The sequence below is a fragment of the Enterococcus malodoratus genome, from assembly GCF_027659535.1.
Classification (GTDB): domain Bacteria; phylum Bacillota; class Bacilli; order Lactobacillales; family Enterococcaceae; genus Enterococcus_A; species Enterococcus_A malodoratus.
Map to the genome: position 1 here is coordinate 287111 of NZ_JAQDPG010000002.1, position 94299 is coordinate 381409.

The 94299-nt window shown below is 40.9% G+C and carries 87 protein-coding genes (1 of these 87 running past the window's edge); 38 read left to right on the plus strand and 49 right to left on the minus strand.

Going from position 1 to position 94299, the window contains the following annotated elements:
• The 8 genes from PGP85_RS04775 to PGP85_RS04810 form a co-directional block, all read left to right on the plus strand.
• Nucleotides 1-59: the final stretch of a dihydroorotase gene (locus PGP85_RS04775; RefSeq protein WP_010739183.1), read on the plus strand. It extends 1222 nt beyond the left edge of the window; 59 of the gene's 1281 nt are visible here — the last part of the coding sequence; its start codon lies beyond the left edge, outside the window; its stop codon occupies nt 57-59.
• A gap of 4 nt (nt 60-63) precedes the next feature.
• Nucleotides 64-1143: a carbamoyl phosphate synthase small subunit gene (locus tag PGP85_RS04780; protein WP_010739182.1), complete on the plus strand. Its 1080-nt coding sequence runs from the start codon at nt 64-66 to the stop codon at nt 1141-1143.
• The gene (gene carB / locus PGP85_RS04785; protein WP_010739181.1) at nt 1144-4326 is read left to right on the plus strand and encodes a carbamoyl-phosphate synthase large subunit; all 3183 of its coding nucleotides are present in this window, start codon (nt 1144-1146) and stop codon (nt 4324-4326) included.
• A gap of 33 nt (nt 4327-4359) precedes the next feature.
• The gene (locus PGP85_RS04790) at nt 4360-5148 is read left to right on the plus strand and encodes a dihydroorotate dehydrogenase electron transfer subunit (RefSeq protein ID WP_408639890.1); all 789 of its coding nucleotides are present in this window, start codon (nt 4360-4362) and stop codon (nt 5146-5148) included.
• Nucleotides 5148-6065, plus strand: a complete 918-nt coding sequence (locus PGP85_RS04795; protein ID WP_270326372.1) for a dihydroorotate dehydrogenase — start codon at nt 5148-5150, stop codon at nt 6063-6065. The genes PGP85_RS04790 and PGP85_RS04795 overlap by 1 nt, the downstream gene beginning before the upstream one ends.
• A complete protein-coding gene (pyrF, locus tag PGP85_RS04800; protein WP_270326374.1) occupies nt 6065-6781 on the plus strand; it encodes an orotidine-5'-phosphate decarboxylase in 717 nt (238 codons plus the stop codon). Before PGP85_RS04795 ends, pyrF begins: the two co-directional genes overlap by 1 nt.
• On the plus strand, nt 6782-7408 hold the full coding sequence (pyrE, locus tag PGP85_RS04805; RefSeq protein ID WP_270326376.1) for an orotate phosphoribosyltransferase: 627 nt from the start codon (nt 6782-6784) through the stop codon (nt 7406-7408).
• A gap of 371 nt (nt 7409-7779) precedes the next feature.
• Nucleotides 7780-8811: an AI-2E family transporter gene (locus tag PGP85_RS04810; protein WP_270326377.1), complete on the plus strand. Its 1032-nt coding sequence runs from the start codon at nt 7780-7782 to the stop codon at nt 8809-8811.
• 33 nt (nt 8812-8844) lie between these two features.
• Here PGP85_RS04810 and efbA read toward each other — a convergent pair whose 3' ends face one another.
• The gene (efbA, locus tag PGP85_RS04815) at nt 8845-10536 is read right to left on the minus strand and encodes a fibronectin-binding protein EfbA (RefSeq protein ID WP_270326379.1); all 1692 of its coding nucleotides are present in this window, start codon (nt 10534-10536) and stop codon (nt 8845-8847) included.
• An 89-nt stretch (nt 10537-10625) separates the two neighbouring features.
• Nucleotides 10626-12293 carry a phosphoenolpyruvate carboxykinase (ATP) gene (locus tag PGP85_RS04820; protein ID WP_010739174.1) on the minus strand — a complete coding sequence of 556 codons (1668 nt, stop codon included), beginning with the start codon at nt 12291-12293 and terminating at the stop codon, nt 10626-10628.
• A 174-nt stretch (nt 12294-12467) separates the two neighbouring features.
• On the opposite strand from PGP85_RS04820, the gene PGP85_RS04825 reads away from it, so the two are divergent.
• From PGP85_RS04825 to PGP85_RS04900, 16 genes are all read left to right on the plus strand, one after another.
• On the plus strand, nt 12468-13028 hold the full coding sequence (locus PGP85_RS04825) for a hypothetical protein (protein ID WP_010739173.1): 561 nt from the start codon (nt 12468-12470) through the stop codon (nt 13026-13028).
• Between the two features lie 434 nt (nt 13029-13462).
• On the plus strand, nt 13463-14473 hold the full coding sequence (gene trpX, locus PGP85_RS04830; RefSeq protein ID WP_010739172.1) for a tryptophan ABC transporter substrate-binding protein: 1011 nt from the start codon (nt 13463-13465) through the stop codon (nt 14471-14473).
• Between the two features lie 4 nt (nt 14474-14477).
• On the plus strand, nt 14478-15359 hold the full coding sequence (locus PGP85_RS04835) for an ABC transporter permease (protein WP_010739171.1): 882 nt from the start codon (nt 14478-14480) through the stop codon (nt 15357-15359).
• A 4-nt stretch (nt 15360-15363) separates the two neighbouring features.
• Entirely contained in the window at nt 15364-16146 is a 783-nt protein-coding gene (locus PGP85_RS04840; RefSeq protein WP_010739170.1) for an ABC transporter ATP-binding protein, read from the plus strand.
• 582 nt (nt 16147-16728) lie between these two features.
• Nucleotides 16729-17607: a shikimate dehydrogenase gene (gene aroE / locus PGP85_RS04845; RefSeq protein WP_270326382.1), complete on the plus strand. Its 879-nt coding sequence runs from the start codon at nt 16729-16731 to the stop codon at nt 17605-17607.
• A gap of 21 nt (nt 17608-17628) precedes the next feature.
• Nucleotides 17629-18669 (plus strand): 3-deoxy-7-phosphoheptulonate synthase, encoded by a 1041-nt coding sequence (gene aroF / locus PGP85_RS04850; RefSeq protein ID WP_010739168.1) that lies wholly within the window; start codon nt 17629-17631, stop codon nt 18667-18669.
• A 16-nt stretch (nt 18670-18685) separates the two neighbouring features.
• Nucleotides 18686-19732 carry a 3-dehydroquinate synthase gene (aroB, locus tag PGP85_RS04855; RefSeq protein ID WP_010739167.1) on the plus strand — a complete coding sequence of 349 codons (1047 nt, stop codon included), beginning with the start codon at nt 18686-18688 and terminating at the stop codon, nt 19730-19732.
• Nucleotides 19733-19750: 18 nt separating this feature from the next.
• Nucleotides 19751-20911, plus strand: a complete 1161-nt coding sequence (gene aroC, locus PGP85_RS04860; RefSeq protein ID WP_010739166.1) for a chorismate synthase — start codon at nt 19751-19753, stop codon at nt 20909-20911.
• Nucleotides 20912-20927: 16 nt separating this feature from the next.
• The gene (locus PGP85_RS04865) at nt 20928-22001 is read left to right on the plus strand and encodes a prephenate dehydrogenase (protein WP_010739165.1); all 1074 of its coding nucleotides are present in this window, start codon (nt 20928-20930) and stop codon (nt 21999-22001) included.
• A gap of 4 nt (nt 22002-22005) precedes the next feature.
• Nucleotides 22006-23277, plus strand: coding sequence for a 3-phosphoshikimate 1-carboxyvinyltransferase (gene aroA / locus PGP85_RS04870; RefSeq protein WP_010739164.1), 1272 nt, complete (start codon nt 22006-22008; stop codon nt 23275-23277).
• A 52-nt stretch (nt 23278-23329) separates the two neighbouring features.
• Nucleotides 23330-23833 carry a shikimate kinase gene (locus tag PGP85_RS04875; RefSeq protein WP_010739163.1) on the plus strand — a complete coding sequence of 168 codons (504 nt, stop codon included), beginning with the start codon at nt 23330-23332 and terminating at the stop codon, nt 23831-23833.
• Nucleotides 23833-24681: a prephenate dehydratase gene (gene pheA / locus PGP85_RS04880; RefSeq protein ID WP_010739162.1), complete on the plus strand. Its 849-nt coding sequence runs from the start codon at nt 23833-23835 to the stop codon at nt 24679-24681. Before PGP85_RS04875 ends, pheA begins: the two co-directional genes overlap by 1 nt.
• Nucleotides 24682-24777: 96 nt before the next feature.
• Nucleotides 24778-25962: an LCP family protein gene (locus tag PGP85_RS04885; protein ID WP_010739161.1), complete on the plus strand. Its 1185-nt coding sequence runs from the start codon at nt 24778-24780 to the stop codon at nt 25960-25962.
• A gap of 79 nt (nt 25963-26041) precedes the next feature.
• Nucleotides 26042-26887 (plus strand): DegV family protein, encoded by an 846-nt coding sequence (locus PGP85_RS04890; protein ID WP_270326386.1) that lies wholly within the window; start codon nt 26042-26044, stop codon nt 26885-26887.
• Between the two features lie 192 nt (nt 26888-27079).
• Nucleotides 27080-27559: a DUF6530 family protein gene (locus PGP85_RS04895; RefSeq protein WP_090407980.1), complete on the plus strand. Its 480-nt coding sequence runs from the start codon at nt 27080-27082 to the stop codon at nt 27557-27559.
• Between the two features lie 26 nt (nt 27560-27585).
• Nucleotides 27586-29817, plus strand: a complete 2232-nt coding sequence (locus tag PGP85_RS04900) for an AAA family ATPase (RefSeq protein ID WP_270326389.1) — start codon at nt 27586-27588, stop codon at nt 29815-29817.
• A 51-nt stretch (nt 29818-29868) separates the two neighbouring features.
• Here the strand turns inward: PGP85_RS04900 and PGP85_RS04905 are convergent, their stop codons facing one another.
• Genes PGP85_RS04905 through PGP85_RS04915 form a run of 3 tightly spaced genes read right to left on the minus strand, consistent with a single transcriptional unit; the run spans nt 29869 to nt 31720 of the window.
• Nucleotides 29869-30408 carry a TIGR01440 family protein gene (locus PGP85_RS04905; protein WP_010739157.1) on the minus strand — a complete coding sequence of 180 codons (540 nt, stop codon included), beginning with the start codon at nt 30406-30408 and terminating at the stop codon, nt 29869-29871.
• Between the two features lie 23 nt (nt 30409-30431).
• Nucleotides 30432-30926, minus strand: coding sequence for an ECF transporter S component (locus PGP85_RS04910; RefSeq protein WP_010739156.1), 495 nt, complete (start codon nt 30924-30926; stop codon nt 30432-30434).
• Nucleotides 30923-31720 (minus strand): bifunctional hydroxymethylpyrimidine kinase/phosphomethylpyrimidine kinase, encoded by a 798-nt coding sequence (locus tag PGP85_RS04915; RefSeq protein WP_270326391.1) that lies wholly within the window; start codon nt 31718-31720, stop codon nt 30923-30925. The genes PGP85_RS04910 and PGP85_RS04915 overlap by 4 nt, the downstream gene beginning before the upstream one ends.
• Nucleotides 31721-31962: 242 nt before the next feature.
• Here PGP85_RS04915 and PGP85_RS04920 point away from each other — a divergent pair, with 242 nt between their 5' ends.
• The 5 genes from PGP85_RS04920 to PGP85_RS04940 all read left to right on the plus strand — a co-directional run bounded on the left by PGP85_RS04920 (nt 31963) and on the right by PGP85_RS04940 (nt 35170).
• Nucleotides 31963-32586, plus strand: a complete 624-nt coding sequence (locus PGP85_RS04920; protein ID WP_010739154.1) for an NAD(P)H-binding protein — start codon at nt 31963-31965, stop codon at nt 32584-32586.
• A gap of 160 nt (nt 32587-32746) precedes the next feature.
• A complete protein-coding gene (locus tag PGP85_RS04925; protein WP_010739153.1) occupies nt 32747-33364 on the plus strand; it encodes a hypothetical protein in 618 nt (205 codons plus the stop codon).
• Nucleotides 33365-33482: 118 nt separating this feature from the next.
• Entirely contained in the window at nt 33483-34151 is a 669-nt protein-coding gene (locus PGP85_RS04930; protein WP_010739152.1) for an HAD family hydrolase, read from the plus strand.
• Between the two features lie 15 nt (nt 34152-34166).
• Nucleotides 34167-34598, plus strand: coding sequence for a GNAT family N-acetyltransferase (locus PGP85_RS04935; protein ID WP_270326393.1), 432 nt, complete (start codon nt 34167-34169; stop codon nt 34596-34598).
• Nucleotides 34599-34747: 149 nt separating this feature from the next.
• Entirely contained in the window at nt 34748-35170 is a 423-nt protein-coding gene (locus tag PGP85_RS04940; RefSeq protein ID WP_010739150.1) for a VOC family protein, read from the plus strand.
• 612 nt (nt 35171-35782) lie between these two features.
• On the opposite strand, the gene PGP85_RS04945 is transcribed toward PGP85_RS04940, so the two are convergent.
• Entirely contained in the window at nt 35783-36571 is a 789-nt protein-coding gene (locus PGP85_RS04945) for an ankyrin repeat domain-containing protein (RefSeq protein ID WP_010739149.1), read from the minus strand.
• A gap of 17 nt (nt 36572-36588) precedes the next feature.
• Nucleotides 36589-36978, minus strand: a complete 390-nt coding sequence (locus PGP85_RS04950; RefSeq protein WP_010739148.1) for a tautomerase family protein — start codon at nt 36976-36978, stop codon at nt 36589-36591.
• A gap of 248 nt (nt 36979-37226) precedes the next feature.
• Here PGP85_RS04950 and PGP85_RS04955 point away from each other — a divergent pair, with 248 nt between their 5' ends.
• Nucleotides 37227-39326 (plus strand): LTA synthase family protein, encoded by a 2100-nt coding sequence (locus PGP85_RS04955; protein ID WP_270326396.1) that lies wholly within the window; start codon nt 37227-37229, stop codon nt 39324-39326.
• Nucleotides 39327-39365: 39 nt separating this feature from the next.
• Here PGP85_RS04955 and PGP85_RS04960 read toward each other — a convergent pair whose 3' ends face one another.
• The 7 genes from PGP85_RS04960 to pbp4 form a co-directional block, all read right to left on the minus strand.
• The gene (locus PGP85_RS04960; RefSeq protein WP_010739146.1) at nt 39366-41252 is read right to left on the minus strand and encodes an endonuclease MutS2; all 1887 of its coding nucleotides are present in this window, start codon (nt 41250-41252) and stop codon (nt 39366-39368) included.
• Nucleotides 41253-41639: 387 nt separating this feature from the next.
• Nucleotides 41640-43520: an asparagine synthase (glutamine-hydrolyzing) gene (gene asnB / locus PGP85_RS04965; RefSeq protein WP_178982326.1), complete on the minus strand. Its 1881-nt coding sequence runs from the start codon at nt 43518-43520 to the stop codon at nt 41640-41642.
• Between the two features lie 295 nt (nt 43521-43815).
• Nucleotides 43816-44844 carry a hypothetical protein gene (locus tag PGP85_RS04970; protein WP_010739144.1) on the minus strand — a complete coding sequence of 343 codons (1029 nt, stop codon included), beginning with the start codon at nt 44842-44844 and terminating at the stop codon, nt 43816-43818.
• Nucleotides 44845-45693 (minus strand): hypothetical protein, encoded by an 849-nt coding sequence (locus tag PGP85_RS04975; RefSeq protein ID WP_010739143.1) that lies wholly within the window; start codon nt 45691-45693, stop codon nt 44845-44847.
• Nucleotides 45694-45909: 216 nt separating this feature from the next.
• Complete coding sequence (locus PGP85_RS04980) at nt 45910-46947, minus strand: DUF1002 domain-containing protein (RefSeq protein WP_010739142.1); 1038 nt, start codon at nt 46945-46947, stop codon at nt 45910-45912.
• Nucleotides 46948-47153: 206 nt separating this feature from the next.
• Nucleotides 47154-47336, minus strand: a complete 183-nt coding sequence (locus PGP85_RS04985; protein ID WP_010739141.1) for a hypothetical protein — start codon at nt 47334-47336, stop codon at nt 47154-47156.
• Between the two features lie 55 nt (nt 47337-47391).
• The gene (pbp4, locus tag PGP85_RS04990; RefSeq protein ID WP_010739140.1) at nt 47392-49416 is read right to left on the minus strand and encodes a penicillin-binding protein PBP4(5); all 2025 of its coding nucleotides are present in this window, start codon (nt 49414-49416) and stop codon (nt 47392-47394) included.
• Between the two features lie 66 nt (nt 49417-49482).
• On the opposite strand from pbp4, the gene PGP85_RS04995 reads away from it, so the two are divergent.
• Nucleotides 49483-50025 (plus strand): guanylate kinase, encoded by a 543-nt coding sequence (locus PGP85_RS04995; RefSeq protein WP_010739139.1) that lies wholly within the window; start codon nt 49483-49485, stop codon nt 50023-50025.
• On the opposite strand, the gene PGP85_RS05000 is transcribed toward PGP85_RS04995, so the two are convergent.
• The 6 genes from PGP85_RS05000 to PGP85_RS05025 form a co-directional block, all read right to left on the minus strand.
• The gene (locus PGP85_RS05000; RefSeq protein WP_010739138.1) at nt 50017-50664 is read right to left on the minus strand and encodes a GNAT family N-acetyltransferase; all 648 of its coding nucleotides are present in this window, start codon (nt 50662-50664) and stop codon (nt 50017-50019) included. The genes PGP85_RS04995 and PGP85_RS05000 overlap by 9 nt on opposite strands.
• Entirely contained in the window at nt 50654-51565 is a 912-nt protein-coding gene (locus PGP85_RS05005; RefSeq protein ID WP_270326494.1) for a sce7725 family protein, read from the minus strand. Before PGP85_RS05005 ends, PGP85_RS05000 begins: the two co-directional genes overlap by 11 nt.
• Before the next feature lie 4 nt (nt 51566-51569).
• On the minus strand, nt 51570-52256 hold the full coding sequence (locus PGP85_RS05010) for a hypothetical protein (protein WP_034708574.1): 687 nt from the start codon (nt 52254-52256) through the stop codon (nt 51570-51572).
• A 74-nt stretch (nt 52257-52330) separates the two neighbouring features.
• A complete protein-coding gene (locus PGP85_RS05015; RefSeq protein ID WP_270326399.1) occupies nt 52331-53656 on the minus strand; it encodes a dihydrolipoyl dehydrogenase family protein in 1326 nt (441 codons plus the stop codon).
• A gap of 2 nt (nt 53657-53658) precedes the next feature.
• Entirely contained in the window at nt 53659-54612 is a 954-nt protein-coding gene (locus PGP85_RS05020) for an ABC transporter ATP-binding protein (protein WP_010739133.1), read from the minus strand.
• Nucleotides 54613-56148 carry an ABC transporter permease/substrate-binding protein gene (locus tag PGP85_RS05025; protein WP_270326402.1) on the minus strand — a complete coding sequence of 512 codons (1536 nt, stop codon included), beginning with the start codon at nt 56146-56148 and terminating at the stop codon, nt 54613-54615. It abuts the gene before it with no gap.
• A 247-nt stretch (nt 56149-56395) separates the two neighbouring features.
• On the opposite strand from PGP85_RS05025, the gene PGP85_RS05030 reads away from it, so the two are divergent.
• Nucleotides 56396-56962, plus strand: coding sequence for a hypothetical protein (locus PGP85_RS05030; RefSeq protein WP_010739131.1), 567 nt, complete (start codon nt 56396-56398; stop codon nt 56960-56962).
• A 42-nt stretch (nt 56963-57004) separates the two neighbouring features.
• Here PGP85_RS05030 and PGP85_RS05035 read toward each other — a convergent pair whose 3' ends face one another.
• The 6 genes from PGP85_RS05035 to PGP85_RS05060 form a co-directional block, all read right to left on the minus strand.
• A complete protein-coding gene (locus PGP85_RS05035) occupies nt 57005-57307 on the minus strand; it encodes a YciI family protein (RefSeq protein ID WP_010739130.1) in 303 nt (100 codons plus the stop codon).
• Nucleotides 57308-57322: 15 nt separating this feature from the next.
• Nucleotides 57323-57622, minus strand: a complete 300-nt coding sequence (locus PGP85_RS05040) for a YciI family protein (RefSeq protein ID WP_010739129.1) — start codon at nt 57620-57622, stop codon at nt 57323-57325.
• A 13-nt stretch (nt 57623-57635) separates the two neighbouring features.
• Nucleotides 57636-58541: a helix-turn-helix transcriptional regulator gene (locus PGP85_RS05045; RefSeq protein ID WP_010739128.1), complete on the minus strand. Its 906-nt coding sequence runs from the start codon at nt 58539-58541 to the stop codon at nt 57636-57638.
• Between the two features lie 110 nt (nt 58542-58651).
• Nucleotides 58652-58870, minus strand: coding sequence for a hypothetical protein (locus PGP85_RS05050; protein WP_244265980.1), 219 nt, complete (start codon nt 58868-58870; stop codon nt 58652-58654).
• A gap of 65 nt (nt 58871-58935) precedes the next feature.
• Nucleotides 58936-59277, minus strand: a complete 342-nt coding sequence (locus PGP85_RS05055) for a metal-sulfur cluster assembly factor (protein ID WP_010739126.1) — start codon at nt 59275-59277, stop codon at nt 58936-58938.
• A 96-nt stretch (nt 59278-59373) separates the two neighbouring features.
• Nucleotides 59374-60273: a YitT family protein gene (locus PGP85_RS05060; protein ID WP_010739125.1), complete on the minus strand. Its 900-nt coding sequence runs from the start codon at nt 60271-60273 to the stop codon at nt 59374-59376.
• Between the two features lie 147 nt (nt 60274-60420).
• Between PGP85_RS05060 and PGP85_RS05065 the strand changes: the two genes are divergently transcribed.
• On the plus strand, nt 60421-60912 hold the full coding sequence (locus tag PGP85_RS05065) for a YajQ family cyclic di-GMP-binding protein (protein ID WP_010739123.1): 492 nt from the start codon (nt 60421-60423) through the stop codon (nt 60910-60912).
• Nucleotides 60913-61054: 142 nt separating this feature from the next.
• Here PGP85_RS05065 and PGP85_RS05070 read toward each other — a convergent pair whose 3' ends face one another.
• Nucleotides 61055-63397: a helicase C-terminal domain-containing protein gene (locus PGP85_RS05070; protein ID WP_010739122.1), complete on the minus strand. Its 2343-nt coding sequence runs from the start codon at nt 63395-63397 to the stop codon at nt 61055-61057.
• Between the two features lie 341 nt (nt 63398-63738).
• Here PGP85_RS05070 and PGP85_RS05075 point away from each other — a divergent pair, with 341 nt between their 5' ends.
• The 4 genes from PGP85_RS05075 to PGP85_RS05090 all read left to right on the plus strand — a co-directional run bounded on the left by PGP85_RS05075 (nt 63739) and on the right by PGP85_RS05090 (nt 68261).
• The gene (locus PGP85_RS05075; RefSeq protein WP_270326404.1) at nt 63739-64365 is read left to right on the plus strand and encodes an MBL fold metallo-hydrolase; all 627 of its coding nucleotides are present in this window, start codon (nt 63739-63741) and stop codon (nt 64363-64365) included.
• Nucleotides 64366-64388: 23 nt separating this feature from the next.
• Entirely contained in the window at nt 64389-65093 is a 705-nt protein-coding gene (locus PGP85_RS05080) for a histidine phosphatase family protein (protein WP_010739120.1), read from the plus strand.
• 126 nt (nt 65094-65219) lie between these two features.
• Nucleotides 65220-66053: an undecaprenyl-diphosphate phosphatase gene (locus PGP85_RS05085; protein ID WP_010739119.1), complete on the plus strand. Its 834-nt coding sequence runs from the start codon at nt 65220-65222 to the stop codon at nt 66051-66053.
• Between the two features lie 324 nt (nt 66054-66377).
• The gene (locus tag PGP85_RS05090; protein ID WP_270326407.1) at nt 66378-68261 is read left to right on the plus strand and encodes a heavy metal translocating P-type ATPase; all 1884 of its coding nucleotides are present in this window, start codon (nt 66378-66380) and stop codon (nt 68259-68261) included.
• A gap of 34 nt (nt 68262-68295) precedes the next feature.
• On the opposite strand, the gene PGP85_RS05095 is transcribed toward PGP85_RS05090, so the two are convergent.
• Together PGP85_RS05095 and PGP85_RS05100 are read right to left on the minus strand one after the other, a co-directional pair.
• Entirely contained in the window at nt 68296-68919 is a 624-nt protein-coding gene (locus PGP85_RS05095; protein WP_090403353.1) for a DUF47 domain-containing protein, read from the minus strand.
• Between the two features lie 15 nt (nt 68920-68934).
• On the minus strand, nt 68935-69948 hold the full coding sequence (locus PGP85_RS05100; RefSeq protein ID WP_034708572.1) for an inorganic phosphate transporter: 1014 nt from the start codon (nt 69946-69948) through the stop codon (nt 68935-68937).
• Between the two features lie 227 nt (nt 69949-70175).
• On the opposite strand from PGP85_RS05100, the gene rpsT reads away from it, so the two are divergent.
• The gene (gene rpsT / locus PGP85_RS05105) at nt 70176-70430 is read left to right on the plus strand and encodes a 30S ribosomal protein S20 (protein ID WP_090403355.1); all 255 of its coding nucleotides are present in this window, start codon (nt 70176-70178) and stop codon (nt 70428-70430) included.
• Nucleotides 70431-70524: 94 nt separating this feature from the next.
• On the opposite strand, the gene nifJ is transcribed toward rpsT, so the two are convergent.
• The 20 genes from nifJ to PGP85_RS05205 all read right to left on the minus strand — a co-directional run.
• Nucleotides 70525-74055: a pyruvate:ferredoxin (flavodoxin) oxidoreductase gene (nifJ, locus tag PGP85_RS05110; RefSeq protein WP_010739114.1), complete on the minus strand. Its 3531-nt coding sequence runs from the start codon at nt 74053-74055 to the stop codon at nt 70525-70527.
• An 11-nt stretch (nt 74056-74066) separates the two neighbouring features.
• Complete coding sequence (gltA, locus tag PGP85_RS05115; RefSeq protein ID WP_270326411.1) at nt 74067-75476, minus strand: NADPH-dependent glutamate synthase; 1410 nt, start codon at nt 75474-75476, stop codon at nt 74067-74069.
• Complete coding sequence (locus tag PGP85_RS05120) at nt 75469-76305, minus strand: sulfide/dihydroorotate dehydrogenase-like FAD/NAD-binding protein (protein ID WP_034708569.1); 837 nt, start codon at nt 76303-76305, stop codon at nt 75469-75471. The genes gltA and PGP85_RS05120 overlap by 8 nt, the downstream gene beginning before the upstream one ends.
• 29 nt (nt 76306-76334) lie before the next feature.
• Nucleotides 76335-76784 (minus strand): flavodoxin, encoded by a 450-nt coding sequence (locus PGP85_RS05125; protein ID WP_010739111.1) that lies wholly within the window; start codon nt 76782-76784, stop codon nt 76335-76337.
• A 452-nt stretch (nt 76785-77236) separates the two neighbouring features.
• On the minus strand, nt 77237-78265 hold the full coding sequence (gene holA / locus PGP85_RS05130) for a DNA polymerase III subunit delta (RefSeq protein WP_010739110.1): 1029 nt from the start codon (nt 78263-78265) through the stop codon (nt 77237-77239).
• A 125-nt stretch (nt 78266-78390) separates the two neighbouring features.
• Nucleotides 78391-80598, minus strand: a complete 2208-nt coding sequence (locus tag PGP85_RS05135; protein WP_010739109.1) for a DNA internalization-related competence protein ComEC/Rec2 — start codon at nt 80596-80598, stop codon at nt 78391-78393.
• Nucleotides 80599-80615: 17 nt separating this feature from the next.
• The gene (locus tag PGP85_RS05140; protein ID WP_010739108.1) at nt 80616-81107 is read right to left on the minus strand and encodes a ComE operon protein 2; all 492 of its coding nucleotides are present in this window, start codon (nt 81105-81107) and stop codon (nt 80616-80618) included.
• A gap of 315 nt (nt 81108-81422) precedes the next feature.
• Nucleotides 81423-82628 carry an MFS transporter gene (locus tag PGP85_RS05145; protein ID WP_270326414.1) on the minus strand — a complete coding sequence of 402 codons (1206 nt, stop codon included), beginning with the start codon at nt 82626-82628 and terminating at the stop codon, nt 81423-81425.
• 231 nt (nt 82629-82859) lie between these two features.
• Nucleotides 82860-83465 (minus strand): helix-hairpin-helix domain-containing protein, encoded by a 606-nt coding sequence (locus PGP85_RS05150; protein WP_010739106.1) that lies wholly within the window; start codon nt 83463-83465, stop codon nt 82860-82862.
• Nucleotides 83466-83566: 101 nt separating this feature from the next.
• Nucleotides 83567-84610: a SepM family pheromone-processing serine protease gene (locus PGP85_RS05155; RefSeq protein WP_034708243.1), complete on the minus strand. Its 1044-nt coding sequence runs from the start codon at nt 84608-84610 to the stop codon at nt 83567-83569.
• Entirely contained in the window at nt 84600-85094 is a 495-nt protein-coding gene (gene coaD / locus PGP85_RS05160) for a pantetheine-phosphate adenylyltransferase (protein WP_010739104.1), read from the minus strand. The genes PGP85_RS05155 and coaD overlap by 11 nt, the downstream gene beginning before the upstream one ends.
• 1 nt (nt 85095) lies before the next feature.
• Nucleotides 85096-85659, minus strand: coding sequence for a 16S rRNA (guanine(966)-N(2))-methyltransferase RsmD (rsmD, locus tag PGP85_RS05165; RefSeq protein ID WP_071879485.1), 564 nt, complete (start codon nt 85657-85659; stop codon nt 85096-85098).
• A gap of 179 nt (nt 85660-85838) precedes the next feature.
• A complete protein-coding gene (locus PGP85_RS05170) occupies nt 85839-86186 on the minus strand; it encodes a YlbG family protein (RefSeq protein ID WP_172463183.1) in 348 nt (115 codons plus the stop codon).
• Nucleotides 86173-86598: a YlbF family regulator gene (locus PGP85_RS05175; RefSeq protein WP_010739101.1), complete on the minus strand. Its 426-nt coding sequence runs from the start codon at nt 86596-86598 to the stop codon at nt 86173-86175. The genes PGP85_RS05170 and PGP85_RS05175 overlap by 14 nt, the downstream gene beginning before the upstream one ends.
• Before the next feature lies 1 nt (nt 86599).
• Nucleotides 86600-87706, minus strand: a complete 1107-nt coding sequence (locus tag PGP85_RS05180) for a CAP-associated domain-containing protein (protein ID WP_010739100.1) — start codon at nt 87704-87706, stop codon at nt 86600-86602.
• 190 nt (nt 87707-87896) lie between these two features.
• A complete protein-coding gene (locus PGP85_RS05185; protein WP_010739099.1) occupies nt 87897-91319 on the minus strand; it encodes a pyruvate carboxylase in 3423 nt (1140 codons plus the stop codon).
• A 5-nt stretch (nt 91320-91324) separates the two neighbouring features.
• Nucleotides 91325-92515 carry an FtsW/RodA/SpoVE family cell cycle protein gene (locus PGP85_RS05190; protein WP_010739098.1) on the minus strand — a complete coding sequence of 397 codons (1191 nt, stop codon included), beginning with the start codon at nt 92513-92515 and terminating at the stop codon, nt 91325-91327.
• Between the two features lie 3 nt (nt 92516-92518).
• Complete coding sequence (locus PGP85_RS05195; RefSeq protein WP_010739097.1) at nt 92519-92821, minus strand: DUF1507 family protein; 303 nt, start codon at nt 92819-92821, stop codon at nt 92519-92521.
• Between the two features lie 469 nt (nt 92822-93290).
• Nucleotides 93291-93923, minus strand: coding sequence for a DUF2922 family protein (locus PGP85_RS05200; RefSeq protein ID WP_010739096.1), 633 nt, complete (start codon nt 93921-93923; stop codon nt 93291-93293).
• Between the two features lie 54 nt (nt 93924-93977).
• Nucleotides 93978-94299: hypothetical protein (locus PGP85_RS05205; protein WP_270326417.1), on the minus strand; the 322-nt coding region annotated here is incomplete at its 5' end.

The following is a 94299-nucleotide window of genomic DNA, read 5'->3' on the forward strand; positions in this document are numbered from 1 at the left end:
AGGGTGCGACACTGATGACCTTCGTGGATGGTCAGTTGGTATACAACAAGGAGGACTAAGACGTTGAAAAGACTTTTAATTTTAGAAGATGGCACAGTATTTGAAGGTGAAGGATTCGGCGCAGAGGCAAATGTCGTCGGCGAAGTCGTCTTCACCACCAGCATGACCGGATATCAAGAAACAATTACCGACCAAAGTTTCAATGGCCAAATCATTACCTTCACTTATCCGATGGTAGGAAATTACGGCGTAAACCGCGATGACTATGAATCGATCGCACCCACTTGCAAAGGTGTGATTGTTAAAGAACACGCACGCTTGGCCAGCAATTGGCGCAACCAAATGACCCTAGACGAATTTCTGAAACGCAAGGGCATTCCGGGAATTTCTGGAATCGATACACGCGCATTAACCAAAAAATTACGCAGTGTTGGAACCATGAAAGGCAGCATCGTTGATCCAGCCGATCAATTGGAGCACTCGTTTGACCAACTAAAAGCAACAGTCTTGCCAACGAACCAAGTCGCACAAGTTTCGACGGTCACTCCTTATCCGAGTCCAGGTGTCGGCCGCAACGTTGTCGTGATCGACTTCGGCTTGAAGCACAGCATCTTACGCGAATTGTCGCGCCGTGAATGCAATTTGACCGTGATGCCTTACAACACGGATGCCCAAACGATCCTAGACCTTTGTCCCGACGGTGTGATGCTGACCAACGGCCCCGGCGATCCAAAAGATGTGCCGGAAGCAATTGAAATGATCAAGCAAATTCAAGGGAAAGTACCGATTTTCGGTATCTGCCTTGGACATCAGCTGTTCGCATTAGCGAATGGTGCCGATACGTACAAAATGAAATTTGGACACCGCGGATTGAATCATCCAGTGCGGGAAATCGCGACTGGACGGATTGACTTTACTTCACAAAATCACGGCTTCGCGGTCGATGAAAAAACAATCGATCCTGAAAAATTGATGATCACACACGTAGAAGTCAATGACGAAACAGTCGAAGGCGTCCGTCATCGGAACTATCCGGCATTCAGCGTACAGTATCACCCAGACGCTGCGCCTGGACCGCACGACGGGGTTCATTTATTCGACGAGTTTATGGAAATGATGGATGCATGGAAGGAGCAAGCATAAATGCCAAAACGTACAGATATTAAAAAGATCATGGTCATCGGTTCTGGACCGATCGTGATCGGTCAAGCCGCGGAATTTGATTACGCCGGCACGCAAGCTTGCTTAGCGTTAAAAGAAGAGGGTTATGAAGTCGTCTTGGTCAATTCAAACCCAGCGACGATCATGACGGACCGTGAAATCGCGGATACAGTCTACATTGAACCAATTACACTGGAATTTGTTTCCCGCATCTTACGCAAAGAGCTGCCTGATGCGATCTTACCAACACTTGGCGGTCAAACAGGCTTGAACATGGCGATGGAATTAGCGGACTCAGGGATTTTAGATGAGTTGAAAATCGAATTGCTTGGAACAAAATTATCAGCGATCGATCAAGCGGAAGACCGCGACTTGTTCAAACAATTGATGGAGGAGCTGGATCAGCCGATTCCCGAATCAGAAATCGTCAATACGGTTGAAGAAGCGGTAGCCTTTGCCAACACGATCGGTTATCCGATCATCGTACGCCCGGCCTTTACTTTAGGCGGAACCGGCGGCGGAATGTGTGACAATGAAGAAGACCTTCGTACAATCGCAGAAAATGGTTTGAAACTTTCACCAGCGACACAATGCTTGATTGAAAAATCAATTGCCGGCTTCAAGGAAATCGAATACGAAGTGATGCGCGATTCAGCAGACAACGCGATCGTCGTGTGTAACATGGAGAACTTTGATCCAGTCGGAATCCATACCGGCGACTCGATCGTTTTTGCCCCAAGCCAAACCTTATCGGATTATGAATATCAAATGCTGCGGGATGCATCTCTATCGATTATCCGTGCGTTAAAAATCGAAGGCGGCTGTAACGTTCAGTTGGCCCTTGATCCTCACAGCTTTGACTATTACGTGATCGAAGTGAACCCGCGGGTTTCTCGCTCATCCGCACTAGCAAGTAAAGCAACGGGGTATCCAATCGCTAAGCTTGCCGCAAAAATCGCGGTTGGTCTGACATTGGATGAAATGAAAAATCCAGTTACCGAAACAACGTATGCGGAGTTTGAACCAGCTTTAGACTATGTAGTTGCGAAAATCCCGCGCTGGCCATTCGATAAGTTCGAAAGCGGCGAACGCGTTCTCGGGACACAAATGAAAGCGACTGGCGAAGTCATGGCGATCGGTCGAAATATCGAAGAATCCTTGCTAAAAGCCGTTCGTTCATTAGAAATCGGGACGTACCACGCAGAATTACCTGAATTAAGTGAAGTCACGGACGAAGAATTAACCGAAAAAATGGTTAAGGCTCAAGACGATCGATTATTCTACTTAACAGAAGCGATCCGCCGCGGGTATTCAATCCAAGAAATCAACGAACTGACGAAAGTCGATCTCTTCTTCTTGGATAAACTGCTGCACATCGTTGAATTAGAAACAGAATTAGCGCAGAACAAAAAGGATACTACTTTACTAAAACAAGCCAAACAAAACGGCTTTGCCGATGTCAAAATCGCCCAGCTTTGGGGTATGTCGGCGAATGAAGTTCGGGAATTCCGGACGGCAGAAAAAATCGTACCAGTTTATAAAATGGTCGATACCTGCGCCGCAGAGTTTGAATCACAAACACCCTACTTCTACAGCACCTACGAGTTCGAAAACGAAAGCGTTCGGTCTGATAAAGAATCTGTCCTAGTCTTAGGTTCAGGTCCGATCCGGATCGGGCAAGGGGTCGAGTTCGATTACGCGACGGTTCACTCAGTTAAGGCGATCCAAGCGGCCGGCTATGAAGCAATCATTATGAACAGCAATCCAGAGACTGTTTCGACCGACTTCTCCGTTTCGGATAAATTGTACTTCGAACCATTGACACTGGAAGACGTAATGAACGTGGTTGAACTAGAACAACCAACCGGCGTTATCGTCCAATTCGGTGGGCAAACAGCCATCAACTTGGCTGAACCATTAGTGAAAAACGGCGTCAAGATTCTTGGAACAACGATTGAAGACTTAGATCGGGCAGAAGACCGCGACCAATTCGAGCAAGTTCTGCAAAGCTTGGATATTCCGCAGCCGCCGGGTGATACAGCAACCAGCGCGAAAGAAGCAGTGAAAATCGCTGACAGAATCGGTTACCCAGTCTTGGTTCGCCCAAGTTATGTGTTAGGTGGCCGGGCAATGGAAATCGTTGAGAATCAAGCAGATTTAGAAGACTACATGGCTAACGCTGTGAAAGCTTCTCCAGAACATCCCGTTCTAGTCGATCGCTACTTGATCGGTAAAGAATGTGAAGTAGACGCGATCTGTGACGGCGAAACGGTCTTGATTCCAGGAATCATGGAGCATATCGAACGCGCAGGGGTTCACTCTGGCGACTCGATGGCAGTTTATCCGCCGCAAACCTTCTCTGATGAATTGAAGGCTACGATTGAAGAGTATACGCGTCGTCTAGCCTTAGGCATGAACTGCATCGGTATGATGAACATCCAGTTTGTCATCCACAACGATGAAGTCTTCGTGATCGAAGTCAATCCGCGTGCAAGTCGGACAGTGCCATTCTTGAGTAAAATCACGAATATCCCGATGGCGCAAATTGCTACAAAAGCGATCTTAGGCCAAAGCTTGAAAGAACTAGGCTACCAAGACGGATTATATCCTGAAAGTGACATGGTTCATGTAAAAGCACCGGTCTTCAGCTTCACGAAGCTGCAAAAGGTCGATACCTACTTAGGGCCTGAAATGAAATCAACCGGTGAAGTGATGGGAACCGATCGTAATCTAGCGAAGGCTCTTTACAAAGCTTTTGCGGCATCCGGCCTTCATTTACCAGATTTCGGCGCAGTCTTGTTCACAGTCGCTGATGAAACGAAGGATGAAGCATTAGACCTTGCGAAACGCTTCAAAGATGTTGGCTACAGTCTGATCGCAACCGCGGGCACCGCCAAATTCCTTGAGGAAAATGGTCTGAATGCCAAGACCGTCGCGAAAATTTCCGAGTCAGATGATAATAATGTGATCGACCTGATTCGCAGCGGCGAAGCACAAGTTGTCATTAACACGATGGACAAAAATCGTCAAAACTCATCAGAAGACGGCTTTATCATTCGCCGAGAAGCAGTGGAACATGGAGTATCCTTGTTCACTTCGCTAGACACTGCCGATGCAATCTTACGAGTCATGGAATCACGCGCATTTTCAATCCAAGAAATATAATTTTTGCAGAGTGGAGCGTGCTTCACTCTGTCGATCTATAGGGAGGCCGTTATGAAGCAGGAAATGATGACGATCGTTCGTCAACAAGAGTTAGCACCGAGAATCTATGAGCTGGTTTTAACGGGAGAATTAGTCAATGAAATGACCATGCCGGGACAGTTCTTGCATATCCGTGTACCAAGAAGTGATTTATTATTGCGCCGCCCCATCAGTATCAATCAATATGATCGAGCAGAAGCAACATGTACGATTATCTATCGTGTCGAAGGCGACGGAACCAGCTATTTTGCTGAAATGTCTGCCGGCGAACAATTAGATGTTATGGGTCCGCTAGGCCACGGCTTTGAAATCGATCGGCTGAATGCTGGAGATACAGCCTTTATCGTCGGCGGTGGTATCGGCGTGCCGCCTTTGTATCAGCTATCTAAAGAGTTGAAGGCCAAAGGGGTTAAAGTGGTTCATTTTCTTGGGTTCGGAACGCAAGAGGTGGTCTATTACGCAGACGAGTTTCAGGCATTAGGCGAAACCCGTTTTTCAACGGATGACGGCACCTTCGGCATTCAAGGAAATGTCGGCAATTTATTGCTGGCAGAAGAAAGACAGCCAAACGCTGTTTTCGCTTGCGGCAATAATGGCCTCTTGAAAACAGTGGAGCAGCTTTATTCCACCGTTGACAACGTTCAGCTATCATTAGAATCTCGCATGGCTTGCGGAATGGGTGCTTGTTACGCCTGTGTCTGCCATGTACCTGAGGATGAAAACAAAAGTGTCAAAGTATGTGAAGACGGGCCCGTTTTCCAAGCAGGGGAGGTCATCTTTTAATGAGTATCGCAGTCAAATTACCTGGTTTAGACCTAAAAAATCCGATCATGCCGGCAAGCGGCTGTTTCGGATTCGGCAAAGAATACGCAGATTACTATGATTTGAATCAACTAGGTGCCATCATGATCAAAGCAACGACACCAAAGGAACGCTTCGGGAATGCGACACCGCGTGTGGCGGAAACGCCCAGCGGCATGCTGAACGCGATCGGTCTGCAAAATCCCGGCATGGAAGTCGTGCTGCAGGATATTCTACCGAGCCTAGAAAAATATCAAGAGCTTCCGATCATTGCCAACGTAGCAGGCGCATGCGAAGAGGATTATGTCGAGGTTTGCGCGAAAATCGGCGATGCACCCAATGTCAAAGCGATCGAATTGAACATTTCTTGTCCCAACGTAAAACACGGCGGAATCGCCTTCGGAACCGATCCAGAGGTCGCTTATCGTTTAACCAAGGCGGTTAAGAAAGTCGCAAATGTTCCAGTCTACGTTAAACTGAGTCCTAATGTCACAGATATCGTTCCGATTGCTAAAGCGATTGAAAAAGGCGGAGCGGACGGCTTCACGATGATCAACACTTTACTGGGAATGCGTATCGATTTAAAAACGCGGCAACCGATTTTGGCCAACCGCACAGGCGGCTTATCAGGACCAGCCATTAAACCAGTAGCGATCCGCTTGATCAATCAAGTAGCCGCAGTCAGCGAATTGCCGATCATCGGTATGGGCGGCGTCCAAACGGTGGATGATGTTCTAGAAATGTTTATGGCAGGCGCCAGTGCGGTCGCGGTCGGCACTGCGAACTTCACTGATCCTTACATCTGTCCAAAATTAATCGAAGAGCTTCCGATCCGGATGGCGGAATTGGGGATTGAATCATTGGAACAGCTGCGTCAAGAAGTTAGGGGGATGTTCTAATGGAAAAACGACCAATCGTCGCTTTTGATTTTGCTTCAAAGCAAGAAATCGAAACCTTTTTAACTCACTTTCCAATCACAGAGAAATTATTCGTGAAGATCGGCATGGAGCTTTTTTACCAAGAAGGACCAGCAATCGTTACTTTCTTACGCACCCAAGGTCACGACATTTTCCTTGACCTGAAACTGCATGACATTCCTAATACTGTCCAAAAAGCGATGCGCGGCATTGCGAAAATGGGCGTCAAGATCACCAATGTCCATGCCGCGGGAGGCGTGGAAATGATGCAGGCGGCTAAACAGGGTTTAAGCGAGGGGACAGCCGAAGATAAAACGATTCCTGAACTGATCGCTGTAACACAATTAACCTCCACAAGTGAAGAACAGATGCATGACGACCAGCTGATCAAAGTCAGCTTGCAGGAAAGTGTGCTGCACTATGCCAAATGTGCGGAAAAAGCCGGATTAGAAGGCGTAGTCTGTTCGGCTCATGAAGTCGAAAAAATTCACGAAGCAACAAATGAAGATTTTATCTGTTTAACGCCAGGGATTCGTCCGCAAGGTGCCAGTGTCGGTGACCAAAAACGAGTCATGACACCAGCCAAGGCGCGTGAGATCGGCTCGAATTACATTGTTGTCGGCCGACCAATCACACAAGCAGACAACCCGTATCAAAGCTATTTACAAATCAAAAAAGAATGGAACGGTGAAGCATAAATGATCGCAGAACAAATCGCCAAAGACTTATTATCAATCGAAGCAGTTTCTTTGAGTCCTGATGAGCCTTTCACTTGGGCCAGCGGATTAAAATCACCCATCTATTGCGACAATCGCGTGACCATGAGCTATCCTGAAGTTCGCCGCGCAATCGCGCAAGGCTTGGCGGAAAAAATCAAAGAAACCTTTCCAAATGTCGAAGTAATCGCCGGAACGGCAACAGCAGGAATTCCTCATGCGGCTTGGGTAGCAGAAATTTTAGACTTGCCGATGGTTTACATTCGCAGTAAAGCAAAAGATCACGGTCGCGGGAACCAAATTGAAGGCCGCATCAAAGAAGGCCAAAAGATGGTCGTAATTGAAGACTTGATCTCAACCGGTGGCAGTGTATTAGAAGCGGCCGAAGCGGCAAAAAGAGAGGGTGCAGATGTCTTAGGCGTCGCAGCGATCTTCACTTATGAATTGGCCAAAGGTAAAAATAATTTCGAAGCGGCTAACATGCCGTTAGTTACGTTGACAAATTATTCAACTTTGATCGAAAGTGCCTTAAAAGAGAACTATATCAATCAAGAACAGCTTGAGCTATTGAAAAAATGGCGTAAGGACCCTGAAAACTGGTTGAATTAAACAAAAAAAGCATCTGTGGATGCTTTTTTTGTTTACGATGATTTCATGAGCTAAACAACTTCAATCCTCAAAAAGGGTGCAATGTTTATTAGAAGCCGAAAAAGAGGTTTAATGGTATATTATTTTCAGTAGATTTTTTCGACGCTGGTTTCGCTAGTTGCTTTAGCAGGCAAAGTCGAGGATAAATAATCACATTTATTGCGTTAATTTGAAATTATCCGACTTTTTGAATGATCCTATACAAACCAAAAATTATGGATTAGAATCAAAACAATGTTAAAGAATGATAGTCAAAAAAGACGTGATTTGTGCATCAAATTTATTTTTCAGACAGAAAAATAGATATATTATTATGAATAAGAGGCTTTCAAATGTATGAGAAATTTTTAAACAACACTCGGTTACGAAGATTTACGGTTCTAGCAGTAGTTATCTTTGTCCTATTTTTAGTCAGAGAGTTTATGACCTCGATTTTACTGACCTTTATCTTTACCTTGATTTCAGTTAAAATCGTCAAATTTGTCCAACGCTATATTAAAGCTCCGACCTTTCTATTAGCGACACTCCTGTATTTAATTGAGTTATGGCTGCTCTATTTGCTAATCTCCAGGTATTCGACGATATTGATTGATCAGGTGACATCCACTTATAATTCGATCGTCCATTTTTACCAGCATAAGGATTTCGATTCTGATTTCATCACTAACACGATTTCCAATTATTTCAAAAATCATAATTGGCAGGATAAGGTGGAGAGCGGTGCCGGAATTATTTTGGAACAATTGCAAAATGTCGGTCGTTTAGCTGTCGCCTTCATTGTTTCCTTCATTTTGAGTTTCTTCTTTATGGTGGAAAAGGAAAAGACAGTCTTGTTCTCAAAGAACTTTTTGAGCAGCGAGTATTCTTGGTTTTTCCAAGATTTACATTACTTTGCTAAAGTTTTCGTGGATACCTTCGGCGTGGTGGTAGAGGTGCAATTATTGATTGCGATCGTCAATACCGTGATTACCACCGTTGGCTTAGGGCTGATCGGCTTTACGCAATTGCCGACGTTAGCGATCATGATTTTCATCTTGAGCTTGATTCCAGTGGCAGGGGTGATTTTCTCTTGTATCCCGCTGACATTGATCGCCTATTCAACGGGAGGCATTCAGACAGTCGTTTACGTATTGATCTTGATCGTGGTCGTTCATTGCATTGAAGCCTATATCTTGAATCCGAAGTTTATGTCGAGCCGTACAAAATTACCGATCTTTTATACCTTCGTCATTCTATTAGTCAGCGAAAAATTCCTAGGTGTTTGGGGCCTGATCGTCGGTATTCCGATTTTCAATTTCTTCCTGGAAATATTAGGCGTTAAAATTAGTACAAAGAAAACCAAAAAAAAGGAACTGCCAAGTTAGGCGGTTCCTTTTTTTGCATTTCGAAATATACTATTATCCGCGTAATTTTTCCACCAGAGATTCTTCGGGGGTCACGAACAAAGTTTTTTGATTTTCATAAATCACAAAACCCGGTTTTACTCCATTTGGTTTATGGACATGTTTGACCGCGACATAATCCACCGGGACTTGCGCAGATTGGCGGAATTTTGAAAAATAGGCGGCCAGTTCAGCGGCTTCTAGCAAAGTTTCCTCACTAGGGTCATTGCTTTTTACAATTACGTGAGAACCTGGGATATTTTTGGCATGAAGCCAGATATCGGTTTTTCGTGCTTGTTTCAAAGTTAATTGATCATTTTGCAGGTTGTTTTTCCCGACCAAGATTTCTGTGCCATCACTAGCTACGAAGCGTTCAGGTTTAGAAGGGGTCTGCTTCCGATTTTTCTTGCTGCGTTTCCGTTTCAAGTAGCCGCTGGCAACAAGCTCTTCTTTGATAACCTCGATGTCCATTGGACCGGCGATCTCTAACTGCGCCAAGACCGATTCAAGATAGGCAATCTCATCTTTGGCTTCAGCGATCTGATTGTAAATCAATTTGACTGCATTTTTTAACTTCTGATACTTTTGGAAATATTTCTGAGCATTTTGATTTGGCGTTAATGCCGGATTCAATTTAATCACGATTGGCGCATTTTCTTCATAATAATTTTGCAATTCAACACTTTCTGCCCCTCGCGGAACCTGTGTCATGAAAGTCGTCAGTAATTCACCGTCGCGGCGGAATTCCTCTGCATTTTCAGAATCATGCAAGGTTTTTTCACGTTTTGCCAGCTTGGTCTGATTGCGTTTAATCTCATTATCGACTTTGCGAATCAAGTCATTGCCGAGTTGTTTCACTCGATCCTTTTCCGCTTTTTCACCATAGTAAGCGTCAAGTAACGTACTTAAACTATCATAAGCTGTTGTATTCTCCAGCGTTTCAAAAGCAAGCGGGGCAAAGAATTCTTTGTCATTTTTCGTTCCCACGGTTGGAGTAAGGTCATCTTGGACACTTTGCCAAAATTCCGCCCAGACAGCCATTTTTTCATTTGGCCGTTGGGTAAGACGAAAGACTAGTTCCTCAGCGGTATCACGCCCCAACCCTTGGAAATTCTGCTGCAGGTAACGGCCATCGAGGATTTCCGCAGTTGAAAGAATCTTAAATACCTGTTCCTTAGGAGCGTGAAAAGGATTCAGCTGTTCTTGTTTTGGCGGTTCGATGTACTCGCTGCCGGGCAGGATAGAGCGGTACGTATTTTGGGAATGACCAATATGCTTGATTGCATCTAAAATTTTACCAGTTTCTTTGTTCAATAGGACAATTGTCGAGTGGCGCCCCATCAATTCCACGATTAAGACAATATTTTGCAGATCGCCCAATTCATCGCGTTTGCTGAAAGTAAAGTGAACGACCCGGTCATTTTCCACTTGATGAATATCCTCTAAAATCGCACCCTCTAAATGCTTACGCAGCATCATGACGAAGTTCGGCGGATTTTCCGGATTAGTATAAGCAATTTCTGTTAATTGGATTCGTGCGTAGCTAGGATGCGCCGAAAGGAGCAGGCGGCGATTTTTTCCTTGCGCGCGGATGACCAAAACGACTTCATTTTCATAGGGCTGGTGAATCTTGGATATTCTGCCGGTGACGAGCTGATCTTTCAATTCTCGGACCATCGCATGGGTAAAAACTCCATCAAAGGACATTTTTCTCCCTCATTTCTATTCATAATATATCTATTATAAACAAAAAAGCCCCAGTGACCAAGCAAGTCACTGGAGATCCTTAACTTTGTTTAGACGCTTAATGATTCGTGGTAGCTGTGAAGCTCGTCCAAAAGCTGTAAAAGCAGCTGTTCCGCTTCATTTGGCAAGCGATCGTAGCCGCCTTGATACGTTTTGCGCGATTGAACAAATGCAAGACGTGTTTCTAAACGAGTCATCAAATGGATCAAGTAATGATGACTATTAAAATCCGGCTCGTGCTTCTTAACTGGCAGATAACTGATTTTTTTCAGCGGACCAAAAGGCTTGAACTTTGCTGACCCGTCGATGATTTTCTCAATACTGCTTAGGGTTTCTTCGGGGGTAACCTTACGTCCCTTGAAATCACCTGTATTCAAAATAAAGCAAGCAGTCTTCTGTTTTTGGAACAGTTCTTTGAAATCTTGATAATCTTCCTGTAAAGGATAACAGCGGAACGGATTTGCGAAAGGTTCGATCACCAATTGATCGGCGACTTCGCCAACTACATTTTCAGCGGTTGAACGTTTCGTCGCGAGCGTCGCACCAAAAACTGCGGCAAGGGAAGGGTCTTCAATCTTGATCAATGGCGGTAGGCTGTCATCTTTCATGATCCAGAACAGACCGTCGACCTTTTCCGCAATATGATCCACACGATTCGGCGTAGCATAGCGGCTCTTGATGCTGCGTCCATTCCCATTACGAACATCTTCTGTGACTAAAACTTTTTTATTTTGTTCATCCAAAGTAACTCCGACGTTTTGAGCCGTGACAATGTATTTGATCTGTTCGCTAGTCATCGGGTAATCCTGTGTCTTATCAAAATAGGCCGGCTCTAAAGCAGTCGTCGACCCTTTTTCCTTCGAAATAACAAATGCGTCATCATGAAGAACATGAACTTCACCTTTATTTTTAGGTTTCGCCAGCGTAATCGTTGATTTGCCTGAGCCTGATAAGCCAAAGGCGGCCATTGTATATTTTTTATCTTCTAACAGGTATTGCTTCATCCCGCCATGGCAGGCAAGGAAGCCGTTACGATGAGCAGTTGCCCATGCCAACGTCAAAGTCGCTTTTTTCAATTCGCCGAAATAGCGCAATCCTAAAATACCGGCACAATTATGCAGCGGATCAATCACGACCACGCCATCCGGGAAGTCAGGATGCTCCCAATCTGGGTCAGCAAAAATGAAAATGTCGCCTGTATGAATTTCATCTGATTGCTGATAGAAAAGATGCTTGGCATCGCCAATCTGAAAGTTTAGTAAATAGGAGTAGAGGTTAGGACTGTAGTCGGCCGGCAACATCAAATGCGATTTAACCGTGAATTCTTCATCCAAACCCACGATAACTTCACCGGAGTAAAACTTTTTAGACCGGGCATTGAAAACTGCTTCTCTTAAAAGCTCACTATAAAAAGCACTGTCGATTCCTTGTTGACCGATAATGCGTCGAGCGGCAGCTGTTCGTCCAACGATTTTTCCATCATTCGTCACTAAGACTTTGGCATCTGTAGGAAGCTGCAATCTACTCGTATAGGCAACATCAAGATCCGTCGTGATCGTTCCTGGACTCGCCTTAGCCAACGCGTAAGCATCCGTAAGATGGCGAATCCGCGAGACATTATTTCCATAGAACGCCGTCTCGATCACACTGCGAATACTGGAAAGAAGCCGATTACTCTTTGTTATCTCATTACGTGAAAAATGTTCAATACTGCTCATCATAAAACCTCCTTAAAATGAATTATCATTATTATAATATCATTAAAATAAAACGCTAACAATCCAATATAAAACACGATGCGCTTCCTGAATATATAAAAAAAGTGAAATCCATCCTTGCTGGTAGCGCTTTTAAGAAAAAAATAATATAATGATAAGAAGGGAGGCGTTATTATGGAACGATATTTAGCAACTGCTAAAGAAAAAATACTTAATTTTTGGCGGAATTTTATTATAGTAGTATCGGAAAATGAACGCCGCACCTTAGCAATTTTGGCTGGGCTAGTCATTTTTGCGATTATTTTTTCTACCTCAGCTGCTTTTGCTCAAAAGACAATTCGGCAAGACCAACTAGATGAGTTAGTTTTTGATTCACTAAAATCGGACCACTTAATCCCTTTGGAGTATCAAACGGTCGATCAGAAAATAAAGGATACAAAGGCGATTTCGATTATGTTCAGCCAACCAGACGGGACTTCTTTTAGAAATGTAATGACCGTCTTAGATGATCCCAATCAACAAACGATGCTTAATCGCAAGTTTTATTATTATCCAATTGTCTATGATAGCGAGACGATTGCCCAAAAATATAAACTTGATCCCCGACAGGTGACCTTCATCTTCTTCCATAATGGAAAAGAGAAGAATCGTTTTGTAGTTGAGAGTTTAGCGGATTTGAATAATGAATTTATTCCTGAATTGAATCGTTTACCGATGTGGGACCTTAAAAAGTAAAAATGAGAGTACGAATAAAATAAATGAGTTTTTTTTAATAAAAAGAGTTGACAGTCGATTTTTTTTCGGCTAAACTAACCTCAACCTTAAAAAAGAAAAAGGAGTGACATTCATGAGACACGCAAACTTATCTAATCAATTGAATAGCTGGCAAAACTGGCGTAGATAAGTTGTATTTATGAATTCACTCATAGATACAACGTTTAGGCAACTTCTAAATTTTGTATCTATGCTGGATATTTTTTGATGCTTATTCCCGCATAGAGACTATATCTATGCGGTTTTTGTTTTTTCTAAGACAACTACCGTTAAATTTGGGGTAGTTGTCTTTTTTTGCCAGTTTTTCTAATCGTGCTACAGCTAGTAAACTACTAGTGAGTTAGCAGCCTTCAAGACCAGTACCATCAAAAAAACAAAAACCGGAGGAATTAATCATGAAAAATAAAGGAATTATTGGATCAATCATCGCGTTAGCAGTTGTACTAATCGGGGTATTCGCTTATCAAATGGGTTCGCGTCAAACAGACGCTACAGCAGATAAGGAAGAAATGAAGACTGTCGGTATCTTGCAATTCATCAGTCACCCATCGTTAGATCAAATCAAAGACGGTGTGATCAAAGGATTAAAAGATGAGGGCTATGAAGACGGCAAGAATATCAAAATTGAATTTTTAAACGGTCAAGGTGATCAAAGTAAATTGAACAGCATGAGCCAACAACTGTTAGAAAAAAACTCGGATGTCTTAATTGGTGTTGCAACTCCCGCAGCCAAAGCATTGGCCAACGCGACTAGCGACAAGCCGATCATCATGTCAGCGATCAGCGATCCGATCGGAGCGGGTCTAGTCAAAGATTTGAAGCATCCCGGTGGAAATATCACAGGTGTAAATAATTTAACGCCGGTTGATCAGCAATTAGATATGGCGAAAGAAATGTTCCCTGATGCAAAAACCGTTGGAATGATCTACTCATCTTCAGAAGAAAACTCTAAATCACAAATTGACCGGGCCGAAAAACGTGCGACCAAAGAGGGCTTGACTGTAAAGAAATATGCGATCAGTTCAAGTAATGATATCGCTCAGATCACACAGCAAGCTTGTCAAGAAACAGACTACTTATACATCCCGCAAGACAACACGATCGCCAGTGCCTTCCAAACAATGATCAGTGAGTCAGACAAAGCGAAGAAGCCTGTGTTTGTTTCGGTGGACAACATGGTGAAAGAAGGCGGAATCGCAACTGTGGGACAAAATCAATTTGAGCTAGGTGTTGAATCTGGAAAAATGGCTGCTAATGTATTAAGCGGTAAATCAAAACCAGCAGACACACCAGTCAATGTAATCGATTATGGCGATATGATTATCAATGAAGAAAAAGCCAAAGAATTAGGAATTACGATTCCAGATAAAATCAAAGAAAAAGCAGAAGTAGTTAAAGGGGAGTAGACAAATGGTAATTTCAGCGATAGGACAAGGATTTTTATGGGGTATTTTAGGATTAGGTATTTTCATGACGTACCGGATCCTAAATTTCCCGGATATGACAACAGAGGGTTCATTTCCGTTAGGCGGAGCAGTCTGTGTAACGGCGATCACTAACGGCGTATCCCCGTTTCTCGCGACACTTTTAGGAATCGTCGCAGGTATGTGTGCCGGGTTTATTACGGGCATGCTTTACACTAAAGGAAAAATCCCGGTCATCTTAGCTGGAATTTTAGTCATGTCAGGATTGAACTCGGTGATGCTTTTCATTATGCAGACACCGAATCTTTCCTTGTTGAAGCAGCCAAAGATTCAAGATTTCTTTACGAACCTAAATCTGCCGGATCATTTTGATATCGTATTGTTAGGCTTGATCGCAATCGTGATCATCGTGGTCTTGCTGCTGTTTTTCTTTTTTACAGATTTTGGTCAAGCATATATCGCTACTGGCGATAATGAAAATATGGCGCGTTCGATCGGTATCAACACAGATCGCATGAAAGTGATCGGTTTGACTTTATCAAATGGTGTGATTGCTCTATCAGGCGCGTTGATTGCACAAAATGACGGCTATGCGGATATCGGTAAAGGGGTCGGTGTAATCGTTATCGGTCTAGCTTCGATCATCATCGGTGAGGTCCTGTATGGTGAAGTCACTTTTGTTGAAAGACTTGTCGCAATCGTTTTAGGTAGTATCATTTATCAATTATTGATTTTAATCATCATCAAAGTTGGATTAGATACAACTTATTTGAAGATTTTCTCTTCAATCATTTTGGCATTGTGCTTGATGATTCCAAGATTGAAAGAAGCCTTGAATTTGAAAACTGGATTGGAAAAGGAGGAGTGATCGTATGAACGCATTAGAGGTAAGAAACGCGAGCAAGACCATCAGCAACGGCGTCAATGATAAGCGCAGAATCCTGAACAATGTCGATTTGACGATCGCTCCCGGAGAGTTCGTCACTGTCCTTGGCGGAAACGGCGCAGGGAAAAGCACTCTGTTTAATAGTATTTCCGGCAACCTGCAATTAGACAGCGGAACCGTCTCAGTAATGGGAAAAAATTTAACTAAACTTTCTGAAGAACAGCGTGCGACATCGATCTCTCGTGTGTTTCAGGATCCGAAAATGGGGACGGCACCACGATTGACGGTAGCAGAAAATTTAGGATTAGCAGAAAAACGCGGACTAAAACGGCGATTGCGTCAACGGCAATTAAACCAAAAGAAAGAAATGTATCGTGAATTGTGCAAACTGATCGGCAACGGTCTGGAGAACCACCTCGATACACCAACAGGATTTCTTTCCGGCGGACAAAGACAAGCTTTAAGTTTGCTGATGGCGACAATTACGAAACCCGACTTATTACTATTAGATGAACACACAGCTGCACTCGATCCGAAAACAGCGAAGCAATTAATGACGCTGACTGATCAGCGAATCAAAGAAGAAAATCTGACCTGTTTGATGGTCACCCATAAAATGGAAGATGCTCTGCATTACGGCGATCGCGTGATCGTTATGGAAAAAGGGGAAATCATCAAAGACATCCGAGGGGAAGAGAAGGAACGGATGACGTTAGCAGATTTATTCCTGCTATTTGAAGAGAGCGAGACAGTAGCTGAAGTAATGTAAAAAAAACTTTTTTACAGAAAATTAAAGTAATGGGTTGACTTATCAGAAAAACAAATCTATACTAAGTTCAATCTTAAATCAGTTTGGAGCGGTTTTTATGAATAAGAATAAGAGTACGCACACACAACTGAATAATTATTACTTTAGCTATTTTAGATAGGTTTGTGTTCATGATTCATGGATGCAGACTACAACAAGTTTGTATCTATGATGGCTAAGGATATTAAGTTCGACTTAATGCCACATAGATGAAAATCTATAGTGGCTTTTTCTTTAGTATTTTTTGGGAGACTAGGCTCATTGTAGATTTTCTACAGTGGGCCTTTTTTGTGGCTTCCACGTCGGGCTTCAGCACGATTAGTGGAAGCATACGCGAAAAGAGAATAAATTTATTTTTCCGGTTTTTGGAAAATAAGTTCATTGGTTCCGAAATAGCTGGTTTTAAGTAGCTGATTGAAGGTTGACTAGTGTTATGGAAGGATGCGAGTTACTTTTTCTGCTTTAGCAGATTAGAGGAATCGTATACGATTGATAAAATTTTTCATGTCAGAAAAAATTATTTAGGAATAGGAGTGAGGAAAGATGGAAAATGAAATTTTAGGAAGAACGCGTTTAGCTGGCTTGTTTGCACTGCCGGCAAGGCACAGCTTTTCACCAATGATGCACACAACAGCGTTCCAGGCAACGGGGGTTGATGCGGTCTATTTAAGCTTTGACGTTCAGCCGGAAAGACTTGGCGAAAGTATTCAAGCCATTCGCGATCTTGAAATGTTGGGAATCAATTTATCGATGCCTCACAAGATGGAAGCCGTCAAATATGTTGATGAACTCAGTCAGGCAGCTCGCTTGATCGGGGCAATCAATACCATCGTGAACCAAGATGGTAAGTTAATCGGGCATATCACAGATGGCATCGGCTGTATGGAAAGTTTGAAGCAAAACGGAATTGAGATCATCGGCAAGAGAATGACGATTCTTGGCGCTGGTGGTGCCGCCACCGCGATTATCACACAAGCGGCGATCGACGGCGTAGAAGCCATTGATGTTTTTAACATCAAAGATGACTTTTATCAAAAAATCGAACCGAAACTGGCCATGATTGCTGAAGAAACCAACTGTCAAATTCAACTGCACGATTTAACAGATGAAAAACAATTGGCCGACTCTTTAGCAGCAAGCAGTCTATTGATCAATGCCACCAATATTGGAATGGCGCCAAAGACAGATCAAATGCCTTTGCCAAATGAAGGACTGCTAAGAAAAGACTTGCCAGTTTTCGATGTGATCTATCATCCAGGTGAAACCAAATTGTTAAAAGCCGCGAAAGCAACCGGAGCAAAAGCAGTTAATGGTTTAGACATGCTGCTTTATCAAGGAGCTGCGGCATTCAACTTATGGACAGGCAAGGAAATGCCCGTCGAACAAATCCAACCATTATTGGAAAAAGAAATTAAAAAATAAAAAGTGAAGGAAGTTTTTACTATGATCTTAATTATAAAAAAAGGTATTCAGGAATCAGAATTATCACCCATCTTATCTCGCATTAAAGAAGAGGGTTTAGGTGTACAAATCAATCACGGAAAAGATCGTTTAGTTTTAGGTCTGCTAGGAGATCCAAAGATTATTCAAAATGTGCCGTTTCAAGCATACAGTGTTGTTGAACGAGCAGTAGCGATTTCAAACACCTACAAATTAACGTCAAGAGAATTCCATCCACAAGATACGGTTGTTGATGTTGATGGCGTAAAAATTGGTGATGGCAGCTTTGTAACAATGGCTGGTCCTTGTTCAGTCGAAGGCGAAGAGCAAATTATGGAAACAGCACGCATGGCAAAAGCCGGCGGAGCAAAAATCTTACGCGGCGGAGCATACAAACCTCGTACTTCTCCATACGCTTTCCAAGGGTTAGGTGAAGAAGGCTTGAAGATCATGCGCAAAGCCGCTGATGCTCATGGCCTAAAGGTAATCACAGAAGTTATGGATGAAGCTCATATCGATGTTGTCTGCGAATACGCTGATATCATTCAAATCGGTGCACGAAACATGCAAAACTTTCGCTTATTAGAAGCAGTTGGTAAGACAGGTAAACCAATCGGCTTGAAACGCGGAATCTCAGGTACGATCCAAGAATGGTTGAATGCCGCTGAATACATCGCTGTTCAAGGCAATTCGAAAATCATTTTCATTGAACGCGGGATTCGTACTTACGAAACAGCGACACGGAATACCTTCGATTTAAGTGCCGTGCCATTAATCAAAAAATTGAGCCATTTCCCAATCATCGTTGACCCAAGTCACGGTACAGGCGTTTGGGACCTAGTTGCCCCAATGGCTCGCGCAGGTGTTGCTAGTGGAGCGGACGGTATGATCGTCGAGATCCATCCTGATCCATTGCACGCATGGTCTGATGGTGAACAATCATTGAATGAGAAAAACTACCTTACAATGATGAGTGAAGTTGAGATCATGGTTGAAGCGATGCAAAAGGTTAAAGCACTGACAAAAGAAGCTTCACTTATCTAAGTAGGGGGAACGTTTCATGGAAATTGTTTTACCAGAAAAAACGTATGAGATCATTGTAAAACGTCATGCCTTAGATTCTGTGGGCGAATGGATCGCCTCACTTTGGCAAAATAAAAAAATCGCGATTATCAGCGATGAACATGTTTTTCCGATTTACGGGAAAAAAATCAAGCAGCAATTAGCCGACTACGAGGTATGCCATTATACAGTACCCGCAGGTGAAAGCAGCAAATCATTGAAAATGGCGAATAACCTTTACGATTTTCTAGCCGATCAGCAATTTACTCGCAGTGACGCTGTCATCGCTTTGGGCGGAGGTGTTGTTGGCGACTTGGCCAGCTTCGTTGCTTCTACTTATATGCGAGGTATCGCGTTTGTTCAGATACCGACCTCATTACTAGCTCAAGTCGATTCTAGTATTGGCGGAAAGACAGCAGTGAATTCAAGTATGGCTAAAAATATGATTGGTACTTTCGCTCAACCTGATGGTGTATTGATCGATCCAGAGACATTAAATACGCTGCCCGAACTTCGAGTTCGTGAAGGCATCGCGGAAATCATCAAATGTGGGGCAATCAGTGATGCTTCACTGTGGCAAGACCTTGAGAAACTAACAGGAATCCAAGATCTTTTAGACCATAGTGAAGCGATCATTCTCAAAGCTCTGCAAGTGAAGAAAACAGTTGTAGAAGAAGATGAGTTCGATAATGGGTCACGTTTATTGTTGAACTTTGGTCATACGATCGGCCACGCGATCGAAAACACTGCCGGCTATGGAAAAATCAGCCATGGTGAAGCAGTTGCGATCGGAATGGTGAAGATATCCCAGACGGCGGAGGAAAAGAACCTTTCACCAGCTGGAATCACCAACAAGATCATGGCGATGAATCAAAAATATCAATTGCCAATCGAGTATCAGCCTTGGAACGCTGAAGAGTTTTATTCCGCCATCACCCATGATAAAAAGGCGCGGGGAAACAGTTTAAACATTATTTTACTAGAAGACATCGGTAAAGCTTATATTCAAAAAATCAAACTAACAGAAATCAAAGACTTTTTATAAGTAGAAGGGAAGTAGTTTATGCGTTACTTAACAGCTGGAGAATCTCATGGACCAGAATTAACTACGATCATTGAAGGTGTTCCAGCAGGGCTAACACTTTCCGTTGAAGCAATCAATCACGAATTATCTCGCAGACAAGGCGGGTACGGCCGCGGTGGACGAATGAAGATCGAAAAGGATCAAGTCCGGATCACCTCTGGCATCCGTCATGGCAAAACTTTAGGTTCTCCAATCACGATGATTGTAGAAAACCGCGATTGGAAAAATTGGCAGAAGGTCATGTCAGTCGAAGCCGTAGCAGAAAAAGATGAAAAATTACGCCGCGTTTCAAAGCCGCGTCCCGGTCATGCTGATTTAGTCGGCGGAATGAAATACCATCATAGCGATTTACGCAATGTTCTAGAGCGTTCTTCTGCTCGCGAAACCACAATGCGGGTAGCAGTGGGTGCCATCGCCAAACAAATTTTGGCGGCCGTCGATATCGAAATCGCCAGTCATGTGGCAATCCTTGGCGGGATTGAGGCGACTGTGCCAGAGGAACTGAGTGTCAAAGAGATTCAGATAAAGGCAACCGTATCAGAAGTCAATATGGTAGACGAAACAGTCGAAGAGTCAGTCAAAGAATTGATCGATCAAACTAAAAAAGCAGGGGATACAATTGGCGGCGTTGTAGAAGTCCGAACAGACAATGTACCGGCAGGATTAGGCAGCTACGTTCAATGGGATCGCAAGCTGGACGGAAAAATTGCACAAATCATGATGAGCATCAATGCTTTTAAGGGTGTCGAATTCGGTATCGGATTTGAAGCAGCCAGACAACCAGGCTCGAAGGTTATGGATGAAATCGTTTGGGATGAAGGGTACAGCCGTACTAGTAACCATCTTGGTGGTTTCGAAGGCGGAATGACCAACGGCGAACAAATTATCGTGCGGGGTGTTATGAAGCCGATCCCGACTTTATACAAACCACTAATGAGTGTCGATATTGATACAAAAGAACCTTACAAAGCGAGTGTTGAACGCTCAGACAGCACAGCGGTACCAGCCGCTTCAGTCGTAGCAGAACATGTCGTTGCTACAGTATTGGCAGAAGAAATTTTAGAAAAATTCTCATCCGATACGATCGATGAATTGCAACAAGCGGTAGCAGAATACCGAGAAGCTATCAAAAACTTTTAAGAGAGAGGGTACGTCTATGAGAAAGAAAGTGTTCGTCTTAGGACTTGGTTTAATTGGCGCTTCACTTTGTCGGGCTATTAAAAATCCAACAATCGAGCTTTTTGGTTGGGATTATTCGGAAGAAACCCGCGAAATTGCAAGTGAAGTTGGACTAGTTGATCAAATTGCTTCTATTGAAAGAGCACCTGAGATGGACGTGATTATTTTAGCCGTACCCGTTCTATCCACATTGCATTATTTGCACGAGCTGGCGCGTTTGCCGCTGAAAGAATCGGTAATCGTCACTGACACAGGCAGCACAAAGAATGAAGTAATGAAATTAGCAAAGACATTGCCATTTACCTTTATCGGCGGTCACCCGATGGCAGGATCGCACAAATCTGGTGTCAAAGCAGGTAATCCAAATCTTTTTGAAGAAGCTTACTACATTTTGACACCGCCAGAAGGAACCGATGCGGAACCTCTAATTGAACTGTTAGAGCCGACGAGAGCAAAATTCGTGGTGATCGAACCTGAATCTCATGATGAAATCGTAGGTGTTTTGAGTCATTTGCCTCACATCGTGGCTTCAGGTTTGGTAAGAATGAGTGACAAGTTGGCAGAGGAGCATCCGCGAGCGAGCCAATTGGCCGCCGGCGGGTTCCGTGATATTACTCGGATTGCTTCATCAGACCCGCAAATGTGGACGGATATTTTATTAACCAATCGGACTATCCTGCTAGAGTTGATTACAGGTTGGCAGGAAGAAATGTCCAAGGTTCGTGAAAGCCTAGTGCAGGAAGACCAACCTGCCATCTATGATTTTTTCAGTCAGGCAAAGCACTCTCGCGATCACTTACCTGCAAAAGATCATGGAGTTATTCCAGCATTCTATGATCTTTACGTCGACATACCAGATATCGCAGGTGCGATCGCCAAGGTTATGACGATCTTGAGTGACGCTGATATCTCAATTATCAATTTGAAAATCCAAGAAACGCGGGAAGATATTTTCGGTGTTTTCGAACTTTCATTCAAAAATCAGGCAGACTTGGAAAAAGGGCAACTGCTAATTGAAGCAGCAGATTTTCGTTGTCGCAGAAGGAGTTGAACAAATGGAACTATTGAAAACAAAAACAGGGCTAAAGGGTGCATTGACCGTACCAGCAGATAAATCAATTTCTCATCGCAGCATTATGTTTGGTGCGATCAGTCATGGAAGAACAACTATTCACAATTTTTTAAGAGCTGAGGATTGTTTAAGCAGTGTTGCTGTTTTTAAGGCCTTAGGAGTAAAGATTGAAGATGATGGGGAAGATATAATTGTTGAAGGTGCAGGATTCAATAATCTGAAGGCGCCCAAAGATATCTTAGATGCCGGAAATTCCGGAACAACAATGCGTTTGGTTTTAGGAATATTGGCAGGGCAGCCTTTCGATTCAAAAATTGCCGGAGATGCTTCATTGAACCGCCGTCCAATGGAAAGAGTCATGGGACCCTTACGAACGATGGGAGGAAACCTTCAAGGCAAAGACGGAAGCGAGTTTCCGCCAATCGAAGTTACAGGAACCAGCTTATCAGCTATCTCTTATGAAATGCCGATCGCCAGCGCCCAAGTAAAATCTGCGATTCTTTTTGCAGCATTACAAGCTGAAGGTTTGACCACTATTATTGAAAAAGAAAAATCACGCAATCATACAGAAGAAATGATCAAGCAATTCGGCGGAGAGATTTCAGTTGATGACAAAACAATCACTGTATCGGGGGGACAAAAGCTGGTTGGCCAAGAAGTGACCGTGCCAGGAGATATTTCCTCTGCAGCCTTTTATCTAGTTGCAGCCAGCTTATTGCCAGAAAGTGATCTCCATTTGAAGCATGTCGGTGTAAATCCAACACGTACTGGTATTTTAGATGTTTTGCAGGACATGGGAGCAGATATTCAACAAGTCGGATTTGACCAGCAGAACCAAGCGGCTGACTTATTGATTAAGAATGCGCCATTAAAGGCAAGCGAGATTGGCGGAGAGATCATTCCACGCTTGATTGATGAACTGCCAGTTATTGCTTTGGCAGCAACACAAGCAGAAGGAACAACAATCATTCGTGATGCACAAGAATTAAAGGTGAAAGAAACAAATCGGATCGATGCAACAGCAAAAGAACTAAACAAGCTGGGTGCGAACATCGAAACCACCGATGACGGGATGATTATTCATGGTCCAACACCTTTGCATGGCGGTGCCGTCGACAGTCATGGCGATCATCGTATCGGAATGATGCTGCAGGTTGCCGCTCTATTGACAGAAGAAGCAGTGGAGTTAAGTCATCCTGAAGCGATTAATATTTCTTACCCAGATTTTTTCACTGACTTGAGTTCATTAATCTAGAATAATAACTGGCCTGAAAATGAGTACCTTAAATGAAGAAGGAGAATGTCTAATGGAATCAATCGTCTTAATTGGCTTTATGGGAGCCGGAAAAACAACGATCAGTAAAGAACTTGCCGCTACACTGAATACTCGTGTGGTGGATATGGATGATGTCTTGGTTGAGCGCATTGGTCAGCCGATCAGCGATTATTTTGAAGAACATGGAGAACCGTCTTTTAGAGAGCATGAGACCAACCTCTTAAAAGAAGCGCTAAATGAGGAATCAGTTATCGCGACTGGCGGAGGCGTGATCTTACAAAAAGAAAACCAAAAAGTTTTATCTGATAAATTGGTTGTTTATTTAAAGGCTGACGCGAATATCTTGGTTCAACGTATTCGTGAAGATAAAGTAAATGTTCGTCCTTTAGCGATTAAAAATGACGATGGGGATTTGAAGAGATTGTTCTTTTCGAGAGAAAAACTTTATGAAAAGTTAGCTAAAATCACCGTAGATACCTCAGAAAAATTGCCTGAAGAGATCGTTAATGAAATCATTCAACAGGTCGCGTCCTAATGGAAGTTGGCTATTTAGGACCTAGAGGATCGTTTACTTATAGCGCGGCAGCAAATTTCTTTTCAGAGGAAGAGCTGCTTCCATATGACTCTTTGACGGCTTTGCTTGAAGAACAAAGAAAAGGTACTTTGGATTATTGTGTCGTCCCAATCGAAAATACTATTGAGGGCTCGGTATTACCTACCTTGGATTTGATCTTTCAAACATTACCGACGATTCAAGCGGAAATCGTGTTGCCAATTCAGCAGCAATTGATGGTTCATCCTACCCATGCTGATTCATGGGAGGAGACAGCATTGATCTGCAGCCATCCGCAAGCTCTGGCACAATCCCAAGTATTCATTATGAATCATTTTCCGACTGTTGATATTGAACAAACAGGATCTACTGCACAAGGGGCACAAAAGGTTGCTGACAACCCAGCTATGAAATACGCGGCGATTGGATCTAGAGATGCCGCAACACAATTTGGTTTAAGTATTGTACAAGAAAACATTCAATCCATTGGTGAAAATGAAACCCGCTTCTGGGTGTTAGGCGCTAAACCACTGAAAGGCGATTTACCTCAAGGGCAGAACAAAGCAACTCTGCTATTTGATCTAGCGGCAGATCATCCGGGGGCACTGTATCAATGTTTGGCAATTTTTGCAGCAGAAAAAATCAACTTAACCAAAATTGAGTCGCGCACACAAAAAACCAAATTAGGGGAATATTTCTTTATCATTGATTTAGAAACACCTGAGGATGGGAAACTTCAGAAGGTGCTGCATCAACTAGAAAAACAAAATTTTTCTGTCACATTAATTGGTGATTACCCAACTTATATTCCAAAAGTTAGAAAATCTTAGTAGTTAAGGTTTTCTAATTTTTTTTGGTAAAAATAAGACAAAGGGCAGATGATTTGCTATTTTATTAATAATAGTAATGAAATGAAGAGGTGCACTATGAGCCGAATGGATAAATATAAAAAGATCCACGAGGAGAGTCAGAAGGACGAGAAAAAACCTTTGGGCTTTCGACGTGAGATGAAAAAAGACCCAAAAGCCGCATCAGAAAAAGCCCGGTATGAAGACCCCGTTTATGAGCAACCGAAAGAACCTTTTCGTGAACCAGAAGAGGAATTTTACTATGAAGATCATTATCAAGAACCAAAGAAAAAGCAATTTGGGTTTAAACTGCCAAGCATAAAAAATCCATTTAAACGAAAACCAAAAAACCCGTATGAACCAAAGCCAAAGAAAAAGCGACGCTGGCGCAGAACTTTAGTCATGATTCTGATCGCGATTTTAGGCTACTCTGTGATTTCTTTTGGGATTGGTAATTTTGCCGCAAAGCATGATTCTTCCATGCCAAAGATCGAGACGCAGGAATTCAATGGCGTGAAATCAGAAAACGGCAAACGAAATATTTTACTCTTAGGCAGCGACACGCGAGACAATATTAGCGGTCGGTCGGATTCAATGATGGTTTTGCAAGTCGACGGTTTTGGAAAACCTAAGCTTGTCTCCTTTATGCGGGACATGTATGTCAACATTCCCGGAGTCGGACAGAATAAGCTGAATGCGGCTTATGCCTATGGTGGGGCTGACCTTGTTCGCCAAACATTAAAAGAAAATTTTGGCATTGATTGCCGCTATTACGCGATGGTGGATTTCCAAACCTTTGAAAAAGGAGTGGATGCCTTATTTCCTCGCGGAGTTCAAATTGACGCGGAAAAGGATATGAGTTCCTATATTGATGCACCGATCAGTAAAGGTCCGCAGCGGATGAATGGTCATACCTTATTGAACTACGCCCGCTTTCGAATGGACGAAGAAGGGGATTTTGGACGTGTGCGCAGACAACAGCAAGTTATGCAATCCGTCTTTGGACAGCTGATCAATCCACTAGTATTATTGCGCGGTCCTTATGCCGCTGGTAAAATTTGGGGATATCTCTCAACGGATATGCCGAATACGTATGTGGTATCACATCTCCTCAATTTTGCCAAAGCTGTCGGAGGGATCGATCGTTTAACATTGCCGGTTGATGGCTCATGGTCCTACATTGATACGGATAATGCCGGTAGTGCGCTTGCCGTTGATACGAACCAAAATGCGCAGTCTGCTCAAGGCTTTTTAGGGAAGTAACGGGATTTTGATTCCCATGATTCTTTGAGTATGCTATATTATAATTATTGTAAATTTTGATTGAAACGAGGAAGCGAATATGAAATTAGCGATCGTGACAGATAGTACCGCCTATCTGAATGAACGCATGCGCAATCATAAAGATCTATTTATTATCCCAATCCCTGTCATTATTGACGATCAACCGTTTGAAGAAGGCGTGGATATTGGTTATGAAGAGTTCTATCAAAAGTTAAAAAGCAGCAAAGATTTCCCCAAAACTTCTCAACCAGTTCTTGGAGAAGTTTATGAGTTGTACCGTTCGATTAAAGAGCAAGGCTATGACACTGTTATCAGTATCCATTTGTCTGAAGGTATTTCAGGCTTTGTTCGCACACTGACTGCAATTAAGGATGATATCGATGGCTTGCAGATCGTTCCTTATGATTCAAAGATCACGAGTGTTCCGATGGGCTATATGGTAGAGAAAGCTTTGGAAATGAGCGATCAAGAGCGTTCATTGGAGGAAGTATTGACCGCAATTGATACTATTCGCGATACCACGAATGCGTATATAATCGTTGACGATTTAGATAATCTAGTTCGTGGCGGTCGTCTGACTAATAGTGCTGCGATTATTGGTGGATTACTAAAAATCAAACCGATTTTAACTTTTGAAGATGGCAAAATTGTTTTAGCTGAAAAGATCCGTTCTCTAAAAAAAGCCCTGCAGCGTACAGAAGAGATTATTGAGGAACGCCGTCAGGAGAATCAAGGAGACTTAAGGATTTTTGTCATTCACGGCAATAACCCTGAACTAGCTCAGCAAGAATATGAGAAATTAAGTCAAAAATATCCCAATGCAACGATTGATATCGGCACATTTGGTCCCGTTATCGGTACGCATTTAGGCGATAAAGCCATTGCTCTTGGTGTCGCAAAATAAACAAAAACTCACTAACGACTTATTGAGGACGTTTAGTGAGTTTTTTGTTTGCATAAATTGCCTGAATTGCGTATTCTGACTTCATTAGTAGTTTAGTAATTTACTAAATTAGTGAATGCTGTATAATTGGATAATTAGATTTAAAATAAGCCGATTTTTTAACGGCTTTATTTGAAATTAGGAGGAATTAGAATGAAGATCCCAACAAATTTAAAACATAAACCGGTCTTTTTAGTAGAAGATTACGATAAAATTGATGGACATCATGCTTGGGAAAGTGATGCCAAAGGTCTGACTTTAGGATTAGCTCAATGGAACGATCGCGGACGTGTCGACATTTCAGGGAAGGTTTGGCGTCATACGGGTGAAAAATGGTCACGCCAATCAGAAGAATTACCGATAACACGTATTCTGGATTTAGCGATTTTAGTCGCACAATCCAGTATTTACTTGCAAGATGCCTATCGCTATGAAAAATTTTACGATCCTGAAAATCCTAAGGTTGAAATTATTGGACTGCAGGGAGGCCGAATGGAGGTCCAAGTAGATACGGAAAATCCTAAGATCGATGAAGATATCGTTTTATTTAATGATACGATGAATAAAGACGGCGACTTGATCGCACAACGGTACCGCACATTAAAACGTCTATTAGACGAACTAGGCTACTAAAAATTTCGATTTGCGAGGTGAGTTACATGAATAAGACTTTTGTCCTAACAGAGGAACGAAAGTTTACAAAGTTAGAAGAACAAATGATTTGGCAAAAACCGTCCAGTCATAAAACGAGTCAGGAAGAAATAAGAATCGCAGCGGAGATCAAAAATAATTGGCTTGATCCTGAAATGAAGATTATGAATATTTTGCTGGAAGGAGATGCCGGATCAGGAAAGACACAACTTGCTCGAGCACTTTCGGCTGATTTACAGCTGCCGTATACAAAAGTGACTTGTTTTGCGGATATGGATAAGACAGATGTTTTTGGCGCGCTATTACCTGTTGTTTCGAGTGATGATAACGAAGATCAAGAATTACTGGAGGCTATTTATCAAACGGATTCTTTACAAGACGTTTTGTCAGTGATCGAAACCCATTTTCAAATTGATGCCAATCAGGCAAAGGAACGATTAAGCAAGCTGATCGAACGATTAGATAGCGATGAAAAAGCTGCCAGTGTCGACTATAAATTTTATCCCTCAGAAATCGTTCGCGCGATGCAAAAAGGCTATTTACTTGAAATTCAAGAACCAACAGTGATTCGCGATGCTTCTGTCCTAGTTGCTTTAAACTCCGCGTTGGAACCAAACGGCTTATTGAATATTCCTACTGGGATCATTCGGAGACATCCGGATTGTATTGTTGTTATTACGACTAATCGTAATTATCAGGGAAACCGTCCGTTAAATGAATCCTTGCGTGACCGCGTACAGCATGCCGAAAAAATGGACTTGCCTTCGATTGAAGTTATGATCGAACGTGCGATCGCTAAGACTAATTTTACGGATCGAGAGTATCTAGAGATCATGGCGGAAATTATTCGCTTACTAGATGAAACAGCCAAAGCTAACGCAATCAAAGGAGTCGCTGGCATGCGCTCGTATTTTTTCTGGGTCAACAGTTTGAAACAAGGCCAAGATCCTTTAGAAAGTATCTTTCCAAAAGTACTCTATAAATTGACCACCGACGAAACAGAATTAAAAATATTACAAGATGCCTTGGAACAAAGTAAGTTATTAACCGCACTGCAACAAGTAAAGAATCAACAAAAGTTGCGGCAAGGAAGAAGAATCAGTCAGGACGAAGCAGATCTGCGGAATATTACGGAAGAGTCCGAAGAAGCCACTCTGAAAAGTGAAGCGCAGGATGCTGGTTCCTCAACAGCACCAGAAACGATCGAGACAGAAGAAGCTACACCTGAGGAAACAAAACAACCAGAAGCGGCAAGTATCTCTGATGAGGCGGAACGAAGTGATGCCGATGCTCAAAGTCAATCAGCGTCAATTGATGAAGAAGATAAGATTGGTTCGGCGATGTCGCTTGATGAACTTACTGAGATAGATAAGACTAAACGAAAAGAGCTCAACCGTGAAATTCGTGAGAGTTTGAAAGAAACGATCCACGCGAAAGAAGGAACGATTCTTCATCGTCCAACGATCAATGAAGCCGCGATCAAAAACGGCCAGGAATTGACCAAAATGGTTTCGCCGGAAGTAGAAAGCTTAAGTCGTGTAATCAATGATCTATTGAACAAAGAAGTCAGCAATGACTATGCTGGCGGCAAGTATTACGGCTCACGATTCAATCCAAGTCATGTCGCATACGGCGATTTGCGGAATTTCGACAAGAAAAATCCGCCAAATGAACAACCTTCATTGGCTCTGGCCGTGCGCGTCGATGAATCAGGATCGATGCTGCGTGATGATCGAATTCAAAATGCCAAGTTAGCGGCAGTTGCGTTAAGTTTATTTGCTGAAAAGACCAATATTCCATTGATGTTGTATGGCGACTCGGCCGATCTTAGTCAGCGGGAAAAAACGTCGATTTACTCCTACAAAGAATTCGATGATGGTTATGACTTTATGGCAGCAAAGATTGCGACCATGAAACCTCGACAGAATAATCGTGACGGTGTGCCACTACGACTATTGGCAGAAAAGCTTAGTCAACAGGCTGCCGATACTAAAGTTTTACTCTCTATTAGTGACGGCCAACCGAAAGCTTTGCCTGATTATTCGGGTGAAAAAGCCAGACAAGATATCCAAGCGGTTTTAGCTGACTATGAACGGAAGGGAATTCTGTTTATTGCTTGTGCTATCGGCGAAGATAAAGAACAGCTCCGGACGCTATATGGCGAAAATAATTTTGTTGATATTTCAGATATTTCGACATTGTCGCAACAACTCCTGCAATTGATTGCACGTTTTGTCTAAAAAAATCCCTGCGAATCTTTCTTCGCAGGGATTTTTAGCTTTTTAAAATTTTTAGTACGTTGCGCGAGGACCGCCAATATATTTTGGACGACTGCGTAAAGCAGTTACATGGGCACCGCCTAATTCCTTAATTGAAGGACGTACTGGCACTTGCACATATTTAACATGCATGCCGATAGAAGTATCACCAATATCAATTCCGGCTTGAGCAACGATGTGCTCGACCTCTACAGGATCGCTGAACTGTTCAAACGCAGCAACAGAGCATGAACCGCCCGCATGTAATGCTGGTTTGACTGAAACAATCTCCCAATCTTTTTTCTCGGCAAGCTCTCGCTCGACAACTACGGCACGATTAATGTGTTCGCATCCTTGAACCGCCAAATAGATTTTCTTAGGATCAAGAATAGATTTCAAAGTCTCGATCACCCATTGGCCAACTTCTTGGCTAGAGTTTTTTCCAATTGTTCCGCCAACGATTTCACTCGTGGTACAGCCTAATACAAAAACATCGCCAGCCTTAAGATTTGCCGCATCCAAGACATCGTTGACGATTGTTGTTAGTTGTTGTTGTAACTTTTCTTTTTCCATTTTAAATAACTTCTTTCTGTGAACTATTTATATTGAGGATGGCGTAGCACTCTTTGTAACGCTTGAAAAAGAGGGACCGTCACCGCGATACCGAAAATATTTTGAACACTATTGCCCGGCAATGAAGCCAAGCCCGCTGGCCAGCCAAATAAAAGCGCAGTTGCTAAGGCATAACCAGTGATCATAAATAGACTTGCGAATAGGAAGCCTAATGTAAGACCTTTTTTGTTGGGAAACTTATTATAAAGATAACCCAAAATGAAGCCTTGGATACCATGAATGAGGATTGAAAAAATCGCCCATTCGGGATAGCCAGATATCAAATCAATCAATCCGCCGCTTAAAGCCCCAACCATAAGCCCGCCGGTTGGACCGAAAAGCAGCGCAGAGGCATAGATTCCAACCTCGCAAAGTGTGACAAATCCTTTGGTGGCAGGAATTGGAATAATGAAAAGAATGGACAGCGTCACAGTCAACGCAACCATCATCGCAAGTTTTGTCATTTCTCTTGTTTTCATACCAAAACCCCCGCATTCACACTGTCACCTAACCAGACATTTCCTTCGCCATTTTTTAACCGAACACCATTTTTGATTCCCTGATAAACAAACTCTTTACTCTCACTGATTGCTGTTACTAATTCCTTGCCTAAAACCAAATTGGCGGTAATTGCTGACGCCAACGTACAACCAGCACCATTAATAGTCACTTCAGTTAATTTGGGTTTAGAAAAGAATTCAAACTGATCGCCATCATAGAATAAATCAGAAGCCAGTTCACCGGAAAGACGTTCGCCGCCTTTGATTACCACAGAAGAGGCACCCAAAGCTATAATTTTCTGAGCCGCCTGTTCCATTTCAGCTAAATTGGTAATTCTCTGTTGGCTGAGTATTTCAGCCTCTTTCAAATTTGGTGTGACAATCGTAACGAAGGGAAATAATTCGATTAATTTGTTGCGGTAGGCCTGACCATATACTTGATCAGTTTCCTTAAATGCCATTACTGGATCTAGTACAATCGGACCCTCAAAATCTTGAATAAAGCTCTTCACGATATCAAGGGAATCCAATTGATGGACCAAACCGATCTTTATTCCGGCCAAGTCTAAATTTTCACTGACGGTGGTCAGTTGCTCTCGAAAAAGTGTTGATGATAAATCGTTTATCTCAAATTGGTTATTTTTGACCACTGCGATACAAGTAATCGCGGTAAGGCCAAATAAATGATAATTCTCAAAAGTTTTTAAATCTGATTGCAATCCGCCGCCGGCTAAAGTGTCCGAACCAGCGATTGTCAGAACTGTTTGTGTCATAAAAAAGCTCCTCATAAGTTCATTCGTTTATTTGTATCGAATTAATCAATACAGGATGATCAATCTGCTCACTAGTGAGTAAAAGATCAGAATGACTTCGTTAATGATTCTTATTATAAAGTTGTCTAAAAAAAAATAAACAGCCAATTGGTTGTTTTTTATCTCATCCAATTATGAGTGGAAATAGTTGTCTCTAATCAGAAAATAAGTTAGCATATTTGATGAGGAAAGGGGTCATTTGTATGAAAATATTTATTGCTGGTGCGACTGGACGGGTCGGCGAAGAATTAATTAAAGATCTTGTTAAGAAAGGTCATTATGTTTATGCGGGAGCAAGACGCGAAGGAGAGATTGAGTCAAACGACTCAGTTCAACCAACTCATCTAGACTTGCATGGAAGTGTTGACGCTATTGCAGATACTTTGTCCGATGCAGAAGCTGTTTACTTTGTTGCTGGATCACGCGGAAAGGATTTATTGCAAACGGATCTATACGGTGCGGTGAAACTAATGCAGGCTGCAGAACAAAAGGGAATTAAGCGGTACATTCACTTAAGTTCACTATTTGCTTTGCAACCAGAAAAATGGAGTGAAGCACTGACAGATTACAACATATCGAAATTCTTTTCTGATAGCTGGCTGATTGATAAAACAAACTTGGATTATACAATTTTACAACCAGGCAACCTAAAAGAGACACCAGGGAGCGGGAAAATAACCACAGGAATTGAGAAAAAATCAGAAAACTCGATTGAAAATGTGGCTGCCGTTTTGGCAGAATTGCTTGAACAAGACAATACGATAAAAAAAGTGATTTTGATGGGGGACGGAGACGTACCAATCGAAGAGGCAGTGAAAAAAATATAAAGAAAATGGTCCACTCAGCAAGAACCCTTGTCTGAGTGGATTTCTCTTTTCGAAATTCAGACGAGACGAAAAATATTAAATAATTTCTTAGTCTTTCTGTCTACTTAATGATAAAATAGAGGTTGCTGAAATGTGAATTCCGTGATTAAGGAGAGACCTTATGAATCTTCAAAACATTCATGATCTTAGAATCGAAGAGGGGGTCCAGATGATCCGAAAAAGGAAAATTGCGAAATATTATATGAAAGAGCAAGGCTTTGATAAGAGAGAAGCTTATGAAGCAGCTAAAAAGACGCAGCCAGAATTCGCAGAGGCGCGTCATCTTTATCTTGCCTTATTTTATGAAGCCAAGCCCGTCTTTGCAGACCGAAATGAAAAAGAAAAAGCATTGAGAGTTTATCAAGTTTTCAGCACCATTGCTTTACTCTGCTTCGTTATTTGGTTATTTAGTAATGGCTACCTCAATAAATCCAGCGTGACAGATAATTTTCTTTTGATTGCTTTAGTGATCAATTTGGCTATTACTAGTTATTTTGACGAGAAAGTAACTGAACGAATCCATGATAGAAAAACCAAGGAGTTATTGCGCTACGAGCCGGAATCTTTAGAAAAATTAGCACACGTTGAACAAATTAAACGAAATATTTTTCGTGCGGAACACCGAGGGTTGAAACTTGTTGAAGAAAATAAAGAAGAAGCAGAAAAAAATCCAGAACCTCCAACAAAAATAATCACAATGGAAAAAATAAAAGCACTACGTGACAAAATAAAAAAATAGCCGACTGCGTAAAACAGATACGTGATTGGCTATTTTTTTGTATTTCTTGAGTCTAGTTGCTTTTTATGAAACGGTTTGCAATAATTTGTTTTATGAGTGACGAAGGAGGAATAGTATTATGATCAAAACAATCATTTTTGATATGGATGGCGTTATCGTTGACACTGAGTTTCAGGATTTCAAAATTCAACAGGACTTCATAAAAAAGGAAAATCCAGCCATTGATCTAGCAAAAGCGAACTTCGACGTATTAATTGGACAATCCTATCGTATGCTTTACACGACATTAAAAGATTTTACCGCTAGCAATGAACCAATCGAGAAAATAAAAGAACGGTTTGAACGATTTAATGCTGTCGCGTATCAGTCAATCGATTATCAGCAGCTTTTTCGTACAGATATTCTTTCGATTTTAAAGTGGGCTAAGAAGAATAGCATATTACTGGCAGTGGCTTCTTCTTCAACGCACGAGCATATCATCGAAGTTTTAACTTCTTGCGATATAAAAGAATATTTTGATGTGATTTACAGCGGAGAGTTTGTCGAAGAAAGCAAACCAAATCCAGCGATTTATCAAAATACCTTGAATCTGCTAGGTGTTGATCCGGAATACGCAATCGCCATCGAAGATTCTTTTTATGGCATTTCCGCAGCAAAGGCCGCAGGTATTACTACTATTGCTTACGAAGAAACACGCGCAGCCATAGATCAAAGCGCCGCGGATTATTTAGCGAAAGACATGGTAGAAATTTATAGCATTATCCGTAAATTGAAACAATCAAATTAAGGGTGGCGCAGCTTGATGACTGAAGATGCATTTATTTTTCAAAAAATTGCAATCAATGATTTTCCATTTCTAAAATCGATCCTGCAGGATGAAGAATTAATGCTGTTGGGTTGGGGGAAAACATATACGGATGCTGAGGTAATGGAATGGATCGAAAAAATCTCGCAACAATACACTGAGTATGGCTATAGTTACTTCATAGTGAAAAGCTCAATAGTTGATAAGCCGATTGGTATCGCAGGAATTCTCAGGACAACGATTGATTCACAACCATTTGATGAAATTGCCTATATTTTAAAGAAGGAATATCAGGGAAGAGGGTATGCAACAAAAATTGCTCGCGAACTCATTGGCTTAGCTTTTGCAGAATATCATTTATCGCAAGTAGTTGGACAAGTCGCAATAGAAAATAGTTTTTCAAAAAAGGTCCTTGAAAAAAAGGAATGAGCTATGCTTTTAATTACCAACGGGAACAGAATGATGGGAAGAAGAAATACTTAGTTTATCAATTGTCCAACGATTGCGGATAATTTAAGCTGAACACAACTTGCCTTTACCAAACAAATAGCAAATAATAATAGAAAAGGAGGATGAGTATGAAACAAAGTATCGTTCATATTGCTTTAGTTGTAAACGATTACGATGAAGCAATCGATTTTTATACCAAAAAACTAAATTTTGATTTAATAGAGGATACTTATCAAGCCGAGCAAGACAAAAGATGGGTAGTTGTATCACCACAAGGTTCAAATGGCACGACAATTCTTTTGGCCAAAGCCTCAAAACCAATTCAAAAAGACTTTATCGGAAATCAAGCGGGAGGGCGTGTCTTTTTATTTCTCGGAACAGATGATTTTTATCGAGATTACAATGAAATGCTCTCAAAAGAGATTGAGTTTGTTAGAGATCCTAAAGTAGCTGATTATGGAACTGTCGCTGTTTTTAAGGATCTATATGGAAATTTATGGGATTTAGTCCAGTTTAATGACGATCACGCAATGAACAGCCGTGTATTTTAAAAGCTCTAATATCAAAAAAGCTGAGAAATCTCTTGAAATGAAGGTTTCTCAGCTTTTTAAAATTTAAAAAAAATGCGGAAGTAGAAGACAGATCATGAAATAATTTTAAAAGCTTTTACAGCGCTTACATAGATGAGAAAATTTTAATAGTCCTGACATCAATACTTTAATCATATCAGTAAATAAGCAATGCAATCTTTAAAATAAACATCAGACTTTGAATTGATTAAACTTAATCGAGCGTTACCAAAATGATAAGTTTTTAAAAGAAATGAAATTATTTCAGCTAAAAATTTTACAAAGTTTCTAAGTACAAAAAATAAATCTTTGGTTAGCAAAGCATTTAAATTAGTAAATCAAAAAACGAACGCCAATAAAAACGAACATAAAATTCTTTTTTCAAAAAAACTCACAAATCAATAGAATATAATCGCATGGTTAAAATGGATAAATAGTTAAAATAATCAATATGTGGATCAATGAATCCCAATATCTGTATACTAAAAACTACTATTTAGCTTTGTTTAATGTATATTATGTAAACTAAAATAAAAAATTAAAAAAGACAGTAATTAACCGTCTTTTTAACTATCTCTTTTCATACAAATAACATTAAGATTGTTCTTCCAGCAGCCTTGAAATGTTTCCGTATCCTAGTTCATTAGCATAATCTTTTGCTGTTTTACCGTATTTATCTGCTAGATTTGGATCAGCGCCATGTTTTAGCAGCTCAGCGACAATATCTTGATAAACTTGTGATCCATCTCTTAACGCAACGGCTTCGATTAATGCTGTGTATCCGTAATTATTTTGATGATTGATATTTACCTGTTCGTCAGTTAATAAAAGCTTTACGTTATCAAGATGGCCTTTTTCAGCGGCCGGAATCAATGCATTTCCGCCAAATCGGTTCGTAATTGATTGATCTGGCTTACTATGAGACATTATATACGCTAAAATTTCTGTTCTGCCTTCTGCTCCAGCATATAGATATGGGCTATCTTTAATTGCGTCCTGTTTGTTTACATTTGCACCAGCATCAATCAGTTTTCTGGTTAGTTCAACTTGATTATTATGAACAGCGATTAGTAATGGTGTTTCGCCTTTCTCATTTGTTTCATCAATCGAATGGGTGCTTGTTTTTAATATTTCTGATACTTTTGCTGAATCATTCGATGAAACGGCTTCAATCAAACTTCCTGGAGTATAATTCACCGTCTTATCCTCCTTTAATTGTTCTGTACTAGAAGTTGCTTCTTTTGAACTCTTTTTTTCTGAAGGTTTTGACGAGATCTTTTTTATAGAAGATGTCGATGTGTCGGTTGTTTTGCTATCCGTTGAATTTACCTGACAACCTCCTAAAACAAACAAAAACACCAATCCAATCATCATTCTTTTCATAAACATCCTCCTATTACTTACAATTCTCCGGTTAAAAACTGTGCTCTGCCAAAACCAAAGCTCCAGTCTTCATCTGAATTGACCGTCAGATTGATCATCACGTCTTCTGTTCTGATTCCAAGTTGCTCATTTAGTTCTTTCACTAATTGAGAATAGAATGTTTGTTTTTCTTCGGTGGTTCGAGGTCGCGTCACCAGGCTGAACACGATCACCTGACCGGTTCTTTTAAAGTCTAGTCCAGTATCAAGGATTTGCATTTCATAGTCTTCATGCTGATTGACTATTTGATAACGATCTCCCTCGGGTGCATGAAAGGCGTTTAGCATAACTTGATAAGAGATATCCAATATTTGTTTGATTTCTTTTTCGGTTCGACCTTTTATCATATCGATTTTCATTAATGGCATAATTCAACCTCCGTTTTGTTTTGCTCATTATAGCATCCATAAAATATTTCAGCAGTTTTTAGGATTTCCCTCTTAATGAGAATCATTTTAGATCACTACCCACGTTTATTAAGAATTATTTATATTCTGCTAACAAACTTATCAAAACACTGGTGCATCAGCAATTTTAACTTGGATTGGTTTGACCTTCGCATAAAAAACCGATAAACTATTCAAGAATATGGAAAAAAATTATAAGGAGCATGAAAATGTCTCGTTTAAAAAAATATAGTAATTTTATTAAAACAAGAATTGGCTTCTTCGGTTTGCTGATTGTTCTGCTTTGGCTGAAGAATATGTTCGCCTATGTGGTTGATTTTCATTTGGGTATCCAAAGTCCTATGCAATTATTTATTTTGTTGATTAATCCGCTGAGCGTCTCGATGCTGCTGCTTAGTGTTGGATTGTTTATTAAACGTTCAAAAGTCGCGTATACGACGTTATTTGTTATTTATGGTTTGCTGACGATTTGGCTATTTTCTAATGCCGTTTATTATCGTGAGTTTACAGATTTTATTACGATCAACACTATGCTTGGTGCTGGTCAGGTTTCAACAGGTTTAGGCGAAAGTGCTGTACGATTGTTTCGCTGGTATGATATTTTTTATGTCTTAGACTTATTCGTACTTCCTGTTTTATTAATCAGAAAGAAAATTCCTGTTGATCAGAAGTATCCGCGTTTTCGACAAGCTGCGGCCTTGGCTGCCCTATCTCTGTTAATCGGCAGCGGAAATATTTTCCTGGCTGAGATTGATCGTTCTGGTTTACTGAGCAGACAATTTTCCCGCGAATATTTAGTGAAATATCTGGGCGTCAATGCGTTTACGCTTTATGATAGCTATCAGACGTATCAGAATAACCAAATTCGCGCTGAAGCTAGTCCAACCGACCTCAAGGAAGTTGAGAGTTATGTTAAGGATCATTACGCGAAACCAAATGATTCAATGTATGGTGTCGCTAAAGGTAAAAACGTTGTCTACATTCATTTAGAAAGTTTCCAGCAATTTTTGATTGATTACCAATTACCTGATGAAAATGGTGTGAAGCATACTGTAACACCGTTTCTAAATAGTTTGTATCATGGTGAAAGTACCTATAGCTTCGATAATTTCTTTCACCAAGTCAAAGCTGGAAAAACATCAGATGCTGAGACGTTGATGGAAAACTCGTTGTTCGGGTTAAACCAAGGGGCGCTATTTACTCAAATGGGTGATAAAAACACCTTTGAAGCGGCACCGAACATCCTAAAGCAAAAAGCTGGCTACACGTCTGCCGTTTTCCATGGACATTCGGCCTCATTTTGGAATCGTGATAAAACGTATAAACACCTAGGTTTTGAATATTTCTTTGATTCATCTTATTACGATATCAATGATGATAATTCGTTCCAATACGGAATGCATGACAAGCCTTTCTTGAATCAATCCGTTCAATACTTGGAGCATTTACAACAACCTTTCTATGCGAAATTTATTACAGTGTCGAATCATTATCCTTATTCTCGCTTTAAAAATGAAGAAGATGGGTTCCCTTTGGCTAACACAAAAGATGAAACAATCAATGGCTATTTTGCTACTGCGAACTATTTAGACACTGCGTTAAAAGAATTCTTTGATTATATGAAGGCTAGCGGGCTTTATGATAATTCAGTCTTCGTATTGTATGGTGATCATTATGGAATCTCCAATACACGAAACAAAGAACTGGCGCCTTTATTAGGAAAAGATTCCGATAGCTGGACAGATTATGACAATGCACAATTGCAGCGAGTGCCCTTCATGATTCATGTTCCTGGTGCAACGAATGGTACTGTCAATCACACATACGGCGGACAAGTTGATGCCCTCCCTACTCTGCTCCATTTATTAGGGATCGATTCGAAGAAATATTTGCAGTTGGGACAGGATTTATTTTCACCAGATCATAAACAAGTTGTCGCTTTTAGAGATGGTGATTTTGTCACACCGCAATACACCTTCTATGGCGGAAAAATGTATGATAATCAAACTGCACAAGTAATTTCCGAACCAACACCGGAACAAGAAAAGTTCTTTGTTGAATTAAATCAAGGAGTGGATCAACAACTGATCACTTCTGATAAAATCAATAACGGAGATCTGTTGAGATATTATCAGGATAGCGGATTAGATGCGATTAGACCTGATTCTTTTGATTATCGTGATCAAAAGGCACGTTTAGAAGAGATAGAACGTCAGAAAGGCGCGCAGTCTTCTAGCCTTTATAGCGAAAACAATCAGAAATCAACGGTTGGCTTATATAAAACCAAAACTTATCAGCAATATGAATAAAAAAAATCCTCCAGTTTTGAATTGGAGGATTTTTTTGTTTTATGATTGTTTTCTTTGCATGGCTTCTTTTCTAAGCTTCCGCTGCGCTTTTTTAGATCCGCGATCAATATCTCGCCGTTCTTTTCGCGTATGGAAATCTTCAAATAAATGTTCTAACTCATAGTCGGCCGGGTAAAGTTCTGTCGCCCGAAACTCAAGGGTGATTCGACGTTTGGGCACTTCAATAAACTCGTCCTCCAGATAAACAGTTACATTATCGGTAAATGGAATTTCTTGATAGATGAGTGCAGTCTTTTGCTGTTCCAATAAAAAGACCTTGTCACCTTTATAATACGTCATCTCAACAGTCGCTGAGGCTGTTTTTTTCATTTTAGTTTTAAAGTTTTTCTTTTCAAGATTATAGTTGCGATCTGTGAAATAATTCTGCGCTTTTGCAATGATCTGATCGGAAACTGCCATTTTTTTCGCGATCCACAAGGCATTACTTTCACCAGTTTGCCCAATCAGCAAACGATATTTAGGTGTTAGATGCTCGGCGTCGAAATCCATAGCCGCCGTGATAAAATCTGGATGTTGCTCAGCAAATCGTTTAATTTCGCCATAGTGAGTTGTTGTAATCAAGATACTTCCCTTTTGATAAAACTCTTCCATGATAGCAATCGCTAAAGCTGCGCCTTCATTGGGTTCAGTTCCGCTTCCCAACTCATCCAATAAGATCAAACTATTTTTTCGCGTCTGACGGAGAATCCCAGAAATATTTTGCATATGACCCGAAAAAGTACTTAGCGCATTCTCAATACTCTGTGCGTCGCCGATATCAACAAAAATTTGTTCAAAAATTGCGATCTCTGTTCCTTCTTTAGCTGGGATCTGCAATCCAATCATGGTCATTAAAGTCATTAAGGCTACAGTCTTCAATACAACCGTCTTACCACCGGCATTAGGACCAGTGATCGTCAGACCGCGATACTCTTCACCAATCGTCAAATCAAGCGGCACTGCGTTGGTAATCAAAGGATGCGTCGCTCCGATTAAGCGAATGTACCCCGCGTCATTTATTTCCGGCGTAGTCCCTTTTAATTCGCGGCTAAATTTTCCACGAGCAAAAATATGATCAAATTCAGCAATGATTTCAATATTCTGTTGGATCAATGGCAAAGCCTCGGCTAACAACCCAGTTAGTGTTGCTAGTATTTGATAAACCTCGGATTCTTCCATCATCTTATGATAAGTCAACTGTTCATTCCAACGACTAACATTGCTTGGTTCAATATACGCTGTAGTCCCCTTACTGGAAAGTTCAACGATCGTTCCTTTGACTTGTTTTTTGTATGCTGCTTTAATAGGCACGGTAAAAATATCATTCCGTTTTGTGATAATCGCTTCTTGCATTTTCTCTTTATTTTGTCGAATAAACTTCTTCAACAATTCTTGAATTTTATCTTGCGTTTCTGCGATGTCTCGTCGAGTTCGGCGTAATTCGCGGCTAGCATCGTCAATGATCCTTCCATTACGAATAACTTGATAGATTTCTGTCTCAATCTCATTGAAATCGCTCAAGCCTTGTCCATAACGATTTAATAGAGGGGCGATACTTTGATTCTTCTCAAAGAATTGTTTGATTAAACGTAAACTACGAAGAAAGTCTGCGTACTCCATCAATTCTTGCGGTGTTAAAACAAACCCTTTTTCAAGCTGATTAGTCACGTGTTCAATACTTTGTAGGCCCATGAATGGCACATGAAGGTTACTATCAAGTAATTGTTTCGCTTCAGTCGTTTCATTCAAACGTTTTTCTACTACTGAAAGTTTTGAATGCGGTTCAGTATTTGCGATAAGTTTCTTACCAAAACTGCTAATTGCGTAGCTGCTTAGTTGTTGTTTGATTTCGTTAAATTGTGTTTTTGTAAATGTTTCGTTATTCATGGTCTCTTCCTTTCAAGTTGAAAAGATACCTATCGAGGCCGGGGAAGCTTAACAAAAAAATCAGTCGTAGTCATTCTGACAGCCAACTCATTAATAAAGGTTAAATGATTCTTATACGTATACGATTCCACTAAATGTGCCAAAGCACATAGTGAAGCACACAAAAAAGCTGTGAAGATTCCTCTTCACAGCTTGAATAATCATTCATTAGCTTAGATAGGCATCTAATTTGGCATGCGAAATAACCCTGTATAAACAGTCTTTTTTCGCTATCAAGTTACTCCAAATTAAATAACTACACTCACCAAGACACCTCATAATTTTCGTTAAGTTTCCTTAGTAATAGTCTAACGTGACAATTTGTATTTGTCAAATTCAATTAAAAATTTACGCAATTGCGCTTGGTACAGGTTTAACACCATCATTGATGAAATACACTTGATACCAAGTTAAGAACGTATAAATCGTCCAGATCTTGCGACGTCCATCAGCATTTCCAGCAAAGTTGTCATCCAATAGCTTCACGATCTTATCTTGATCAAAGAATTCTTTGACAAAATCTTGGGTAAAGACATCACGAACGATTTGATAATATTTTTCTTCACGCAACCAGTCTTTGATAGGAACTGGGAACCCAAGTTTTTCACGATTGTACCATTCTTCTGGCAAATGACGTGCAGCAGCCTGACGGAACGCATATTTCGTGTTTTCAGAATTGATTAGATATTTGGTAGGAACGATCTCAGATACCTTCATCATTTCCTTGTCTAGCAATGGCACACGAACTTCTAATGAATTGGCCATTGCCAATTTATCAGCTTTCAATAAGATATCTTTCGGCATCCATTGGTGCATATCCAAATATTGCATTTTTTTGATTTCAGACATATCCTGAACTTTTTCATAATGAACGTCTACGATATCTTTGATCGTAGGACTTTGCTGAAATTCAGGCTGCAGGTAATCAACAGCTTCAGCTTCTTCAAAGACTTTTGCTTGTCCAATAAAGAATTCTTCTGCCGGTGCCAATGAAGTGTACAGATGCAAAGCTCCTTTGAAAGTTTTGCCTTTCAGACCTTTTGCGATTGAGTACCGCATATTTTTCGGCAATTTTTTCAAACCTTCGGCCACAACCTTGACAGCTTTTGATTTCGTATTCATACCATAAGCTTGATAGCCGGCAAATAATTCGTCAGCGCCTTCTCCGCTCAACGCAACTCGTACATCACGGCTAGCAAGTTCTGTTAAGAAATATAGCGGAACACATGAAGGGTTGGAATCTGGTTCATCTAAATGATATTGGATCAATGGGAAATAGTCGAAAGCTTCATCTCCGGTAACTACCCGAGATGTATTGTTCAAATCTATTAAATCAGCTAATTTTTTCGCTTCGATTGATTCATTGTAAGTTTTATCGCCAAAACCAATTGAATAAGAATGTTCTGGACGTAAAACCGCTGTTACATAACTGGAATCTACACCGGAAGATAAGAACGACCCTACTTCAACATCGGCGATTCGATGCGTTTCAATCGATTCAAGAACCGTTTTATCAATTAAATCAACTGTTTCCTCTAACGTCATATCCGTTTCTTGTTCCTTAACGTCCCAATATTGTTGAACGTCTAGTTTTCCGTCTTTATAAATGAAATAATGACCTTCTTTGATGCGATAAACATTTTTGAAGAAGGTTTCGTCTAAAGCAGAATATTGGAAAGTCATATAAGGCTTCAACGCTTCTTTATTCAACTCTTTGACAAAGCTTGGATGTTGCAAGAAACTTTTGATTTCTGAACCATACATAAATGTACCGTTCATCATAGTGTAATAAAGTGGTTTGATCCCAAAATGGTCACGAGCTCCAAATAATTCTTGTTTCTTCGTATCCCAGATCACGAACGCAAACATTCCACGAATTTTTTGTAATAAATCTACTCCGTATTCTTCATACCCATGCAGTAATACTTCTGAATCTGAATGAGTCGTGAAAATATGACCTTTAGCGATCAAATCTTCGCGAATACCTTGGTAGTTATAAATTTCTCCATTAAATGTTAGAACTTTTGTACCATCTTCGTTCTTGATCGGTTGAGTTCCACCCTCTAAGTCAATGATACTTAACCGACGAAACCCAATAGCAATGCCTTCGTCAATAAATTCTCCCGCGCTGCTTGGGCCGCGATGAACAATCGTATCCATCATATTTTTAATAATTTGTTCTTTTTGCGTTGTATTTGAACGATCTACAAATCCTACTAATCCACACACAATCTCTACCCTCTTTCAAACATGGTAAATGGTAAACTGATACTCTTTCATATCAACTTTCAAAGTATATCATAGGATTTGTGGACTTTCACGAGTGAACACGATTTCCTATGAAAAAAGCCCGAAAATTTAATTTTTTCCAAAGGGATTGCTCTTAACAGGTAGAACAGTTTGCCAAGTCTCTTAAGGATTGACTAATAAATTCCGTCTCAAACGACAAATGCCTTTGCTGAAAGCTAAAGTACAAAAAAAGCTGCACCAATAAATTGGTGCAACACTTGTTGTTTCATCATTATTAATCAGTAATCGTTAAGGGCACTAAAAATGGGTAACTACCGAAAAATTCGATCAATGATCGATTTTTACGATCGGTGTTAAGTTTTAGGCTGCTCGTTTGATCAATTGTATTTTGTTTGATTGTGACAGTTTGATTGCCGTCTAAAGCAATTAGATAACTATTTTCGCCAACCTTTTTGAAATCATAATTTTCATTATCCATAGTGGTAATGAAAATCTTATCAAGAACATCCACGGGAGTTTTATGGTGAAGATCCACTGCTAGATCTAACGGCTGACTATTGTCTAACAAGTTTTCATCAAAATCAAAGCCCAAATCTTTCATATGAGCCATGACATCATTCATTTCACGACTGAACATAGAATTCTGTCCACTAGTATAAATATGCTTGTTATAGCAATCCTTCAATAAAGTCAAAACGGCATCATTCAATACTTTGACCTTCATTGTATCCGGATAAACTTCCATCAATTTTATTTTTTCACTACGGAATTTTCCGTCTGAAGTTGGCATCATAAAACTAAAATTGATGTCATTCGCACTGGTCAAGCGATAAGTAAGGTTAAAATGTTTGCTTTCCCAAGTCGAAAATTCATTCGTTGAAAGGTGCAGATCATGATTTTCTAATGGTTTGATTAACTCAAAGGTGAAGTATTCCAATAATGCACCCTTAGCAATCGCAGAGACACTCATCTCTTCTTTAACAAAGATTTTTATGAAATAATCTAACAAGGCTGGGAAATCAGACTCCATTAGAACCTTTCTAAATTTCAGATCAGCGATTTCTTTTTCTGCATCGTCAATCAAACTTAATAAATCTTGATAATTCTCACTGCGGTTATCATAATAGTTTAAAGACGAATCGCTAACTGGTTTTGTTTGCGGTGTTCCTTTAAAGGATTCATTTTGATCTTCTGTAGATTCTTCGGGGTGAAGAATTTCTTTTTCGCGAATATTCAATCCGGGTTCTTCAGAATCAACCAATGCATCATAAATTTGATTGATTTTATTTTTTTCCTCAGTCATTTATTCCGCCCCCTTGTTTAAAAAATCTTTGATAAAAATTTCAAGCGCGGCATCCATTTCTTCTAAACCGCCGAACCGTTTTTTGATTAAGCGCAGCTCTTTTAAAGCAATCGCTTGTTCTAACGAAAGGCTGGCAATTCGATTGGCCAATTCAATTTTTTGTGATTCGCCGGATAATTGATCGCCGACAAAAGGTGTCCATTGACTCCTTTGCTGCTTCAACTCTCTTAACTTATCATCAATCACTTCGATTTCTTCTTCAATTTTCTTGCGGTTCATAAAGCTCTTGGTTTCTTCTAGCTCAGCCTTAAGCTTTTCTTGATGTGCGATCTTGCCATTTAACTCGCGTAATTCTGATTGAGCAGCAATTGTTTTCGCATCAAAATCATCTTGCTGGTTTTCAAGTTCCGATAATTGCTCTTTATATTCTCCCTTCATGACCTTTTCCCACTGATCACGAATCTCAGGTAATATTTTTATTGTAGGCTGTGTAGCATCGACTTGCAGAACCGCACGCTCGCGATAGTAGCTGCCGATTTGATAATTCATCAAAATTGGTGAAACAACGTCGCACATGATCATAAATGGGAACGTCCTTTGAATTTCTTGATCCAATTTACTTGTCAAGAAATTATCGATCTCATGGTTCGCGTTGCTGGATTGTTGGATTGATGCAGGCAATTCATTCCAGTAGATTTGGTAAACATCACCCATATGCTCCAATTTCATTGCCTCTTCCAACCGCTTAATCTGCCCCATCAACCCACCTAACACATCGGAAGCAGATTCCTTCACTGAATCGAACGAAGTTTCAGTTTGAAGTTCTTCCTGTTTTTCCGGAGTCTCCATCTAAGACCCTCCTTTATTTTTTTGATTAATTATATAATAAATATTACCATAATTATCTTTGATCCAAATCAAACAGAGATATTTCCTAAAATTTCTCGTAAGAATTGAAACCCACCCTTTTATTTTACCCTAGCAGAGCCGTAATGATAAGTATAAAATGTTGGAGATAGTAAAAAAAGATTGTGTCAATCTTAAAAAATGACACAATCTTTTTAATTATTTTGTTAAACCACTAAAGAAATCCTTCATCTGCTGCCATAAATTTGCGAAAAATCCTTGATTATCTTCTAATGTTCCTTTTAGCGAATCGCCGAATTTTCCGAGTTGATCAGAGACCTTATTGACCGTACCTTTGAAATCACTGCTGATTTTATCTAGTTGCTCAATAGATTCCTTATCCAAAACACCATCAGTTGTCTGATATTGTTGTGCTAAAGTGACTAATTTATTGATATCGTCTTTAGTGACATACTGGGACAAATTATTTTTTTCCAATGCGTCATTGACGATTTTTTCTACATCATCTTTTGTTGCCAACTCGCCCTGTTTCTCTTTGAGGTCAGCCAGCTCCTTTTTAATATCGACTAGCGTTTGGTTTAATTGTGCTTTATAGGCTTCATCGGCTTTGTCTTTTTCACTATCAGACAAATTTTGGTTTTGACTTTGTTCATTTGCTTTATTAACGACAGATTGCGAAATATCTGATGTTGTATCCAATTCGGTTTGTGCCAGCTGCGCCCGCTGTGGATCAACTGTTTCCCCATTCGATTCGAAGGCTTTATAGACACCTGTCAAAGCACTCTCCCCAGTTACTTTCACAACACTGGCAACTTTAACTGTCGCATCAGTGATACCTGCTGTGACTAGCGGATTTTTGTATTGATCTGCGGTGATCTGAGTAATATTTTGCGGTGTCAATATTTTAACATCGATCCCTTTTCCTTGGTCCTCACGATTAACGACTACCGAACTCAACATAACGCTGTCGTCCCCGCTGCCGTATCCTAAATATTTTACAAGATCTGCTCCTGTAGCAGTCTCCATTTTGACACTCTCTTGATTGATTCCTAATTTATTCATCGTTTCAGTTAATTGCTGCTGATTTAAGCCAGCACCGGCTACGAAAGTTGGTTTCCCCCAACGTTCATTGATCGCTCCGTCACCAGACTCTGCATGAGCTTTTGTTTGACTGACTAAGCCAGCACCCAACGAAAGTCCTAAGCCTGCTAATAAAAGATATTTATGAAGTTTCATCGTATTTCCTCCTGTAACTTGATATATACATAGTAGCTGATTTCTCCCTTTTTACTTACTCAAAACCCTTCTCTTTAAACAATTATTTACCAAGCTAAGAATCTCTTAACTATTTTTTCGGTCTTAAGTCCGAGGGAAAACCAAAAATTCTGTGTTTTTTGACAGAAAAAGGACTCTCAACCAAGCAGATTGAGAAGCCCTTTAAATTAGTTTTCTTTAGTTGTAAAATGAATCTTTCCTTGGTCGTCGCGTTCCAAGTAGGTTGTTTCTTTTAGATAACTAAAATGTAGTTCCTTAATACTTGAATCTTCCAGCATTTTTTCGTAGCCTTCAAAAATTGCTCGAATATATTGCTTGTAAGCCTGTTTTTTTCGTTGTCGCTTGTTCATAAGACACCGTCCTTCTTGGATATCTTACCAAGCATCAGCTTTTCAAACAAGTATTTTATTGATATGTCTCATGTAAATAAGTTAATAAATCTTTTGAAAGGTCTGTAGCAGAGGTTCCTTCAGGTTTATTTTCTAGAAACTCAACGACAGAATAATTTTGTTTCTCCGCATCAAAGGCATATAAGAAACTATTTTCTTGACCCTTTTCATCTTGTTTTTGCTTGATCTCGGCTGTTCCGGTTTTAGCTGCTAATGGAATATTCAGTGCCGCCAAACTATGAGCCGTGCCATTCTCATCACTGACTACCGCTTGCATATCTGTGGTGATTGTTTCAGCCGAGTCGGCTTTAATAACATCCTTTTTATCGGTTGTTTTTTTGTCAGCGATCAGTTTAGGATAGACCATCGTTCCTTTGTTAGGAAATACAGAATAGGCTGTAATTTGTTGGATTGGATTCAACAATAATTGTCCTTGACCATAACCTGTATCGGCAAGTAAAATTTCAGAATCAAAACTATCTTTACTAGAAATTTGCGCCTTATCCATAGCGATAGGCAAATCTAAGTCCTTGCCAAAAATGAATTTGTTCAAACCGGCACGGAAAGTTTTTTCTCCCATCTTCAATGTTTCTTGCGCCATATAAATATTATCCGAATAAACCAACGCGGTTTTTAAGTTGACTGGACTAACATCGGAAACACGGGTAACTTGATATGAACCCCAAGAACTATCTTTTTGCCATTTTAGCCCATTGATTGCCAATTCTTCATTTGGATTCAACGTTCCTGCATCTAAGCCAATTGCAGCCGTGATCGTCTTAAAGGTCGATCCTGGTGCATAGCCCGTTGCAAAACGACTCATAAAGGGTTGGTTCTTATCATTACTGTAGGCATCATAGTCAGCCTGACTAATTCCATTCGTCATTTTATTTGGATCAAAGCTTGGAGAGCTGGCAGCAACTAATAGCTCACCTGTTTTAGGAGCGGTCACAACGCTAGAGCCAGCCTGTCCATTCAAACCATTGTAGGCGATTTGCTGTGCACGGCTGTCAATGGTCAATTTGACATTTTCTCCGTCCTTTTTGTCGATCTTTTGTAAGACCTTCTTTTCGTTACCTTTATCATCAGTGATAGCTAATGACCCGCCATCCTTACCGCGCAATTGTTTATCCAACGCCATTTCCAAGCCGCTTCGACCGATCAGACTATCACTTGCAAGATCATCGTTTTTCTTCATGTCTTCAGCAGTTACTTTACCGACATAACCAATTAATTGTGCTGCGGCCTCTTTTAATGGGTAGGTTCGTCCGGTTGCTTCTTTTACTTCCAGTCCATCCGGTGTTTCTTTTGGTGCATCTGCCGTGGTTTTCAATGGGACAAAGAAATCATCCTGTACCCAGCCTTGGGACAATGCGGATTCCACATCTTTAGCTGTAAGATCAAGGCTTTTTGCAATTGCATCGATTTTTGTCGTACGTTCTTCTCCCGTACCAAGATTCTTCGGTACGATTCCCGATTGATAGACAGTTCCGTTGGTAGCGATCCCTTGACCAGAGCGATCCAAAATTTCACCACGCACAGCCGAATCTACTGAGTAATTGATTTTATCCTTACCGGACATTCCAGGGAAAATCAGATTCGGTTTCCATTTGATTTCTTTGCCGTCACTAGTCAATGTCCCCGTATATTTTTGATTTTTTAACTGACCAAATCCGGTATTTACAGATAGGTCATATGAAAATTGATATTCGTTGTCTTTTTTATCAACGGTTAGATTTTTCATTTTAATATTTGTGGCGCTAATACCAGAAAAAATAGATTGGTATTTCTCTGCTACTTGCTTCTTTGTAAAACCATTCTCTTTTACTGAGTCGGCATTCAAATTTTTCGTTATCTCTTGATACTTGCCCTTTTGTAAACTTTTAACAAAGGCCTCGACTGTCTCTTCGCTTTGTTTTTTGATTTGACTCGCCTGATAAGCACGTACACCGAAAAAGCCGGCAACTAGCAAAATAATAACAGCGACAATAATGATCGGTAATTTATTTGTTTGTTTCGTGTTGCGTGTACTTCTCTCCATGACAGGGTCCCCTCCCTAGCTTCTTTGGTCCTCTTTCTTTATACTATAAAAAAGGACGTGTTAATTATGAATCATTGCTATCTATTCATCGGACCAAGCGGTTCAGGAAAAACCAGCCTGGCCGAAAAAGCCTTTACCGCTGAACAAAAAATTATTTCTTACACAACGCGTGCCCCTCGTGATGGTGAAGAACACGGACGTGATTACTACTTCATATCGAAAAAAGAGTTCAAGCAAATGGTGAACAACGATAAATTTGCCGAATACGATGTTTATGATGAAGAGTTTTATGGTATTGCCAAAGCAACCTTGGAGGAAGCCCTAGCCGCTGGTGATTGCTATGATCCAATCACTACAACTGGCTTCATCAATTTGCATCGGATTTTCGGCAATCAAATGGTGCCCATCTGGATCAATATTTCTAAAGAAACCATGATTGATCGCCTCGAAAAAAGAGCTGCCCCTGAAGAACTAGAACGGCGTCTAGCAATTTTTCAAGAAGACCAAGAAAGTCTGGCACGTTTAAAGAACTTTTCTAATCTAATTGAAATTGATGGTGAGACTTCTTTAGAAGAAATGTATCTTCAATTACGACAAGCGCTAAACTAGTTGAAACGCCTTGCGCTCGCCATGCTCAAATGGAAAATGGATCATGCCGCAATAAGTGAAGCCGCATTTCTCGATCAGACTCAGCATTGGCTGATTAGCAGGATAGGTGTCAATTCGGATATCTTCATAGCCTAAAGCTTTCGCTTGTTGAATTGCCATACTTAATAAATTTTTGCCCAAGCCAATACCGCGATGTTTCTGACTGACTGCTATATGGTGTAAAGATACATAAGGTCCCTTTCCTTGCCACTGTCCTTCGATGGCTTCGTAGACAGGGTCTTCACCGCTGATTAGTGCCACAGTTCCGACAATCTCGTCTTCCAAAGTCAGCACGTAGCTGGCTTTTTTTTGTATATCCTCTCGGATCACTGCTTCGTGAGGCTCGTGGCCGTCCTGCCATTGTGGCGAACCCTGTTCTTTTAAGTATTGCTTAGCTTCTGCGATTATGAGACCGATGGCGGGTATGTCTGCTAAAGTACTTGGACGAAAATCAAACGCCGTTTCCTTTGGTTGACTCGTCTTTGCTTCATCGCCAAATGACAGAATCGCTTCCGTATCCTTCTTTCCAAGAAAGCTCCCTAGCAGTTCGCCCATTTGTTTCGCTTGTCTAACAATAAAATCTTCATCTTCATATCCCATTTCTTTTCCACCCTTTCTGCCAATGGTCGCCTTGCTCTAAGAAGGCTCCGATCAATTCCAAATGGTTTGCCAACGACCACTTCTTAATCGTTCCCAAGCCAGGAAATTTTCTTATTTCCTGATATCGTAATAATTCTTCCAAACCTAGAGTCAGCAACAGCTGATCCTGATTACGGTAATACCAGTCAGACAATTTTTCTAGTGCTTCAAAAAATTTTTCTCCTTGATCTTTTGCGTTCTCATTACTATCAGATACAAAATGTTTGATTCTCAAATTAAGATACGCATCAAAATAGCTAATGTGAATCGCGATTGCGCGACTAGGTCCGCCCTTATCAAAATAACGACTACCTTCAATCGTGTAGTCGCTGAATCCGTTTGAATCCGGTCCTAAATAGAGATGTTCATCGCTATAAAAATCATCTACCTTTTCACTGTAATTGGCAACATTTTTTTTCGTTTGGAAGGCATCTCTGAGTAAAATTTTATTTGGTACATCTAAAACTCTAAATCTTCCTTGATCTGGAATAACCGAAAAACTCTCGCTTTGGATAGGCAAATCAGCTTTTTTTCGTGGAGAATGAGCATCAAACAAGTAAAGATTCGCTGCAAAAGTATTTTCCTTGGTCACGATCTCCGCCTTTTTTACACTTGACTCTTCATTCAACTCCCACTCAAATCTTTTCTCCGCGAAAAGCTTCGCTGTACCTACCTGAGGATTGGTTATCAAATAACAGATCAAATTATATTTATCAAATAGCTCAATCGTCTTTTTGAGAGTTGCTGAATCACGAACCGGTTCAATAATAGGTCGAATCCTTTTCGACCAGCGGTTCTCTTTGATCAAAGTATTCACTGCCAATAGATCAAACTGTTTGCCTCGTAAATATGGATAATACATCAAATCACTCCAATGGTTCAGTCGGCCGACGCCGAACTTGCCTTTGCTGCCGTAAAAATTCATAGTCTTGTTCCAAAGCACGCAGCTCTTCTTCTAAACTTTCAATGCGCGCCGTTTGGACATCCTCAACAAAACGTTGATAATAATTGCTTTCTTGTAAGCTGTCTTTTTCGTCTAATCGTCGCCGCAGTTCTTTATACAGCTGCTCTGTTGAGAAAAAACTAGTTCCATATGACATGCGTTTTGCTTTTTGAACCTCTCGAAATAACGAGGCTGTAAAACGCTGTGTCAGTGCATTTTCTTCAACCTTCAAATCGCGTTTTAGCGGTTTTTTCGCAATGAAGAAAGTCCCATCCGCGGGAAGATCTTCAGCCTTAATGTATGGCCGGTATACTAAAACGCCGATCTCATTAGGAATATCCTCTTGAACTTTCTTATAAAGTTCCTCTGTTAATACAAAATAATTATAATGGCCGATAAAGGAAAGTTTTGCTTTAGAGTAGAAATCTGCTTTGGTTACCTTTAGTTCATAGCAGCGCCATTCAGTTGCATTCGGTTTAAAAAAACAAGCAAGTGTATCAACAATTCCTTGTTCATCCGGCATCGTTACTTCTTCTACAACAATACCGCCGAGTTCGATACAATAATAATACAATGCCTTTTCGATTTCTTGTGTCAATGTTGTTTTCATCATTTCACCACGGGAACGTATTTTCGTAAACTTTAGCATATCTGCAATAAAAAAAACAGAGGTTGCCCCCTGTTTTAAATAAAATATGAAAGATCACTTGCTGGACTTGGATAAGCAAAAATATATTTTTCAACTTCTTCGTGGGACATTTTCTTAGTTAGAATGATCAAAAGATAGTTGATGACTTCGTCTGCCAGTTGACTTAAACAAGTAATCGCAACAATCTTGTCGTCTTCATCATAAACGATTTTGATCTTTGCTCCTTGATCATTGATTCGGTGATAAGTGTACCAGCTAGATAGATCCGTCGTTTCTGAATGGTATTTTTCTGGGTGATCGTCAAGCTCTCTTTCGCTTAAGCCGATTCTAGCCAAACGTTGATCGCCAAATACTATTGTTGGAATCAATGGGTAATCAATTGCTTCGGTATCGCCATTCATGGCATTAACGACATAACCTGCCTCAAAACCAGCAACTGGTGTGAGTTTCGGTTGTTTTTTCGCGATCACATCTCCACAAGCAAAAATATTTTGTTGCGTTGTGCGTAAATGCTCATCGACCTTAATTCCTCTTTTATCATAGGAGACACCGGCTTTTTCTAAATTCAATCCTTCAACATTTGGGATACGCCCGGTAGCTCCGATAACCATATCAACAACCAATTCAAAATTCTCACCAGTTATACGATAATTTGGATGCATTAGTTCTACCGATTTTGTATTCACATTTAAGTGAAATTGAATGCCATCTGCCTTCATGTGTTCGACTAAATCATTAACTAGTTCCTGGTCAAACTCTTTTAACGGACGATCATTATGATGAATGATATGAACTTCAGAACCAGCGGCACTCGCGATCACTGCGAGTTCAAATGCGATGTAGCCTGCACCGATAAATGCCATTTTCTTAGGTAAATGATTCAAATCTAAAAAATCAGTACTGCTTTGCAATAAATCTTGACCATCGATCGACAATACCGCCGGACGTTGTCCCGTTGCAATCAAAAACTGGTTGGCCGATAACTCTTGATCATTGACTACAATCTGATTTGCATCAAGAAAGCTCGCTTGTCCTTGGTAACGATCGATCTCTGCGGCATCTAGACCTTCCTTTGTATTTTGCGGAACAAAATCAGTGTAGCTTTTCTTGAAAGTCATCAAATCTTCCCAAACAATTTTAGGCGTTTGATCAAATCCTTTGCCTAGCATCGTCTCAATTCTTTTTTGTGCTTCTACTCCGCTCATCAGCATTTTCTTTGGATCACACCCACGGTTCGGACAAGTCCCGCCCCACAAGTCGGATTCGATAATCGCCACTTTTTTCCCTTGTTCCTTTAAACCATAAGCAGCAGAATTTCCAGCTGGTCCGCTGCCAATCACAATTGCATCATATTTTTCCATTATTAACCCTCCTGACTCAAAAAGCGGAAGACATCGCTTCGGTTGATCAAGCCTATTAATTTTCCATCTCGTTTAATAGTAAAAGCATCCTGCTCGGCTAATAAATCAAAAACCTCACTCAAGCTGGTCTCTAAATCTAAGCTTCTCAATTCAGTATTCGCAACCGCAGTCTTTTGATAGAAACCGCCATTATACAATGCTTCAAGTGTTTGAGTATAAACCTCATCTGTGGTTTCATCAAAGAATTCTTCGACAAATTGATTGGCCGGATGTTTTTGAATCTCCTCTGGGGTATCACATTGAATTAATTTCCCTTCATGCATTACAGCGATTCGGCTACCAATCTTCATCGCTTCTTTCATATTATGTGTAACGAAAATGACTGTATTCCCTAATTTCCGGTGCAATTCCAAGACCAGATCTTGTAAGCTCGCCCGCGAAATTGGATCAAGTGCACTAAAAGGCTCATCCATCAAAACAATATCTGGCTCTGATGCCAAAGCACGAATGATCCCGATCCGCTGCTGCTGACCGCCAGATAGTTCACTTGGCATCCGATCTCTGAACAGCTCTGGATCCATATCAACTTCCTGCAATAATTCATCTACTCGTTTATTCCGCTGCTCCTTGTCCCAACCGAGCATATCAGGAATCACTTCGATGTTTTCTTTAACGGTCATTGTTGGAAATAAAGCGATTTGTTGAAGAACATACCCAATCTGCCAACGTAATTTTTGAATATTATAATCTTTGATTCGTTTTTCTTTAAAGTACAGGTTACCATCAGTAGGTTCAACTAACCCATTAATCATTTTTAAGGAAGTTGTTTTCCCACTGCCAGAAGGTCCAACTAAAACAAATATCTCACCTTTTTTTACTGTAAGGTTCAAGTCCTTTAAGACAACATTTCCTTCGAACTCTTTACTGACGTCTTTAAATTCAATAATCGATTCCATCTATTTCTCCTCCCCAATGATTTTTTCTTTCACTAAGAAGTCATGAGCAACTTTTGCTGGTTGTTCCTTCTTCACATTGACCAGATAGTTCATTTCGATCATCTGATCCTCAGTAATCTTACCAGCCAAACGATTCAACGCTTTGACTACTTTTGGATGCTCATCCGCAAATTCTTTTTTCATTAACGGTGCTCCTTGATAAGGTGGGAAGAGATGCAAATCATCTTCTAATGTCACTAAATCATATCGCTTAATCTCACTATCCGTCGAATAAGCGTCGATCACATCGACGTCACCATTATTGATTGCTTGATAACGCAGCGCGGGTTCCATACTTTGAACGGAGCTTAATTTGACACCGTATTTATCTTGGATGCCTCGGTAACCATCTTGACGGTCAATAAATTCCAGTGTGAAGCCTGCTTTTAATTGATCTTGCTGTGCTTGCAATTGAGAAATTTTTGTAATGCCGCGTTTTTCGGCTTCACTTTTCTTCATAGCTAAGGCATAGGTGTTTTCATAATCCATTGGTTTTAGCAAACGCATGTCGAATTGCGAATCTAGCAATTTGTTTGCTTCCTGATAAGTCTTCTCCGGTGATAAGTCATCCGGCGTACTCTTTGGAACTTTTACTAAACTTTCTAAAACTGTTCCAGTGAATTCTGGATAAATATCGATTTGATCGCTCTTTACCGCACTGAATAAGAAGCTTGTTTTACCAAAGTTTGGTTTTAATTCTACGTTGATTGAGGAATCCTCATCCTTGATAACCTCTTTGTACATATTGATCAAAATATCTGGCTCTGAACCTAATTTTCCAGCAATCGTTACGGTCTCGCTGCCGATCGAATTGTTCTGAGCAAAAAAAATACCGCCAATACTTAAGCAAATCACACCTAACGCCACCAATGTGACCTTTCCACTGCGATTTTGCAAGAATCGGATCAGGGTACTGAAGATAATCGCCAATAACGCTGAACTAATCGCCCCTATCAATGTCAAGTTTGGATCATTACGGTCAATCCCAAGAAGAATAAACGTACCTAATCCTCCGGCACCAATCAAAGCAGCCAATGTTGCAGTTCCAATAATTAGAACCAAAGCCGTTCGAACACCAGAAATAATAACCGGCATCGCCATTGGTAGTTCGACTCGCATTAATTTTCGCATTCGAGACATCCCGAAAGCATCAGCGGCCTCTTCGATTGATGGATCAATTTCTGCTAAACCGATGTACGTATTTTGGAAAATAGGTAATAAGGCATAAACCACTAATGCAATCAAAGCAGGAACGGTACCAATACCGACAAAGGGAATAAGTAATCCCAATAAGGCTAATGAAGGGATGGTTTGCAGGATACTCGTTATCTGCAAGACAACTTCTGCCAATTTTTTTCGCTGGCTCAGTAGGATCGCCAAGGGAATTGCAATCACTATAGCAATCAATAGTGCACTTAAAGAAATCGCTAAATGCTCGAAGATCGCTGTTAGCAATTCGTCTTTTCTTTCACTAAAAGTATTAATTAATTCATTCATAAAAGATCCTTTCAAAATTATGACTTATTCTCAGTATAACTTAATCAAAAAGGGAGACAAAAAGATTCGCTCGGTCAAAAAGTAGTATAATGACAATTGACTCCTATTCTGATAGTGATATTTTTCTAAAAAAAAAGAATTTTAACTTTGCATTATAGAGGTTTTTATTACGTTCGTTATTCATTAGAATAACGAAAAATAAAAACTGTAATTCAATCTATAAAGCAAAAAAGAAAGCAGGAAAAAGATGAAAACAAATGATGAACTAAAAAAAATCCAGTTAACTAAACAAGAGAAAACTTACTCATATTTAAATTCTCACCATTATAATTGGTTTAAAGCGATTGACCTGAATTTGCTAGACAGTGATGGTTTCACCAATTATTTTTTACGTATCAAGAAAAATGAGCCCGAAGTCTTCGAGACTCTACAAGAAAACGTATTGGATGCTACTATTACTGGATTTCTTAATGAACTGTCGGAAGCAGACAGTTTCGTCTTATTGACGGCGACTTGGGCAAATGGATTTATCCCTGAAGAAGCGGCATCAGCGATGCAGGATTTTGATCGCTATTTGACAAATTATACGATTCAAAAAGATCCTTTATTGGGTATTAACCAAATGAATGCTGATTTCAATCAAGTGTTGATGCAGCATTTTCCTAAAGTCCGTCGACAAGATTTGCGGCTGATTTATCGGTTGCTATTGCTGAAAGAAGCTTCTGCAGGCGAAGTTTCAGAAGAATTGTCTTCATTAAATGAACCGACAAGAGAACGTACAGAAGCTATGCTAAGCCTTTTCCAATCAATCTAAATAAAAAAGAAACGACATTATTAGCGGTCGTTTCTTTTTTTGTTACTGTTCAATCGCTGTTACCATTACATGCCATTGTTTAATCTCGTAGTGATAAAATCCACCCTGAAATACTGGATCTGCATCAGAGATTGCTTTCGCTTCTGCTAGATTTTCCGCCTCGAATATCACCATGGCACCATCAATTTCTTCTGTGGTCATATCACCGAATACTCCCGCTGTTAGGTAACGTTCTTCTGATAACTGCTTTAGATACTGAGCAGATGCTATCGCTACCTGTTCGGTAACCTCACCCGCTCCATTCTTGTAATCAATCCGAACAAACAACGTACTTCCCTCTTTCATTTTACTGCTCCTTTCTTATAACAAATAATTATTGTCTTTATTAGCAACCTGCAACTGATGAAGTTCATAAGTTGCGTACCCCGCAACGATCAATGGCTCCTGCTGACAAATTGTTTCTGCTTCTTCATAACTGTTTGCCTTAAGAAGATACATCCCCGCCATTCCGGGATATCCTTTGAAAGCCCCACCAAGCGCTAAACAGCCTTGATCGTCTAGCTTTCGTAAATTATCGACATGTGCAACGACTCCTGCTCTATTCAATTTACGATATTCTTTGGTTTTCTTGATCATCATGACGTATAGCCACTCTTCCATAATCTCGCTCCTTTTAGTCATATTTTTGTGCGATTTTTAACGCACGCCTTTTTAATTCCTTTCGAGCCTCGGCCGGTTCAAGAATTTCAACATAGGGACCGAAGGAAAGTAAGCGATGGTAGGTCCACTCGTTCAACGGATACTGAACGGTAACTAAATAATTGCCATTGGGGCATCGTTCAACCTGCTGCTCTTGAAATTCATCAAATAAACGATAGGACATTTCTGGCAGAAACAGTAATTTGAAGGTTGAATAATTCACTTCATATGTAGAATCTGCTAATGAGAAATCTTTTGGCAAACTTCGTTCAAATGATTCCGACAAGACATTGATCCTCTTCATGCGAGATAAACGAAATACCCTGACCGCATGATTATGGTGACAATATCCGACGATATACCATGCATGGGATTTGAAAATCAAACGTAATGGGTCAACTTTTCTTTCAGACTGCTGAAGCTCGGAATTAAAGTACTCGAAGGTTAAAACATGTTTCTTAGTCAGTGCCCGCCGTAAATCAGAAATAGTAATTTTTTCCTCTTCACTACTTCCCCAATAACTAAAATCAATCTCAAGCCAGTCATCAGATAAAGACTGATTGAAAAGCGCGTCAATTTTAGTTAAGGCTTGTTCAGCATCCGGATAGTTTGATGCTTGGAGAATCTGCAGTCCTTGATAAACTTGTACTTGTTCTTCAGTCGTCAGAAAGGACTTGTTTAAAGCATAACCATCCATCAATGAGATTCCGCCGCCAGTTCCTTTCTTTGAAGTGATAGGAATTCCTGATAACGTCAGTGTGGTGATATCACGATAAATCGTTCGTGTGGAAACATTAAAATAATCCGCTAATTCTTTAGCGGTAACTTGTTCGCGGCTAACGATGTAAAAGATCATTCTCACTAACCGTTCGATCTGCATAGAACTCCTTCCTTTCATGTAAACTATACCAACGCTAATGCGACAACAAGCTGTCATATTAGAAAAAGAAAAAACAGATGAAAACATTTTATTCATGCTTAGCATCTGTTTTAGGACATTCGGGTAATTTCTCGATCAATCAAAGCCAGCGAAATTTTTAACGCTTTTACTCGTTCCTTCGACAAAGTCAGCTGCGCTTTCATATTTCGACCAGCCGACTGTTTCTCCTCTAAAGAAATGATTGCCTGCTCAATTTTATGGAGCGTTGAAGCCAACGATTTCTTAGCGGCCAAATAATCTGTTAAAAAATAGTCTTCCAAATACCTCACTCCTTTTCTAAAGTATAGCAAAAAAAGTCTCCTCTTTATTTAAGAGGAGACAAATTATCTTATTATTAGCGAATCCCTAAAGCAATTCGTGCGTAACGGCTCATTTTATCGGTCGTCCATGCTGGATACCAAACAAGCTTCACTTCTACATTGGTTACTTCTGGAATCTCAGACAATGCTGATTGGATGTTGTCAGTTAAGATATCTGCTAACGGACAGCCCATGGTTGTCAATGTCATCTTGATCACAGTGTTCCCAGTCTGTTCGAAATCTACTTCATAAATCAAACCAAGGTTGACGATATCGATGCCTAACTCAGGGTCAATGACTGACTCTAAAGCGGTCAAAATAGTTTCTTTAATTTCAGCCACTTCTGCATCGGTCCACTTTTGTGTGTTCTCTTCCACTTGCTCCACTCCCTTTCGAGTTTCAAGAGTATTTTACTCTATCTGCCAGCTTTTGTAAATGAGAATTGAAACCTATCTATTCTCATTTAACAATCATTACTTGCTAACTTGCGATTTTTTAATGAGGTTTTGTTCGTCTTGTGTCAAGAAAGTCCCCACAACTGAGTCTGTCGCTACGATATTAGTAAACGAGTTAGGATCGACGTGGGCCACCACTTGCTTAAGCGTGTATAATTCATATCGTGTAAAAACAATCATAATAACTTCCCGTTCACTCGAACTAAATCCGCCTCGTGCAGGGATGACTGTCAACCCACGGAGGAGTTCACTATTCAATGCGGCACACATCTCCGTGCTCTTGTTCGTATTGACAAAGGCCGTCATTTTTTGGTGACTAGTATGGACATAATCAACGACTGTACTCATAGTGAAAATCGTGATGATCGTGTATAAGGCGCTTTCCCATGTAAAGAAGAAACCGGCTACAACAACGATTAAACCATTCAACAGCATCATATAATTTCCAACTGTTCGTCCAGTTGTTTTTGAAAGCAATAATGAAACTATATCTAATCCACCGGTAGTAAAACCAAATTTCAACGAGAGACCTGCACCAATCCCCAGCAAGACCCCACCAGTGATAGCATTCATCAAGACATTGTCTGTCACCTGTCCAACAGGCACCAATGTAGTGAAAAAGGACATTGAAATCACGTTAGCGAAACTTAGAATCATCGCCGATTTACCTAATTTGATAAATCCTAAAATGAATACCGGAACATTCAGAAGAAAAATAAGAATCCCAGTATCGACGGATAATCCGGCATTTGAAAGTAAATGTTCTGCAATCTGGGCAATCCCAGTCATGCCGGCTGAAAACACATTTGCCGGGATCAAGAAATAGTTCAAACCGACCGCACCGGTCAAACCAGTAAATAATATGACAAGGATTTTTTTGGCCAAGTCTTTTGATGTATAATTGATAACCTTCTGCATCCGATATTCCTCCTTCAATTCAAACCTATAATAGAGTAACAGGTTCTATCAATAATAATCAATCGTTTTCAATCACTTATTGGAGAATAATCATAGCTTTCTTAGTAATTTTTGATAAACTATAAGAAAAGACTTAGGAGGGTGTCTATGGCTAAAGATGCAAGCTTTGATATCGTTTCAGAATTAAATAAAGAGGAAGTTAAAAATGGCGTACAAATCGCCTTGAAAGAGTTGAAGAATCGCTTTGATTTCAAAGGAAGTTTGTTTGATATCAAAATTGAAGGAAATCAATTGGTAGTAAAGGCTGAGGATGATTATAAAGTCGAACAAGTCAAAGACGTACTATTCAGTAAACTGATCAAACGCGGTGTTCCCTTAAAGAACATTCAATTTTCTGATTCTGAACATGCTTTGGGCGGAAATGCTCGGCAAACGGCGGAACTTGTTAATGGGATTGATAAGGAAAGTGCTAAAAAAATCACTACCGCAATTAAAAACAGCAAAGTCAAAGTCAAAGCGCAAATTCAAGAAGATCAGTTACGCGTAACTGGGAAAAATCGCGATGATTTACAAAAGGTTATTACTTTAGTAAAAGATATTGATCTACCGATTGATGTACAATTTACGAATTATCGTTAAAAAAAGCCGACACTGTTGTCGGCTTTTTCGTTTCTTATTAAATACTGCTCGCTGGTTTGCCCCTAATGACTAATGGATTGTTTTTAAGCAAATATTTTAAATGCGATATTTTTATTTGCCATTATTAATAATCAAATGCTATTTATTCGTTTTGCTGCCAAAAAGCTTGGGCAGCCCGTTCTACTTCCTCTGGACCATAGACAACTTTTCGATCGGACCAGTTAGGCGGCAACAGGTTTTGATAATGCGGATTGGTATAGCGCTGATCCAGCAGCAAAATAATTCCTCGGTCTTCCATGGTTCGAATGACTCGCCCAGCCGCTTGAATAACTTTGTTCATTCCCGGGAGCTGATACGCGTAACTAAATCCTTGGTTTCGTTTCTCATCATAATACTCTTTGATCAACTCTTGCTCATGATTAACCTGAGGTAATCCCACTCCAACAACAACTGTACCAATCAGGCGGTCCCCGACTAAATCAATTCCTTCAGAAAAAATCCCACCCAAGACACAAAAACCAATCAAAGTATTTGCTGGCTGATTGACGAAGGCGGCTAAGAATTCTTCCCGTTCAGTCTCATTTAGCTTTGAACCTTGAATCTGAATCGCGTATTCAGGAAACACATCATGAAAATAATCCGCAACTTGATCCAAATACTGAAATGATGGAAAGAAGACGAGATAATTACCGGTCTTGTTTTTAACTAACCGTTCAATCGAAGCAGCAATTTTCGGTATGCTTTGTGTCCGCTTCTGGTACGTCGTCTGAATGCTGGCATCGACCATAACTAAACGATTTTCATTTGGAAATGGGCTAGGCAGCCGATAAGTTAAGCTTTCTTCTCCTCCGCCCAACACTTCTTGATAGTAATCCAGCGGTGAAAAGCTCGCCGAGAATAAGATGCTGCTGCCGACCTTCTCCATCGTTTGTTCTAAGAACCAAGAAGGATCAATACAATATTCTTTTACAATCAAATCATAGCTTTTATGCTCCACCGTCGTTTGGTAATGATCATCATAAAACTCGCTCATTCGGGTAAAACGCAAGATTTCAAAATAAACAGGCAGCATTTTTTGCTGTGCTAGATGATCTGGATTTTCTGCCAGCCACTCCTTGATTTGTTCCTGTAGTTTAAAAAGACTATTAATCAAGCTTTCTGGAGCTGCTTGTTGATGATGGTAGGCTTCTCCATCCAAGGCTTGATGAATCAATTCAAATTCGTTATCCACTCTTGTAAATGCTCTGTTCAATTTTTTAAAGGACTTGTCCAAATCCTTTTGCATTTGTGCGATATTTTCACGTGATATACTGGCTGAATACATTTCCTTCGAACGATTGACCAAGTTGTGTGCTTCATCGACCAGCACTAGATTCGTCTTATTTTCTTCTTCAAAAAATCGCCGCAAATAAACCGTTGGATCAAACAAGTAATTGTAATCCCCGATGACGATATCCGAAAAGCGGCTCACGTCCAGTGAAAGTTCGAAAGGACAGAGTTCATGTTTTCGAGCATACTCTTCAATGACTGGTCGAGTATATTGGTCTGCATTATTCAACATATCCCATAACCCATCATTGACTCTGTCATAATAACCTTTCGCGAAGGGACAGTGCTCTGGTGTACAATTACGTTCTGTCAGGAAACAGATTTTGTCCTTTGCAGTCAGTGTGACGCTTTTAACTCGACCCTCTTTTTTCGTGATCTTTGTGACCGTCTCTTCAGCAACTTGTCGGGTAATGGTTTTAGCAGTCAGGTAAAAGATACGTTCGCCTAACTCTTCCCCCATCGCTTTAAAGGCTGGAAACAAAGTAGACATAGTTTTTCCTGTTCCGGTCGGCGCTTCGACAAATAGTTTTTGCTGGGCATGGATCGTTTTATAAACTGCCGCCGCCAACTCTCTTTGTCCCGCACGGTAAGTGTCAAAAGGAAAGTCTAAAGACTTCAAGGAATCATTTCGAGTATCCCGCCATTGCATTTGAAAAATCAGCCAGTTTTCGTAACGTTTAACTAAATCATTGAAGAATTCAGTCAGCTCTGTAAAAGTAAAGCTGCGAATTTGGCGCGTGATTTTTTCTTCGGTGGTTTGAAAATAGGTCAAACGTGTATTAATTTGCGTTAATTCTTCCTGTTCGCTGTAAATGTATGCGTAAACCATTGCTTGATAAAAATATAAATCAATGATCCCCGCTTCCAATTCTTCGAAAGGTGTCTCCGATGTTTTTATTTCGTCGATAAACACTTGATCTTCTTCTATATAAATTCCATCTGCTCGCCCTTCGATTTGGACGGCAGTTTCAGCAATTTCAATCGGCTTCTTCAGCCAAACTTCTTTCTGATAGTCGGTACCGGCCTCTTTTTGCAGCTGTCGGTGAATACGAGCGCCTTCTTGCGGTGTATGATTACTGTTTTTTCCTTCATCAATACTGCCGCTTCGTAAGATAAATTCTACCAATTCACGAACTGCTATTTTTTTGACCGCCATCTTGTCACCTCATTCTATGTTTCGTTCAAAATGCTTTGTTAAAATCATTTTGCTGTTTCACCATAGAAGATTTTTTTCCACTCGTCAAGTTTTATTCTATATATAATAGAGAGAAAAATTTTTAGCTATCACCTAAAAGATTCAGACAAAACCATGATTCATTTGGCTTCTCAGTGAATATGTCAAAATCGTTCAGGGAAGCCACAATTTTTTTACTTTTAAGGTATAATGAAGAAGGAATTTGTGATGCTGAGTTTTTCTTACTGGCAATTTTTCGTTCGGTCAGTAAAAGTGAATCAAACCAAAGAAAATTACTTTTTAGTATTTCAGGGAGGAAAATAATGATTCAAATCGAAGGTTTTGTTACTGGAATCGCGCAAGAAAATTGCTATTTGATTCATAATGAACAAAATTTATTGATCGTTGATCCAGGCTCGGAGGGCGATCGATTGGTGCAGGAAATCAAACGCATTGGAAAAACACCTCGTGCGATTCTCTTGACCCATACTCATTACGACCATATTGGGGCTGTGGAACAGTTGCGCAACAAGTACGGCGTTCCCGTCTATGTCAGCCCATTGGAACAAAAATGGTTGGGAGATCCAATCTTAAATCTTTCTGGTTTGGGACGTCATGATAATATGCCTGACTTAATCGTTCAGCCAGCGGAATATGAGTTTGAAATGAAAGAATACACGATTGGCGGCATGACCTTTGAAGTCATTCCAACACCCGGACATTCCATTGGCAGTGTCAGCTTTTTATTTGATGACTTTGTAGTTGTCGGTGACGCCCTATTCAAAGGCAGTATTGGCCGCAGCGACCTTTACTCTGGCGACATGCAGCAATTGTTATACAGCATCAAAAATTATTTATTCACTCTTCCTCGTGAATTACCGGCTTATCCCGGACATGGTGATGCGACAACGATCGGTCACGAGGTCGATACAAATCCGTTCTTTAATTAATCAACTTTTTGGAGGTTTTAAATATGGCAGAAACAAATCTTTATATTGTTCGACATGGTAAAACAATGTTCAATACGTTGGCTCGAGTACAAGGCTGGTGTGATACACCGCTGACAAAAAGCGGCCGCGACGGCATTCACTACGTTGGCTTAGGTTTACAGGATACAAAGTTTGAAGAAGCCTATTCAAGCGATTCTGGCCGGGCGATCGAAACAATGCGCATTCTTTTAGGCGAGCATCCCGATGGTAAAGATATTCCTTATCACGTAGATCCGCGTATCCGTGAATGGTGTTTTGGTTCATTAGAAGGCGCCTATGATGCTGAAATGTGGGGTGTTCTACCTCGCGTGTTGAATTTCAAGACAGAGGATGACTTATTCGCAACGGATGTCAGCTTCGAAGAAATCGCAAATGCAGTTGAAGGTGCAGACACAGCTAATTGGGCAGAGCCTTACACACAATTGCGTGATCGTGTTTGGAACGGCTTTGAGGATATTGCACAAAACCGAGAAAAACACGGCGGCGGAAACGTATTGATCGTTTCTCATGGCTTAACGATTGCTTTCTTATTAAGCTTGATTGATTCAAAACAACCTGTTCGGGCTAACCTGCTAAATGGCAGTATCAACCGCCTGCGTTATGAAAACGGCAAATTCTCGATCCGTGCGATTAATGATATCAGCTACATGGAACGTGGAAAAACTATTTCAGATCATACAGACGAATAAGCTTTGAAAACTGTTGGTAATTGCCAACAGTTTTTTTCTTAAAAAAAGTTTAGCCTTTTTTCAATGGTCTTTTCATTAGGGAAACGGTATACTATTTTATGTTATTAACCTGAAAGGACGTACACTATGCTTATTGCAAATATTTTTAAAGCAATTATTCTTGGGATCGTAGAAGGAATCACCGAGTGGTTGCCGATTTCATCCACGGGTCATTTGATCTTAGCAGATGAATTTATCAAAATAAATATGAGCCCTGCTTTTATTGAAATGTTCAATGTAGTGATTCAATTAGGAGCGATTCTCGCGGTAGTAGTTCTGTACTTTACCAAACTGAACCCCTTCGCCCCTAGTAAATCGCATAAAGAAAGACAAGATACATGGACGTTGTGGTTCAAGGTCATTATTGCTTGTTTACCTGCAGCAGTAATCGGCTTGCCCTTAGATGATTTTTTGGAGGCTCACTTCCATAAGTTCCTGCCGGTAGCGATTATGCTGATCGTTTACGGGATCGCGTTTATCGTAGTTGAACGACATAACAAAACTAAGACACCGAAATGTACAAACTTAAATGACTTTACTTACAAGGCCGCTTTGATTGTCGGAGCTTTCCAGCTGCTTTCATTGATTCCAGGTACTTCACGCTCCGGCGCGACAATTCTAGGTGCAATCATTATCGGCAGCTCACGTTTTGTGGCGACAGAATTTTCATTCTTCCTTGGTATTCCGGTCATGTTTGGTGCCAGCGGATTGAAGATCGTTAAATTTCTAATGAACGGCAATACCTTTGGTGCATCGGAAATTATTGTTCTGCTAGTCGGAATGGTTACTGCATTTGTTGTTTCGATCGTTGCTATCAAGTTCTTGTTAGACTATATCAAACGGAATGATTTCACTGCCTTCGGCTGGTATCGAATCGTTTTAGGTATTATTCTGATCGGTTACTGGCTGATCGCTATGTAAACTGTAAGACCTGCATTTTTTGCAGGTCTTTTTATTTTGATGATAATTATTATAATTAAAAAATAAACAGAAATAACTTTAATATTCGCTTTAAAATCAACGATTCCTTTGTTATCTGCTAATGATAGTCATTCTCAGTTCTAATTGATAATTACTTTCGTTCTCAATTAGCTAATTTCATTATCATTTACTGTGATTTCTATGTTACTATGATGGTGAAAGAGAACCAATGATATTTTGCCTTGTTTTTTCGAAAGAACCTCGTTTTGACACGAGCAATGGTTCAAAAATGACTATCTTTATCTTGAGAAAGGAGGAAAAGTTATGAGTAAGAAAGAGCGCAATGCTTTTCTATCTACCCTTTTCTGTCTATTGTTATTAATTGCAGGCAAAGTTTTCATGAGTTTTTCTCATCCTGCCTATCCCCTCTTTTTCATCTTAGCCATCGTTAGCGGCGGTTGGAAACAAACCTATGAAGGTGTTAGTGAGTTGCTAAAAGATCGCACACTAAACGTCGATTTATTAATGGCTCTTGCCGCAATCGGCGCCTGTTTGATCGGCAATTGGTTCGAAGGTGCGATGCTGACCTTTATTTTCTGCTTAAGCGGGGCCCTCGAAGAATATGCAACCAACAAAAGCACAAAAGAAATCACCGCTTTAATGAATGTAGCGCCAAATGACGCCTTAAAAATCGTTGATGGCAAACACATTACCGTCCCTGTTGAGAAATTAAAATTGGGGGATTTGGTTTTTGTTCCAAAAGGAAAGGCCGTTCCGATCGATGGCCGTATGCTGGAGGCGTCCTCAATTGATGAGTCAGCGATCTCTGGCGAGTCAGTGCCTGTTGAAAAAGACATCCACGATGAAGCTTTTGGCGGAACGATCAATTTGGGACAGGCATTCACCCTAGAAGTAACCAAGACGAGCAACAATACGTTGTTCGCACAAATTTTGCGTTTAGTTGAAAATGCTCAAAACGAACAAAGTGCTACAGCAACCTTTATTGAAAAAATCGAAAATGTTTATGTCAAAATTGTATTGCTGGCGGTTCCTCTAATGATCGTATTCACTCACTTTTTATTGGGCTGGAGCTTTACTGAAAGCTTTTATCGCGGAATGGTTCTATTGGTCGTTGCCTCCCCTTGTGCCTTAGTTGCATCTGCTACACCTGCAACCTTAGCGGCAATTTCCAACGGTGCCAAAAAAGGAATTCTATTCAAATCTGGCAAAACGCTAGAAAAGCTGGCCGACCTTCGGGCAATCTCGTTTGATAAAACCGGAACCTTGACCCAAGGAAAACCGCGCGTGACCGATTATAAGACTTTTTCTGATGATCCGATCATTCCGCAGCTGTTCTTCTCAATGGAAAGACAGTCTACGCATCCATTAGCGGTTGCGATCACGAACTTCTTCAAAGATGAAGAGGCTTTGACTCTCCAAGTAGAAGAAAAAGCCGGCTTTGGGTTAGAAACAACCTATCTTGGTCAAACCTGGCAGCTTGGCAAGCCCACTGAGAAACAGCAGCACCCATTGATCGAACAATGGCACGAAGAAGGAAAGACCGTGGTTGTGCTTAGCCGAAATCAGGAACTGATTGCTTTACTTGCCCTAATGGATTTACCTAAGCCTTATACGAAAGAAGTCATCGCGTACTTCCAAGAACAAGAGGTTCAAACCGTGATGCTTACAGGAGATAATGCTGGTGCCGCAAGTTACGTAGCCCAACAACTTGGTTTAAACGATTATCACGGCGGCTGTCTTCCTGCCGATAAAACGGATTTTGTAAAGCAGCAGCAAAAAGACTATATGATTAACGCCATGGTCGGCGACGGCATCAATGATGCACCTGCTTTAGCAACTGCCAGTGTTGGAATCGCTATGGGTGAAGGAACAGATGTGGCGATGGAAGTTTCTGATATGGTCTTGATGAAAAATGATCTGACTAAACTGATGTACAGTCACCGATTAGCAAAAAAAATGAAGAAAATCGTTCGTCAAAATATCATTTTTTCTTTAGGTGTGATCGTGTTGCTGATTGCGAGCAACTTCCTGCAATTCTTGACTTTGCCGCTAGGCGTTGTAGGTCATGAAGGAAGCACCATTTTGGTCATTCTAAACGGCTTGCGGATGTTGCTGCCATTAAAAGAGCTGGTCAATCTTGATGAAACAAAATGTACAACTTGCCCGCTTTATAAGGCGGCGCATTAAAAAAGGTAGAATCTTTAGATTCTACCTTTTTTTGCTATGAATTTTTGATTACTAAACCTTCGATGATATCGGCGGCGGCTTCACAAGCATCAGTAATCTTCTCAAGGTGATTATAAATATCCCGCCATTTGATGACTTCGATCGGATCCTTCTCGTTTGCGAAAAGATCCTTCACCAATGAGCTGTATAACTTATCAGCTTCTGACTCCGTTTTACCTACCTGCTCAATATATTGTTTTAGCACCTTTGAATGTTTGAACTTTGCAAACTCTTTTGTTGCTTGAACCACATCGGAAGTAGCTGTCACAACTAATTGAAGAAATTGATCCGTATTTGGCCGAATCGTGTAAACCAGTAAGTTTTCAAACAAATAGGTAGTCGCGTTTAATTCATCTAAAATGTCATCTAACCGGTTCGTAATCAAGATAATGTCTTCTCGATCAATCGGTGTAATAAAGGCATCATAAAGTTCCGTCATAATTTCTTTCAGAATACGGTCCCCTTCATCCTCCAAACGATGGATTTTTTCAGATTTATCAATAAATTTTTCAGTCGAGTAATTCGTGATTAAATCTAGTAATAATGTTGCCGATTCAGACGCGTATTGTGCCATTTGTTCCATTCTGCCGAAATAATCGAATTGTTTTTTTCTAGCCATGTTTTGATCCCCTTCTTAAAAGATTGCGACAAAAAACTTCGTCATAACAAATGCGATGGCTCCGCAACCAGGAAAGGTCAACAGCCATGCGCTAATCATTTCTTTTACAATGCTCCAATCAACGCTGGAAGCGCGTCTAGCGGCTCCTGCGCCCATGATCGCAGTTGTTTTAGTATGTGTTGTAGAAACTGGAACACCGAAAACCGACGCTAGGAAGAGGCAGATTGCGGCACTTAAATCCGCCGCGAAGCCTTGATACCGTTCCAGTTTTACCATATCCATTCCGACAGACTTTATGATCTTCATTCCACCAACGGAAGTTCCTAAGCCCATCGTCAATGAACAAAGAACCATTACCCATAAAGGAATAACAAAACCGTTACCAGTTTTCTCCGCCAGATTATTATAGAAAAGGCCTAACATGAAGACCCCCATGAATTTTTGTCCATCTTGCGCACCGTGCAAAAAGGCATTCATTGCGGCGCTGATTGCCTGACCGATAGTAAATACATGATTGGCGATCCGTCTGGAGACGTCCTGAAAAATAATCGTAATAAGCTTCGTGACCAGCCATCCGCCGCCGAATCCCATCATTGTTGAAACAATCAACCCTACAATAACCTTGGTCCACTCTGCACCGCTAACCGCTTCCAATCCGCCCATCGCCATAGCTGATCCAGTCAATCCGGCAATCAGTGCATGAGATTCGCTTGTGGGAATCCCGAAATACCAAGCGGCCACCGCCCAGACAACAATCGCAAATAAAGACGCCGCCAGCGCAACTTGTGCGGCATTCCCCGCTCCTTCAAAAGTCACGATATTACTAATCGTCTCCGCAACCTGTGAATTAAAGTACGTCATCACAAGGGCACCTAAGAAGTTCATTGCAACCGCCATCCAAATTGCGACATTTGGTTTCAATACCCGTGTTGAGACAGCTGTGGCAATTGCGTTTGGCGCATCTGTCCAACCATTAACAAAAACAACACCCATTACTAATGTTATCGTTACAACTAATGCAATACTCATTGCTGCACCACCATTTTTTTTATTTCCAAAGTTATGATAGCATACCGAATCCATTCAGTCCTTAAAAATCAAGATTTGTCTCTTTTTTCCACTTATTTTTTCTTAATTTCTGTTAAGGAAAAAAACTTGTCACGATTTTATTGCATTGAAAAGCGGCTTTATGTATAATGAGTAATGTTGAATTGTACGGCTATAACCGTATAAGACTGAATTCGGAGGTGAAATCCATGCCAAACATTGAATCTGCAATCAAACGTGTTCGCACTAGCGAAGTTGCTAACGCTAAAAACTCATCACAAATGAGCGCAATGCGTACTACTGTTAAGAAATTTGAAGAAGCGGCAGCTGCTGGCGCTGAAAATATGAACGAACTTTACAACGAAGCTGCTAAAGCGATCGATATGGCTGAATCAAAAGGTTTGATTCACAAAAACAAAGCAAACCGTGATAAAGCACGTCTTGCTAAAAAATTAGCTAAATAATAAAAACCGATCATTTGATCGGTTTTTTTATTTGTCCATAGTTAAAACAATAGCGTTGGTAGATGATTCTACCAACGCTATTTGTTATTACCGATTATTTCGTTAATTCTGTATAGCTTTTTGCACGTTCTTCCATATCCTCTACCGTCTGGTTCAGCATTTCTTCTACCAGCTCATCATCTTTTTTGATGTTGTGTAAAGCAGAAAAACGTGTTTGTCCTTCAAGGAATGCATTCATTTTACTGAAGTCCGTTTTCTTGAAGTCGATTCGCATTGGGTCTTTGCCCTTTTGCGCTCGAACAGGATCGAAGCGATAAAGCGGCCAATAACCAGACTCTACAGCTTTCTTCGATTCCTCGATTGATTGACTCATGCCGCCGCGAATACCATGATTGATACATGGAGTATAGCCGATAATCAATGATGGCCCAGGGTAAGCTTCCGCTTCTTGGATCGCTTTCAATGCTTGTGTCGGATTCGCTTCAATTGCGACTTGCGCAACATATACGTCCCGGTAAGTCATCGCAATCATTCCTAGATCCTTTTTCTTCGTCTTCTTACCGCCGGCCGCGAATTTCGCAATCGCCGCTGATGGCGTTGCTTTCGACATTTGACCGCCTGTATTGGCATAAACTTCATTATCCATTACCAGAATATTCACGTCTTCACCTGAAGCTAAAACGTGATCGATTCCGCTAAAGCCGATATCATAAGCCCAGCCATCGCCACCGATGATCCATTGACTTGGTTTCACAAACATATCTTTGTCGGCTAAAATTGATTGCAAAGCCTCGTCTGTTTCCTCGCTCAGCGTTGCTCCCAGTTTAGCAGCTCGCTGCTGACTGCCTTCGCCTTCTAAGATATGGTCTAGCCAGTCTTGCAACTGTGCTCTTGTATCCTCAGAACCGATACCTTTGTCCAAAGCTGCTTCAACTTTGTTTGCGACACGATTCCGTTTAGTTTCATTCGCTACGTGCATGCCCAAACCATATTCAGCATTATCCTCAAAGAGTGAATTACTCCACGCCGGTCCCCGTCCATCCTTGTTGACTGTATACGGAGTCGCTGGTGCAGAACCGCCCCAAATTGAAGAACAGCCGGTGGTGTTAGCCACCATCATGCGATCTCCATAAAGCTGTGTCAAAAGTTTCACGTAAGGTGTTTCGCCGCAACCGCCGCAGGCTCCAGAGAACTCTAACAATGGTTGTTCGAATTGCGAACCCTTGACTGAGAATTTCTTCGCTGGATTTTCTTTTTGACGTAAGGTCATTGCAAAAGCCCAGTTCACAGCTTGATCTCTTTGGTCCTCATATGACTTCATAACTAACGCTTTTTCTTTCGCTGGACAAGCTTCTACACAAAGTCCGCAGCCTGTACAATCTTCCAACGACACTTGGATGCGATACTTGAAGCCGTCTTTTCCGCGCATATCCCGTGTGATAAATCCTTCAGGAGCGGCCTCCATCTCTGCTTCATCCGCAAGGAATGGCCGAATTGCCGCATGCGGACAAACAAAGGCACATTCATTACACATCGTACACGCTTCAGGAATCCATTCAGGGACTTCCAAAGCGATTCCGCGTTTCTCATAAGCCGCGGTACCAGAAGGCATCACGCCGCCTAGCATTCCATTTTCAATCAAGTCATTAACAGAAAGCTGATTGCCTTCTTGACGATTGATCGGTTCTAAAATATTGCGAATGTACGCTGGTTTATTTTGGTCTTCACCGTTAACCTGCGGACGAACTTCGATCTCTGCCCATTCAGCTGGAATCTCAACTTTTCTCAATTCAGCAACCGTTGCATCAATCGCTTCGCAATTTCGTTCAACGATTGTTCTGGATTTCTTCCCGTATGCCGCATCTACCTCTGCTTTAAGCAGTGGCAAGTAAGTGTCATGATCCATGATATCGGTCAATTCAAAGAACGCTGTCGACATTACTTGGTTGATTCGGCCGCCTAGTCCAGTCTTTTGAGCGATTTCCATCGCGTTGATAATATAGAAATTAATATCATGCTCAGCTAGATAACGTTTGATCCGGCCTGGCAATAGTTTCTTGACTTTTTCTTCATCCCAAACAGTGTTGAGCAAGAAGGTTCCGCCGTCTTTCAAGCCTTTTACTAGGTCATATTGGTGGATGTACGCACTGTTATGACAACCGACAAAGTCTGCTGCTTCAACATTGTAGGTCGAAAGAATCGGTTCTTTCCCGAAACGCAAATGAGAATTTGTCAAACCGCCAGATTTCTTCGAATCATAAGAGAAATAGGCTTGCGCATAATAATCCGTGTTGTTCCCAATAATTTTGATGGCTTGTTTGTTGGCTCCGACTGTACCATCTGAACCGAGTCCCCAGAATTTTGCCTGGAAAGTCGATTTTGGCGTCAAATCTAACACATCGCTCATTGGCAGGGATAGATTCGTTACATCATCCTTGATGCCGACCGTAAAGCGCTGCTTCATATCTGCCGCTGGTACTAATAGGTGATCAAATACGGCTACGATTTGGTCTGGTGTCACATCTTTTGATGCAATACCGTAACGTCCGCCGATCACGATTGGACGATTCGTATGACGATAGAGAACACTTTGTACATCCAGCAGCAATGGTTCGCCGTCAGATCCAGGTTCCTTCGTACGGTCTAACACCGCAACTTTTTCAACTGTTGCAGGCAATTTTTCCAACAAGTTTTCTGCTGGGAATGGACGGTACAAGTGAATATCTAGGAAGCCGACTTTGCGCCCGTTTTGATTTAAATAATCTACTGTTTGCTGAATTGTTGGTGAAGCAGAGCCCATCGCGATAATTACTTCTGTCGCCTCTGGATCGCCGTAGTAATTGGTCAGATCATAATTCGTACCGCGCAGCTCATTGATCTTATTCATGTATTTCTGCACAATCGCAGGCATTTCGTCATAGTAGCGATTGACTGTTTCTCTTTGTTGGAAATGAATATCGGGATTTTGTGCTGTCCCTGATACATTAGGACGATTAGGGTTCATTCCTAACTTTCTAAAATCAGCTAAAGCTTCCCAGTTCATCATTGCTTTCAAATCTTCGTAATCAATAACTTCGATTTTTTGCAGCTCATGACTCGTTCTGAAGCCATCAAAGAAATTCATGAACGGCAACTTGCCTTCGATACTCGCCAAGTGAGCTACCGCTGATAGATCCATTACTTCTTGAACGCCGCCTTCAGCCAACATACAAAAACCTGTTTGACGGGCAGCCATGACATCACTGTGATCACCGAAAATACTTAAGGCGTTTGTTGATACTGCACGTGCCGCTACGTGGAAAACGGTTGGCAGCAACTCACCAGCAATTTTGAACATATTTGGAATCATCAATAATAAACCTTGCGAAGCTGTATAAGTCGTGGTTAATACCCCGGTTTTTAACGAACCGTGAACTGTTCCAGCGGCGCCTGCTTCTGATTGCATCTCAACTACTTTGACTGTTTCATTAAAAATGTTTTTACGACCTTGTTCTGCCCACTCGTCAACGACTTCCGCCATCGTTGAACTAGGAGTGATCGGATAGATCCCTGCTACTTCAGTAAACGCGTAAGAGATATGCGCTGCCGCAGTGTTTCCATCCATTGTTTTCATCGTTTTCATCATTTGCACCTCGCTTAAACCAACTGCTCCTGCTTTGTCTTTTGAATATATTGATCAATTTCATTTGCTGCGATTTTTCCAGCACCCATCGCTAAGATAACTGTTGCTGCCCCCGTCACGATATCTCCGCCGGCAAAAACACCCGGAATTGAAGTCGCGCAGGTTTCCTCATCTGCGTCGATGTAGCCCCATTTATTCAGTGCTAGTTCAGGGAATGTATCTAATAGAACTTTGTTGGCCCCTTGACCAATTGCTTCAATCGCTGTATCTGCCTCAATAACGAACTCGCTGCCAGGAATCACGATTGGCCGACGACGACCAGAATCATCAGGCTCGCCCAATTCCATTTGAACACATTTAACGGCTGATAGACGTCCTGAGCCATCATTTATGTATTCGACTGGATTCGTCAACCAATGGTATTCGATTCCTTCTTCGACTGAATGATGATATTCTTCTTCACGCGCTGGCAATTCCTCCAGCGAACGTCGATAAACGATTGATACTTTTTCCGCGCCTAAACGTTTCGCGGATCGTGCCGCATCCATCGCAACGTTCCCGCCGCCGATGACCACGACATTTTTCGATTTTTGAACTGGCGTATCATATTGCGGGAACTGATAGCCGTGCATCAAATTAACCCGTGTTAAATACTCACTAGACGAGTAGACACCATTTAATGACGTCCCTTTAATCCCTTGGAATCTAGGTGCCCCTGCGCCGACAGATAAATAGCAGGCGTCAAAATCGGTGATGATCTCATCCATCGTGATCGTTTTTCCGACAACCACATTGGTTTCGATTTTTACTCCTTGAGCCACGATTCGCTCAATTTCCTGCTTCACAGTACTTTTTGGCAGACGAAACTCAGGAATTCCGTAAGTTAATACACCGCCTGGAGCATGTAACGCTTCATAAACAGTGACATCATAGCCTAATTTCGCTAAATCACCGGCTGCTGTTAGCCCGGAAGGTCCAGAACCGATCACTGCGACGCGTCCTTTATCACCAGAAACTTCTTTGTATTCAACTGGTTGTTCCAACGCCCAATCAGCGACTAGCCGTTCCAATTTCCCAATCGCTACAGATTCAAACTTCTTCGAACGGCCCAAACGGCAGACCATTTCGCATTGTTTTTCCTGTGGACAAACACGCCCGCAAATTGCCGGCAGGTTCGTATAACGACTCAAAATTTCATAAGCCAGCGGCATATCTGCATCTTCAATAGCCTTAATAAAACCAGGGATATCGATCATTACTGGACAATTCGTAATACAAGGCGCATTTTTACACTGTAAACAGCGGCTAGCTTCCAGTTGTCCTTCTTCTAATGAATAGCCTAAAGCAACTTCATCAAAGTTTTGGTTTCGGATCTCAGGTGATTGTTCTCTCATTGGTGTTTTTGTGTAACTGCGTTTAGCCATTCGAACTCACCTGCTTTTCATATCTATCGTTTGCCATCATTTCTTCTGGACGATATTGCTGCATTCGATTGACAAATTCATCCCAATCGACTTCTTCGCCTAAAAATTCCGGCCCGTCAACACAGGCGAACTTAATCGAATCCGCCACTGTCACCCGACAACCGCCGCACATTCCTGTGCCGTCGATCATGATCGGATTTAATGACACATAAATCGGTACATCATACTTTTGCGCAGTCAATGTACAAAATTTCATCATGATACTTGGACCGATCGCCCAAGCCATTGAAATCTCCTCGCGCTGGAAGACTTCTTCCATTGCTTGAGTCACGAGCCCTTTTTGCCCAACTGACCCATCGTCAGTCATCAAAATCAACTCATCTGAATATTCCGCACACTCGTCCTGCAGAATCAACAACTCGGCATTTTTTGCACCAAGAATCGTGATCACATGATTTCCTGCTTCTTTTAGTCCTTTGACGATTGGGAACAATGCTGCGATCCCAACACCGCCGCCAACCAAGAGAACGGTACCATAATTTTCAATATCGGTCGCCTTACCAAGCGGTCCAACAATATCCATCAAGGCTTCACCAGCCATGACTGTAGCGAGCTGGGCTGTCGATTTGCCGATCACTTGAAAGATTAAGCGTACCCAACCCGCTTCTTTGTCTGTATCAACGACCGTCAGCGGAATCCGCTCACCCTGTTCGTCGATTCGCAAGATCACAAACTGCCCCGGTTGTGCTTTCTTGGCAATTCGTGGAGCATCAACTAAAATTTCGTACTCAGTTGGTGCCAACTCCTTGCGTTCTAATACTTTAAACAAATTCTCACCCCATTCTTCCAATGTGATTCTTACTCCGCTGCTTCTACCAAAGCTTTCACAAATGCTTTCAATACTTCTTCATCCTCGTCATCAGCTTCGTTTTCGATCTTCACAGTTTCCGCTGCCTTTTTAGCCCCGGTCTTCGCGAAGGCTTCATCGAAAGCAACTGCCGCATGACAGAAATAATCTGGATATAGTTCGCTATCTCCGCTTCCTACTACGCCATAGATTTTTCCTGATAAATCTTCATCTGGTAATTCCTCATGCAAGTCTTCTAAGTCAAAAGGCAGTTCACCGTCTCCATCAGTATAAGTAGCTAGGACACAGATGTCCGCATCTTCATAAAAATCCGCTTCTGCGTCGTCCGCATCCACGCGTTCAACATCAACGCCGATATCTTCAAAAGCATCCTCCAGAATTTCTGAGATTCCTTCTGTGTTTCCTGTGTTCGTTGCATAAACGATTTTTGCTAATGTCATTTCATTCATCCTTTCTTTTATAGGTTTATACATTTGTGGTGCATATATAAAGTCAGAACAAGCTGACTATTATCGTCTGGAAAGATAAATTTTTAAACAGATCCAATCTTACATGAACTGCTCCAAATCCCGCAGGCTAATTGAGATTAATTCTCAGTGAATCCCTTCTGCGGCTTCGCTTTAGGTATTTGCCACCTTTGTTTAATCATACCTTAAAAATGTGAATTATTAAACATTGCTGAGAGATTTTTATTCTATTTTTTCGATAAATGACTAGTTATCGGTGTTTTTTTATTTCCTTCACTTATCACAAGCCGATTCGTTGCATTTTTTACCAAAAAAAGCATGGATCGACTTTATAATGAACAAAAAAAGAATCGACAGGACAAAATAATTTGTCTGTCGATTCTTTCATAAGAGTGAGCAATAGATCATTCGATTCTATTTTCTTCTTATTTTTTAATTTTTTCGGTTGTCTTCAAGATGAACAATTGGAAGTTCATCTCTTTGTCGGCCTGTCCTGTTTTTACCTCATAATCGTTTTCAACCAATTCATCATACATTGAGACCAATAGATTCAACGGGAACTTAGCCACCTGCTGCATCGCTAATTTTACCCGATAAGGATGGACACCCAATGTTTCCGCAATATTGGCCTGCTGATAGCCATTTTTTTGCAGTAATTTCGTTTGCAGCAGCAAACGGATCTGTCCGATTAAGATGGCCGTCAATTTAATCGTCTCTTCGCCTTGTAAATGCAGCTCTTCATACGTTTGATAAGCCTTCTCTGTGTCGCCCTTCAAAATCTGCTCCGTCAACTCAAAAATATTATGCTCCAGCGTTTTAGGAACAAGATCTTGAACCAGTTGAAGCGTGATCGTTCCGCCTTCGCCAGCCAGCAGTAATAATTTTTCGATTTCATTCATCGCTTTTGAAAGATCGAAGTCTGTCAAACGCAGGAATAAATCAAAAGCTTCTTTTGAGATTTTCACATTCTCATTACTGATATAACGCTGTAAGAAATTGCGCAGGTCGCGTTCCTGCAGCGGGGCTGCTTCAATCACCGCCGTCTTTTTCAAAGCTTTGGTGATTTTTTTCCGAGCATCAAGTTTCGGATAATTTGCCCAGAAAACCAAAATTGAGGTATCTAACGGCTGCTTCAAATAGTCGACTAAACCATCAACATCTTGATCTGGGACATTGCTTTTTTTCTCACCGGTTAAAAAGTAAGGATTTTCGACAAAAATCAGTCGATAATCACCGAAAAACGGTAAAGTTTCTGCTTCATCGATCACGGCACCTAAGCCGTTTTCCTCCATATCGAAAGACATGAAATTTAATTCTTCTAAGTCATCCTTTTTCATTCGATCTAAAAAAGCCTGCCGAATTTCCTGAACTAAATAATCTTCTGTTCCGGTAACAAGATAGACAGACTTCAATGGCGCAGTTCTAATTTGCTGAAGGGCTTCTTGTGTATTCATGTCATTACTCCTACTTCACTATTAAAAAATATTTTTAGGTTCATCTGTTAGTGTTTCAGCGCCTTTGGAAAATAAGTTGCTCACGTAAGGAGCAATCGGCACCCTGACTATTCATGCTACCACGATTAATCGAGAAAATCTATTAAGAGTTTGATTTCTCCTCGATTCGTCAGGACAGACCATTGATAGTAGATCATTCCTTGCTGATCGGTCCGAAATACCTTGATTTGACGCTTCTTCAATTTGGCCAATGTCTCCTCTGTCGGATGACCATAACGATTGTTTTTTCCAGCTGAGATAATGGCATATTTAGGCTCTGTCTTTTTCAGCAGTTCTTCCCCAGTTGAGGTGTTGCTGCCGTGATGTCCGATTTTTAGAAAATCGGTTTTGAGCTGCGGATAATTTTCAATCAGTTTTTCTTCACCGGCAATTTCCAAATCTCCAGTTAATAAGAAACGTTGCTGATTCAGTGAAAAATAAGCAACTAGTGAATCGTTGTTTTCACCTTGACTTGCTTCTGGCGACAATACCCGCAGCCTTAAATGTTCGCCGATCGTATCTCCTGTCTTCACTAGATGAATCGTCGTTCCTCTTATTGGTTCTAGCAGGTTTCTTATTTCCATCTGCGAGCCCTTTGCTAAATAAAGATGCTTAACCTTGATCTCATCGAGCACATGGACCAGCTCGCCCATATGATCGGCGTCATTATGCGTGATCAGCAAATGATCAATGCGACTGCACCCGAGCGATTTCAAAAACGGCAGAAGATTATAATCAGAAGGCTGCTTTTGTTGACGCGCCTGCCATTTCTTCTGCTTGAACTTCAACCGGCCACCGGTATCGATTAGAAACGTTTCCTGCTTAAACGGTAATTTGATAAAAATACTATCCCCTTGGCCGACATCTACAAAGGCCACCATCCCATTAGCGGAAAAAGAAATGGAAACCAATAGTAAGATAGCTGCTGCCAGCTGCCAATAAAATTTTTGCCGATATTTCAGATGATCAATCATTGAAAAGACCAAAAACAACAAAGCCAGCATAATTAGAAATGTCGGTCGACCGATGATCAGATTAGGAAAAGCAGCAAAGGCTAGAAATCTTTCCAGCAGCTGAAATGAGGTATCTAATAGCAGACTGAAAAAAGACGGCATTGGTAAAAAGCAGCCTAGGAAGAGCAATAAACAGCCTGGCAGAATCACCCACTCGAAAATTGGAAACAGCAGCAAGGTAAATAACCCGCCAATAATCGTCCACTCGCTGAAGCTATAAATCAGCATTGGCAGTGAGAGAATCGAAAACAGGAGGATTTGCTGCCAAGTCTTGAGCCGTGCATCGCTGAGATACAGCAGCAGCAAAGAAAAATAAAGACTCAATTGAGCACCAATAGACCAAAATACCAACGGAAAACAAGAGACCAATAGAAACAACATGAGACTCCATTGGTCGAGTTTAGAAAGTGAAATGTCAAAAGTTAAACAGGCAAAAGCAATCAAGAAGCTCAAAACAGCTCTGATCGTACTGAAGCTGCCGCCAGTCAAAAAAATCAGACAAAGACCAACCGCACTCAAGATGGCTAAACGCGATTCTCGGATCAGCCTCCCTCTTTTCAGCAATAAATGCAAGCCGCCCAAATAAAACTGAATATGAAGTCCGGATAGAGTAAATAAATGAAGCAGTCCCGTTGTTTTAAACGGTGCAGTATATTCAGCGAACTGTGTATCCTTATATCCAATCACTAACGCTTTAATGTAACTGGCTAAACGTTGGGAATACTGCTGATCAATCCGCCAGATTAATTGTTGGCGCAAGCCGCTTAATGTCAGCTGCTTTTGTCTTGATGGTTTTAAAGACTCGACTTGGATGATCTGACTAATGCCGAGACTTTGATAATACTTCTTTTCATCAAAGCCGTTCAAATTTCTGGCACTGTCAAATGCTTCTGACTCGCCATCGATTAATAGTACATTCGGCAGTTCTCTGCAGGTCCATCGTTTTTTTTCCTCTGGTGATTTCAACGAATAGTACACTAAATATTTCTTGCCTTTAATTTTTCCAATCAGCTTTAAGAAATTCCCGTCAACTTTTACCGAGTCAGACTGAACCTTGACTAATTGATGGGTGAAAATTTTTGCGGTATTATCCAATTGGTTGACATAATAATACGTTCGTAAACCAATAAAAAGACTGCACAAAAAAACCAGCCCTAACAGCTTACGGTTTTTCATGCAGAGGATTCGAATCATTAAAATACTCAATAAAACAAGCAGCCATAGATTGAACTGATAAATCAGGCTCGCAAATAGAATCGCAGCCAAAATCGGTAAAACCAAATAATTCCGAACAGCCGCTATCCTTTTGGTGATGTGGCAGCATCTTCTCCTAATTGCAGTTTGCTGAAGTATTTACTCTCCAAGTGAACCTGATGAGCACTGGCGCCAACTTGGTTGATCAGCTCGATCGCGTAAGGATCATTGCGATAATCTTTCAAATAGTGAATCTTTTTGATCCCCGCCTGCAGCAAAGCTTTCGTACAGGCCAAACAAGGAAAATGAGTCACGTAAACTTCCGCTTGGTCAGTGGCGATGCCCAATTTAGCACATTGTAAAATGGCATTCATTTCCGCATGGATCGTCCGCAGACAGTGTCCATCGACAATGTAGCAGCCATCATCCATACAGTGTACATCCCCGCTGACGGAGCCGTTATAGCCGCCAGCGATAATCCGTTTATCTCGCACGATTGTCGCGCCTACTTCCAAGCGAGTACACGTGCTTCTTAATGATAGTAAAACGGCTTGCGCCATGAAATATTGATCCCAAGGTATTCTTTCAGTCGTCAAATTGTTCGTCCTCACTTTCGATCTTTCTTATATTGTAATCGAGTGCTTCAAATTTTCAAGCGTCTTTTTCGCTGATCGCTGATACTTTCATCAAATCCCTCAACGCGAAGAAAACTGCCATTTCTCTTCGCGGTAGTTGATGATATCTGCGGCTTTCTTTTTACCGATAGCTTGTGCATTCTATTCTGCTGTTTAAAATAAATTACGCAATTTAGAACGAGTGCTTTTTTCCAGTTAAAACCTTTGGTCAATCAAAGGGGCACAAAAAAGTGATGACTCATCCATAAGTCATCACTTTTTCCTACCTATTAAAGATTAATCGTTTTGTTTCCCCTTAGCCACTGCTGTTTTTTTGATCAAACTGAAAACTAGGAAAAAGACCGCTGCTCCAACCATGGCATAAACAGAAAAGAGCAGATAAGCCGTTTGGATAGTTACTAATCTTGTCAAAAGACCATAGATCAAACTAAAGAAAATCATTATTACATTTTGTCCCGCTCCATAAAAGGACATGACGGTTGCTCTTCCCTCGTCTTCGACAGCTTCCTGCAAAGACTTGATAAACAGCAATTCAGAAATCGACATCACCATCATCGCCAAGCCGAAAACAGCAATTGCATAAGGCCGCCAAAGAGCAGAAAACACTGCTAAGAAAATTCCTCCAAGACCATACAAAAGAAACACCAGCTTAAAGGATTGCCATTTTCTGTCTATTATTGGCGCCAATAAATCACCAATGGAAATAAAAATGAACCGCATGGTCAAAAATACACTGACCCAATACGTATCTACCTTAAAATCATTGACAACCAATGCATCGAACTCATCCAAATAGGTTACGAGGCTGGCGAATAAGATTAAAAAAGCAAGTATCAACAAAGAGCTTTGGTTCTCTCGGAACAGTTGTATCGCATCTTTAGCTGTTCGTTGAACGGCAATCGCTGTTTTATTCAACTGACTTGCATAATAATTTCTCTCTCTTAGCCTTGAAGCAAGCACGGCGTTGAACAAACAAATCCCCGCTGAAAGCAGCGAGATTTTTTCTATACTGATGAAGGTGACCAGCACACCGCTTGCGGCGATCCCGACTAAATTTCCAATATTTGCAAAAAAACGGCTCCGACCATAGACTGTGCTGAATTGGTCTTCACGGCCATCACTTTTTAAATTGTCATAAATCAAGCTTTCCTCGGTACCAGAAACAAATGCGTTGCCGATCGCCCAAAAGAAAAATCCGAGGGCAAACAAAGCAAATGAATCGGAAAAGGACCAGATAAAAAAGCAAGCTCCTTCTACAAGTGCCGCAACAACCAGCATATTTCTTCGATTCCACCGATCGGCCAAAACACCGGATGGAATTTCGAACAATATGCTGAACGCGCTCCACAGTGAAATGAGAACGGCAATTGCGGATAGATTCATATTCCTCTCGAGGAACAAGAGTGTATAAAAAGCATAAATTGGCAAGCAGTGGCTCATGAATTTGTAGCAATACAATATCTTTACATTAAATGTTTCCACTTTTAGAACCTCCCTTTTGTTCTTAAGCAAACAATATTTTTGGGAGATCCTCGAACCCTATTTCTAGTTTTGTTTTAACAAGGTAATCGAATCATTTTCATGTGTACTCAGCTCCTTATTGTTAAATATGCGTCGGTCTTTATTCACTAATGCTTCGAAAGTAAGCGTTTTATATTTATGCCGAGAAAAAAGGAATCACACGCAAACTACTCGAGTCAATTTAGTTCTTTCTTATATTGTAATCGACTCCTTCAGATTTTCAAGCGTCTTTTCACCAATGCCGGATACCTTCGTCAGATCCTCTACCGCGGTGAAGCTGCCATTTTCTTCACGATATTTGATAATGTCTGCGGCCTTCTTTTCCCCGATACCGGATAGCTCCTGCAGCTGATTGGCATCTGCCGTGTTGATATTGATTTTTTTGTCTGATCCTGAGGACGTCGTTCCCGCCGGCTGTTGTGCTGTTTCGTTGATCGCTGGGATTTCCTCACCAGCTTTTGGCACATAGATAATTTCCTGATCGGTCAGTAATTTAGAAAAATTGACTTGATTCTGATCCGCTTCCTCCGTAAAACCGCCAGCCAGATCAATCGCATCCATTAGGCGCATCCCCTGTGTAATACGATACATTCCTGTTTTTTTGACGGCTCCTTTGACATCAACATACCATTCTTGCTGACTGGATTCTTTGGTTACTTGAACGCTGCTTTGGGTAGAAAAAAGCATAGGATCTGCTGCTGGTTTCTCAGGTTCTCTGAGCAAAAAGAAGCAGGCAGCGGCTGCCAAAATCACTGGTATCGCAAGCAAATAGGGATATTTCTTTAAGTACTCTTTCATAACGGCCTCCTTTTGCTTAAAGTACGCAATCGAACTCGATTGGCCGCCTATTTTAACAAAAAACGAGTGCCAGACAATCTGTCCAACACTCGTTCAAAAGCCTATTTCATTTTTTCCAGATAATCCAATGCATCCTTGACTGTCTTAACTGGAACGATCTTCATATCGGTCTTCAGTTTTTTAGCCGCTGCTTTGGCTTCTTGGTAATTTGATTTAATACCTGGTTGGGCTTCCTTCATCTCTTTAGTGATCTTGTCGTCTGGAGCGAAGAAAACTTTGTTATTGTCTGCGGCTGCACTAGCCACCTTCTTATCGATACCGCCGATCCGTCCGACTTCGCCATCAGAATTGATCGTTCCGGTACCGGCGATTTTCTCGCCGTGACGCAAATCTTGATCAACTAATTGTTCGTAAATCTCTAACGTGAACATTAATCCGGCTGATGGGCCGCCGATATCTCCGGCATCAATTTTAACTTTTTCTTGAGAATCGATTTCTGTATGGTCAGTTAATGTAATCCCAATCCCCGGTTTTTTATCGGTAGGAAGCTTGATTAATTTTTCGGTGGCCTCCTTCGTTTTTCCATCGTGGATATAGGTGACCTTCATTTCTTGGCCGACTTTTTGTGATTTCACATACTTCATGAAATCTTCGCTGCTGGTAAATGTTTTTCCGTCAGCTTTGGTTACTGTATCGCCTACGCTAATTTTGCCTGCGAAGTTTGAATTCTTTTCAACGCCTAGAACATAGACACCCTTGTATTCCATTTTATAGGGTTTATTAGCTAATTTCAGCGCCTGCTCAATCGCGAAATTTTGAGAAGTCTCCATATTAAACTTCTGAATCTGCATGTATTCATCATCGCTGGCTCCGCCAGTCAAATCATTGACAGAAATAATTTCATGAAAGGGTTCTATTTTCGCTTTTAATGCGGTAAAAACCGTGGCCCGTCGGATTCCCACTGATGTCAGGCTGAATGACCCTTTATGTTCATCTTTTTTATCATTAACTGTGATCAATTCTTTCAAATTGATCGTCTCACCTGGTTCTTCCACATAATAAGGAATTGGCACAATCACACAGGCGACCAGCACTAAGGCTAAAAAAATAAGTAATAATCGTTTGACAAGTTTATTATTTTTCACTATTCTCACGCTTCTCTTCCAACGCCTGATAAACTGCAGCAGGCAAATATTCTTTGACATCACCGTTAAATGTCCAAACTTCCTTTAAGATCGATGAACTGATATGGCTGTACTTCGGCTCTGCCAGTAAAAAGACCGTCTCCAACTCATGATCCAAATGCCGGTTCATCAAGGAGATTTCTTTTTCATATTCATAATCTTTGATACTGCGGATTCCCCGCAATAAAAATTTTGCCCCCAGCTTCTCCGCTACGTTGACGGTTAGTTCATTTTCTTGACCGATCACTCGGACATTGGGAATGTGCTTGACTGATTCCTTCACGATCGCCAGCTTTTCCTCTGGAGTAAAGTAACTCTTCTTATTTGTATTGACAAAAACACCGATGATCAGCTCATCAAATAGTTTGGCGCCTCGTTCGATCGTATCTAAATGACCCATCGTCAACGGATCGAAGCTGCCGGGAAAAAGTGCGATTCGTTTCATCTTAATCCTCCCAATCGTAAATCGTTACGGCGGTGATACCATAATCGCTGCGTTTACGTTCTTTCAGCTGACCGATTGCTTCAGGCAGCTTAACCTCTTTGTCTGTCTCACAAACAACGATGGCCCTTTTAGTCAGTAAATCATTCTCTAACAATAGCTCGATTTGCTTCACGATTTCTTGTTTCGCATATGGCGGGTCAAGCAATACCAAGTCAAACCGCATCCCGCTTGTTACCAACTGCTGAATGGCTTGATTGGCGGGTATTTTCATTAACTGAAAGGCCGCCTCTTCTTTAGTCATAGCGACATTTTCACGAATGATCTCCATGGCTCGAAAGTTTTTCTCTACCAAAACTGCTTGATCCATTCCACGAGAAACAGCTTCGATTCCCAGTGAGCCGCTGCCAGAAAACAAATCTAGCGCCGCGCCTCCATCGAAATACGGACCGATCATATTAAAGATGGCCCCTTTCACCTTATCCGTTGTAGGTCGTGTGTTGTTTCCCGTTAAGGTCTTCAACTTGCGACCACCAAATTCACCTGCAACTACCCGCATGACTCTCATGCCCCTCTCGTTATTCGTGCTGAACAAACTCAATTTTCGGGGGAAAAATGAGCTAAACTTTCGCATCTCTTCTGCTTACTATTTTTGAATGATAGACAGCAGTAAAACTAATTTGTCTCTCTATTATCAAAGAAAAAGATGAAAAATGTTTGAACAAATCAGACATTTTTCACCTTAACTTAGACTGTTTCTGCTAATCGAATCTTTGTATTGGCTTCTACAACATCCAACTCATCATCGTCTTTTACTTGATAAGCAGCCTTCGTTCCGATCCGATCCGCAAAATTCATTTCAATATCTGGTCGATATGAACGTTCCACTTGACGGACGAAATGCAATGCTTGAAGTTTTTCTTCTGTTTCTTCGACAACTTCTTCGTTCACATACAGTACCACATATTTCATTTTTCTTGAGACAAAATGAACCAAGCCATATCGTTTCAAGGTTTTCAATTGTTTCAAGGAATATACCCAAACGATCATTCCTCGTCTTTTTTGCGTTACAAATTCAGTATTATCCATGACAATTCCCCTTACAACTATGATTCCCTGTTTCAAAAAAAGGATTTCCTGCATCCACTTTGATTTCTGAAGAAATAGTTTGCGCCAAACACTTGCCTACATCATCCAACAATCGTTGAAAATCAGATTCGGCTAAGCGAAAAGCTGCAACTTCCTCATTCAGATCTAGTGCTCGTTTACTCATGCGTACATTTCGCTGCTGTTGTCGAAAATCAGGTGCATATTCGCCGTAAGCCGCGATTCGTTCAAATTTATCTTTTTCCGTTTGAAAGTTTTTTTTCAACTTTGCCACTTCTGGACTATTATTCATCCGTCTTCTTGTTTTCAGATAGTTTTTATAGCTTTGGCTCGCTAAAATGGCCTGAATCAAGACTTGATTCTGATCCTCCAGCTGAAAGAAAGCATCATTAATGATCAACTTATTCACTATCCTTTGTTTTTTCTGGTTCCTGTAACAAGACTAGCATACTTTCTTGATCAATTGCAACGCCAAGCTCTGCCTCCGAGGTATCGAAGACCGCCTTCGAATGCGCATGACTGAGCCAATTAAATAAATTGAACAGGGGATCGACCACAGGCGAATAAAAAAGCCCATCCTCATAATCAATCCGATCATTTTTGGCTAAATCCTTAAACTCTGTTGCGGATAATTCAAAGGATAAATTGCTTAAATGAGCGCCTTGATCCGTTTGCCATTCCTCTAATCGCTCTTTCGACAACACTTTTTTCGGTGCTGTTAAAAAACTTTTTAGCAGTTTCCTGCTGTCGCCCATCGACCTATCAGCTGTGGCTAAACTTGGTAGTTTATGCAAACTGCGATAGTAATTAATCGCCTCAACCATTCGCGTCTGCTTTTGCTGATTCAAGACATTCCAGTCAAGGTTGCTCTCTTGCACCCGATTGGCCAGTGGATTTCCGCTATTAATTTGATAGGGCATCAACCGCAATAGATTTTCTATATCTAAATATACGGCACCAATCATTTTTTCGTTCTCACTATTGAAAAAGAGCATCGCAAACGTCCCATTGTCAAAAGCGACTAACGGCCGATAACGCATATCGTTCTCGCTTAGTTCAATCGCCACAGGTTCTTCATCATAAGCTAAAGCGAAATCTGCGGATAAATTGATTTTATCCGACAGCTGACTGCTGGTCATGCCAAACTTAAAAGGATGAATCTCGGTCTTTTTAGCCATCACTTTAATCGCGCTGACTTTGCCCGCTTCTACATTGACCTCAAGTATTCCTTGCTCCAACGCATAATCACGCGTTTGAAAAAAGAAGCCGCTGTCTTCCACCTTGGTCGGATGACCAAAGCTCTGCTCAAAATTTTCGATTGGCTGCGAAATATAATTCGCATAACCTTCAGCCTTGATCGTCTGGTGCTTCAAAGCCTTGTGACGAACGACCTGATTAGCAGGCTCTACAGAAACTTTTTTTTGCGCGGGTGGAAAGAAAACTGGCTGTAAATAGTAGCCGATTAAAACCAAAAACAGAATACTAAGAAAACCAATTACTCTTTTCACACAACAACGCTCCTAATTCGTACTAATGAATACATTTTTCAAATGAAAAATGACTCTTATTCCCATGCCGTATATCATTCCTCTAAACAGTTCTCACCACATTTGGTCAACAACCAGACTTATAGATGCTATTTGATTAAAACTATCAAAGAGGAACTGACATCCTAATTCGTACTAATACAAAATAACTCTATTTTTCCTTAACTTCAATCAACAGATCGCCGGAAGAAATGCTTTCGCCTTCTTCAACATATAAATGAGAAACTTCTCCAGCAAATCGTGCATCGATCGAGGTCTCCATCTTCATCGCTTCAGTTATCAGCAATGGCTGACCTTTTTCAACATGATCGCCTTTTTTAACCAAGACTTTCAAGACAGAACCAGTCATAGTCGCGCCGATCTGTTCACGATTGGTTGGTTCTACTTTACGTTTGGTTTGGACCGCACTCTTGATTGATGCATCCTTAACTAAGATTTCACGACGTTGACCGTTTAAGTTGAAGAACAATGTCCGGTTTCCTTCAACATCGGCTTCACCGATTTCATCCAGACGAATAATCAATGTTTTGCCTTTTTCAATTTGAACCGTGATCGTTTCACCTAGACGCATACCAGCAAAGAATGTCGGTGTATCTAGTAATGTAACATCTGCAAACAGTCCATATGATTTTTGATAATCCAAGAATACTTGCGGATACATCAAATAGCTCAATACATCCGTTTTGCTTGGCTCAAAGCCGATCATTTCTTGCAGCTCTTGTTTTACTTTATCGAAATTGACTGGTTCAGCAAACTTGCCTGGACGCTCTTGCATCGCTGGACGACCTTGCAGAATAATCTGCTGCAGTTTTTCAGGGAACCCGCCAACAGGCTGACCTAGTTCTCCTTGGAAGAAGCTGACCACTGAATCAGGATAGCTCAGCTCGTCTCCACGGTCGTAAATATCTTGTTCAGTCAGATCATTTTGCACCATGAACAGCGCCATGTCTCCAACCACTTTAGAGGACGGTGTCACTTTTACGATATCGCCAAACATTAGATTGACTGTTTGGTACATTTCTTTGATTTCATCCCATTTTTCGCCTAAGCCAACTGCTTTGGCCTGTTGTTGCAGATTTGAATATTGCCCACCAGGCATTTCGTGGTTATAGACTTCGGTTTGAGCCGCCATAATGCCATTTTCAAAACTTGCATAGTATGGACGAACATCTTCCCAATAATGGTTCAACTTGCGCACATTTTTCAAGTTCAATTCTGGCGTGCGTTCGCCGTATTGAAGAGCATAATACAGACTGCTCATACTTGGCTGGCTAGTTGCTCCACTCATTGCGCTGGTCGCGACATCGACAACATCGACACCCGCTTTAACCGCAGCCGAGAGTGTGATGATGCCATTTCCGGCTGTATCATGTGTATGCAGATGAATCGGCAGATCAGTCGTTTCTTTCAACTCACTGATCAAACGGAAAGCTGCTTGCGGCTTCAATAATCCCGCCATATCTTTAATAGCGATCATGTGAGCGCCGATTGCTTCCAGTTCTTTTGCCATGTCTTTATAATATTGAACATTGTATTTCGTGCGATCTGGATCTAAAATATCGCCGGTATAACAAATCGTACCTTCAGCAATTTTCCCAGCATCACGAACATACTGAATGCTCTTTTCCATTTGTGGAATCCAGTTTAGACTATCGAAGATTCGGAAAACATCGATGCCATTATGTGAGGCTTCCTTAATGAATTCTTCCAGCACATTGTCTGGATAGTTTGAGTAGCCAACCGCGTTTGACCCGCGGAAAAGCATTTGCAATAACGTATTGGGCATTGCTTTGCGCAATAATTTTAGTCGTTTCCAAGGATCTTCTGTTAGGAAACGATAGGCCACATCAAATGTCGCGCCGCCCCACATTTCGCTTGAGAACAATTCAGGGATTCCTTCACCTGTTGCTTGAGCCACATTTACAAGATCGTGAGTCCGTACTCGTGTAGCTAATAAACTTTGGTGGGCATCACGGAAAGTCGTGTCTGTCAATAGAACAGAATCTTGTTCTTTGACCCATTTAGTGACTGCTTCAGGACCTTCTTGATCTAAAATATTTTTCGCTGTAAGGAGCTCTCTTTTTTCGACTTTCGGTGTACGTGGTGTTTCGAAGTAGCGTTTCTCCTGTTTTTCGATCCCAGGGAATCCGTTGACCGTGATTTCTGAAATATAGCGCATTGTTTTGTTGCCGCGGTCACGAACGCGCGGAAATTCAAATAATTCAGGTGTATTATCGATAAAGGTTGTTTTCGCATCGCCGCTTTGGAAAACAGGATGGCTGATTACATTATGCATAAATGGAATGTTGGTCTTCACACCGCGAATCCGGAATTCGATCAGACAACGTTGCATCTTTTCAATCGCTTGATCAAAGTTCATCGCATGCGTACAAACTTTTACTAGTAATGAGTCAAAGTAAGGTGTAACAGTTGCGCCAGCATAGGCGTTACCAACATCTAAACGTACGCCGAAACCACCTGGCGAACGATACGTATCGATTTTACCTGTGTCAGGCATGAACCCATTCAACGGGTCCTCAGTCGTTACACGACATTGGATAGCCGCACCAGAAATTTGAACATCCTCTTGCTTAGGCAAACCGATCTCTTTATGCAGATCTTTGCCTTGGGCGATCATCAATTGAGAAGTCACGATATCTACACCAGTAATCAACTCAGTGATCGTGTGTTCTACTTGGACACGCGGGTTCACTTCAATGAAGTAAAAGTTATCGCCTTCAACTAAAAATTCAACAGTTCCGGCATTTACATAGCCGACATGCTTCATTAATTGAACAGCTGCTTGACAGATTTTTTCACGTTGTTCCGTATTTAAAGAAATACAAGGTGCCACTTCAACTACTTTTTGATGACGACGTTGAACAGAACAGTCCCGCTCAAATAAATGAAGGACATTTCCATGTGTATCTCCTAAAATCTGTACTTCGATATGCTTAGGATTGGCAACATATTTTTCGACGTAGATTTCATCATTCCCAAAAGCCGCTTTCGCTTCGCTTTTCGCACGATCATACCCTTCGCGAGCTTCTTTTTCATCATGAGCCACACGCATACCGCGACCGCCGCCGCCTAATGCCGCTTTGATCATAACCGGATATCCATGAGATTCAGCAAATTCCAGCACGCCCTCAATCGTATCTACCGGGCCATCTGAACCAGGGATTGACGGAATCCCAGCTTCTAAAGCCGCTGTTTTAGCCTTAATTTTATCGCCGAAAATATCTAAGTGATGCAACTCAGGTCCAACAAAAATAAGACCCTCTTCACGACAACGTTTTGCGAATTCTAAGTTTTCTGAAAGGAAGCCGTAGCCTGGATGAATCGCATCCACCTTTGCTTCTTTCGCCACTCGGATAATATCTTCAATATCTAAATACGCATCAATCGGTTTTTTCCCCTTGCCGACTAAATACGCCTCGTCTGATTTGAAGCGGTGAACCGAATACTGATCTTCCTCTGCGAAGATCGCCACCGTTTTAATGTTTAATTCGCTACACGCGCGAAAGACCCGCGTTGCAATTTCTCCTCTATTTGCTACCAATACCTTTTTCATGCACTTCACTCCTGACTTTTTAAGTATTCATACTCGATCGCGAGTTTGGTTCGTTTCTCATCCGCACTGATATTCAATGCAAAAGCCACACCAACTGACAATACAAGCAAGCTGTTTCCTCCTTGACTCAAAAATGGGAACGTGATCCCGGTCAATGGAATAATTCCTAAAATACCACCAAGATTAATAAAAACCTGCAATAACAACAGACTTCCAATTCCGATACAAATCAATGAATTGAAAGGCTTTTTCGAACGAATCCCAACCAAATAGATCCGAGCGATCATAAAAATCAAAATTGCTAAAATAATTAAAGCGCCGATCAAACCAACTTCTTCTATTACAATAGAAAAAATGAAGTCCGTGTGAGCTTCGCTTAAAAAACCCTTTTTCTCGATACTATTGCCTAAGCCGCGGCCAAACCAGCCGCCGTTAAACATAGCGTAGTAGCCATTAACCATTTGATGTCCTTGATCCAGTTCATATTTGAACGGATTTTTGAAGCTCTCAAAACGATTAAAGATGTACTGCAAACGTTTTGGAAAAATAGCGCCGCCAAAATGAGTTAGAAATTCGATGGCTAGAAAACTGCCCACGATTCCAACACCGCCGACAATCAAACTGTAGATCCAATTAACACCACTGGCCAATAGTAAGATCAAAGCTAACAGTGTGATGATCGCCGCATTCCCCATATCGGGTTGGACAGCAACCAAAAAGATCATGGCAAAAACCAGCATTAGCGGACGTTTCATATCGTTTGTAAAATTATTTTGAATCGTTTCCTGACGCTTCGATAAAATATAGGATAAATACCAGACGACCATGATTTTCAAATATTCGGCCGGCTGCATACTAAAGGAACCAATTCGAATCCAGCCTTTTGCTCCATTGATTTCATCACCAATAAAAAAGACAACAATCAACAGAATAAAAATGAGATAAGTCGCAAAAATAATTAACTGCTGACTTTTCAAAACATCCGTTTTCATCTTGTACATCAAACTAATCATGACTAAACTTAAAGCCCAAAAAATCCCTTGGTTCATCACCAGACTTGTCGGGCTTACATTATTTGAAATCAATAAATAGGAAGTTGAACTATAAACAAAAATCAAACCGATCACGGTTAAAATCAAATAAGGTATCAAAATACTATAATCTAAAAAATGACGTTTTTTTATCTTAGTAGGCAAGAGCTAAGCCTCCCAGTCGGCATCCGTCATATCTTGACGAGTTTCGTACAATTCCGTATATAAACGATTCAGCTCCGCTTCCAATTCACTAAGCATTTGCTGCCCCTCTCCTCGCTTCAAGATACCTACCTTTTCAGCAAAGAAGACTTGGCGTGAGAAGCCATACATTTGTGTATCAACGACTTCCTCAAAAGCTTTACATTGAGAAATACAAAGACTGTTTGTTTGATTACGAATCAACAATTTGATGCGATTGGCATCCTCTTGCAACACTTTAATGGCAAAATCAGAAGAAATATTTTCCATTTTGCTTCCCTCCTATCTTGATTTCAATATTATAACATAGAAAAAATTTAAAAAGGAAAAAAATACGTGAGACTAAGCTTTTTCTAAACTTTTCGTTCGTGTTTAGACTTTTACACAGCAAACGAAATATTACGTAAAGATTACAAACCAGAAACCATAGATGAAAACGCGAAAAATCAGTTCTTTTTGCCTTCTGACCCGTGAAACAAAACGCCAATATGAAACATAACGTTTTTTTCTCATTTTAGTTCGTTGAGCCACATCATACTTTTGCTGATAAATCCCGATACCTACTCTCCTTCTATCATTAAGAAATCTCATATAACGACTTACTTTATTCAATTATCTTCTATATTAAGTGTACGACAAATAGCCCGCTGAACAGCAGGCTAAAAAAGAGTCCTCTAATTGAATGCTAGTTGTCTGTTCCATACCAACGTTGGATTTTTTGATGGAACAGCTTCGCTCGCTACTCTCGTTTCCGGATACGATCCAGTAGCCGCCAGCGTTTTCTTTTCGTTTCAGGCGGAGAAGCAGAGATTCCAGGCGGTTCTGCTCGGCCTTCTTTCAATCTTTCTGTTAAAACAAGTGTTGCCGGTTCTTCGTTATCCTCGATTTGAACGTTTTCCAATGTGTAGTCATCTGGTAGGCAAGCCGTGATCACTGTCATTGCCTGACTTTCCGTCATTTTTCGCAGATTGATCCCATCTGGTAATCTGACTCTTTGAATCAAACTGCCCGGTTCTGGAATTTCCATAGTGATTTTTAAGTCTTCCGGAATCCGTACATTTTGTAGTTCTTTTATCATCTGCACAGGAGTTTTTTCCTGCGTGCTTGGTTTTTCTGGTGCTATTTCAACAACCGCTTTTTTCGCGCTTGATTGACTATCGTCAAAAATCGTCGTTTCGATCTTTTCAATCAATTTCGCATGACGCAGCCTCTTGAATAAGCCCACGCCATCTTTTTCAAACAGCGTTAGCTTAGTCAGCTTGTTTAAGGATGCTTTGATTTCTTCCGCGGATTTCGTTGTATCAAAATCCTTCAAGCGCAAATACTGCTTTCTTCCGTTGCTTTTTTCAAATTCTGCCTCTAAAGTTTTCATTTTCTCATTCCTTTCGTCTTAAATTTCTTATCGATCATTCTCCGTTGTTCGTCGTCATGAACCGACTAACCCTGCCAACGGTTCTTTGATAAATTGCGTATATAATGTTTTCAGCTTCTCAGCGATATAAGCTTTAGCAGGAAATAATTTGATTAGCAATAAACGCCATTCTTTCTTCTCGAAATATTCAGCGAAGAAAACATAATAGCGGCGCAATGCAGCGCTTGATCGTGTTCTTAAAAAGATATGTTGAACCAAGTTCGCCAGCATGTAAGAAAATTCCTCTTCGCACAATTCTTCTCTCACTTGAAGCGCTACCAACATTTCGATCGCGCCATTGCCGTCATTGGTTGCTCGATAATAATTTTTGATTCGC

What these genes read in the sequence shown, in the direction of transcription:
- carB (WP_010739181.1), top strand. Translation starts at nt 1,144, where the DNA reads ATGCCAAAACGTACAGATATTAAAAAGATCATGGTCATCGGTTCTGGA.
- PGP85_RS04795 (WP_270326372.1), top strand. Translation starts at nt 5,148, where the DNA reads ATGAGTATCGCAGTCAAATTACCTGGTTTAGACCTAAAAAATCCGATC.
- pyrF (WP_270326374.1), top strand. Translation starts at nt 6,065, where the DNA reads ATGGAAAAACGACCAATCGTCGCTTTTGATTTTGCTTCAAAGCAAGAA.
- pyrE (WP_270326376.1), top strand. Translation starts at nt 6,782, where the DNA reads ATGATCGCAGAACAAATCGCCAAAGACTTATTATCAATCGAAGCAGTT.
- PGP85_RS04810 (WP_270326377.1), top strand. Translation starts at nt 7,780, where the DNA reads ATGTATGAGAAATTTTTAAACAACACTCGGTTACGAAGATTTACGGTT.
- efbA (WP_270326379.1), bottom strand. Translation starts at nt 10,536, where the DNA reads ATGTCCTTTGATGGAGTTTTTACCCATGCGATGGTCCGAGAATTGAAA.
- PGP85_RS04820 (WP_010739174.1), bottom strand. Translation starts at nt 12,293, where the DNA reads ATGAGCAGTATTGAACATTTTTCACGTAATGAGATAACAAAGAGTAAT.
- PGP85_RS04825 (WP_010739173.1), top strand. Translation starts at nt 12,468, where the DNA reads ATGGAACGATATTTAGCAACTGCTAAAGAAAAAATACTTAATTTTTGG.
- trpX (WP_010739172.1), top strand. Translation starts at nt 13,463, where the DNA reads ATGAAAAATAAAGGAATTATTGGATCAATCATCGCGTTAGCAGTTGTA.
- PGP85_RS04835 (WP_010739171.1), top strand. Translation starts at nt 14,478, where the DNA reads ATGGTAATTTCAGCGATAGGACAAGGATTTTTATGGGGTATTTTAGGA.
- PGP85_RS04840 (WP_010739170.1), top strand. Translation starts at nt 15,364, where the DNA reads ATGAACGCATTAGAGGTAAGAAACGCGAGCAAGACCATCAGCAACGGC.
- aroE (WP_270326382.1), top strand. Translation starts at nt 16,729, where the DNA reads ATGGAAAATGAAATTTTAGGAAGAACGCGTTTAGCTGGCTTGTTTGCA.
- aroF (WP_010739168.1), top strand. Translation starts at nt 17,629, where the DNA reads ATGATCTTAATTATAAAAAAAGGTATTCAGGAATCAGAATTATCACCC.
- aroB (WP_010739167.1), top strand. Translation starts at nt 18,686, where the DNA reads ATGGAAATTGTTTTACCAGAAAAAACGTATGAGATCATTGTAAAACGT.
- aroC (WP_010739166.1), top strand. Translation starts at nt 19,751, where the DNA reads ATGCGTTACTTAACAGCTGGAGAATCTCATGGACCAGAATTAACTACG.
- PGP85_RS04865 (WP_010739165.1), top strand. Translation starts at nt 20,928, where the DNA reads ATGAGAAAGAAAGTGTTCGTCTTAGGACTTGGTTTAATTGGCGCTTCA.
- aroA (WP_010739164.1), top strand. Translation starts at nt 22,006, where the DNA reads ATGGAACTATTGAAAACAAAAACAGGGCTAAAGGGTGCATTGACCGTA.
- PGP85_RS04875 (WP_010739163.1), top strand. Translation starts at nt 23,330, where the DNA reads ATGGAATCAATCGTCTTAATTGGCTTTATGGGAGCCGGAAAAACAACG.
- pheA (WP_010739162.1), top strand. Translation starts at nt 23,833, where the DNA reads ATGGAAGTTGGCTATTTAGGACCTAGAGGATCGTTTACTTATAGCGCG.
- PGP85_RS04885 (WP_010739161.1), top strand. Translation starts at nt 24,778, where the DNA reads ATGAGCCGAATGGATAAATATAAAAAGATCCACGAGGAGAGTCAGAAG.
- PGP85_RS04890 (WP_270326386.1), top strand. Translation starts at nt 26,042, where the DNA reads ATGAAATTAGCGATCGTGACAGATAGTACCGCCTATCTGAATGAACGC.
- PGP85_RS04895 (WP_090407980.1), top strand. Translation starts at nt 27,080, where the DNA reads ATGAAGATCCCAACAAATTTAAAACATAAACCGGTCTTTTTAGTAGAA.
- PGP85_RS04900 (WP_270326389.1), top strand. Translation starts at nt 27,586, where the DNA reads ATGAATAAGACTTTTGTCCTAACAGAGGAACGAAAGTTTACAAAGTTA.
- PGP85_RS04905 (WP_010739157.1), bottom strand. Translation starts at nt 30,408, where the DNA reads ATGGAAAAAGAAAAGTTACAACAACAACTAACAACAATCGTCAACGAT.
- PGP85_RS04910 (WP_010739156.1), bottom strand. Translation starts at nt 30,926, where the DNA reads ATGAAAACAAGAGAAATGACAAAACTTGCGATGATGGTTGCGTTGACT.
- PGP85_RS04915 (WP_270326391.1), bottom strand. Translation starts at nt 31,720, where the DNA reads ATGACACAAACAGTTCTGACAATCGCTGGTTCGGACACTTTAGCCGGC.
- PGP85_RS04920 (WP_010739154.1), top strand. Translation starts at nt 31,963, where the DNA reads ATGAAAATATTTATTGCTGGTGCGACTGGACGGGTCGGCGAAGAATTA.
- PGP85_RS04925 (WP_010739153.1), top strand. Translation starts at nt 32,747, where the DNA reads ATGAATCTTCAAAACATTCATGATCTTAGAATCGAAGAGGGGGTCCAG.
- PGP85_RS04930 (WP_010739152.1), top strand. Translation starts at nt 33,483, where the DNA reads ATGATCAAAACAATCATTTTTGATATGGATGGCGTTATCGTTGACACT.
- PGP85_RS04935 (WP_270326393.1), top strand. Translation starts at nt 34,167, where the DNA reads ATGACTGAAGATGCATTTATTTTTCAAAAAATTGCAATCAATGATTTT.
- PGP85_RS04940 (WP_010739150.1), top strand. Translation starts at nt 34,748, where the DNA reads ATGAAACAAAGTATCGTTCATATTGCTTTAGTTGTAAACGATTACGAT.
- PGP85_RS04945 (WP_010739149.1), bottom strand. Translation starts at nt 36,571, where the DNA reads ATGAAAAGAATGATGATTGGATTGGTGTTTTTGTTTGTTTTAGGAGGT.
- PGP85_RS04950 (WP_010739148.1), bottom strand. Translation starts at nt 36,978, where the DNA reads ATGCCATTAATGAAAATCGATATGATAAAAGGTCGAACCGAAAAAGAA.
- PGP85_RS04955 (WP_270326396.1), top strand. Translation starts at nt 37,227, where the DNA reads ATGTCTCGTTTAAAAAAATATAGTAATTTTATTAAAACAAGAATTGGC.
- PGP85_RS04960 (WP_010739146.1), bottom strand. Translation starts at nt 41,252, where the DNA reads ATGAATAACGAAACATTTACAAAAACACAATTTAACGAAATCAAACAA.
- PGP85_RS04970 (WP_010739144.1), bottom strand. Translation starts at nt 44,844, where the DNA reads ATGACTGAGGAAAAAAATAAAATCAATCAAATTTATGATGCATTGGTT.
- PGP85_RS04975 (WP_010739143.1), bottom strand. Translation starts at nt 45,693, where the DNA reads ATGGAGACTCCGGAAAAACAGGAAGAACTTCAAACTGAAACTTCGTTC.
- PGP85_RS04980 (WP_010739142.1), bottom strand. Translation starts at nt 46,947, where the DNA reads ATGAAACTTCATAAATATCTTTTATTAGCAGGCTTAGGACTTTCGTTG.
- PGP85_RS04985 (WP_010739141.1), bottom strand. Translation starts at nt 47,336, where the DNA reads ATGAACAAGCGACAACGAAAAAAACAGGCTTACAAGCAATATATTCGA.
- pbp4 (WP_010739140.1), bottom strand. Translation starts at nt 49,416, where the DNA reads ATGGAGAGAAGTACACGCAACACGAAACAAACAAATAAATTACCGATC.
- PGP85_RS04995 (WP_010739139.1), top strand. Translation starts at nt 49,483, where the DNA reads ATGAATCATTGCTATCTATTCATCGGACCAAGCGGTTCAGGAAAAACC.
- PGP85_RS05000 (WP_010739138.1), bottom strand. Translation starts at nt 50,664, where the DNA reads ATGGGATATGAAGATGAAGATTTTATTGTTAGACAAGCGAAACAAATG.
- PGP85_RS05005 (WP_270326494.1), bottom strand. Translation starts at nt 51,565, where the DNA reads ATGTATTATCCATATTTACGAGGCAAACAGTTTGATCTATTGGCAGTG.
- PGP85_RS05010 (WP_034708574.1), bottom strand. Translation starts at nt 52,256, where the DNA reads ATGAAAACAACATTGACACAAGAAATCGAAAAGGCATTGTATTATTAT.
- PGP85_RS05015 (WP_270326399.1), bottom strand. Translation starts at nt 53,656, where the DNA reads ATGGAAAAATATGATGCAATTGTGATTGGCAGCGGACCAGCTGGAAAT.
- PGP85_RS05020 (WP_010739133.1), bottom strand. Translation starts at nt 54,612, where the DNA reads ATGGAATCGATTATTGAATTTAAAGACGTCAGTAAAGAGTTCGAAGGA.
- PGP85_RS05025 (WP_270326402.1), bottom strand. Translation starts at nt 56,148, where the DNA reads ATGAATGAATTAATTAATACTTTTAGTGAAAGAAAAGACGAATTGCTA.
- PGP85_RS05030 (WP_010739131.1), top strand. Translation starts at nt 56,396, where the DNA reads ATGAAAACAAATGATGAACTAAAAAAAATCCAGTTAACTAAACAAGAG.
- PGP85_RS05035 (WP_010739130.1), bottom strand. Translation starts at nt 57,307, where the DNA reads ATGAAAGAGGGAAGTACGTTGTTTGTTCGGATTGATTACAAGAATGGA.
- PGP85_RS05040 (WP_010739129.1), bottom strand. Translation starts at nt 57,622, where the DNA reads ATGGAAGAGTGGCTATACGTCATGATGATCAAGAAAACCAAAGAATAT.
- PGP85_RS05045 (WP_010739128.1), bottom strand. Translation starts at nt 58,541, where the DNA reads ATGCAGATCGAACGGTTAGTGAGAATGATCTTTTACATCGTTAGCCGC.
- PGP85_RS05060 (WP_010739125.1), bottom strand. Translation starts at nt 60,273, where the DNA reads ATGCAGAAGGTTATCAATTATACATCAAAAGACTTGGCCAAAAAAATC.
- PGP85_RS05065 (WP_010739123.1), top strand. Translation starts at nt 60,421, where the DNA reads ATGGCTAAAGATGCAAGCTTTGATATCGTTTCAGAATTAAATAAAGAG.
- PGP85_RS05070 (WP_010739122.1), bottom strand. Translation starts at nt 63,397, where the DNA reads ATGGCGGTCAAAAAAATAGCAGTTCGTGAATTGGTAGAATTTATCTTA.
- PGP85_RS05075 (WP_270326404.1), top strand. Translation starts at nt 63,739, where the DNA reads ATGATTCAAATCGAAGGTTTTGTTACTGGAATCGCGCAAGAAAATTGC.
- PGP85_RS05080 (WP_010739120.1), top strand. Translation starts at nt 64,389, where the DNA reads ATGGCAGAAACAAATCTTTATATTGTTCGACATGGTAAAACAATGTTC.
- PGP85_RS05085 (WP_010739119.1), top strand. Translation starts at nt 65,220, where the DNA reads ATGCTTATTGCAAATATTTTTAAAGCAATTATTCTTGGGATCGTAGAA.
- PGP85_RS05090 (WP_270326407.1), top strand. Translation starts at nt 66,378, where the DNA reads ATGAGTAAGAAAGAGCGCAATGCTTTTCTATCTACCCTTTTCTGTCTA.
- PGP85_RS05095 (WP_090403353.1), bottom strand. Translation starts at nt 68,919, where the DNA reads ATGGCTAGAAAAAAACAATTCGATTATTTCGGCAGAATGGAACAAATG.
- PGP85_RS05100 (WP_034708572.1), bottom strand. Translation starts at nt 69,948, where the DNA reads ATGAGTATTGCATTAGTTGTAACGATAACATTAGTAATGGGTGTTGTT.
- rpsT (WP_090403355.1), top strand. Translation starts at nt 70,176, where the DNA reads ATGCCAAACATTGAATCTGCAATCAAACGTGTTCGCACTAGCGAAGTT.
- nifJ (WP_010739114.1), bottom strand. Translation starts at nt 74,055, where the DNA reads ATGATGAAAACGATGAAAACAATGGATGGAAACACTGCGGCAGCGCAT.
- gltA (WP_270326411.1), bottom strand. Translation starts at nt 75,476, where the DNA reads ATGGCTAAACGCAGTTACACAAAAACACCAATGAGAGAACAATCACCT.
- PGP85_RS05125 (WP_010739111.1), bottom strand. Translation starts at nt 76,784, where the DNA reads ATGACATTAGCAAAAATCGTTTATGCAACGAACACAGGAAACACAGAA.
- holA (WP_010739110.1), bottom strand. Translation starts at nt 78,265, where the DNA reads ATGAATACACAAGAAGCCCTTCAGCAAATTAGAACTGCGCCATTGAAG.
- PGP85_RS05150 (WP_010739106.1), bottom strand. Translation starts at nt 83,465, where the DNA reads ATGAAAGAGTACTTAAAGAAATATCCCTATTTGCTTGCGATACCAGTG.
- coaD (WP_010739104.1), bottom strand. Translation starts at nt 85,094, where the DNA reads ATGAAACGAATCGCACTTTTTCCCGGCAGCTTCGATCCGTTGACGATG.
- rsmD (WP_071879485.1), bottom strand. Translation starts at nt 85,659, where the DNA reads ATGAGAGTCATGCGGGTAGTTGCAGGTGAATTTGGTGGTCGCAAGTTG.
- PGP85_RS05185 (WP_010739099.1), bottom strand. Translation starts at nt 91,319, where the DNA reads ATGAAAAAGGTATTGGTAGCAAATAGAGGAGAAATTGCAACGCGGGTC.
- PGP85_RS05195 (WP_010739097.1), bottom strand. Translation starts at nt 92,821, where the DNA reads ATGGAAAATATTTCTTCTGATTTTGCCATTAAAGTGTTGCAAGAGGAT.
- PGP85_RS05200 (WP_010739096.1), bottom strand. Translation starts at nt 93,923, where the DNA reads ATGAAAACTTTAGAGGCAGAATTTGAAAAAAGCAACGGAAGAAAGCAG.